This window comes from Pseudomonas citronellolis, from assembly GCF_900112375.1.
GTDB lineage: Bacteria > Pseudomonadota > Gammaproteobacteria > Pseudomonadales > Pseudomonadaceae > Pseudomonas > Pseudomonas citronellolis.
Genome location: NZ_FOLS01000011.1, coordinates 54,662 through 162,412 on the forward strand (window position 1 = coordinate 54,662; position 107,751 = coordinate 162,412).

General features: G+C 64.0%; 123 protein-coding genes and 2 pseudogenes (2 of these 125 only partly in view). 70 read left to right on the forward strand and 55 right to left on the reverse strand.

The window, feature by feature from the left end; translation table 11 throughout:
- The 17 genes from BM060_RS33305 to BM060_RS12450 all read right to left on the reverse strand — a co-directional run.
- Window positions 1-146, reverse strand: the 5' end (the start) of a protein-coding gene (locus tag BM060_RS33305) for an XF1762 family protein (RefSeq protein ID WP_083426767.1). It extends 298 nt beyond the left edge of the window; only the first 146 of its 444 coding nucleotides appear in the window; its start codon is at window positions 144-146; the stop codon falls past the left edge of the window.
- A 2-nt stretch (window positions 147-148) separates the two neighbouring features.
- Entirely contained in the window at window positions 149-550 is a 402-nt protein-coding gene (locus tag BM060_RS12380) for a hypothetical protein (RefSeq protein WP_074980406.1), read from the reverse strand.
- Window positions 551-553: 3 nt separating this feature from the next.
- On the reverse strand, window positions 554-871 hold the full coding sequence (locus BM060_RS12385; protein ID WP_074980407.1) for a hypothetical protein: 318 nt from the start codon (window positions 869-871) through the stop codon (window positions 554-556).
- The gene (locus BM060_RS12390; RefSeq protein ID WP_074980408.1) at window positions 868-1,569 is read right to left on the reverse strand and encodes a hypothetical protein; all 702 of its coding nucleotides are present in this window, start codon (window positions 1,567-1,569) and stop codon (window positions 868-870) included. The genes BM060_RS12385 and BM060_RS12390 overlap by 4 nt, the downstream gene beginning before the upstream one ends.
- Window positions 1,566-1,889, reverse strand: a complete 324-nt coding sequence (locus BM060_RS12395; RefSeq protein ID WP_074980409.1) for a DUF4406 domain-containing protein — start codon at window positions 1,887-1,889, stop codon at window positions 1,566-1,568. Before BM060_RS12395 ends, BM060_RS12390 begins: the two co-directional genes overlap by 4 nt.
- Window positions 1,886-2,317 carry a YoqU family phage-derived protein gene (locus BM060_RS12400; protein ID WP_074980410.1) on the reverse strand — a complete coding sequence of 144 codons (432 nt, stop codon included), beginning with the start codon at window positions 2,315-2,317 and terminating at the stop codon, window positions 1,886-1,888. Before BM060_RS12400 ends, BM060_RS12395 begins: the two co-directional genes overlap by 4 nt.
- Before the next feature lie 57 nt (window positions 2,318-2,374).
- Complete coding sequence (locus BM060_RS12405) at window positions 2,375-4,129, reverse strand: SNF2-related protein (protein WP_074980411.1); 1,755 nt, start codon at window positions 4,127-4,129, stop codon at window positions 2,375-2,377.
- Entirely contained in the window at window positions 4,126-4,548 is a 423-nt protein-coding gene (locus BM060_RS12410; protein ID WP_203228517.1) for a hypothetical protein, read from the reverse strand. The genes BM060_RS12405 and BM060_RS12410 overlap by 4 nt, the downstream gene beginning before the upstream one ends.
- Window positions 4,549-4,574: 26 nt before the next feature.
- Entirely contained in the window at window positions 4,575-4,718 is a 144-nt protein-coding gene (locus BM060_RS32340) for a hypothetical protein (RefSeq protein WP_174672459.1), read from the reverse strand.
- Window positions 4,715-5,797, reverse strand: coding sequence for a DNA-methyltransferase (locus BM060_RS12415; protein WP_074980412.1), 1,083 nt, complete (start codon window positions 5,795-5,797; stop codon window positions 4,715-4,717). Before BM060_RS12415 ends, BM060_RS32340 begins: the two co-directional genes overlap by 4 nt.
- A gap of 27 nt (window positions 5,798-5,824) precedes the next feature.
- Complete coding sequence (locus BM060_RS12420; protein WP_074980413.1) at window positions 5,825-6,013, reverse strand: ribosome modulation factor; 189 nt, start codon at window positions 6,011-6,013, stop codon at window positions 5,825-5,827.
- Window positions 6,010-6,324, reverse strand: a complete 315-nt coding sequence (locus tag BM060_RS12425) for a hypothetical protein (RefSeq protein ID WP_074980414.1) — start codon at window positions 6,322-6,324, stop codon at window positions 6,010-6,012. Before BM060_RS12425 ends, BM060_RS12420 begins: the two co-directional genes overlap by 4 nt.
- Window positions 6,324-6,587: a hypothetical protein gene (locus tag BM060_RS12430; protein ID WP_074980415.1), complete on the reverse strand. Its 264-nt coding sequence runs from the start codon at window positions 6,585-6,587 to the stop codon at window positions 6,324-6,326. The genes BM060_RS12425 and BM060_RS12430 overlap by 1 nt, the downstream gene beginning before the upstream one ends.
- Window positions 6,588-6,825: 238 nt before the next feature.
- On the reverse strand, window positions 6,826-7,914 hold the full coding sequence (locus BM060_RS12435; protein ID WP_074980476.1) for an RNA-directed DNA polymerase: 1,089 nt from the start codon (window positions 7,912-7,914) through the stop codon (window positions 6,826-6,828).
- Window positions 7,915-8,176: 262 nt separating this feature from the next.
- Window positions 8,177-8,530, reverse strand: a complete 354-nt coding sequence (locus tag BM060_RS12440) for a four helix bundle protein (RefSeq protein ID WP_074980416.1) — start codon at window positions 8,528-8,530, stop codon at window positions 8,177-8,179.
- A 57-nt stretch (window positions 8,531-8,587) separates the two neighbouring features.
- Complete coding sequence (locus tag BM060_RS12445) at window positions 8,588-9,187, reverse strand: DUF1566 domain-containing protein (protein WP_074980417.1); 600 nt, start codon at window positions 9,185-9,187, stop codon at window positions 8,588-8,590.
- 119 nt (window positions 9,188-9,306) lie between these two features.
- Window positions 9,307-9,786, reverse strand: a complete 480-nt coding sequence (locus BM060_RS12450; protein WP_074980418.1) for a hypothetical protein — start codon at window positions 9,784-9,786, stop codon at window positions 9,307-9,309.
- 192 nt (window positions 9,787-9,978) lie between these two features.
- On the opposite strand from BM060_RS12450, the gene BM060_RS32345 reads away from it, so the two are divergent.
- Together BM060_RS32345 and BM060_RS12455 are read left to right on the forward strand one after the other, a co-directional pair.
- Complete coding sequence (locus BM060_RS32345) at window positions 9,979-10,290, forward strand: hypothetical protein (protein ID WP_135499825.1); 312 nt, start codon at window positions 9,979-9,981, stop codon at window positions 10,288-10,290.
- A 487-nt stretch (window positions 10,291-10,777) separates the two neighbouring features.
- Window positions 10,778-11,035, forward strand: coding sequence for a DUF1654 domain-containing protein (locus BM060_RS12455; protein WP_061562247.1), 258 nt, complete (start codon window positions 10,778-10,780; stop codon window positions 11,033-11,035).
- A gap of 46 nt (window positions 11,036-11,081) precedes the next feature.
- Here BM060_RS12455 and BM060_RS12460 read toward each other — a convergent pair whose 3' ends face one another.
- From BM060_RS12460 to BM060_RS32350, 3 genes are all read right to left on the reverse strand, one after another.
- Window positions 11,082-11,837, reverse strand: a complete 756-nt coding sequence (locus tag BM060_RS12460) for a DUF1828 domain-containing protein (protein WP_074980419.1) — start codon at window positions 11,835-11,837, stop codon at window positions 11,082-11,084.
- Window positions 11,834-12,352 carry a hypothetical protein gene (locus tag BM060_RS12465; RefSeq protein WP_074980420.1) on the reverse strand — a complete coding sequence of 173 codons (519 nt, stop codon included), beginning with the start codon at window positions 12,350-12,352 and terminating at the stop codon, window positions 11,834-11,836. Before BM060_RS12465 ends, BM060_RS12460 begins: the two co-directional genes overlap by 4 nt.
- Window positions 12,353-12,418: 66 nt before the next feature.
- A complete protein-coding gene (locus BM060_RS32350; protein WP_135499826.1) occupies window positions 12,419-13,123 on the reverse strand; it encodes a S24 family peptidase in 705 nt (234 codons plus the stop codon).
- A 95-nt stretch (window positions 13,124-13,218) separates the two neighbouring features.
- Between BM060_RS32350 and BM060_RS12475 the strand changes: the two genes are divergently transcribed.
- The 24 genes from BM060_RS12475 (at window position 13,219) to BM060_RS12595 (ending at window position 29,304) form a co-directional block, all read left to right on the forward strand.
- Entirely contained in the window at window positions 13,219-13,440 is a 222-nt protein-coding gene (locus tag BM060_RS12475) for a transcriptional regulator (protein ID WP_074980421.1), read from the forward strand.
- Between the two features lie 12 nt (window positions 13,441-13,452).
- Entirely contained in the window at window positions 13,453-13,896 is a 444-nt protein-coding gene (locus tag BM060_RS12480) for a hypothetical protein (protein WP_074980422.1), read from the forward strand.
- Window positions 13,897-14,256: 360 nt separating this feature from the next.
- On the forward strand, window positions 14,257-14,877 hold the full coding sequence (locus tag BM060_RS12490) for a DUF8585 domain-containing protein (RefSeq protein WP_074980424.1): 621 nt from the start codon (window positions 14,257-14,259) through the stop codon (window positions 14,875-14,877).
- A 133-nt stretch (window positions 14,878-15,010) separates the two neighbouring features.
- A complete protein-coding gene (locus BM060_RS12495; protein ID WP_245322949.1) occupies window positions 15,011-15,679 on the forward strand; it encodes a phage antirepressor KilAC domain-containing protein in 669 nt (222 codons plus the stop codon).
- Window positions 15,676-16,428 (forward strand): helix-turn-helix domain-containing protein, encoded by a 753-nt coding sequence (locus BM060_RS12500; RefSeq protein WP_135499827.1) that lies wholly within the window; start codon window positions 15,676-15,678, stop codon window positions 16,426-16,428. The genes BM060_RS12495 and BM060_RS12500 overlap by 4 nt, the downstream gene beginning before the upstream one ends.
- Window positions 16,425-17,105, forward strand: coding sequence for a replication protein P (locus tag BM060_RS12505; RefSeq protein ID WP_074980426.1), 681 nt, complete (start codon window positions 16,425-16,427; stop codon window positions 17,103-17,105). The genes BM060_RS12500 and BM060_RS12505 overlap by 4 nt, the downstream gene beginning before the upstream one ends.
- Window positions 17,098-17,331, forward strand: coding sequence for a hypothetical protein (locus BM060_RS12510; RefSeq protein ID WP_245322950.1), 234 nt, complete (start codon window positions 17,098-17,100; stop codon window positions 17,329-17,331). The genes BM060_RS12505 and BM060_RS12510 overlap by 8 nt, the downstream gene beginning before the upstream one ends.
- Entirely contained in the window at window positions 17,328-17,699 is a 372-nt protein-coding gene (locus BM060_RS12515; protein ID WP_074980427.1) for a Ref family recombination enhancement nuclease, read from the forward strand. The genes BM060_RS12510 and BM060_RS12515 overlap by 4 nt, the downstream gene beginning before the upstream one ends.
- Complete coding sequence (locus BM060_RS12520) at window positions 17,696-18,127, forward strand: VRR-NUC domain-containing protein (protein ID WP_074980428.1); 432 nt, start codon at window positions 17,696-17,698, stop codon at window positions 18,125-18,127. Before BM060_RS12515 ends, BM060_RS12520 begins: the two co-directional genes overlap by 4 nt.
- Complete coding sequence (locus tag BM060_RS12525) at window positions 18,127-18,543, forward strand: hypothetical protein (protein ID WP_074980429.1); 417 nt, start codon at window positions 18,127-18,129, stop codon at window positions 18,541-18,543. Before BM060_RS12520 ends, BM060_RS12525 begins: the two co-directional genes overlap by 1 nt.
- Entirely contained in the window at window positions 18,524-18,820 is a 297-nt protein-coding gene (locus BM060_RS12530; RefSeq protein WP_074980430.1) for a hypothetical protein, read from the forward strand. The genes BM060_RS12525 and BM060_RS12530 overlap by 20 nt, the downstream gene beginning before the upstream one ends.
- 13 nt (window positions 18,821-18,833) lie before the next feature.
- The gene (locus BM060_RS32940) at window positions 18,834-19,175 is read left to right on the forward strand and encodes an antiterminator Q family protein (RefSeq protein WP_159458832.1); all 342 of its coding nucleotides are present in this window, start codon (window positions 18,834-18,836) and stop codon (window positions 19,173-19,175) included.
- A gap of 212 nt (window positions 19,176-19,387) precedes the next feature.
- Window positions 19,388-19,759: a hypothetical protein gene (locus BM060_RS12540; protein ID WP_074980432.1), complete on the forward strand. Its 372-nt coding sequence runs from the start codon at window positions 19,388-19,390 to the stop codon at window positions 19,757-19,759.
- 269 nt (window positions 19,760-20,028) lie between these two features.
- Window positions 20,029-20,550 (forward strand): DUF1441 family protein, encoded by a 522-nt coding sequence (locus BM060_RS12545; protein ID WP_074980433.1) that lies wholly within the window; start codon window positions 20,029-20,031, stop codon window positions 20,548-20,550.
- Entirely contained in the window at window positions 20,528-22,639 is a 2,112-nt protein-coding gene (locus tag BM060_RS12550; RefSeq protein WP_083426769.1) for a phage terminase large subunit family protein, read from the forward strand. The genes BM060_RS12545 and BM060_RS12550 overlap by 23 nt, the downstream gene beginning before the upstream one ends.
- A complete protein-coding gene (locus BM060_RS12555) occupies window positions 22,639-22,869 on the forward strand; it encodes a gpW family head-tail joining protein (RefSeq protein ID WP_074980434.1) in 231 nt (76 codons plus the stop codon). The genes BM060_RS12550 and BM060_RS12555 overlap by 1 nt, the downstream gene beginning before the upstream one ends.
- On the forward strand, window positions 22,869-24,323 hold the full coding sequence (locus BM060_RS12560; protein ID WP_074980435.1) for a phage portal protein: 1,455 nt from the start codon (window positions 22,869-22,871) through the stop codon (window positions 24,321-24,323). The genes BM060_RS12555 and BM060_RS12560 overlap by 1 nt, the downstream gene beginning before the upstream one ends.
- 46 nt (window positions 24,324-24,369) lie before the next feature.
- Complete coding sequence (locus tag BM060_RS12565) at window positions 24,370-25,773, forward strand: S49 family peptidase (protein ID WP_074980436.1); 1,404 nt, start codon at window positions 24,370-24,372, stop codon at window positions 25,771-25,773.
- A 6-nt stretch (window positions 25,774-25,779) separates the two neighbouring features.
- Window positions 25,780-26,142, forward strand: coding sequence for a head decoration protein (locus BM060_RS12570; protein ID WP_074980437.1), 363 nt, complete (start codon window positions 25,780-25,782; stop codon window positions 26,140-26,142).
- Window positions 26,143-26,177: 35 nt separating this feature from the next.
- Window positions 26,178-27,173 carry a major capsid protein gene (locus BM060_RS12575; protein WP_074980438.1) on the forward strand — a complete coding sequence of 332 codons (996 nt, stop codon included), beginning with the start codon at window positions 26,178-26,180 and terminating at the stop codon, window positions 27,171-27,173.
- The gene (locus tag BM060_RS12580; protein ID WP_074980439.1) at window positions 27,173-27,487 is read left to right on the forward strand and encodes a hypothetical protein; all 315 of its coding nucleotides are present in this window, start codon (window positions 27,173-27,175) and stop codon (window positions 27,485-27,487) included. The genes BM060_RS12575 and BM060_RS12580 overlap by 1 nt, the downstream gene beginning before the upstream one ends.
- Window positions 27,484-28,050 carry a phage tail protein gene (locus BM060_RS12585; RefSeq protein ID WP_074980440.1) on the forward strand — a complete coding sequence of 189 codons (567 nt, stop codon included), beginning with the start codon at window positions 27,484-27,486 and terminating at the stop codon, window positions 28,048-28,050. Before BM060_RS12580 ends, BM060_RS12585 begins: the two co-directional genes overlap by 4 nt.
- The gene (locus tag BM060_RS12590) at window positions 28,047-28,511 is read left to right on the forward strand and encodes a hypothetical protein (RefSeq protein ID WP_074980441.1); all 465 of its coding nucleotides are present in this window, start codon (window positions 28,047-28,049) and stop codon (window positions 28,509-28,511) included. The genes BM060_RS12585 and BM060_RS12590 overlap by 4 nt, the downstream gene beginning before the upstream one ends.
- 40 nt (window positions 28,512-28,551) lie before the next feature.
- Window positions 28,552-29,304 carry a phage tail tube protein gene (locus BM060_RS12595; protein WP_074980442.1) on the forward strand — a complete coding sequence of 251 codons (753 nt, stop codon included), beginning with the start codon at window positions 28,552-28,554 and terminating at the stop codon, window positions 29,302-29,304.
- A gap of 1 nt (window position 29,305) precedes the next feature.
- On the opposite strand, the gene BM060_RS12600 is transcribed toward BM060_RS12595, so the two are convergent.
- Window positions 29,306-29,914 carry a hypothetical protein gene (locus BM060_RS12600; RefSeq protein WP_074980443.1) on the reverse strand — a complete coding sequence of 203 codons (609 nt, stop codon included), beginning with the start codon at window positions 29,912-29,914 and terminating at the stop codon, window positions 29,306-29,308.
- Between the two features lie 21 nt (window positions 29,915-29,935).
- Entirely contained in the window at window positions 29,936-30,295 is a 360-nt protein-coding gene (locus tag BM060_RS12605; protein ID WP_074980444.1) for an Arc family DNA-binding protein, read from the reverse strand.
- Between the two features lie 356 nt (window positions 30,296-30,651).
- Here BM060_RS12605 and BM060_RS32945 point away from each other — a divergent pair, with 356 nt between their 5' ends.
- The 20 genes from BM060_RS32945 to BM060_RS12700 all read left to right on the forward strand — a co-directional run bounded on the left by BM060_RS32945 (window position 30,652) and on the right by BM060_RS12700 (window position 46,239).
- Window positions 30,652-31,557 carry an antA/AntB antirepressor family protein gene (locus BM060_RS32945; protein ID WP_074980445.1) on the forward strand — a complete coding sequence of 302 codons (906 nt, stop codon included), beginning with the start codon at window positions 30,652-30,654 and terminating at the stop codon, window positions 31,555-31,557.
- 173 nt (window positions 31,558-31,730) lie between these two features.
- Complete coding sequence (locus BM060_RS32370; protein WP_135499829.1) at window positions 31,731-32,486, forward strand: hypothetical protein; 756 nt, start codon at window positions 31,731-31,733, stop codon at window positions 32,484-32,486.
- Window positions 32,487-32,541: 55 nt separating this feature from the next.
- A complete protein-coding gene (locus BM060_RS32375) occupies window positions 32,542-32,853 on the forward strand; it encodes a hypothetical protein (RefSeq protein ID WP_074980446.1) in 312 nt (103 codons plus the stop codon).
- Window positions 32,854-32,955: 102 nt separating this feature from the next.
- Window positions 32,956-36,057, forward strand: coding sequence for a tape measure protein (locus tag BM060_RS12620; protein WP_074980447.1), 3,102 nt, complete (start codon window positions 32,956-32,958; stop codon window positions 36,055-36,057).
- A gap of 45 nt (window positions 36,058-36,102) precedes the next feature.
- Complete coding sequence (locus BM060_RS12625; protein WP_074980448.1) at window positions 36,103-36,618, forward strand: hypothetical protein; 516 nt, start codon at window positions 36,103-36,105, stop codon at window positions 36,616-36,618.
- The gene (locus BM060_RS12630; protein ID WP_074980449.1) at window positions 36,619-38,346 is read left to right on the forward strand and encodes a hypothetical protein; all 1,728 of its coding nucleotides are present in this window, start codon (window positions 36,619-36,621) and stop codon (window positions 38,344-38,346) included.
- A gap of 2 nt (window positions 38,347-38,348) precedes the next feature.
- Window positions 38,349-38,696, forward strand: a complete 348-nt coding sequence (locus tag BM060_RS12635) for a hypothetical protein (RefSeq protein WP_074980450.1) — start codon at window positions 38,349-38,351, stop codon at window positions 38,694-38,696.
- Window positions 38,693-40,174, forward strand: coding sequence for a hypothetical protein (locus BM060_RS12640; RefSeq protein ID WP_135499830.1), 1,482 nt, complete (start codon window positions 38,693-38,695; stop codon window positions 40,172-40,174). The genes BM060_RS12635 and BM060_RS12640 overlap by 4 nt, the downstream gene beginning before the upstream one ends.
- Before the next feature lie 2 nt (window positions 40,175-40,176).
- Complete coding sequence (locus BM060_RS12645) at window positions 40,177-40,656, forward strand: hypothetical protein (RefSeq protein WP_074980452.1); 480 nt, start codon at window positions 40,177-40,179, stop codon at window positions 40,654-40,656.
- 1 nt (window position 40,657) lies between these two features.
- Window positions 40,658-41,551 (forward strand): hypothetical protein, encoded by an 894-nt coding sequence (locus BM060_RS12650; RefSeq protein WP_074980453.1) that lies wholly within the window; start codon window positions 40,658-40,660, stop codon window positions 41,549-41,551.
- 106 nt (window positions 41,552-41,657) lie between these two features.
- Window positions 41,658-42,164, forward strand: a complete 507-nt coding sequence (locus tag BM060_RS12655) for a hypothetical protein (protein WP_245322951.1) — start codon at window positions 41,658-41,660, stop codon at window positions 42,162-42,164.
- 10 nt (window positions 42,165-42,174) lie between these two features.
- Window positions 42,175-42,372, forward strand: coding sequence for a hypothetical protein (locus tag BM060_RS12660; protein WP_074980455.1), 198 nt, complete (start codon window positions 42,175-42,177; stop codon window positions 42,370-42,372).
- 9 nt (window positions 42,373-42,381) lie between these two features.
- Window positions 42,382-42,948, forward strand: a complete 567-nt coding sequence (locus BM060_RS12665) for a hypothetical protein (RefSeq protein WP_074980456.1) — start codon at window positions 42,382-42,384, stop codon at window positions 42,946-42,948.
- 4 nt (window positions 42,949-42,952) lie between these two features.
- The gene (locus tag BM060_RS12670; protein WP_074980457.1) at window positions 42,953-43,237 is read left to right on the forward strand and encodes a hypothetical protein; all 285 of its coding nucleotides are present in this window, start codon (window positions 42,953-42,955) and stop codon (window positions 43,235-43,237) included.
- A complete protein-coding gene (locus tag BM060_RS12675; protein WP_074980458.1) occupies window positions 43,230-43,439 on the forward strand; it encodes a hypothetical protein in 210 nt (69 codons plus the stop codon). The genes BM060_RS12670 and BM060_RS12675 overlap by 8 nt, the downstream gene beginning before the upstream one ends.
- Before the next feature lies 1 nt (window position 43,440).
- Complete coding sequence (locus BM060_RS12680) at window positions 43,441-43,731, forward strand: hypothetical protein (protein WP_074980459.1); 291 nt, start codon at window positions 43,441-43,443, stop codon at window positions 43,729-43,731.
- Window position 43,732: 1 nt separating this feature from the next.
- Window positions 43,733-45,055, forward strand: a complete 1,323-nt coding sequence (locus tag BM060_RS12685) for a phage head spike fiber domain-containing protein (protein WP_074980460.1) — start codon at window positions 43,733-43,735, stop codon at window positions 45,053-45,055.
- On the forward strand, window positions 45,052-45,327 hold the full coding sequence (locus tag BM060_RS12690; protein ID WP_074980461.1) for a hypothetical protein: 276 nt from the start codon (window positions 45,052-45,054) through the stop codon (window positions 45,325-45,327). Before BM060_RS12685 ends, BM060_RS12690 begins: the two co-directional genes overlap by 4 nt.
- A 58-nt stretch (window positions 45,328-45,385) precedes the next feature.
- The gene (locus BM060_RS12695; RefSeq protein WP_074980462.1) at window positions 45,386-45,862 is read left to right on the forward strand and encodes a hypothetical protein; all 477 of its coding nucleotides are present in this window, start codon (window positions 45,386-45,388) and stop codon (window positions 45,860-45,862) included.
- Window positions 45,859-46,239 carry a hypothetical protein gene (locus tag BM060_RS12700; RefSeq protein ID WP_074980463.1) on the forward strand — a complete coding sequence of 127 codons (381 nt, stop codon included), beginning with the start codon at window positions 45,859-45,861 and terminating at the stop codon, window positions 46,237-46,239. Before BM060_RS12695 ends, BM060_RS12700 begins: the two co-directional genes overlap by 4 nt.
- A 169-nt stretch (window positions 46,240-46,408) precedes the next feature.
- Here the strand turns inward: BM060_RS12700 and BM060_RS12710 are convergent, their stop codons facing one another.
- Both BM060_RS12710 and BM060_RS12715 read right to left on the reverse strand, forming a co-directional pair.
- A complete protein-coding gene (locus BM060_RS12710; protein WP_074980465.1) occupies window positions 46,409-46,843 on the reverse strand; it encodes a hypothetical protein in 435 nt (144 codons plus the stop codon).
- A gap of 43 nt (window positions 46,844-46,886) precedes the next feature.
- Entirely contained in the window at window positions 46,887-47,171 is a 285-nt protein-coding gene (locus BM060_RS12715) for a hypothetical protein (protein ID WP_074980466.1), read from the reverse strand.
- 116 nt (window positions 47,172-47,287) lie between these two features.
- Between BM060_RS12715 and BM060_RS12720 the strand changes: the two genes are divergently transcribed.
- The 4 genes from BM060_RS12720 to BM060_RS12735 all read left to right on the forward strand — a co-directional run bounded on the left by BM060_RS12720 (window position 47,288) and on the right by BM060_RS12735 (window position 50,084).
- On the forward strand, window positions 47,288-47,548 hold the full coding sequence (locus BM060_RS12720) for a hypothetical protein (protein ID WP_074980467.1): 261 nt from the start codon (window positions 47,288-47,290) through the stop codon (window positions 47,546-47,548).
- A 35-nt stretch (window positions 47,549-47,583) separates the two neighbouring features.
- Window positions 47,584-47,844 (forward strand): hypothetical protein, encoded by a 261-nt coding sequence (locus BM060_RS12725; protein ID WP_058487177.1) that lies wholly within the window; start codon window positions 47,584-47,586, stop codon window positions 47,842-47,844.
- A gap of 855 nt (window positions 47,845-48,699) precedes the next feature.
- On the forward strand, window positions 48,700-49,035 hold the full coding sequence (locus tag BM060_RS12730) for a hypothetical protein (RefSeq protein ID WP_043317260.1): 336 nt from the start codon (window positions 48,700-48,702) through the stop codon (window positions 49,033-49,035).
- A gap of 455 nt (window positions 49,036-49,490) precedes the next feature.
- A complete protein-coding gene (locus BM060_RS12735) occupies window positions 49,491-50,084 on the forward strand; it encodes an SDR family oxidoreductase (RefSeq protein WP_082033871.1) in 594 nt (197 codons plus the stop codon).
- A 50-nt stretch (window positions 50,085-50,134) separates the two neighbouring features.
- On the opposite strand, the gene BM060_RS12740 is transcribed toward BM060_RS12735, so the two are convergent.
- Window positions 50,135-51,112, reverse strand: coding sequence for an alpha/beta fold hydrolase (locus BM060_RS12740; RefSeq protein WP_043317265.1), 978 nt, complete (start codon window positions 51,110-51,112; stop codon window positions 50,135-50,137).
- Between the two features lie 593 nt (window positions 51,113-51,705).
- Window positions 51,706-51,900, reverse strand: a complete 195-nt coding sequence (locus BM060_RS32380) for a hypothetical protein (RefSeq protein WP_135499831.1) — start codon at window positions 51,898-51,900, stop codon at window positions 51,706-51,708.
- A gap of 661 nt (window positions 51,901-52,561) precedes the next feature.
- Between BM060_RS32380 and BM060_RS12745 the strand changes: the two genes are divergently transcribed.
- Window positions 52,562-60,910: a glycoside hydrolase family 94 protein gene (locus BM060_RS12745; RefSeq protein ID WP_236695219.1), complete on the forward strand. Its 8,349-nt coding sequence runs from the start codon at window positions 52,562-52,564 to the stop codon at window positions 60,908-60,910.
- Here the strand turns inward: BM060_RS12745 and BM060_RS12750 are convergent.
- Together BM060_RS12750 and BM060_RS12755 are read right to left on the reverse strand one after the other, a co-directional pair.
- Window positions 60,893-61,837: a slipin family protein gene (locus BM060_RS12750; protein ID WP_082033872.1), complete on the reverse strand. Its 945-nt coding sequence runs from the start codon at window positions 61,835-61,837 to the stop codon at window positions 60,893-60,895. The two genes, BM060_RS12745 and BM060_RS12750, sit on opposite strands and share 18 nt — an antisense overlap.
- 72 nt (window positions 61,838-61,909) lie before the next feature.
- Window positions 61,910-63,817 carry a class I SAM-dependent methyltransferase gene (locus BM060_RS12755; RefSeq protein WP_236695220.1) on the reverse strand — a complete coding sequence of 636 codons (1,908 nt, stop codon included), beginning with the start codon at window positions 63,815-63,817 and terminating at the stop codon, window positions 61,910-61,912.
- A gap of 242 nt (window positions 63,818-64,059) precedes the next feature.
- Between BM060_RS12755 and BM060_RS32955 the strand changes: the two genes are divergently transcribed.
- The 5 genes from BM060_RS32955 to BM060_RS12775 all read left to right on the forward strand — a co-directional run bounded on the left by BM060_RS32955 (window position 64,060) and on the right by BM060_RS12775 (window position 67,021).
- On the forward strand, window positions 64,060-64,206 hold the full coding sequence (locus BM060_RS32955) for a hypothetical protein (protein WP_159458830.1): 147 nt from the start codon (window positions 64,060-64,062) through the stop codon (window positions 64,204-64,206).
- A gap of 175 nt (window positions 64,207-64,381) precedes the next feature.
- Entirely contained in the window at window positions 64,382-65,218 is an 837-nt protein-coding gene (locus BM060_RS12765; protein ID WP_043317268.1) for a BON domain-containing protein, read from the forward strand.
- Window positions 65,219-65,285: 67 nt separating this feature from the next.
- Complete coding sequence (locus BM060_RS12770; RefSeq protein ID WP_043317270.1) at window positions 65,286-65,498, forward strand: hypothetical protein; 213 nt, start codon at window positions 65,286-65,288, stop codon at window positions 65,496-65,498.
- 93 nt (window positions 65,499-65,591) lie between these two features.
- On the forward strand, window positions 65,592-65,738 hold the full coding sequence (locus tag BM060_RS32385) for a lmo0937 family membrane protein (RefSeq protein ID WP_135499832.1): 147 nt from the start codon (window positions 65,592-65,594) through the stop codon (window positions 65,736-65,738).
- 77 nt (window positions 65,739-65,815) lie between these two features.
- Window positions 65,816-67,021, forward strand: a complete 1,206-nt coding sequence (locus BM060_RS12775) for a DesA family fatty acid desaturase (RefSeq protein ID WP_052267813.1) — start codon at window positions 65,816-65,818, stop codon at window positions 67,019-67,021.
- On the opposite strand, the gene BM060_RS12780 is transcribed toward BM060_RS12775, so the two are convergent.
- On the reverse strand, window positions 66,967-67,722 hold the full coding sequence (locus BM060_RS12780) for a Crp/Fnr family transcriptional regulator (RefSeq protein ID WP_043317272.1): 756 nt from the start codon (window positions 67,720-67,722) through the stop codon (window positions 66,967-66,969). The two genes, BM060_RS12775 and BM060_RS12780, sit on opposite strands and share 55 nt — an antisense overlap.
- Window positions 67,723-67,889: 167 nt before the next feature.
- Here BM060_RS12780 and BM060_RS32390 point away from each other — a divergent pair, with 167 nt between their 5' ends.
- Genes BM060_RS32390 through gnd form a run of 4 tightly spaced genes read left to right on the forward strand, consistent with a single transcriptional unit; the run spans window position 67,890 to window position 71,829 of the window.
- The gene (locus tag BM060_RS32390) at window positions 67,890-68,036 is read left to right on the forward strand and encodes a lmo0937 family membrane protein (RefSeq protein WP_135499833.1); all 147 of its coding nucleotides are present in this window, start codon (window positions 67,890-67,892) and stop codon (window positions 68,034-68,036) included.
- An 8-nt stretch (window positions 68,037-68,044) separates the two neighbouring features.
- Window positions 68,045-69,379 (forward strand): glucoamylase family protein, encoded by a 1,335-nt coding sequence (locus BM060_RS12785; RefSeq protein ID WP_052267814.1) that lies wholly within the window; start codon window positions 68,045-68,047, stop codon window positions 69,377-69,379.
- The gene (locus tag BM060_RS12790; protein ID WP_043317274.1) at window positions 69,379-70,890 is read left to right on the forward strand and encodes a mercuric reductase; all 1,512 of its coding nucleotides are present in this window, start codon (window positions 69,379-69,381) and stop codon (window positions 70,888-70,890) included. Before BM060_RS12785 ends, BM060_RS12790 begins: the two co-directional genes overlap by 1 nt.
- A 33-nt stretch (window positions 70,891-70,923) precedes the next feature.
- Window positions 70,924-71,829, forward strand: a complete 906-nt coding sequence (gene gnd / locus BM060_RS12795; RefSeq protein WP_043317276.1) for a phosphogluconate dehydrogenase (NAD(+)-dependent, decarboxylating) — start codon at window positions 70,924-70,926, stop codon at window positions 71,827-71,829.
- Here gnd and tkt read toward each other — a convergent pair.
- The 4 genes from tkt to zwf form a co-directional block, all read right to left on the reverse strand.
- Complete coding sequence (tkt, locus tag BM060_RS12800; RefSeq protein WP_043317278.1) at window positions 71,816-73,888, reverse strand: transketolase; 2,073 nt, start codon at window positions 73,886-73,888, stop codon at window positions 71,816-71,818. The two genes, gnd and tkt, sit on opposite strands and share 14 nt — an antisense overlap.
- A 21-nt stretch (window positions 73,889-73,909) precedes the next feature.
- Entirely contained in the window at window positions 73,910-75,562 is a 1,653-nt protein-coding gene (gene pgm, locus BM060_RS12805; protein ID WP_043317280.1) for a phosphoglucomutase (alpha-D-glucose-1,6-bisphosphate-dependent), read from the reverse strand.
- 106 nt (window positions 75,563-75,668) lie between these two features.
- Window positions 75,669-76,379: an HAD family hydrolase gene (locus tag BM060_RS12810; protein WP_043317282.1), complete on the reverse strand. Its 711-nt coding sequence runs from the start codon at window positions 76,377-76,379 to the stop codon at window positions 75,669-75,671.
- A complete protein-coding gene (zwf, locus tag BM060_RS12815; RefSeq protein ID WP_043317284.1) occupies window positions 76,373-77,764 on the reverse strand; it encodes a glucose-6-phosphate dehydrogenase in 1,392 nt (463 codons plus the stop codon). Before zwf ends, BM060_RS12810 begins: the two co-directional genes overlap by 7 nt.
- A gap of 264 nt (window positions 77,765-78,028) precedes the next feature.
- Between zwf and BM060_RS32395 the strand changes: the two genes are divergently transcribed.
- Window positions 78,029-78,316, forward strand: a complete 288-nt coding sequence (locus BM060_RS32395; protein ID WP_135499834.1) for a hypothetical protein — start codon at window positions 78,029-78,031, stop codon at window positions 78,314-78,316.
- Between the two features lie 279 nt (window positions 78,317-78,595).
- Here BM060_RS32395 and BM060_RS12820 read toward each other — a convergent pair whose 3' ends face one another.
- The 3 genes from BM060_RS12820 to BM060_RS12830 all read right to left on the reverse strand — a co-directional run bounded on the left by BM060_RS12820 (window position 78,596) and on the right by BM060_RS12830 (window position 79,885).
- Window positions 78,596-78,934 (reverse strand): hypothetical protein, encoded by a 339-nt coding sequence (locus tag BM060_RS12820; protein WP_043317285.1) that lies wholly within the window; start codon window positions 78,932-78,934, stop codon window positions 78,596-78,598.
- Window positions 78,931-79,233, reverse strand: coding sequence for a DUF1652 domain-containing protein (locus tag BM060_RS12825; RefSeq protein WP_052267815.1), 303 nt, complete (start codon window positions 79,231-79,233; stop codon window positions 78,931-78,933). The genes BM060_RS12820 and BM060_RS12825 overlap by 4 nt, the downstream gene beginning before the upstream one ends.
- A gap of 439 nt (window positions 79,234-79,672) precedes the next feature.
- Window positions 79,673-79,885 carry a hypothetical protein gene (locus BM060_RS12830; RefSeq protein WP_043317287.1) on the reverse strand — a complete coding sequence of 71 codons (213 nt, stop codon included), beginning with the start codon at window positions 79,883-79,885 and terminating at the stop codon, window positions 79,673-79,675.
- A 148-nt stretch (window positions 79,886-80,033) separates the two neighbouring features.
- Here BM060_RS12830 and BM060_RS12835 point away from each other — a divergent pair, with 148 nt between their 5' ends.
- Window positions 80,034-80,297 carry a hypothetical protein gene (locus BM060_RS12835; protein WP_043317289.1) on the forward strand — a complete coding sequence of 88 codons (264 nt, stop codon included), beginning with the start codon at window positions 80,034-80,036 and terminating at the stop codon, window positions 80,295-80,297.
- A gap of 222 nt (window positions 80,298-80,519) precedes the next feature.
- The gene (locus BM060_RS12840; RefSeq protein WP_043317291.1) at window positions 80,520-81,080 is read left to right on the forward strand and encodes a lipid-binding SYLF domain-containing protein; all 561 of its coding nucleotides are present in this window, start codon (window positions 80,520-80,522) and stop codon (window positions 81,078-81,080) included.
- A 176-nt stretch (window positions 81,081-81,256) separates the two neighbouring features.
- Here the strand turns inward: BM060_RS12840 and BM060_RS12845 are convergent, their stop codons facing one another.
- From BM060_RS12845 to BM060_RS12860, 4 genes are all read right to left on the reverse strand, one after another.
- Window positions 81,257-81,541, reverse strand: coding sequence for a hypothetical protein (locus BM060_RS12845; protein WP_043317293.1), 285 nt, complete (start codon window positions 81,539-81,541; stop codon window positions 81,257-81,259).
- A gap of 130 nt (window positions 81,542-81,671) precedes the next feature.
- The gene (locus tag BM060_RS12850) at window positions 81,672-81,848 is read right to left on the reverse strand and encodes a CsbD family protein (RefSeq protein ID WP_074980468.1); all 177 of its coding nucleotides are present in this window, start codon (window positions 81,846-81,848) and stop codon (window positions 81,672-81,674) included.
- A gap of 147 nt (window positions 81,849-81,995) precedes the next feature.
- Window positions 81,996-83,093: a transaldolase gene (tal, locus tag BM060_RS12855; RefSeq protein WP_043317294.1), complete on the reverse strand. Its 1,098-nt coding sequence runs from the start codon at window positions 83,091-83,093 to the stop codon at window positions 81,996-81,998.
- Window positions 83,094-83,228: 135 nt separating this feature from the next.
- On the reverse strand, window positions 83,229-83,732 hold the full coding sequence (locus BM060_RS12860; RefSeq protein ID WP_043317296.1) for a hypothetical protein: 504 nt from the start codon (window positions 83,730-83,732) through the stop codon (window positions 83,229-83,231).
- 192 nt (window positions 83,733-83,924) lie between these two features.
- Between BM060_RS12860 and BM060_RS12865 the strand changes: the two genes are divergently transcribed.
- Window positions 83,925-84,665 carry a BON domain-containing protein gene (locus BM060_RS12865; protein WP_052267816.1) on the forward strand — a complete coding sequence of 247 codons (741 nt, stop codon included), beginning with the start codon at window positions 83,925-83,927 and terminating at the stop codon, window positions 84,663-84,665.
- A gap of 12 nt (window positions 84,666-84,677) precedes the next feature.
- On the opposite strand, the gene BM060_RS32400 is transcribed toward BM060_RS12865, so the two are convergent.
- The 3 genes and pseudogenes from BM060_RS32400 to BM060_RS12875 all read right to left on the reverse strand — a co-directional run bounded on the left by BM060_RS32400 (window position 84,678) and on the right by BM060_RS12875 (window position 86,042).
- Window positions 84,678-84,824: a lmo0937 family membrane protein gene (locus BM060_RS32400; protein ID WP_135499835.1), complete on the reverse strand. Its 147-nt coding sequence runs from the start codon at window positions 84,822-84,824 to the stop codon at window positions 84,678-84,680.
- A 266-nt stretch (window positions 84,825-85,090) separates the two neighbouring features.
- Window positions 85,091-85,657, reverse strand: a pseudogene (locus BM060_RS12870) (ATP-binding protein); the annotation flags it as partial.
- Window positions 85,658-85,679: 22 nt separating this feature from the next.
- Window positions 85,680-86,042, reverse strand: coding sequence for a nucleotide pyrophosphohydrolase (locus BM060_RS12875; RefSeq protein ID WP_043317300.1), 363 nt, complete (start codon window positions 86,040-86,042; stop codon window positions 85,680-85,682).
- A 301-nt stretch (window positions 86,043-86,343) separates the two neighbouring features.
- Between BM060_RS12875 and BM060_RS33825 the strand changes: the two are divergent.
- Window positions 86,344-86,733: pseudogene (locus tag BM060_RS33825) on the forward strand (ScoMcrA-related endonuclease); the annotation flags it as partial.
- A 580-nt stretch (window positions 86,734-87,313) separates the two neighbouring features.
- On the opposite strand, the gene BM060_RS32405 reads toward BM060_RS33825, so the two are convergent.
- On the reverse strand, window positions 87,314-88,096 hold the full coding sequence (locus BM060_RS32405; RefSeq protein ID WP_135499836.1) for a hypothetical protein: 783 nt from the start codon (window positions 88,094-88,096) through the stop codon (window positions 87,314-87,316).
- A 102-nt stretch (window positions 88,097-88,198) separates the two neighbouring features.
- Here BM060_RS32405 and BM060_RS12880 point away from each other — a divergent pair, with 102 nt between their 5' ends.
- The 4 genes from BM060_RS12880 (at window position 88,199) to BM060_RS12895 (ending at window position 93,838) form a co-directional block, all read left to right on the forward strand.
- Entirely contained in the window at window positions 88,199-89,440 is a 1,242-nt protein-coding gene (locus tag BM060_RS12880; protein WP_169720934.1) for a hypothetical protein, read from the forward strand.
- Between the two features lie 55 nt (window positions 89,441-89,495).
- Complete coding sequence (locus tag BM060_RS12885; RefSeq protein ID WP_024128445.1) at window positions 89,496-89,702, forward strand: helix-turn-helix transcriptional regulator; 207 nt, start codon at window positions 89,496-89,498, stop codon at window positions 89,700-89,702.
- Window positions 89,703-90,094: 392 nt separating this feature from the next.
- Entirely contained in the window at window positions 90,095-91,048 is a 954-nt protein-coding gene (locus tag BM060_RS12890) for a YagK/YfjJ domain-containing protein (RefSeq protein ID WP_043317302.1), read from the forward strand.
- A gap of 636 nt (window positions 91,049-91,684) precedes the next feature.
- Complete coding sequence (locus BM060_RS12895) at window positions 91,685-93,838, forward strand: NERD domain-containing protein (RefSeq protein WP_245322952.1); 2,154 nt, start codon at window positions 91,685-91,687, stop codon at window positions 93,836-93,838.
- A gap of 133 nt (window positions 93,839-93,971) precedes the next feature.
- Here BM060_RS12895 and BM060_RS12900 read toward each other — a convergent pair whose 3' ends face one another.
- The 6 genes from BM060_RS12900 to BM060_RS12930 form a co-directional block, all read right to left on the reverse strand.
- The gene (locus BM060_RS12900; protein ID WP_043317305.1) at window positions 93,972-97,175 is read right to left on the reverse strand and encodes a hypothetical protein; all 3,204 of its coding nucleotides are present in this window, start codon (window positions 97,173-97,175) and stop codon (window positions 93,972-93,974) included.
- 12 nt (window positions 97,176-97,187) lie between these two features.
- Entirely contained in the window at window positions 97,188-98,603 is a 1,416-nt protein-coding gene (locus tag BM060_RS12905; RefSeq protein WP_023082725.1) for a hypothetical protein, read from the reverse strand.
- Window positions 98,604-98,645: 42 nt separating this feature from the next.
- Entirely contained in the window at window positions 98,646-99,674 is a 1,029-nt protein-coding gene (locus BM060_RS12910) for a helix-turn-helix transcriptional regulator (RefSeq protein WP_043317308.1), read from the reverse strand.
- A 639-nt stretch (window positions 99,675-100,313) separates the two neighbouring features.
- A complete protein-coding gene (locus BM060_RS12920; RefSeq protein ID WP_074980471.1) occupies window positions 100,314-101,210 on the reverse strand; it encodes an alpha/beta hydrolase in 897 nt (298 codons plus the stop codon).
- Window positions 101,210-103,771, reverse strand: coding sequence for an autotransporter family protein (locus BM060_RS12925; RefSeq protein ID WP_043317310.1), 2,562 nt, complete (start codon window positions 103,769-103,771; stop codon window positions 101,210-101,212). The genes BM060_RS12920 and BM060_RS12925 overlap by 1 nt, the downstream gene beginning before the upstream one ends.
- Window positions 103,772-103,968: 197 nt before the next feature.
- Window positions 103,969-104,415 (reverse strand): YfjT/YkfB family phage-associated protein, encoded by a 447-nt coding sequence (locus BM060_RS12930; protein ID WP_043317312.1) that lies wholly within the window; start codon window positions 104,413-104,415, stop codon window positions 103,969-103,971.
- 138 nt (window positions 104,416-104,553) lie between these two features.
- On the opposite strand from BM060_RS12930, the gene BM060_RS12935 reads away from it, so the two are divergent.
- On the forward strand, window positions 104,554-104,901 hold the full coding sequence (locus tag BM060_RS12935; RefSeq protein ID WP_034040888.1) for a helix-turn-helix domain-containing protein: 348 nt from the start codon (window positions 104,554-104,556) through the stop codon (window positions 104,899-104,901).
- Window positions 104,902-104,930: 29 nt separating this feature from the next.
- Here the strand turns inward: BM060_RS12935 and BM060_RS12940 are convergent, their stop codons facing one another.
- The 5 genes from BM060_RS12940 to BM060_RS12960 form a co-directional block, all read right to left on the reverse strand.
- Window positions 104,931-105,266: a hypothetical protein gene (locus BM060_RS12940; RefSeq protein WP_043317315.1), complete on the reverse strand. Its 336-nt coding sequence runs from the start codon at window positions 105,264-105,266 to the stop codon at window positions 104,931-104,933.
- Window positions 105,267-105,350: 84 nt separating this feature from the next.
- Window positions 105,351-105,533, reverse strand: a complete 183-nt coding sequence (locus tag BM060_RS12945; RefSeq protein WP_043317317.1) for a hypothetical protein — start codon at window positions 105,531-105,533, stop codon at window positions 105,351-105,353.
- A gap of 46 nt (window positions 105,534-105,579) precedes the next feature.
- A complete protein-coding gene (locus tag BM060_RS12950) occupies window positions 105,580-106,500 on the reverse strand; it encodes a recombination directionality factor (protein WP_043317319.1) in 921 nt (306 codons plus the stop codon).
- Between the two features lie 79 nt (window positions 106,501-106,579).
- Window positions 106,580-107,584: a YqaJ viral recombinase family nuclease gene (locus tag BM060_RS12955; RefSeq protein ID WP_043317321.1), complete on the reverse strand. Its 1,005-nt coding sequence runs from the start codon at window positions 107,582-107,584 to the stop codon at window positions 106,580-106,582.
- Window positions 107,585-107,710: 126 nt separating this feature from the next.
- Window positions 107,711-107,751, reverse strand: the final stretch of a protein-coding gene (locus tag BM060_RS12960) for a hypothetical protein (protein ID WP_074980472.1). Its footprint extends 361 nt past the window's final position; 41 of the gene's 402 nt are visible here — the last part of the coding sequence; its start codon lies beyond the right edge, outside the window — the gene reads right to left on this strand; its stop codon occupies window positions 107,711-107,713.

A 107,751-nucleotide genomic window follows, 5' to 3' on the forward strand; every position in this document is an offset into this window, starting at 1 on the left:
ACGATGGCCACCCCGACGATGCGGTCCCCGGCGGCCAGGCCAAGGCTGAACTTGTGGCCCTGGACTGGGCCGTGGTGGCGGTGGTGCTGCTCGACGAACGTGTTGGCCTCTGCGAGGGTGAGGGGGCAGATGTCGAGTCGCCCCATCGCTATCCCTCGCCAGGCCGGTTGCGGATCAGCGCGCGCTTCGCCCAACTGGTGCGATCGAGCAGCATGCTGGTGATGAAGTAGAAGTTGCGCCGGCGGTTGACGATGATCTCCTCGTGCTTCGGGTCGCCCGGGTTGAGCACCTGGTGGACGCGGAAGTGCTTGATCTCGCCCCGGGCGTCGTAGACGCGCAGCTTGTCGCCGGCACGCACCTGGCCTGCGGCCCGCACCTCGGTCCACTCGAATTCCTCCTCACGCAGGACGCTGGCGCAGGCGGTTTGCGCCGCGCGCGCCAGCGCCCGGGCCAGGTCGGCGGGCGTCTGGCGCCGGATCACTTCGGGGTTGAACTCGCGCGCGCACAGCTTGATGAAGTAGTCGGCATCGAGGCCGTGGTCGTTGGTCATGGTTCAATCCATCTGGTAGTAGACGTGGCAGGAGATGCCGGCCGCCTGCAGGTGCTTGGCCATGGCCTGCACGCCGGCGGCGCGGCGGTTACCAATGCCGGCGAATGGCGCATCAAGGTGGAACCAGCCAGCGAAGCGGCCTTTGAAGAGCACCGGAATACCGGCCTTCTTGAGCGAGGCGGTGCGGACGCCGGCGAGGTCGGTCAGAACCACGTGATCCAGGTTCGCGGAGCCGCCGTCATCAGGCTGGGCCGTTGCGGCGGCGTGGCCTGCCTCGATGGCCTCCCGGCACAGCGCGGCGATATGCTTCAGGTCAGTCATGGCGTCACCCGCTTGAACTCGACCACCCATACCCAGGGGTTGGCGGCCCAGCTGCCGGCACCGTTGAGCGATTCCCAGAGGAAGCCGAACGCTCCCTTGGCGGTATCACCCCAGCAGCCGATGTCCGCACACGCCTGGCGAGCGTGGTCGCATTGCTCGCCGCGAACCCCCTCTGCCAGTGCCTGCTCCTCGCTGATGTCCTGCAGGTGTTCGACGCGCACAGCGGTGATCTCCAGCAGGATGCGGCTGGCCCAGCGCGGCATGTGGATGCTTGGGCGGTGGCGCCAGATCTTGTTCGGCTCCGCTACGGAATAGGCGCCGTTGCGCAAGCCGCTCGGGTAGTGGCGGTTGGGCTCGTTCGGCGGGGTGCCGTCGGCCGAGTAGACAATCCGCTTGCTGCCGAACCAGGCACCGGTGTCGTCTTCCGGGTAGGTTGCCTGCCAGTCGCCAGCCTGCCACCAGCTCTCGCGAACCCACAGGCGGTCGCCTGGCCGGCCATATGGGCACTGCGAAAGCATTTCCTCCTTCCGTCCGAGCAGCGGCTGGCCCTTCCAGGTCCAAGAGCCGCCAGCAATTGCTGGTGGTGGAACTGGGATGCCGATCGGCGCGGGCTTGACCGTGCGTCTGGTGACCGTCTTCCGGCCTTCTAGGATGGCGCGCACCATGGCGCCGCCGAACAGAATGGGACGCTCCTTCATGCTGCACTCCTTGCGGGCTCGATGATGGTGCTTGCCATGGCGATCTTCATTCCCAAGTTCATGGCAAGGGTGCGCTCGATGTTGGCGCCGCGGGAGGCGAGCCAACCTGGCAGCAGGGCGATGGTTTCGCAGGTGACCAGTTGGGCCAGGGCCAGGCGCATGTAGCCGGCCCAGGTGCCGCAGGCGGGCGCCGCGTTCTCGGCCGGGTTCTCGACGTGGTAACCGAGCTGGCGCAGGCGCTCGGCCTCGGCGTGGAAGGCCGGGTAGTTGAACTCCGGCAGGCCGGTCATGGGGCCGGCGAGGTAGATGCGTTGAGTCATGCTGCTGCCTCGATCTGCGCGAAGACGGGGAGCGCGCTGGCGAGCCTACGAACTGCCGCCATCTGGTCGACCTCATAGCCCCAGATGTTCCCGTCGCTCAGGCGCGCCCGCTCTGGGCCGAGATAGAACGGGTGCAGCTTCTTGCCGGTACGGATGTAGTCGCGGAACAGGCAGACCAGGTCGCGGAGCGTCCCGCCGTGGCTGAAGCCTCGCCAGCGCCCGCCCCAGGTGGTCGGGTGGGTGTAGATCCGCTTCCCGCTGTAGTCGTCGATGAACCAGATGCGGCCGCGCTCGTCGACCTGCATGCAGGCGTATCGCTGCTGGGCTTGGTTGAAGAAGAACCGCCGGCCGTGGTCGGCGATGATGCGGATGGCCTGGTTGACGTGTTCGGCACGCTGCTGCTTGTCGGCCAGTTTTTTCGATGGCATGACGAATCCTTGCGCCTACTGGCGCGGGGCTTGTGGAAGAGGGATGGCTGGGGCGGATCAGGTCAGTTCGAATTCTTGCTGGCGCCGGATCGGCACCGCCGCCGGCGGCGGCATGGCCTGGCCATGGTCCTTGAGGAAGCGCTGGGCGAGCTGGCGCAGCTGGTTCTCGCCGATGTCGCGGCGCTCGATCAGGTGCTCGCCTGGGTTGCGGACGCCCTCGATCTGCTCGCGCTTCACGCCGAGCACGTCGGAGACGATCGGGTCGCTGCCTTCGTCGGAAATGAGGAAGAAGGCCTGCACCGGCAGCGTCTGGCCGTCGCGGTGCACGCGGCCGATGCACTGCTCATGCACGCCCGGCGACCAGTCGAGTTCGCCGAAGACCACCGTGCTGCAGACGTGCTGCAGGCCGTCGATGCCGGCGCCGGCGCGGAGGCTGATCAGCATCACCTTGCTCTCGCCGGCGATGAACGCATCCTTGGCGGCCTGCTTCTCCTTCGGCGACTCGCTGCCGGTGTACATGACCGGGTTGAAGTCGGCGAGCTTCTCCTGCCAGATGCCGTAGACCTCGCGGTGCCAGCCGAACAGCATCACCTGCTGACCGCTTTCCACCAGAAGGCGCACGAACTCGGCGACATAGGGCGCCTTGGCCACGCCGGTGGCCTGGCGCACCAGTTGGTCGAACTCGCCGGCGGCGCGCATCTTCTCGCCGCGGTAGGCCTCGTTCGCCGCAAGGATGGTCTTGGCCAGCGCAACGGCGTCGCCGGTGATCCGTGCCAGCGCGGCGCTGTCGGACTCGATCTCGTGGGGGATCTTGGCCAGGGCCGGCAGCTCCCGGCCGACTTCCGCCCGGGTGCGCCGGAGCATGATGCCCTCGCGGCGCAGGTAGGTGCCGAACTGCTCGGCGTCGCGCAGCTTGGGCTTCTCCCCAGGGCTGCCAATGCACCACTCGCGCAGGAACTCGTCGTAGCCGCCCAGGCAGTCGGGGATCAGCGGGTTCACGACGTGGTAGAACTCCGATCCGTAGTTATAGATCGGCGTGGCCGTCAGGCCCATGCGCAGCCGCGCCTGGCTGGCCAGGTAGCAGCAGGCCCGGTAGATGTCGCTGTCGGGGCTGCGCAACTGCTGGCACTCCTCAAACACGGCGTACTGCACGATCTCGCCCAGGACCTCGGCCCAGCCGCGCAGCTTGTGGTAGCTGACCAGGATGACGTCGGGCAGGGTGTCCCAGAGGTCGGCGATGCGCTGGCGCGGCTGCTTGGTCAGCGGGTAGGGCTGGCCCTTACGGATGTGGTGCACGCGCAGGGCCGGCGCGAACTCGGCAAGCTTCTCCGGCCAGTGGTTGGGCAGCGCCGCCGGGTAGACCACCACCGCCGGCAGGTTGGCCGGCACGGCCATGGGGCACATGCCGGTGACCGTCTTGCCGAGGCCGAGGTCATCGGCCAGCAGCAGGCCGCCGCGGATCTCGATCTGGGCCGCGGCGAACCGTTGGTACTCCCTGGGCGGCTTGGCCAGGTCGAACGGCGGGATCGGCAGTCGGCCCGCGACCAGCTCCGCCAGGCTGCGCTCCATGGCATGGTGCTGGTCGGCCAGGTGCTCGAGGCTGGCCCGGGCGTCCGCCTCCATCTCCATGGGGTAGCGCTGCAGGAACCACAGCAGTTCCCGGCTGTTCTCCGGGCTGCCCAGCAGGTCGATGTGGGCGGCCGCCTGCTGCAGCGCGCGGGGGAACACCCGCTTCAGCCTGGACCTGACCTGCGGCTCGCAGCTGATCCGCCAGTAGCGGCCGTTGTACATCACGGTTCCGTAGTTCGTCATAGTGCTTGTCGTCCCAGTCGTACCATCTGGAAGGCCTTGCCGCCCCAGGCTGGGCGATCTTTCAAGGGCGCCGCGGCCCACCGCTGCGTACTGGCCAGCAGCACGCCGGTGACCTGCGGCAGGTGGATGTAGCGGTCGACCTGGCGCAGCGCCTCGGCGAGGGTGCCGTCGACCTTCACCTCGATCACCAGCCCGTCGAGCCAGAAGTCGGCGCGGTTCTTGGCGTCGAGGACGTGCTCGCGCTCGAAGCTGATGCCGGCCTGGGCGAGCACTTCGGCCATGGCCTCGTGTAGCTTCACCTCGCTGCTGTAGCGGTAGAGGTAGCCGCCCAGGAGCCGGGCCGCGTGCGACAGGTGCATGTGGATCGGCGAGGCGTCCCCGGTGCGAAGCGGGGCGCCGGCCTGCTGGTCTTGTTGCATGAGGAGTTCCTTGCGCCGCTGGCGCTTCAGTTGCGGTCGCGCAGGTCCAGCTCGTTGCCGGTGTCGGCGAACACCAGCATGCCGTTCTCTACCTCTCGCTCTTTCATGAGCAAGGAAGCGGCCAAGCTGTCTTTCCCTGCGGACAGGCTGGTGATGTTGTATTCGCTCATGCGCGCCTCAGGTCGTCGTTGAAAATGTCGAGTTGTGCGGCGCCTTCAATCCATGCCGTGGCCAGGCGGGTGCGGGCGATCGCGGCATACTCGGGGTTGAGTTCGAGGAGCACCGAGCGGCGCCCCTCCTGCATGGCGACGAGGCCGGTGGTGCCGGCTCCGCCGAAGGGATCGAGGATCAGGCCGTCACGCGGCGCGCCGGCGAGCACGCAGGGCCGGATCAGGTCCGGCGGGAACGTGGCGAAGTGCGCCCCCTTGAATCCGGCCGTGGACACCGACCAGACGCTGCGCTTGTTCCGCGTTTCGCTGTAGTCGATGTCGGGGCGATCCGGCCGATGCTGGGCCTTCTGGCCATGGGTGCCGGCGGTGTTCTTGGTCTCCCGGGCGAAGCTGTAGCGCTTGCTCCGGCTGCCGCCCACGGCCTTCATGGCGCCGTTGCTCTTGCCTGGTGTCGCAGATCCTCGCTGCTGCTCCCAGGCGCCCTGGGCAAGGCGTGCGGTTGAGGCCGGCGCCAAGGGCTCCGCGATCGCCTCCCGGTCAAAGTAGTAGCGGGGCGACTTGCTGAGCATGAACAGGTACTCGTGGGCCTTTGTGCAGCGGTCGCGCACGCTCTCCGGCATGGGGTTGGACTTGTGCCAGATGATGTCCTGGCGCAGATACCAGCCGTCATCCTGCAGCGCGAACGCCAGCCGCCAGGGGATGCCGACCAGGTCCTTGTGCTTGAGGCCCTTGGGTGCGGATCGCCACCCGGAGGCTTCGCCTCGGCCTTTCCAGGCGCCGTCCCGACGCTCCGTCATGAACCGGCCGCCACCACCTCGGCCGCCGCTGGCATAGCTGTCGCCTATGTTCACCCAGAGGGTGCCGTCGGCGCGGAGCACGCGGCGGACCTCGCGGAACACCTCGACCAGGCGCGCCACGAACTCGGCGGGCGTCTTCTCAAGGCCTATCTGGCCGGCCATGCCGTAGTCGCGCAGACCGAAGTAGGGCGGACTGGTGATGCAGCAGTGCACTGACTCGTCGGGCATCGCCCGGAGCAGTTCCAGGCAGTCGCCGACCAGTATCTGGTGAGCGGGAGTCATGGCCCCTCCAGGTTGGGCATGGACGAATCAGGGGAGGCGTCGCCTCCCCATGGTCATGTCGGTGTCATGCCAGCCGGCCAGCCAGAGCGAGCGGACATTGAGCTGTCCGAGGCTGTAGGGGCAGGCGTCGCGGGATTTCCGCTGCTGGCGCGCGAGGCCGCCGGCGATGTACTCGGCCGTGTTCTCCGGCCATGGCTCGGGCGGGCGGCGCTTCATTGCTCGCTCCGGTCGAGGGCAGCTGCCTCGCGCCGGCCCTCCGCCTCAAGCCTGCGCGCCACGCTTTCGCTTATCGTGATTTCGTGGCGCGGGATGGCGAGCAACTGCGCGGCACCCTCCGGGCCCATGGCGTGGGCGTTGAGGATCAGCAACTGCACGGCCTCGGCCTTCTGCTCGATGTCGGCCCAGCGCATCAGGTCGTCCAGCTTGGTGAGCACGCCGGGGCGAACCCGGTGCCGCAGTTCCTCCTCGCCGATCTCGGCGCGCTTCGCTGCGGCCTTGGCGGAGCGCTCCTGTTGCGTCTTGGCCATCAGCCTTCCATCCCGATGTCATCGCGGGCCCGCTGCTCCAGCTCGCGGGCCCGCTCGCAGGCCGCGCCGTGGGTGCGGCGGAAGCCGCGCACCAGGCCGGTGGCGCTCTCGACGATGTGGAAGAAGCCGCGTCCGGCCGGCTTCACCTGGTACAGCGGCACCTCGACCGCCAGGCGGCGGCGGATGGCGAACGCATCGCGCGCGGCGGCGGTCTGGCGGAGCAGGTCGGCCAGCGGCTGCTGGCGGGGGATCAGCTGTTGCATGGCGTTTTCCTCGGTTGGGTGGCTTCCTTTCGGCAGCACTCGGTCGCGCGGCTGTGCGCCGGTGGGCGCCGCGGTGAGTGCTGTCGGAAAGAAACTGGAGAGGGAAGGGGAAAGGCCGGCGGTGCCGGCCCTTCGGTCTCACAAACGCCGCCGTATGTGAGTGTTTCGCGGCCCGCCCGGCTTGTTGCCGAACTACCTGGGTTGAAGGTCTACATGGCTGCCGCTCCTCCTGCAGGGGTTACTGGTAGGTCTTGGTCAGCGAGCCGCTGACCGACTTGCCTCGGCCCAGGACTACCGTTGCCAGCGCGGCGCGGTCCTGGTGTGAATGGCTGGCCTGTCGCAGCAGGCCGAAGTAGCTGTTGGCGACGATCCGCAAATCCTCGGGCGGCGCAGCGGCTACTCGCCGGAGCGCCTCCTTCGCGGTCCGCTTCCTGGTCGTTCGTCGCCAGGGCTTGATGACGTGCCCGACGAAGTCGACGCCGCGCTCAACGGGCTGCAGGATGGTCTTCTTCGGGTTGAGCTTGGCGCCCAGGCTGGGCAGGAAGACCTCGATCGCTTCGCGCCACTCGTTGAGCTGCTGCGGTGACTCGTGCAGCAGCAGGAAGTCGTCGACGTAGCGTATGTAGTACCGAGCGCGCAGCTGGTGCTTCACGAACTGATCCAGCGCGTTGAGGTAGATGTTCGCGAAGAACTGGCTGCTGAGGTTGCCGATGGGAAGTCCCAGGTGTGCCGGCTGGGAGGCGAGCTGCTTGTGCTGTGGGACCTTGTTGAAAAGCTTGGGCGAGCTGCGCACCTCGTAGTCGGTCCGTGGATCGTGCCAGAGGATCTGCAGCGCCAGGCGCCGCCACCAGGTGTCATCGATCAGGCGCACCAGCTGGTTGCTGAGCACGCGCTTGTCGATCGTGACGAAGAAGTTCGCCAGGTCCAGCTTGAGGTAGTGCGCCGGGCGGCTCCAGTTCTGCGTCACGCTCCGTATCTTGCTTTCGAGCCGCTCGGCGGCGTACAGCGTGCCGCGGCCCGGGATGCAGGCACAGCTGTCGGCGACGAACTTTGCTTCGATGCTGGCGCCGACGTGGTTGTAGAGCAGGTGATGCACTATGCGGTCGCGGAATTCTGCGGCCCACACCTCGCGATGCTTCGGCCGGGTGACGACGAAGCAGATGCTTCGGCCAGGCCGGTAGGTGCCGGCCAGCAGTTCGTCGTGCAGATCCAGCAGGTTCTCCTCGAGGTTCATCTCGAAGTGCCGTGCGCTGTTGGTGTTGCGCTTGTGGCGCCGGCAGTCGAAGTAGGCCTGGGCCAGGTCTTCGAAAGTGAAGGGTGCAACCATCAAATCTGCGGACGGGGCGGGCGACGCGCTCGCGGCTCTTGTCGTTGTTGATCTGCCAGCCATCTTCGAAGTCCATGTTGTAGGCGTTGTTGGCGGAGCGCTGCGACCTATCGTGCTATCCACGTTGCCCGGCTGATCACTCAGCAGGGAAACTGCGCCAGGCCTCGCCGGATTACCGGTGGTCCCTGTGGGTGCGCATGGCGGTGCCCGACCGGGCAGCGGCACGACCAGATTTGGCGCGCAGGCGAGAGGGCCGTAACCCTCAGGCAGCGGGCGCGGTTGCGGCTTTCTTCCAGGCGTTGGCCTGGCGGCCGATGGAAGCGGTGAGCTTCATGGCCTGGGCTTGCTGCGGGACGCTGATGAAGCGTTCATTCGCCATCGCGCGCAGTAGCAGGTTGATCTTCCAGATGCTCTGGAGCAGCTCATCAAGGAGCGGGCGACGATTGCGATCCATGTTGGCTCGGCCGATCAGCACCAGGACCTCCAGGGCCTCATCGCGGAGCTTGCCGCCGATGAGTTGCTTCATGTCGCGCGGGATGTGCCGAACCAGCTTGAGCACGACGCCGAACAGCTCCTCGGCACTGCGGTGGATTTCGAGTTCGGTGTGCAGCGCCATCCCGACTACCTCGAAAAGCGAGGGCGCTGACGCGCCCATGAATGAAGGATTGAAGGACTAAATGAATTTCCTGCGGACGGGGCGGGCGACGCGCTCGCGGCTCTTGGCGGTGTTGACCTGCCAGCCATCTTCGAAGTCCAGGCTGGAGGCGGTGAAGGCGGAGCGCTGCGTGCTCGACCAGTGATACCCCTCGCTGAACAGTTCGGGCACGTTCGCCTCGGCGATCTGGTACTCGCGACGGGAGCCAAGGTAGAAGTCGGTATGGCCATCGGCGGTGTATCCCGAGGCCAGTTTCGCCGCCGGGTGCTCCTCGCTGTCGGCCAGCAGGGCCCGGGTGTTCGCCAGGCCGTCGCTGGCACTGTCGGCGCCCTCGGTTTCGTGCCCGTAGCCACCATAGGCAGCGCGGAACTCCGCAGCGGGGCCGCCAGCCACGATCAGGTAGTAGTCGCGACCGCCATTCTCGCCGCGCATCAGGCCGGCGTTGTGGCCGCCCTCGCCGGGCCAGTAGGCGCCGAGCGGCGGGATGATGCTGGTCGGCTCAATGGTACTGAGCATGGTGGCCTGTATTGGCTCGGCGACCAGGTCGGCGCCATGGAAGTTGATGGTCAGGTGGTTCAGGCGCCCGATCTTCAACGCGGGCAGCTGCTTCGCTTGCATGGGAAGTCCTCGGTGGAATAGGGCGCAGGCGGCCGGCGCTTGCCCGGCGTGCTTCTGGTCTGGCCGCGGTGGGCGCGGCCCCGCGAATCGCCTGCTGGAGAAAGGAATGAAGGAGTGAATTACTGGAGGATGAGCACGCTGCGGACGGGGCGGGCGACGCGCTCGCGGCTCTTGACGTCGTTGACCTGCCAGCCATCTCCGAAGTCCATGATGTAGGCGAGGTCGGCGGAGCGCTGCGCACTGAGCCAGTAGAAGCGATCCTCGCGCAGGTCGGTGATCAGGCCGGCGTGCTTGGCCGCCATCAGCAGTTGGCCCTCCAGCGGGGCAGCGATGTGCGCGCCCAGTTCCAGGACCTTCCTGGCCAGCTCACTGCCGGCCTCGGCCATGGCGCGGGTGTTGGCCAGGCCGTCGACGTAGTGGGTGAGCACGTCCAGGCCGTACTCGCCCCAGGCGCCTTCCAGTTCGTACTCGGGGCCGAGCATTACCAGGGCGCGCTCCTGGGCGTTCACCCAGTAGCGTTCAACGAAGGTGCCGCCGGCCAAGGGCTGGCCGCGGGCGGGAAGTTCTGCAGCGGAAATGCTGGTGATGATCTCGGTCATGGTGCTGTCCTTGTGCTCGACTGGGCGTAAAAAGGCCCGGCCGGAGCCGGGCAATACCAAGGGGGGTGTTGATGCTCGTCGCATCCCGAAGCGCCCTTGGGTGAAGGCGCTTCAGTGATGCTCTCGGTGTCGCTGGTAGTGGCTTTTTGCTCTTGCTAATCTCTGGTGCGTCGAGATTTCGAGGCGAGAGCCATGGATGCGAAAAATCTTGCGGTACTCATGCAACTGAAGAAGGCGATGGACGAGGCGAACCCTCCCGCCATTCCGACGCCCTTTGAGCCCACCCCTGAGAAGCCTCCGAAAACGGGCTGGATCGTGGCGAATTGCCGCTTCTGCAAGACCACCAAGTTCAGGTATAGGGCTGAATGGGTTAACCCTCCCGTGATGTGTGAGGGCTGCCGAAACGAGCGAAAGACACGCTATCGGCAAGGCACGGGCGACACGCTCTACGCCGAAACCCAGGTCTTCCATGGCGGCAGCCCTGGCTCAGGGCGCCGCAAGTAACGCTTTCCGCGAAGCCCTGAGCCAGGGCCTCCTGGAGAGCGTCCGGCCCACGCGCGGCGGGCCGGTGATCTCTTCCTCTTGCACAGGCTGCGGTCGCTTATCCGCTGCAGCTTTCACGGTGCCCTGGGCGCAATCCTCAGTGGCCGTACCGTTACACCCTGCAGAACCACCTCCCCGGTGATCCCTCGCTAGAGTCTTCCTGTGCCCGGCACGGATTGATGTCCGCTGCCGCCTACCGTTGCGCGGTAGGTCCGCTGGCTATGCGTCGGCCAGCTCGGCGTTCATCTGGTTGTTAAAGAGCGGTGCCCGGGTGGGCTGCCGGTGAACTGGCGTGGAATCAAGATAAGCCAATGCCTAATCTCATTGCAATAGGCAATGGCTAATTATTTTGCATAGCCTTATCTGCCGGTGATTAGGCGATGCCTTGCAGGCGTACAGGAATGTCGATACTGTATGTACATACAGTTATTGCAAAAGGAGAGTTGTAATGGCGAAGCAAGCAAAGAGGCAGGAACCCCGCGCACCGAGCAGCTACGAGGTTCTGGGGAGAAGAATTCAGCGGCTGATGGGCATGCCGGCCGCGCAGCTGGCGCGGTCGCTGACCATCAGGAAGGAGGAGGGCGAGAGCCAGGCTGACTGGGATCGGCTACTGGACGAGATGAGCCTGGCTGACGGGGTGGATATCGAGGAGGGAGAGGAGGGCGCTGTCACAATCCGGTGGCAGGTGGACGAGAGCGCCTGGTAGGAGGAAGAGGCCATAAACGAAAAGCCCCGCACTGCGGGGCTTTTCGTTATGCGGCGAGCGCGGCTGTCAGATGCTTGGGCCCGGTATATATGATCACCGAAGCTGCGTCGGCCAGCGCGGTGGCGGCCTTTCGGTTGTCCTCTTCATCGCCGGGCTCAAGGATTACACGGCGCAGGGTCTCCTCGTGGGCATTTTTGATGTCCAGCATCTTGCCGACGGCGCGGTAAACCAGGCTCCAATCAACCTTCCCATCCTTGGTGGAAACGGTCTGGATTAGCGTCGTCTGCCCACTCTCGGCCTCAATGGCGAAGGGGAGTGTCAGTTGATGCCCGCTTGCGCCGACGATCTTGTAATCAGTCCTCAGTGCTTTCGGATAGGCCGCCTTCAGGGCGGAGCCAACCACCTGGTCAAACCGCGAGATGGGTGATGGGCGCATCTTGTTACAGGCGAAACCTACATGCTCAGCGGCCTCAATGAACCGGGCGAGGTAGAAGCCTAGTTGACTCTCCGGGCATGCCTTGAAGATTTCACCCTGGTCGGATAGCTCCAGGCCGCTGGCAGCGACTAGCTCAGCCATCTTTCGACCGCGCTCTGCCGTTGGCTTGACGCCATGCGTCATGGCCACAAACAGGGTGTCTGCGTTGTCGCTGATACGCACCTGCCCATTACCCAAGTCCTGGATGTAGGCGCCGATCAGGTTGCCGTCGAAGGGCAGCGTCAGTGGGGATTCGAGGTAAAACAGCCCATCAGCCACCGGCTTACACTTGAACCCGAGCTGGGCGCCGATCAGAGTGCAGTTCATACGTCAAATCCCATTTGGCCGAATTCCGGCAGTTCGAAGCGTGGGGCTCCAGTGATGTTTGCCCTCGCTAAGAATAGCTCCCACAGTGCCTGGACAGTAGTACTATCCAAGGGTTCCGCATAGCCATAGGACGCCTCGGCGATTGGTATATGCAAATGTGGGTGGTCGACTACTTGTTGGTAGAAGGGCAGGCCAACTCCAACCTTGTTCATATGTGAACTTGGTCCATTGTCGTCGATAGCCACGACGCGCGACTTGTTTACTATCAGCGTGATCGACAGCGTGTCCCGCACGCCGGGCACCGGGCTCTTCTTGTAGTACAGCTCGACGAACCAGTCCTCGGCGAACGTGGTCTGTTCGACATCCAGTGCCAGCGACGTGCGAAAACTGTATGGCGTCGGGAGCTTCTTGGTCGCCGGCTTCTTCCAGACAAATGGGGTATTTGCTGGCCACACCTTCAGTGCAGCAATGGCCTGCCTGGCCTCTTCATAGGGGATGGTCTTCTGCTTCGCCATTCTCACTGTCGTCCTGATGATCAATGCCGCGCTAAATGGGGCCTACCATCCCATAATCTTCCGGCGCTAAAGATCCCCGCCGCGCCAAACAATCTGCCCCATCAGCGCCATAGGCTCATCGTCTTCGTCCAGCCATTGGTCAGGGAATTCGCGTTTGTCGAGGTTGTCGCTGATCAGTCCCCACTGGTTCACGGCGCTCGCATACGACAGGCGTTTGATGATCACGCCGTCGGCGCCATTGAGAGCGAAGATCTTGTTGTGGATGGGCTCCTTCTGGGCCTTGTTCAGCAGCACCACATCGCCATGATTGATGGTGGAGTGCATGCTCTGCCCATCGGCATAGAAGGCTTCCAGATACTTCGCATTCAAGCCCCTAGCCCTGATCCAGGAGCGCTTGAACGCCAGATGCCCCTTCACCTCTATGTAGGGGTTCTCGTAGCCCCGCCCCATCGCACCCTTGGCACTCTTCAGCGGGACATGGACGTACTCATCATCGCCCTCATGCGGGCTTGGGCTGCTGGCTTTTTCCACTGACGCCACAGCCACCAGGTCGGCCTCCTTTGCCGTCAGCCCCCAATGGCTGGCTGGAACCGTGTCGGCAAAGAAGGAAATCAACTCGATGAGCTTCGATTTGTCGATTCGGCCGTATTTGACCCACGTCTGAATAGACGGAGGTTGCACCCCGAACTGCCCGGCAAGAGCCTTTTTCGAGATGTTTTTGGCGATACGGGCAGCCTCAATAGCTGCGCCTAATTCCGGTCCGGTAAGCATTGCCTAATTTAACTCTACCCATTAGGTGGTTAGGCAATGGCTTGCCTTTGATTAGCCAATGCCTTATTTTCTCCGCATTACACCGGAGACACGAAATGACCCCGCCCGAAGCCGTACTCAAAGCCGCAAAGATTCTGGGGAGCCAGGCCGAACTGGCTCGCCTTCTCAGTGTTCGAGCGCCAACGGTAAGCCAGTGGTGCTCGGGAGAGCGGCCGATCCCGGCACCTCGTGCCGTTGAGATCGAAAACCTCACCAAGGGTGAGGTATCCCGCCGGGATCTTTGCCCGAGCTTTCCCTGGTCGTCCTTCGCCGCATAGGAGCAGATCCCAATGAGACACCCGAACCCTCCGCCGCCGCCCGAGCTCGCCACCCTCCAGTACAAGGAGGCCCTGGCGCTCAACGCCATTGCCGACCTGAACAAGGCGCGGGAAAGGGCTGGCCTTCCGCCTGTTCGCCTGGATGTGGTCGTCCAGGCCGCGGCCGCGGGCACTGACCGTCCGCCGGAGCTGCAGCGCGATCCCCGCGAGGTCGCGGACATCCTGAGCAGCATCCTGGGATCGATGGAGTTCACCGCCAAGGCCATTGCCATGGCCGAGGCGGTGGACGGCTATCGCTTCGCCGAAAGCACGAAGCTCTCGGAGTCCGGCTTTGTCCAGGAGCGCGTGGCGATGCTGTGGTGCATCGGCGTGCTCTGCGGGGAAATCGGAGGGCCGGCGCCTGTCGGCTGGCGAATCCCCGCTTACTACAAGGCCTCGAGTCGAGCCGCGTCGTAGAGGAGAGGTCCGTGCTGATCCCGCCTGCTGTCGTCCATGAACTTCCCGGTGATCAAGCCGCGGCGACGAAGCTCCCGGATGGCCAGGAGATTGTCCGCCTCGCGCCCCTTCAGGGAGCCGGACGTGCACTTTGGGCTGGCTTTGATTTGAGCAAGAACGGAGCTCAGCAGCTCCTCCGTGATTTCGACTGACATCGGAACCTCCTGGTTCGCTGTGTTGGGTGAGAGCTTCCCAGCGTACCAGCGAGGTTCCGGCCCTACCAAACAGGCTCACGCGACCACCAGTTCCAGTTGAGCCCCAACAAGACATACCGCTGACCTCCCTTTCTTGATGGGGGCAGCTTAGGACCAGGAGCGCAACGTGAACACGTCCAATCCCAGACATGAAATGACTCGCGACCAGGTCCTGGTGGCCTATGCCGCCGACCAGATCGCTCGCACCAGCCTCAGCCAGGACGACTTCGCCCAGGCGCTGAACCGGGCGCTGTACCAGAAGTGCCCGCGCAAGGCTGCGGCGGAGAGGGTGCCCGACTTCGAGTCGGACGAGCTGAAGAGCGATGGCGGCGAGTACCTGAAGGCCGCCGGGCGCTGGCTGAAGCGCGTCCAGCGGCTGCTCGGCGGTGAGCAGGAACTGCCCGCCTGGATGGAAGAGGCCTGGGTGGCGGCGCTGGAGCCGGAGTGGCGGGAGCGCTGCATCAACGAGCTCGCCGACCGCTACGGGCTGATCGGGGCCCGCGCCGCTGGCGTGGTGGGCTGCCCGGTGAGCGCCTTCGGCCAGCTGGTCGCCGGCATCGGGCAGGCGGTGGAGCGCTGCAGCGCGGTGCTGGCTGACGGGAAGATCGACGAGAACGACCTGCCTGACCTGCCGGGCGCGATCGACCAGTTGCTGCTGGTGGAGTCGAAGAGCTTCGAGATGCGCCGTCGCATGGAGAACGAACTGGCGATCCATGTCGGCGGCAAGCCGCTGTCGCTGGTTCGCTGAAAAAACAAAACCCCGGCCAGGAGTGGGGACTCGGCGCCGGGGTTCTGAGAGATCGGGAGTGAGTATGCACACGACGAACGGAACTGACAATGCCGCGCCACGTTTTCCTGCATCGCAAAACGTGGCGCGCACGATGATGACCTCGCGCGAGATCGCCGAGCTCACCGGCAAGCAGCACAAGCACGTGATCCGGGACATCCGCGAGATGCTCGACGCCCTGTCGGAGGATGGTCCAGATCTGGGCCATGTCCGCGAGGACCGGGACGGCAGGGGCTACACGACGAACTTCCACCTGGACCGCGAGCTGACCGAGACGCTGATCACCGGCTACAGCATCCCGCTGCGGCACAGGGTGATCCGGCGCCTGCATGAGTTGGAGGAGCGCGCCGCGGCTCCGGCCATCCCGCAGACCTACTCCGAGGCTCTGCGAGTCGCAGCTGACCTCCACGAGCAGAACACCCAGCTGCGCATGGTGGTGGACGAGCAGGCGCCCAAGGTCGAGGCCCTGGGGCGGATCGCCGAGGCGCGCGGCACGCTCTGTCTGACCGACACTGCCAAGCACCTGAACATCCCGCGTCACGTCCTGCTCGACTGGATGCACGAGAACCGCTGGATCTACCGCCGGGAGGGTTCGGCCCACTGGCTGGCCTACCAGCCGCGCATGGCGGCCGGCCTGCTCGAGCACCGGGTAACCGTGATCGGCACCGACTCCATCGGCGACCAGCGCCTGGCCTCCCAGGTGCGCGTCACGCCGAAGGGGCTGGCCAAGCTGGCCCAGAAGGTCGCGGAGGGTTCGCTGTGAGTGTTCAAGCCATGACCTGGGCTCTGGAGCAGCGCGCAGTCACCGACTCCTCTGCCCGCCATGTGTTGCTGTGCCTGGCCAACTACGCCGACAAGCACGGCCGGGGCGCCTTCCCCTCGGTGGCCAGCCTTGCGGATGACACCGGCCTGTCCGAGCGCACCGTGCAGGCCAAGCTGCGCCTGCTGGAAGACCTGGGGGTGATTGTCGAGGGCAACCGGGCGATCGCCGCGGCGTACATCACCCGTCGGGACCGTGTTCCGACCTGCTACGACATCGTCATGGAACGGGGTGAAGCTGCTGCACCCCGTCAAAATGAACGGGGTGAAACCACTGCACCCCGTGAAGATGCCACGGGGTGCAATCCACAGCAGAACGGGGTGCAAATTACGACGGAACGGGGTGCAGCGGCTGCACCCAATCCGTCATTGAACCATCAGGTAACCGAAGAGCAGCTGCAACACGCGAGCGATCCGGTCGATGTTCGCCAGCGCTTCGCCATGACCGAGGACTGGGAGCCGGATCCTGACGACCTGGCCGCGCAGACTCGCCTGATGGGCATCCCGGTGTCGGCGATCACGCTGCCCGTCGTGAACAAGTTCAAGGCCCACTGGCTGGCCCTGCCGGATGCCGTGTTCACCCAGGCCAAGTGGGCGAACGAACTGGCGAAGTGGATCAAGCGGGAGCGCGTCGAGGCTGGCGGCGGCGAGAGCGATGGCGCTGCCTGGGGCGTGAATGGGGTGCGCGTATGAGCCAGCCCAAGCGTGCTGACCTGATCGCTGCGAACCTGCGCGCCGCTCCGGCCCCGGCCCAGCCCGCCCAGGGCGCGAACGTGGTCCCCGTCGACGACTTCGCCCGCCAGGTGATGGACGACCTGTTCGACCGCATCCGCGGCATCTGCTCCGGCTGGCGCTCCGCCTGGTCCACCCCGGTGGTGATGGGCAAGGCCAAGGAGGAGTGGCTGGCCGAGTTCGCCCGGGCCGGCGTGAACAGCCAGGAACTGGTCGACAACGGTGTGCGCGCCCTGCGCCAGAGCAAGCGCGAGTTCGTGCCGGCGCCGGCGCTGTTCGTGGACTGGTGCTTCGGTGCCGATCAGCTGGGCCTGCCGAGCCTGGAGGAGGCCTACCGCGAAGCGCTGGCGAAGACGCACCCCGCTGCAGCCGCAACCGCCACCTGGAGTCACGCCGCGGTGTACCACGCCGCTGCCCGCGCCGGCTTCAGCAACCTGCAGCAGCTCAGCCGCGACGACGGCATGAAGCTGCTGGAGAGCAAGTATTCCCAGATCCGCCGCGAGATCGCGAAGGGCAACAGCCTGCCGCCGGTCCCCACGGCGGCCCTCCCGCAACCGTCGAAGGCGGCCGATCCCGAAGTGGGCAACTCCGCCCTGCAGGCCATCCGCGCACGCCTGAAAGGAGCCCGCAATGCCTGACCTGAACCCCCTGAAGTGGCGCGCCAAGCGCAACCGCGATGGCCAGCAGATCCCGAACTGCTGGATCACCGACAGCGGCTACACCGTCTCCGAGTGCCGGCTGCCGGAAAGGCGCTTCACCGTCACCCGCCCGGGCGATGCCGCCCCGTTCGCCTACTTGGGCAGTCGCGAGGAGGTGGTGTCGGTCATCCGGGCCGACATGAAGGCCAGCGGGGTGCTGGCATGAAGGGCCGCAACCCCACCGCCGAGCAGAAGCGCTGGCACGACCTGCTCGTCAGCGTGGTCGGCTGCATCGCCTGCCGCGTCGAACACGGCGTGGTGAATGACTTCTGCAGCATCCACCACGTCGACGGACGCGTGAAGCCGCATGCGCACTGGTACGTGCTCCCGCTGTGCGCCGGCCACCACCAGCACGGCACCGGGCCGGAGAACTTCCCCGGGGTGGCCGTGCATCCCTACAAGGCCCAGTTCGAGGCTCGCTACGGCCGCCAGGCTGACCTGGTAGGGCAGTGCGCTCGCATCGTCGCCGAGGCCGGCCGCGACATCCCGGCCGGCTTCCTGGCCTGGCTCGACGGCGACGAGGTGATGGCATGAAGTCGCCCCGTCCTATCGCGCGGACTCCGCGCCCGCTGCGCAGGCCCAAGGTCGATTGGGAGGGCATGGAGCAGGCCACGCTGTTCGCCATCTTGACGGTGAAGCACCCCGAGGCTGCGCGCCTGGCCTTCCACGTCCCCAACGGTGGCCACCGGCACATCAAGGTCGCCGCCGAGATGAAGCGCCAGGGCGTGAAGGCCGGCGTCAGCGACATCGTGCTGCCCATGGCGCGCGGCGGGTGGTTCGGCCTGTTCGTCGAGTTCAAGGCGGCCCCGCCGAACGACGCCCGAGTATCGCCAGAGCAAAGCGCCTTCCTGGTGCGCATGGAGCGCGAGGGCTACTACGCCACCGTCTGCCGCGGCGTCGACGACGCGCTGCGCGTCATCGAGCAGTACCTGGCCCAGCCCAGGACGGAGGCGGTGCGGTGATGGATATCTGGGAGGACATCTGCCAGATCATCGGCAGATCGTGGTCGGTGACGCCGGAGCATCGACGGCAGGCGCTGGCGCGCTGCTCCGGCCCGGGCGTGCCGGGCATTACCGTGCTCGGCGCGCTGTCGCGTCGAGCTGACGAGGTGCTGGCCGCGGCGCCCAGCGCGGACATCGAGCGGCGCATCGATGAGCTGGACCAGCAGATGCGGCTCGGCTACCAGCAGGAGCGTGTGGCTCTCGGCTATCGCGAGGGGCGGGTGATCGGCAACCGCGTCGGCCGGCCCCGCAAGGTCGCCGCCGCGCGCCGTTCTGTCGTTGATCGCTGCCGGCGGGAGATCGACGCCATGCGCATCGAGCGGGCGCGCCTGGCCGACGAGCTGAAGAGGAGGGCGCATGCGCAAGACCGGGCCTGACCTGCAGAAGGCCGTGCCGGCCATTCAGCGCTGCCGGGCGTGCCGCGGCCAGGGCTTCACGAAGGGGGTGTTCTTCGAGCTTGACTGCACGACCTGCGACGGAACGGGATGGATTGGGGAAGACGGCATGCCGGTGGAGCCGGCCGCGCTCATTCGATCGCTGGGGCGGCGCGTCACCGAGGCCGAGCAGCGACTGGTGGACCAGGCGAAAGTCTCGACCTGGGCAGAGGACAACAACCGTCGCGGGCCAGGCGGTTCGCATTTCACTGGGGATTGAGGGGATGGGGAATATGGCTATCGAGAGGACAACCGAGAGCTTGCTGGAGCAGTGGGGGATATGGGTTCGCCAGGGTACGGGGAATCTTTCGTGTGCCGCACCGAGTTGGTCTCTGCCAACGGCGCGACTGACCGACGATGAGGGGTTGGAGCTCGATGCCCTGGTCGCCAAGCTCGGCAAGCGCCATCCGCTTTTCGGTGAGGCAGTGCTGCGCTACTACACAACCGGCAAGACCTTCGAGCAGGTTGGCAAGGCCATGGGCATGGGAGAGGAGAAGGCGCGGCAGGCGGTCAAGGGTGGCGTCGCCTGGATCGACGGCGCGCTGGAAATGAAGAGGGGGTTGAAGGCCGCTTGATTTCCCCGGGCGAAAACCCTACAGTTTGCCACATAGTGCGGTTTTACCGCGTAGAAATTGAAACCCGGCCATCGCGCCGGGTTTTTTGTTGTCCGCGATTTCATGTTCATGGTGCGCGCTCCTGCGCCTTGCCCGTCAATCCGCCGGGCCTTTCTATCCACGCAGTGCCAGGGCTGGCGAAGCCTGGAGACATCCGTATGAGGAATCACATCATGACTGAGCCGGCCTCCACTGCAGTTGGCGGGATCGCGCTCTACAAGCTCGGCGCCTTTGGCTTCTTCGCCTTCCTGGCCGCCATCCTGGTGATGGCGATGACCCTGCCGAAGACGGTGAGGGAGTTCGTGGTCGCCATGACCTGCACGGTGGTCTCCAGCGTCTGCGGCGGTGCGTTCCTGGTGCGCTGGCTCGACATCGGCAACTGGGTGCAGGACGACATCGGCATGATCGCCCTGTGCGGCATCATCTTCGTCTGCGGCCTGCCGGCATGGGTGATCGTCCGGGCCTGGTTCGCCTGGAGCGAGTCGCGCAAGACCGCCAGCCTTCCCGACATGGTGAAGGAGTTCCGCGAAGGCACCGGCCTATGACGCACCGTTCTGGTGCGCCGGGGACCCTGGGCCCCCACCCCCTACCGCGGGGAAGGCGTCGAGCCGCGCGGTAAGGCAGAATTTTTCGATTTTTAGGATGCTCCACCACAGGCCTTTCGCCGAATCGCTGCAGGCCCCGCCGTTCCTGGCTTGCAGCGATTCGCTCGGGGTGGGCGGGTTGAGCATTTTCCCTCGCACCGATGTACAGGGTGACCGCTGCTCACGAATCGCTGTAAGCCCCGTCACTGCTGGGCTGCATAGGAGTCTGCATGAGTGTGACCCTTGTACATTCGGGGGCGCGCTTGTGGTCCATCAGTGCGCTGGCTGAAGAGTTCGGCATTGACCGACGCACAGTGAAGCGCCGTCTCGATGGCATTCCGCCGGCCGGCGAAACGAACGGCCACCCGGCCTGGCGACTACGTGATGTGGCAGTAGCGGTAATGGGGGCGCAGGTCGCCGATGATCCGGATGGCTATGACCCCGACAAGCTCCACCCCAATGACCGGCTGAGCCACTACCGCGCCGAACGCGAAAAGGTCAAATGGGAAACGGAGCAACGAATCAGCATCCCTGCCCCCGAGGTCGAGCGGGTGGTGGCCAGCGCCTTCAAGTCGCTCTCGCAGGGGCTGGACACCATTCCCGACGTGCTCGAGAACGATTGCGCCCTCGGCGCTGCCGAGGTCGAGCGCACGATCGAGGTCATCGACGGTATCCGCGAGGGGCTCTACCAGCAGCTCATTGAACTCTGCGACATGATGGACGTGAACGATGATGCATGTGAGTCCGACTAGCATCATCCGCAACGTCGCCGAGCTTATCCGGCCACCGCGCCGGGTTTCGGTCAGCCGGGCCGCCGAGGATCACCTGATACTGAATGAGCCCGGCGGCTACCAAGGCAAGTTCACTCTGGACGTCGCGCCCTACATGCGCGAGCCGATGGACCTCAAGGCCAGCCGGCGTTTTGAGGGGGTGGTTTTCGTAGGGCCGGCGCGCTCGTTGAAGACTCAGGCCCTGATCGATGGCGGCATGGCCTACACAATCACTTCCGATCCGGGCGACGCGCTGATCGTGCAGATGAGCCAGGAGTCCGCGCGGGATTTCTCACGCACCCGGGTGGACCGGGCGATTCGTCACAGTCCCGATCTGAAGGCCAGGCTTTCCGCCGGCCGGTCCGATGACAACGTCTTCGACAAGTTCTTCAAGACGGGCCAAGTGCTGAAGATCGGCTGGCCGGCGGTATCGCAGGTCTCCTCGAAGTCCATCCGCTGGGTGGACATTACCGATTACGACCGTATCCCTGACGACATTGAGGGTGAGGGCAGTCTGTGGGCCTTGGCGCTGAAGCGGACGCAGACCTTCAAGTCGCGCGGCATGTGCTGTGCGGAGTCGTCGCCCGGCCGCGAGGTCACCGACCCGACCTGGCGCAAGCAGACACCGCATGAGGCGCCGCCTTGCACCGGAATCATCGGGCTCTACAACACGGGCGACCGGCGTCGCTGGTATTGGCAGTGCCCGTCTTGCCGGGAGTACAGCGAACCGGAGCCGGGAATCACCTGCTTCGCCCTGCCCAGCTTCGACGAGCTGAAGGAGACCATCCGCAGCGCCGACCTGATGAAGCTCGCTGCTCGGAGCGCTTACTTCTGCTGCCCGCATTGCGGTGACCTGATCAGCGAGAAGCACAAGCGTGCGATGAATCGCGGCGGGCGCTGGCTGATCGAGGGGCAGCGGATCGATCGACACGGCGAGGTATGCGGCGAGGCTCGGCAAAGCAAGATCGCCAGCTTCTGGCTGGGCGGACTGCCCGCGGCGTTCCAAAGCTGGGAGTCGATCTGCCTTCGCTATCTGGAGGGTGTGCACGCCTACGTCACCACTGGAGACGAGACCAAGCTGCAGGGCACTACCAACCTCGACCAGGGCGCGCCATACATGCCGCAGCGCTCCGAGGCTGTCCGTTCGGCCGACGTGCTGATCGACCGGCGCGAGGAGGTCATCAAGCACCAGATCCCGGAGGGAGTGCGCTTCATCGTCCCGTCGGTGGACGTCCAGGCCGGCGGCAAGCCGCGCTTCGTCGTCCAGGTGCACGGCTACGGCGTCCAGGGCGAGGAGTGGCTGATCGACCGCTACAACATCCGGACCAGCCGCCGGAAGAGCGAGGACGGCGAACCGCTGCCTGTCGATCCATCGGCCTACCTGGAGGACTGGGAACTGCTGATCACCGACGTGATGCAGAAAGCCTATCCGCTTGCCGATGGCAGTGGCCGCGCCATGCTCCCGGCGCTGGTGGTCTGCGACTCCGGCGGCAAGGCTGGGGTGACCGAGAAGGCCTACGACTTCTACCGGAAGCTGAAGCGCCGCGGGCTACATCGCCAGTTCATGCTCGTGAAGGGTGGCAGCCAGGCGAACGCCCCACGCATTCGCGAGAGCTACCCCGATAGCGAGCGGAAAGACCGGAAGGCGAAGGCGCGCGGGGAGATCCCGGTGTGGCTGTTGAACACCACCCTGCTCAAGGACGCGGTCAACAACGACCTGCAGCGCGCGAAGCCGGGGCCTGGCTACGTTCACCTGCCCGAGTGGCTGGGCGAATGGTGGTTCGAGGAACTGACCTTCGAGGTGCGCAAGCCGCAGCGGTGGGAGAAGCCGGGCAAGGGCGCCAACGAGGCGTTCGACCTGTTCTGCTACTCCCGGGCCGGCGCGATCAAGCTCGGCCTGGAAACGCTCGACTGGGAACGGCCGAAGCCTTTCGCCAGGCCCTGGGATGAAAATCCGCATGTCTGCCAGGCGGAGGAGGTTGATGTCGTGCAGCCCAGGCCGAAGGAGAAGGCCGCAAAACCCGTGAAGAAAACCGCCACCCGCAGGGTGCGAATGCAGGTGTCCCGCTGATGGCATACACGAAAGAACAGCTCGCCCAGGTCGAGCAGGCAATTGTCGATCTCGCTCGCGGGGAGCGGGTGGTGGAGGTGCGTTTCGGTCCGAACGAGTCGACACGCTATGCCGCGGCCGAACTGCCTCAACTGCTTGAGCTGCGAGACCGCATGAAGGCAGAGCTGGTCGCCGCCGGCTCTGGCCGGCGAATCCGCGGCTACCGGCTGAATCACTCCAGGGGGTACTGATGGACGAGTTCGAGACTCTGGCCAGCCGCGGCTTCCAGATCGACGGCCGCCCTCTGGGCCCGCAGGCGAACTACGACGCGGCGAGTTCCGGCCGCCGGCTGAAAAGCTGGACGCCCGGCTCGGCGGGGCCCACTCGGGCCGTGATCAGCCAGATGAGCACCGTGCGTGCGCGATCCCGCGATGCTGTGCGGAACAATGGATGGATCAGCAACGGCGTCGGCAACTGGACCGCCAACGAGATCGGAACGGGGATCAAGCCGCGCTCCGCCTGCAAGGACCGCGAATTTGCGGCAATGGCCAATGACCTGTGGGAGAACACCTTTCGCCAGGTGGCTGATTTCGACGAGCAGCTTGATGTCTACGGGCTGATGGCGCTCGCGGTGCGGTCTCGGAAGGAGGCGGGTGAGGTGTTCGTCCGCCGGCACCACATGGAATTGGGCGACGGCAAGGTGCCGATCCAGTTCCAACTCATCGAGGGCGACCAGGTGCCGCACCAACTGAACGAGGTGCGGCCCGATAGCGAGATCGTCGCCGGCGTCGAGTTCCGCGGTGGAAAACGGTTCGCCTACTGGATGTACCCGCGCCACCCCAGCGACACCTCAACCGGCATGACACAGCCGGTGCCGGTGCCGGCCAGCCAGGTGGCGCACCACTTCGCGCCTCTTCGCCCGGGCCAGGTCCGCGGGATTGCCGAGACCGTGCAGGCCCTGATCAAGGCGCGGGACTTCGACGACTACGACGATGCCGAGCTGACCCGCAAGAAGACGCGGGCCGACTACACCGGCGTGATCAAGCGGCAGCAGTACGACGAGTCGGACTACAAGTTCGACCCCTTCACTGGTGATCCGCTCGATGACGACGGTGGGGTGCCGGTGGTCAACATGCAGCCCGGCTCGTTCCCTGCGCTGATGCCGGGGGAGGACATCCACCTGTTCGATGCGGACCAGGGGGGCAACTACGGCGACTTCATGCGGCAGCAGTTGCTGGGGGTGGCCGCCTCGATGGGCGGCATTCCCTACGAGCTGCTCTCGGGGGACATGCGCAACGTCAATGACCGCATCCTGCGCGCGATCCTGAACGAGTACCACCGCCGGGTGGAGCAGTACCAGTGGCTCTACACCATCCCGCAGTTGTGCCAGTGGATGTGGGAGAGCTTCATCGATGCCGCTGTGCTGGCGGGCCTGCTGCGTGCTCCCGACTATGCCACCCGCCGAGCCGACTACGTCGCCTGCTCCTGGCGCCCGCAGGCCTGGCGCTACCTGCACCCGGTACAGGACGCCCAGGGCGAGCTGATGCTGATCAAGGGTGGCCTGGGCTCCAGGGAAGCGGCGGCCGCCGATCGTGGCTACGACGTCGAGGAGATCGACATGCAGAACCGCAGGGACACCGACCGTGCGAAGGAATTGGGGCTCAGCTACAGCCACGATCCCCTCCCACTCAAGGACGACGAGTAACCACCCAGGCCCGCACATCGCGGGCCTTCTTCTTTCTGGAGCACCTATGTCGAAATCGACCTCCTTGCTGGCGCGGCTGTTCAGCCGTGGCCAGGGCGGCCCGCTGGTGTCGCAGATCTACTCCCGCGCCATCAACCGACCGCTGCTGGTCGAGCCGGGCATGGCCGAAACGCTGATCGATGGCTGGCTGCACGGCCGGCTCGATGCTGGCGAAGGCGGCGAACCCCGCCAGGTCATGGAGAAGGTCGGGCACATCGCGGTGCTGGACATCTCAGGACCGCTGATCTCGCGCCTGGTCGAGGCGCCGCCGTGCGGCACCGCCCCGGTCAGCTACGAAAGCATCATGCTGGCCTTCGACGACATCGAGGCCGATGCCAATATCACCCACGTCGTCCTGCGGATGGAGACGCCGGGCGGCGAGGCCGCCCAGTTGTTCGACACCACCGACCGCCTGGCCGAGCTGCGCAAGACCAAGACGTTGATCGCGATGGTCGACGACTACGCCTACTCCGGTGGCTACGGCTTGGCCGCTGCCTGCTCCGAGATCTGGCTGACCCGCACTGGCGGCGTCGGCAGTGTTGGAGTGGTGATCGGCCACAAGGACGTTTCCGAGAAGAACGCCAAGGAGGGGGTGAAGTGGACCTACGTCCATTCCGGCGCCATGAAGGTCGCCGGGAACCCCAACGAGCCCCTGTCCGAGGACGCTCGCTCCTTCATGCAGGCCGAGTCCGACCGCATCTACGACCTGTTCACCGGCAGCGTCGCCGCCTATCGCGGCATGGACGTGGCAGCAGTGCGCGCGACGGAGGCGCGCCTGTTCTTCGGCCAGGCGGCCATCGACGTTGGCCTGGCTGATCACCTGGGCACCTTCCGCGAGCTGATGGCGGAACTGCAGGGCGGCACCTACACCCGCCGCCGCGTGGCCGGCCAGGCCAAGCAGGCAGCAGTCGAGGGGCAGGTCGTGGAGGCTGAAGATGAAAACCTGCCGGCGGCATCGGAAGAGGCGGGCGGCCAGCCGGCCGAGGCTGCGCCGGAGGCTCCTGGTGAGGCAGCTTCCGAAGCTGATGAGCAAGCGCCGGCGGAACCTGCTGCACCGGGCGCCGCCGCAGAACCACTCGATGCCGCCACGCTTGCCGAGCAGTGCCAGGCGGCTGGCTTGGGTGCACTGACCTCGGTGGCCATCCGTGAGCAGTGGACTGCCACCCAGATGGCGGCGGCGGTCGAGGCCGCCAAAGAGGTGCGCAACCTCTGCACCGCTGCCGGTATGCCCCAGCTCGCCGCCGGCTACATCAATGCTCGCGCCGGCGTGGAGGTGGTGCGCCAGGAACTGGCCGGCCGCCTGCGCACCGAGCCGAACGTGAATACCCGCCTCCAGGCGGGCAAGCAAGCCGGGGCATCTGCCTCGAGCTCTCCCTATGCCGCCATCTACGCGCGGCGCAACGCGAGGTAACGAGAGATGCCCGTACTGTATGAAACCCGCCGCGCCGGCGACTTCGTGCTTTCCGAAGCCAACGGCAACCTGTCGCGCGAATCCATCGTGATCGACTCCGGCGTACACCTGCCCGGCACTGTGCTCGGCAAGGTCACCGCCACCGGCAAGTTCGTCGCGCTGGCGCCGGCGGCCACCGACGGCAGCCAGACTGCCGCCGCGGTCCTGCGCGCCCGCGCTGACGCCACCGATGGCGACGTCAACGCCGTTGGTTACGTCCGCCTCGCCGAGGTGCGCGCCGACCTGCTCGTGTGGCCGGCCGGCATCGCCGATGAAGACAAGACCGAAGCGCTCCAGGCCCTGGCCGGCGCGTTCCTCGTCGCGCGCTGATCCAGCCGCTGACCGACCATCAGGAGAAGCAATTCATGGCTCATCTGGACATCTTCAACGACGACGCCTTCAGCGTCGCCAGCCTCACCGCCGCCATCAACCAGCAGGACTACCAGCCGGGCCGCATCGGCGCCCTGGGCCTGTTCCAGGAAGAGGGCGTCACCACCACCACCGTCACCATCGAGTACAACAAGGGCAAGATTTCCCTGGTCCCGGTCGCCGAGCGCGGCAAGCCGGTGAAGCCGGCCGAGCGCGACGCCCGCCTGCTGCGCTCCTTCACCGTGCCGCACCTGAAGACCGGCGACTCGCTGCTGGCCGACACCATTCAGAACCTGCGCGCCTTCGGCTCCGAGAGTGAGCTGGAGGCGGTGCAGAACGTGGTGAACCAGCGCTTCGCGAAGTTCGGTCGCGACCTCGAGACCACCCTGGAGTATCACCGCATCGGCGCCATCAAGGGCCTGATCCTCGATGCCGACGGCGAGAGCGTCATCTACGACCTCTACGACGAGTTCGGCATCACCCAGCAGACGGTCTCGCTCGGCCTGGCCACCGCCACTACCAACGTGCGCGGCAAATGCATGGAGGCGAAGCGCAAGACCGAGGATGCCCTGGGCGCGGCGATGATGAGCGGCTACCGCGCCTTCTGCGGCTCCAGCTTCTTCGACGACTTCACCGATCATGCCAAGGTGGTCAAGGCCTGGGAGCGCTACAACGAGGGCGAGATGCTGCGCACCGACGTCCGCGGCGGCTTCCGCTTCGCGGACATCCTTTGGGAAGAGTATCGCGGCAAGGTCGGCAGCGAGGCGTTCATCGAGCCCGACGTGGCCTACCTGGTGCCGGAAGGTGTCGCCGACCTGTTCATCACCCGCAACGCGCCGGCGGACTACATGGAAGCCGTCAATACTCTCGGCCTCCCACTGTACGCCCGCCAGGAGCCGCTGCCGATGAATCGCGGTGTCGAGCTGGAAGCGCAGAAGAACCCGCTGAACCTGTGCACCCAGCCGGCGGCCATCATCAAGCTGACCAAGTAATGGACCGGCGGCAGCTGAAGGCCCGGGCGGCGCGGGACATCCTGCGCCGCCTGGGCGAGCCGGTTCCGGGCAGCTACCAGGACACCACACGGCCACCAGTCGACGACCTGCTGGTCATCGTCCTGCACGATGTTGAGCGGGTGGGGCCGGAAGGTGTGCTGCAGGTCGACCAGACGCAGATCAGCACCTTGGCCGAACAACTGCCGAAAGTCCGCCGCGAAGGCTTTTTCACCGTGTGTGGCAAGCGCTGGAAGGTCTTCGAGCAGGTCCGCAATGACGGCGTCATCGTCACCGCCGCGGTGCAGCCGGCATGAGCGGGGTAAAGGTCAATGTGAAGGGGAAACAGGATGCCCTGAAGCGTCTCGACGTGCTCCCGCAGAAGATCCGGCGAGCCGCGCTGATGGCCCTGAACGACACGGGTGAAACGCTCCGCGCCCAGATCCTGCGGGAGATGGGAGCAGAGGTGAACATCAAGCGCCCAGTGCTCCGCGAGCGCGTTCGGCTCACCAAGGCCAGGCGCTGGGGTGACACGGTGCGTATCTGGGCGCTGAAGCGCGGGCTGGTGCTCAGCCACTTTCCGCATCGCCAGATGTACCAGAAGCGGAAGAAGGGGAAGCGCGTGCGGGCAGGCCTTCGCGTCAACGTGTCGGGCGTCGAGAAGACGTTGGAGGGTGCCTTCCTGATTCGCTCGCTCGGCTCTTCGAACACTGACGGCCTGATCGCGCGCCGCACCGGGAAGGACAGGCTACCGATCAAGATCCTCTACGGGCCGTCCCCATCGCAAATCCTCAACACCCGGCTGCCGGACTATCAGGCCGAGGGCGAACGCGTGCTTCGCCGGGAACTGGTGCGGCAGCTCGAGAGGGCTGACCTGTGAATCCGCTCAACCGTGTGGACGAGGCGCTGAAGCAGCGCCTGCAGCAAATCACCCCAGAGAACGGCTACCTGACCGATATCGGAACTCGTGTTCGGGTGGGGTTCGCCCAGTCGGTCGTGGACGATGAGGAGGCGGCCTATCCGACGGTGGTGATCCAGCCGGACGAAACCCCGCCGCCGAAACAGGGGGCAGGGCAGTGGCTGGTGCACCTCGGCCGGAAGGTCGTGGCGCTGGTCAATCCGGCTGATCCGGACGAAACCCTGGCCCAGCTCAACGATGTCTACGCCGACCTGCTGGCCGCCCTGTCGGCTCCCGAAGGGATTGTGCGGCCCTGGGGGCCGAATGGCCCCGTCAAGGTCATCTTCAAGGAATCCGCGCAGCTCTTGCCGGATGCGGAACTGCCCAAGGGCTGCGCCGTGATCCCGCTCCAACTCGCCGTTGTGCTCAACGGCCCGAAGTAACCAACAACGCTCGGCCGCCAGGCCGCACGAGGAAACCCCCATGGCTCAAGAGAAAGAGACGTTCATCATCGGCGGCTGGCTGAAAGCGCGCGAGGCTGGCAGCGGTGCCCCGTTCCAGAAGGTCGGCTTGGTCTCCACCGTCCAGCAGACCATCGAGACCAACGACATCACCCTGAACGACACCACCACCCCCCAGGGCGGCGAGTACGACGCGGTGTCGCGCATCACCAGCATGAGCCTGTCGATCAACTTCCGCGAGCTCTATACCTGGGTGCTGGCTGCCCTGGTCTGGGGTGACGCCACCAGCGTGGCCTCGACCACCATCACCGACGAGGAGGTCACTGCCGTCCCGGGCAGCACCGCAGCCCTGGCACAGATGCCGCTGGAGATCACCGAGGTGACCGACGCCACCGGCACCACCACCTACGACGAAGTCGACGACTACATCATGACCGGCTCCGGCATCGAGTTCGTCGAGGGCGGCGCCATCAGCGCGAGCACCCCGGTCAAGGTGACCTACACCACCGCTGCGGTGGACGTGATCGAGGCCCTGACCAATAGCGGCAAGGTGTTCGAGTTCCTGTTCGAGGGCGAGAACGCCGCCGGCACCCAGAAGCGCATCGAGTGCCGCTACTGGCGCTGCCGCCTGAACCCGGCGAACCAGCAGGACTGGATCAACGTAGATGATTTCCTGCAGTCGCAGGCGACCGCCAAGGTGCTGTCCGATCCGACCAAGGTCGGCGCCGGCAAGTCGAAGTACTGCCGCATCAAGAAGGAAAAGGCGGCCGCGTGATCTAGCCCTTCGGCTGGAGGCGCTTGGCTATGTAGTTGAGCGCCTCCTGCTCACCAGGGCTGATGTTCTGCTGGGTGTCAACGATTGTGCGGGTGGCAATGGTGATGCGCCGAATGGCGGCTGAGTCGTTTTCTTTGGCGATCTTGCCGACGGCGACCTTGAAGCCCTGCAGTGTCGGGACGGGTATGGACTCCAGCAGCTCTCTGGTGTCCTCATCGGTGAGCCGGGTGTCTTTGGTGATGACCTTGCAGGCTGCTGTGATGACTCGCAACTCTGGGGCTCTCAGTTGACCGTCGGCCTTCCCGACGTAGAGCAGCACCTTTAGCTCATCGAGGTGCTCTGCATAGAGCTTGTCCAGGACCGGCGCGGTTGATTTCGCGTAGGCATCTCTCAGGTGCTGGAGCACGTCGGGCACATGCCGGTTGGTGCTGTCATCCCAGCAGTTGGTGATTCGGTCTATTCGGAAAGTTCGCCTTGCATTCTTCATCCGGCATTTGCCGGTGATCATGCCATCCTCGACAAGCTCTACATCGACGATACGGCCGGAGACGTTCCCGTAGCTGTCGGTATAGGTGAAGCGGAGAGTTGCTTTGGTTTCGAAGTAATCCATGGCCGCTCCTTGGCTGGGTGGTCAGCTCTTCTGAAGTAGGCCCAGGACCTTCTCCAGGCTTTTTTCTATGGCTGTCATCCGGCGATCTGTTGACTTGATGTGAGACTCGATGCTTTCGGCATTAGCGGCCATGGCATCGAACCTGGCCTCGTCTTCACGTTGCTCAAGCTGGTTGTGCATGTCCTCCAAGAGCCCGGCCGTGCCAGATATCGATGCTCCGGGGGCGATGCGCTCGAAGGTTCCTTCAATTTCGAACGTTTCTTCCAGTCGCGCGATGATCTCCGCTGTAGCTGATCGCTTGTTTAGCTTTGCTGCCTCCTCAACCCTGGACTTCAGGTCTGCGGGTATGCGCAGGTTGAATTGGGGGTCTATTCGGCTCATGGAGACCTTTCGTCAACTGAATTCGGTTGACGAAAGAATGCATCACCGTGGTATTGACAGCAATGCACCACGGTTCTACATTTTTATTCGTATATCACGGTGGTTCATTGGAGGTGGTATGAAGGTGAGAGACATGGCGCAGCTCATAGTGCGACTGCCCGAACAGGATAAGGAGTGGCTTGTGCGCAAAGCGTCGGAACAGGAGCGCAGCCAGAATTGGCTGGTTGCGCGGCTGATTAGGGAGGCTAGGGAGCGGGATGAGCGGCAAGACAAGCAGGCAGCAGCCTGAAAAGACGAAGCCCCAGCGTGCGGGCCGGGGCTTCGATAACGTCAAAACCAGCTAGGAAATGAACGTCATGGGTAATGCTATCGCAATTCCAGTAGAAAACAATGTCCAGGCCGCGACAGAGAGTCTGATTCCTGTGTTCACCGGAGCCTTGGGCGCTGAACTGGCGCAACTGGTTGATGCGCGTTCACTGCATCGATTCCTTGGGGTGGACACCCACTTCAAAGATTGGATCAGCCGCCGCATCGACGAATATGGATTTTCTGAAGGAGGCGACTTTGTTTTGGTCGCTCAAAATAGAGCGACCAAAGGCCGAGGCGGTGATCGTCGCTCCAAGGACTACCACATCACCCTGGACATGGCCAAAGAGCTGTCGATGGTGGAGCGCAACGAGAAGGGGCGGCAGGCTCGTCGCTACTTCATCGAGTGCGAGAAGCGTCTCCATGAGCTGGCGCCGGAGGATCTCCGCACCATCGCCGGAAAGACCATCGGCACCGATGGCTTCCACTGCCTGGGCGCTCTCCTCGACGGGAAGGTGCATCGTCTTCCGGCCAAACTGCGGACCGGCGCCAAGAACCATGTCTGGTCCCAGGTGCGAAAGGCGTTCAGTGTGTCTACGGTTGAGGATATCCCGGCCAGCCAGATGGATAGCGTGCGGAACTTTATCGCTGCCTACGCCCTGGAGGGCGAATGGATACAGAAGCCCCGGGAGCGCGGCCTGACCTTGAGCCTGGGCGAGGCTGATGCCCTGTACGGGCTGATGTCGCACCTGTACTTCGCCATGAGGGGCGCAAGCGACTTAAACCTGTTCGGCGTGAGCAGTTCCCTTGGCTCGCGCATTCTCATGAGCGTGGCAGAGCACCTGCAGGAGGCCAGCATCGACTTCAAGCGACTCGACAAGCGCCGCGACGAAATCTACGCGGCGTACCTGGCCAACTCCAGCGGCCGGCCGGGCGGGTATGCGATGTCGGCGTGACGGGCTGTTTCAAACTGGGTACATTCCCTCCCATATTGATGAATGGGAGGGAGCCCTCTATGCAGTGTCCGAAATGCGAGTACGTTGCGGAGCCTGGTGAGGCCAAAGTGGAAGGGCAGTGTCCTAATTGCGAGGTTTTCTACCATAAAGTGCGTAGGCCAGCAGGAGAACAGGTGGCGACAGATGTTCGAACTGCGCGGTACGGAACCAAAAGAAACCTGGCGTTCGCATTGATAGCTGTTTTGCTATTTTCCGGAGCGTTTTTCTATGGCTTTAAGCAATATGCGTATTACCAGCTTGTAAAAAATGTCGAAGCTGTAGTCAGAAACACAAATGGGCAGCTGGCGGAGCTTCTGGATAAAAGGGCTGGGCGCACAAATGCCGACTTTCTGCGTATATACCAAGGGCGTCTTGATGAATTAGACAGGCTTGTTGCTCAAGCGCTTGCCATTGATGATTCGACTAATCCTGGGGTTTCTACTGCTGCTGCGGATTACGTTCGGGCGTCACAAGAGTTCATAAGAATATTTTCTGATGAGCTTCAAGGCAGATTGCTGCTTTCCGGTGAGCAGGCATCGTTCCAAATTGCATCTAAGTTTCTTGATACCGAAGAAGGGGAGAGATTTGCTGCTCTGAGCGATGCGGAAGTCTCTGCTCTTTACTCCGGCAATCTAGAACAGATATCCGCCGCTAACGGTTTCGATGAGCGGCTCGCCCAGTTGAAACGCGGCTCTGAGCTAGAGGCTCTTGGCAAGAAAAGGATTGCATATTTGCAGGCCAAGAACTCGCTGGAACGCGCGAAAGCCCGTCATGAGGAAGCCATATTAGCGCTTGGAAAAGCTGGCGAATCGATTGGAAGGGCTGGCGGTAAGCTTGAGGCTAGGATAGGTAGAAAATTGCCTATACAAGCATGGAGCCTAAACCCCTGATAGATTGGCAATCATCAAGCCCGCTTCGGCGGGTTTTTTATTTTCTGGAGGCTTTATGAGTGAAGTTGCTGGTCGCAAGGTTGTTAATATCTCCGGTAAGGAGTTTGTCGTTAAGGAACTCACCGTTGCTGATATTCGTGAGATGCTCAGGTCGGTATCAGCCGAAGAGGATGGTGATGTTCTTGGGGATATGCTTCTTCCGGATATTCGCCTTCATGACCTGAGCTTCTATACAACCCTGACAAAGGATCAAATAGAAGAGATGCTGCCGAGCCAGTTGCATGATGTGGCTCAAGAGTGCAAGGCAATGAACCGCCATTTTTTCGATCTGGGGGAGAGGCTTATCAATCTGCAGCGGAAGCCTTGACCAGCCTAGAAGACACCATCTGCGCCCTGGTGCGCCTCGGCCATTCGGCCGTCCTTTCCTATCCCTGGCGCCTGTTTCTGCGCGCACTGAAGGGCTGATCTCATGAGTGATATCGAACTCCGCGTTGGGGCGGACGTGGACACTGCTACCCGCAACATCGGGGTGTTCCGGTCCGAGTGGCAAAAACTGATCCGCGAAGTAGAGAAGCCGCTGGGCGATATCGATGCTTTCCGGAAAACCCAGGACGCAGCCAAGAAGGCAAGTTCCGCTTATTTCGGCGCTCGCAAGAATGTCGAAGACCTCAAGCGCGCGATCGCGCAGGCAGGGCAGCCGGTCAAAGCTCTCAACCAGGAATATGCTCGCGCACAGCGGGCGTTGGCCTCCGCAACGCGCGAGTTCGACCGCCAGAAGGCCAAGGTGCGCGAGCAGCGCGCAGAGCTGAAGGCCGCCGGCGTCGATACGCGGAATCTCGCCGCCGAACAGGCACGGCTGCGCGCAGAGCTTGAGCAGCGAGTCTCCGCCGCGGGCTCTGATGCTGCTCTGAATCGTGCGCGCTCTTCCCTTGGGGTTGGCCAGATAGAAAGTCTCCAGCGCGCTCTGGTTGACGTTCGCCAGCAGTACCGGCTTGTGAGTCAGAGCGGCGACCTGTCGGCCAAGGAACTGGCGGAGGCGCAGGCCGCCTACCGTCGCAGCGTTGACGCCACGTTGGCCAAACTGCGGCAACTTCGCGCAGCGACTGCCGCACCGGCGAGCAAGTCGGATGTCGCCGTCCAGGGCGACCTGGCCGCGACCTTCGGACGGATCTCGCAGGCGCGCTCGACCTTCGGGGTGGAGCAGATCGAACAGGCGCAGCGGAAACTGGTCGACCTGCGCGAGCAGTATCGGCTTGTGCGCGACTCCGGCGTGCTGTCGTCTCGTGACCTGGTAATTGCGCAGGCGAACTACCGGAAGAGCGTCAGCGACACGCTGAGCAAGTTGCGTGACCTGCGCTCGGTGTCGCAGCAGCCGGCCTCTTCCCGCGATCAGGCGGCTATCGGTATTCGCCAGCAGGCGGCTGCGCTGAGGATGGCGGCCAACGAACGCCGGCGGTTGAACATTGAAGATGCCAAGCAGGCACTGGGGATCAGCAGGACCAGGCAACTGCAAGGGGCTCTGGTTCAGCTCACCCAGCAATACCAACTGTTGCGCACCAGCGGCTCGATTGGCACGCGCGAACTCGCGCAGGCTCAGAGGACGCTGAAAACCCGCATCGCTGAAACGAATGCCGAGCTAAAGCGACTTTCCAAGGGAAGCGGCGGGGCTGCTGGCGGTGTGGCTTCTGGGCTTGCTGATGTTCTTCCGGTCGTATCGAAGTTGAAGGGCGGAGGGGCTGCCGCTGTAGTGACGGGGATTGCCGCAGCAACGGCAGTATTTGTGACTCAGACTGCCAAGGGCTCCGATACGGTTGGCCGGCTTGATTCCAGGCTGCGGCTGGCGACTCAATCCCAGGAGGAGTTCAACAATGCACAGGTTGAGCTTGACCGTATTGCCGACAGCACCCAGGGAAATGTCGAAGATCTTATCGGCCTCTATTCGCGCCTGCAGCGTCCTCTTCGTGATGCCGGCATGGATCAGCAAGCGGCCCTGGATACCATCGAGGCAGTATCGCTAGGCCTCAAGATCGGTGGTGCTTCGGCCGAAGAGTCGGCCTCGGTGATCCAGCAGTTTTCCCAGGCGATGGCGAGTGGCGTCCTTCGTGGGGAGGAGTTCAATGCGGTGCTCGAAGGATCGGACCGCATTGCCGGAGCGCTTGCTGATTCTCTTGGCGTCACCATCGGCGAACTGCGTCAGATGGCGCAGGAAGGAAAACTGACGGTGCAGCAGGTAGTGCCAGCGCTTCGCGGTGAGCTGCCGAAGCTCCGCCAAGAGCTTTCGTCCTTTGCTCCAGAGATTGGATCGGCAGTTAACCGCCTCGGAGGTGAGCTCCAGAAATACTGGGGGCGTGTTGCCAAAAACTCCGGCGCAACCGATGCAGTGGCGAGCTGGATCAACGACATCGCGAAGGGCATCAATGGCGCGAACAACCTGGTGGTCGAGAAGGAAGGTGATCTGACGGAGGCTGTGCGCAAGGAGCAGCGCGCCCGCGAACAGGTCTACAAGGAGCACAAAGCGAACCTGAAGCAAGTGCAGGACCAGATGGTTGCCGACCTGAACGACCAGGTCGAAAAAACCAAGGGTTTGCTCGGCCAGTCGACCAAGGAACTGCAGGGAGCGCTGGAGCGGCAGAAGTCGATCCAGAAAGAGTTCGCCGACCTGCGGAAAGGGGTGGCGAGCACCGGGCCATCTGGCCAGGCCACCTTCGGAGATGTAACCCAGGCCAAGGTCAATGCGCGAAACGCCCTCCAGGGGGGGGATACGCAGAAGGCCATCGACGAATCCCGCCGCGCGCTGCAGATGCTGCAGCAACTCAAGGAGGCTGGCGAGAACAGCTACGGCTTCGACGGCGTGGCCAAGGAGTTGGAGGGGATCGCCAACAAGGCTGCGGAGATCGACGCCGGCAACGCCAAGGCGGTGCAGGCAATCAACGAGTCGAGCCTGGAGGATCTCGAACAGCGCATCCAGCGCATCCAGAACGTGCAGGTGTCCTTCGGCCTCAATACAGAGAGTCTGGACGCCCTGCGTGAGCAGATGGAGCAGATCGCCGCTGGTCTCGCCCAGCAGATGGTGATTCCGGTAACCCTACAGGCGCCGGCGGAGATGCAGCCCCCGGGAACGGTCAATCCGCAGGTTAGCTTCCCTGGCGCGGATGCATCGGCCGGCTTCGATGTCGGCGGCTATACCGGCCCCGGCGGCAAGTACGAACCGGCCGGCGTGGTACACCGCGGCGAGCACGTGCAACCGCAGGAGGTGGTCCGTGAGCCCGGGGCGCTGAGCTTCTTCGAGCGCGTCCGGCTCTACGGCTTCCAGAACACCATGCGAGCGCTGCGCGGGCAGTTGGCCAGCGGCTGGCGCGGGTACGCATCGGGCGGCCTGGTGGCGCCGAGGATGGTGCCGAGCATCCCGAAGCTGTCGCCGGCCCTGGCCGCCGGTGGCGGAGGGGAGAGCCTGGGCACCGTGGTGCTGCAGCTGGACGGCAGGTCCTACAGCATGCAGGCGCCGGCCGACCAGTTCACCGCCCTGCACCGGGAGTCCCTGAAGAAGGGGCACCGCCGCGGTAAACCCTGAACCTGGCCCCGCTCTGCGGGGCCTTCTCTTTTCTGGAGCAGCTGAATGTCGCTACCCATGGTCATGCTGGGCGGGGTGCCTCTCGTGCCGCATGCCGGCACGGTGTCGCAGTCCATCACCCCGCTGGGCGGCCCGGAGATTGTCAGGCTGAGCAATGGGGTGGGAGTACCCATGACGCACTGGCAGAAGTCGGCGATCGCGCTCAGCGGCTCGGGCTTCATGCCGCCGGGGCTGGATGGCCTCGACTACACCCAGCCGCTGGAACTGCGCTGCACCAAGCATCTGTCCATCGTCGGCACCGGCACCAGCTTCGTGCTGGCCGGCACGCCCCGGCCGGACTTCGCGCCCTGGGCGCTGGCGCTGGTTGGCCAACAGTGGGTGGAGACGCCAATGGTGCTGGCCGGCGCGAGCGCCACCGTCACGCCGGTGCCCGGGGCGAGCGCGTACCAGGTGTGCTGGATGCCCGTGTTCACCGTGTCGGCGAAGCGCCCGCAGGGCGACATGGACCCCAGCAACAACGTCACGCCACACGGGTGGCAGATCACCTGCGAGGAGCTGTAGATGCTGAACGGCCTGCCACTGAACAGCGCCGCCCTGAATGCGCTCTGGCAGCCGTCCTCCGGTCCCGAGCCTGTCGAGCCGCCGCTGACGCTGGTCTGGGCGGCTCGGGTGAGCCTGGGGGGAGATGACGTGACGGCCCAGCTCACCGGCCAGGTACGGGTGGAGCGGGAGGAGGGCGCGGCGGCCATCGCCGAGTTCAGCCTGTACCTGCCGGCCGCCGGCGTCGACGTGGTCGCCTGGACCGGCAAGCCGGTCGAGATCTATTTCCAGCAGCTGGTCCAGGGCGCCTGGGTGGAGGAAAAACGCTTCAGCGGCTGGCTGGAGCAGCCGACCTACGACCCGCGCAACCGCATCGTGCAGTGCGAGGCCACCGACCGCCTGCAGGATCTGGTCGAGGCCATGCAGGTGGAGGCCATCGACAGCTTGGTGGGTGGGCTCTGGACGGAGGACGTGTTCGAGGCGGTGGACGGTCGCAGTCGCTGGGACTATGCGCAGGAGCGCCTGGGCACGGTGCCGGCCAGCCTGGACCGCTCCGTTGATGGCGTGCTGCGCGTGACGCCCTGGGCGGCCACGTCGCCGACCAAGGTCTTCGGCCCGGGAAGCACCATCGATCAGTCGCTGTCCGTCGAGATCGCGAAGCTGTCCGAGCGAGTCAATCGCGTGGAACTGTCGATCAGCTATCGCTTCAGCCGGCTGCGCGAGCGGCACCAGGCCTACAACTGGCAGCACCCGGAGGTCCTGGGCTGGAACGAGGACGCCGGCTTCTGCCGCTGGCGTCAGGACTCCAGCGAACTGCCCACCACCGACATGGTTGAGAGCGCGCTGGACAGCGCCGGCTACAAGCTGCTGGCCGGGGCAGAAATGCTCCTGCTGCCGCCCACCGGTGTGTACTGCACCCCGCCGCAGGCATGGATCAACAACTACGACAACCTGCTGCTGGCCGCGAACGTGGTCGGCGGCATGCGCTGGGTGCAGGCCATCACCGAGACCTACACGCTCACGGTGGAAGCGCCGGAGAGCGTGGCCCAGGCCGGCGAGGTGCTGCGGCGCGATGGCTCGTCGCTGGAGAGCGAACTGGACCGTGCGGACGAGTGGGAGTCGGAGGAGTTCACCGGGCCCGCCGACGATGCGGTGCAGGACGCCCTCGAGGACTGGGTGGTGGATCTGCGCGAGGACGACCGCCTGGGCGCGAGTGTCCGGTGCCAACTGGCAACGGCCGCCACCAGCATCCTGTCCGCGCACCGGGCCAACCGGGTGTCGTGGCAGGTGCCGACCAGCATGGCGCTGGGCATCGACCTGGTGCACAGCGTGCGCCTGGAGGACCGCTGCCGCGCCGAGGGAAAGGTCTTCTCGATCATCGACGAGCTCGACCTGGGCCAGCAGACGGCGATCACCACCCTGGCCCTGGCGATCAGCCGCGGCGGCGGGGCGGTGAACGATCCGCTGGAACTGCCGGCGCCACCGGACACGGAGCCGGAGGGCTCGGCGCCGGAGCTAGTCTGGTTGCCCAACCAGATCCGCGGCCGCGGCCTCATGACCTACGACGACGCCCTGGACGGCTTCTCGGGCAACTACGACAACCCCGATCCTGGCTCGCCGGCCGAGGAGTTCCCGCGGCGCTACCAGGTGACGGCGCCGGAGGTGCCGGCCGAGCATCGCGACGAGTTCACCGCCGAGCGGACGGCCACCTACCGGGTGGCTGTGCCTGACGACCTGCTGGAGCTGTAGCGATGGCGAATGTGAATCAGCTGAAAACGGACCTCAACCGCCTGCAGGACTTCGTCCGCGAAGGGCGCACGCTGACGCCAGTTGAGCCGCGCGGTGCCAGGCCGTCCACCGCCGGGCGCGGCACCTTCACGCCGCCGACCACGCTCGGCACGGGAGGCATCGCCAGCCCGCTGGTGGAGAAGACCAAGCTGGAGAGCGGCAAGCAGGTGCCCGACCGGGACTACTACCCGGACGGCCTGACCAGCAGCGACGGCCTGCTGATCCTGCCGGCGATCAAGACGATGCGGATGACGGACGCCAACGGCGCTGCCGTCGAGTTCCAACTGGCCAATCCGAAGGGGACGGTATGACGGAACCTGTGTGGGGCTGGCCCTGGCACGGCCGGCTCGACGGCGCCGGCCTGCACCTGCCCAATGGCCAGGTGCTGGGCTCGGTGTTCATGCCCGGCGACAGCCCTTGGCTGACCTACCGGCACCAGGTGCCCGGCGTCGCCCCGGTGCAGCGCAGCGAGGATGAACTGGAAGCCGACCAGGCCGCCGGCCGGGAGTGGCGCAACCAGACGATCCTGTGCGGCCGCGGCTTCAACCTCTACAACCGCGACCTGGGCGGCTGGCTCTACAGCGCGCCGGACGGCAGCAATTGGATTATCAATCTGGAGGGGGAAACGGCCACGCTGTTCGGCGTGCTCGGCGGCAAGAGCGTCATCAAGCCGATAACCGTCACCTGGCCGGCCGACCTGGGACAGACGTCGCCGGCGATCCCGGGCGCGGTAGTGAAGCGGGACAACACCCCGGTGGACGTCTCGCCGGCTGGCCGCCAGGCGGTGCTGATGCTCTACATGGAGGAGCCGGACATCACCGTTCCGCCGGGCACGCGCCCCATCCCGCTGGGGTTCCTGCTGCTGACCGTCACTGGCGACCGGGACGCGCCCTTCGCGGCGACGGCAACCGTGGCGCGCACCAGGGCGCAGACGCTGGGCAGCTACACCGGCCTGGACGAATACACGGGCGAGGTGCGCGAGACGCGCTGGACCATTGGGCCGCCATACCCTCACGACCCGGACGCGCCGGTGGTGGTCGATAGGACGGCTGATTCCGATCCGCCCGGGACGGTGTATGCGGGGACCGATGTAAACGGCCAACTGGGCCGGTACCAGACTCGTCAGGGGCTGCGCACGGACGCCGTGCAGGACAAGATCCTGGCGGTGTGGTTCGGGCCGGACGGCAGCCTGGTGGACTGCGCGCTGGACTTCCAGATTCTATACCAGTGGGACTTCCCGGCGGCCTCGGTCAACGTTGGCCCATCACCCACGTCCATCAACCGGACGACGTCGACCACCACCACCTACTCGCTCACGCTCAAGGTAGGTGGGGAGACTGCGGCGCAGATGGGCGAGGTGGTGGTGCGCACCGAGCGATGGGAGAACCAGGCCGGAACCGTCGAGCAGTCGGAAACCCTGAACGGCGAGGACGTGACCGGCCAGTACAGCCCCATCGCTGGCACCTGGGCGCGCGTCCCGTTCGACTTCCAGAACTGGACGCTGCAGCAGCAGTGCCTGATCCGGGCGCGGCTGCGCCCCTTCGACTGGGTGCGCTACTCGAACAACCTGTTCGGGCTCTACGTCCGGGTTCAGCCGGCAGAGCTGTTCATCCAGCACTACCGCGGCGCCGCGGCTCCGGTCTCCGGCGCGGAGCCCTACCAGGTGCGCCTGGTCGAGTCGGTAGAGCCGAGTTCGATCTTCGGGCCGCTCCGCTTCGGCTCGCTCAACCCCATCACCGGGGAGCACACCGCTCCCAGTGACGGCAACAGCATTTCGACCTGGATGTGACCATGCAGCGCTTCGTGAACAACTTCTTCGCCCAACTCACGGGCGAGCTGGCGGCTGCCGGCACGGTGCTGCCGATATCGTCGGCCGCCGCGGCCCAGCTCCCAATGGGGGAGGGTGACTACTACCTCCTGACGCTGGTCGGCACGCTGGACGCGAGCCAGCAGACGACGGTGGAGGTCGTGAAGGCCACCCCGGGCGCCGGCGGCGCCATCAACATCGAGCGGGCCCAGGAGGGGCTGGCGGCGGTGGACTGGGCGGCAGGGGCCTGGGTGTTCTGCAGCATCACCGCAGGAGCTCTCGGCGGACTGGTCGGCGCCGTGGCTGAGCAGGCCGAGCTGATCGGCCAGCAGCAGGCGGCCATCGAGGACCTGCAGGCCCGCGTCTCCGCCCTTGAGGCTGGTGGTGCTCCAGACGGCGTGCTGATCGATGGCAACGGAAACTACCTGGTCAACGACCAGGGCAACTATTTGAGCGGGGTATGACATGGCGAACGTGCAACACATCGTTACCGGGGCTGGCGCCCCGAGCAGCGCACCGCCGGCGGTGGGCGCGCACTACATCGACACGACCAACAAGAAAACCTACGTCTCCACCGGCACTGCAGCCGCGTCGGACTGGGGGCAGCCGCTGGCAACCGGCACGCTGATCGTGACGGGCACGGCCGCTCCGAGCAGCGCCCCGCCGGCCGTTGGCGCGCACTACGTGAACACCACGGCCAAGAAGACCTACATCGCCGTAGGCACTTCCTCCTCTGCGGACTGGCTGCCGCTGGTGACCGGCGCCGCCTCGGCAGTGGTGACCGGGACCGGGGCGCCAAGTAGTGCGCCGCCCTCGATTGGCGCCATGTACGTGGATTCCGCGACCAATAACGTGTTCGTAGCCACCGGCACGGCCTCGTCGGCGGACTGGGGCAATCCAGTGTTCAGAGGGGATCCCGGCGAGGGTGGTGGTGACGTCAACGGCATCGTCTACACGACGGACTACTTCCTGGGCCCGGATCCTGACGGCGTGACGTTCTCGATTCCGTCGGATCGGCGCATCGTCGAGATGGAGATGCCGAACGCAGACGATACGGGGAGCAACCAGGCAACCCTGAAGCTCGCCCAGATCCCCGTTTCGGAGGATGACCATGAGCTGCTGGTGATCGTCCGGCGCGCCAATGAGGGGAACGCTGCGGAGCTGGTACTGCCGGCCATGGTCGAAACCGGCGGCGGATCCAACGAGGTGTACTACACGGTCATTCCGCAGACGCTGGGTGGCACTGCAGGCACGCTGTTCGATACGACCTGGACCATTCCAATCCCCATCGGCTTCAGCGCGTTCCGCGTGTATCGGCGCTACGGGCGCGCCTATTTCATCGCATCCCTGGCGCAGTAGCGCCCAGCAGCCCCATTCCTGACCTCTGGAGCAGCCAGCCATGCAGCCGGCCTGTATACCCCTGCGCCTCGTTCGGGGCGCCACCTACCGCGACACGCGGCGTTTCATGCAGCCGCGGCGGGAGTATCGCGACATCAGCGCCGTGGAGCCGACGGCGCCGCTCAGGCTGTCGGTGCCCGGCCATGGCCTGGCGGGCGACTGGCTGGCCTGGGTGGCGGGCGTCACGGGGTTCTCGGACCTCAACCGCGCCCCCGGCCGGCAGAGCCCGCACCGCGTCGAAGTCATCGACGACAACACCCTGGAGATCAACGCGATCAGCGGCGTCGGGCAGAAGCCGGTCGGCGGACAGCTGATCTACCAGCCGGCGGTTGACCTGGCCGGTGCCACCGCCCGGCTGGTTGTCCGCGAGCGGGAGGAGGGCGGCGCGGTGCTGCTGGAGCTGGCTACCGGCGCCGGCATCACCGCTGGCGCCCCGGGCACCCTGGTCATAGAGGTGCCTGCAGCGGATACCGCCGCCATCACCTGGATCAACGGCTGGTATCACCTGGATGTCACCTTCCCGGACGGCACCGTCTCGCGCTTCTTCCGCGGCGCGGTCGCCGTCGAGCAGTAGCGAGGTCGGCATGAACGACGCAGCGCAGATCGAGCCCTGGGCGGTGTCGGTCGAGGCCGACAGCGTGCCGGTCGTGCTCGAGCACATCAACGAATACGCGGTCACCGTCGACGCGGCCCCAGAGCTGGTGGTGGTCACGGTAGGCGAGCAGGGCCCTCCAGGCGCGCCAGGAACCGGGCTCAGCGAGTGGCAAGTCAACGAATGGTGAGGAGGCCCCATGGCCCAGGTTCAGTTCTACAAGGTCAGCAGCTTGCCGGGCACGCTGCAGCCCAATGCCTTCTACTACGTGCTCAACGGCGGCTACGCCGAGAGCTACATCACCGACCAGTCCGGTACGGCCAAGGCCCTGGGCAACTCGGCGATGATCAACGCCCTGGTCGGCGATGCCGTCGACGAGGCGGTGGCCACCATCAACGCGCTGGAGATCGTTCCGGATATCGCCGCGCGGGATGCCCTGGCGGCGTCGCTGCAGCGCAACGTCCTGGTGCTGGTGATCGACGCCACGGGCGATCCGTCGGTGGCGGCCGGCTCCGCACTGTACGCCTACGACCATGCCGAGGACACCTTCAGCAAGGTCGCCGAGTACGAGTCGATGGACGTGGTGGTGCAGTGGACCAGCATCACCGGCCGCCCGACATCGTCGCCGGCGCAGATCGACACCGCCGTCAGCCAGAGCCACACCCACGCCAACAAGGCCACCCTGGATCTGCTCGGCGCTGGCGCCGACGGCCTGACCTACGACGGTGAGCCGGTCAGCAGCAGCTGGTCGACGCTGAACTGGTGATGCCATGGCTGTCGTCCTGCACCACAAGGTCGTCGCCAGTCTGCCGGCGGAGCTGGAGCCGAACAGCATCTACTTCGTGCGCCGCGGCGCCGGGTACGACCAGTTCGTCACCAACGCCTCCGGCCTGGTGGTGGCCTATCCCATGAACCTCTCCGTGCCTGAGCTGGCCGTGGTCCTGGCCGATGGCCAGCTGGCCCGCATGCCGCTCGACGCGCGCGGGGAGATACCGATTCAGCTGGCGGACGGCTCGCTATCGAGCGTGCCCGCCATCGGAGGCCCTTATGGCTGAGAAGAAACCACTGAGGTTCATCCTCGATGAGCTGGGCAATCCCGTGCGCCTGGGTGAATTCCAGGCCGGAGAAACCCTGCCGAAGGCGGTGTTGCCGGCCCTGACGGCGTCGGACGTCGGCGCCGATCCCGCTGGCGCCGCGGCTTCAGCCGCAGCAGCCGTCGCCGCGGACAACGATGCACGTCACTGGATGGGGCTGTGAAATGACGCCGAAGAACTGGAAGCTGACCGCCTACACGAACAACACCTGGACCGACGTCGTCGGCGAGACCGCCATCCTGGCCTCGATCCTGGTGGCCAACACCGATCCGGCCAACGCCATCAACGTGCAGCTGCGGCTGTCCGGCGGCGCGGTGATCCTGCCCGCCAGCTCGGTGCCGGCGTCGAGCAGCTACGCCCTGGACCTGCGTAGCCTGAACATCACCACCGGCGAGACGCTGCAGTTGCAGGCCTCCGCCGCCGGCATCAACGCCATCGCGTCCGGGGCGGTGTGACATGGGCGCCGCACTGAAACCCCTGCTCAAACGTGTGGCCGTGGGCAGCCCGGCCGCGTTGCCCACGCTGGACCTGGACTTCCTGGCCCAGTCCTACAAGGTGTCCGACGGCGCCGGCGGCATGAACAGCGTCGCCTTCGCCGACCTGGTGGCGTTTACCCGGTCGGGCGCGGCCTGGCGCTTCAACGCCTCCGGCGTGCTGGAGCAGGTCGCCGCCAACCAACCCCGCTTCGACTACGACCCGGTGACGCTGGCCCTGCGCGGGCTGCTGATCGAAGAGCAGAGGACCAACCTGGCTACCTATTCCGATGACTTCAGCAACAGCGCCTGGGTGAAAGGTACGCTCACCACGGTTTCCTCATCTGCTGTCGTCTCGCCCGCCGGCGGTACGATGCAGAAGCTGATTGAGACGACCGAGAATGACCTGCACTCCGTTTACCAGAGCAAGACGGTAGCCGTTTCCACTGCCTATGCGCTGTCGTTCCACATGAAGCAGGGGGAGCGGCGATACGTTGCTCTCGCCATCGGCACGTCAAGGACTCAAAGTGCTGTAGCTGTCTTCGATCTACAGGCTGGCGCTGTGGTTCGGACCTATACCGCCGGGAATACGTTTGTCTTTACTGCCGCCGGAATCATCAACTGTGGCAACGGAATTTACCGACCTTGGGTGAGTGCCACTACCCCGTCAAGCGGCACTTCGGCGATTCCCGCGATTTGGCTGATTCCCGATAGCCTCGTAAATACCAACATCCCGACCTACACCGGGGACGGCACTTCAGGCGCCTATGTGTGGGGTGGTCAGTTCGAAGCAGGAGCTTTCCCAACGAGCTACATCCCCACCACAAGTTCACAGGTAACCCGCGCTGCTGATGTGGCGAGCGTGAATATGCTGAGTCCTTGGTACAACCCTGCCGCTGGTGCTGTATATGCCGAGTGGGATGCGTCTGGTGGGCTAGCGACGAATAGCCCTGTGTGGGTTCTTCAGGGCAGCGGGACGAACATCATTCGTCAGCGTGCCGAAGCTGCTCGGCCGCTCTTCGATGTCTACACCGACGGAGTAGCCCAGGCTTCGATTTCCGTCGGGGCTCCGGTAGTGGCCGGAGTGACGCGAAAAACTGCCGCTGCCTGGATGCTCAATTCATTTCAGGCTGCTGCTGATGGGAGTCTTGGCGCTCCGGATGTTTCGGGCAGCATCCCGAGCGTCACGCAATTGGCCTTCGTCAAGGCGAATGTCACCGCTGCGTCATTCAACGGCCACATCCGCCGCGTCCGCTACTGGCCCCGCCGGCTGTTCGACAACGAACTGCAGAGGATCACCGCATGATCGACTACTACCTTCGCGCCGCCTCTGCTCAGGACCTGGAGCAGGCCCTGCTGGCGGCCGGCGCCGCCTCGCTCGACGACGGCCAGTTGGTTCCGGCCCAGGGCATCGCTCTCGACATCATCGGCACCTGGTACGACCTGCCGCGGGAAGAGGGGGCCGAGCCGGTGGCGCGCCCGGGATACTACGCCAACGTCAGGTCGGAGGCGCCTATCACCTGGCCGGCCGGCATAGCACTGCCCGAACCGGAAACGCCCTGGCGCACCTGGGCCTAGCCCGCACCATCTCAACAAGCCCGCCACCTGGCGGGCTTTTTCATTTCTGGAGAACCGCATGGAACTGATTCAGGTGCGCCGCTCGATCATCGAGCCGGCGCTGTCGCTGCTGCCTGCGCGGATGAACAGCCCCCAGGCCATGGCGATGCTGCTGGGCATTGGCCTGCAGGAGTCGCATTTCGAATACCGCCGCCAGCTCGGCAACGGGCCCGCCCGGGGGTTGTGGCAGATGGAACGCGGTGGCGGCGTACATGGCGTGCTCCGGCATGAGGCCTCGGCGAAGCTCGCCGCCGGCATCTGTGCCCAGCGCGGCGTTGAGCCGACCGACCAGGCGGTGTGGCAGGCGATCGAGCAGGACGACGTGCTGGCTGCCGCCCTGGCCCGGCTGCTGCTCTGGACCGATCCGCAGCCGCTGCCGGCGCTCGGCGATACCGCCGGGGGCTGGGCGCTCTACGCCCGCGTGTGGCGCCCCGGGACGCCCAGGCCGGTCGAGTGGCCGGCGAACTACCTGCGCGCGGCAGGGGCTGCAGCATGAGCGGCCTGCTGACGAAGCCCCTGGCCCTGATGCTGGCCGCTCTGCTGCTGGTCGCCGCCGGCGCCGGCCTGGGTGTGCGGCTGGCCGACTGGCACTACCGTCCCCAGCTCGATGCAACTGCCGGCCTGCTGGGCATGTGCAAGTCGGCGCGAGACAACCTGGAGTCCCTGGTGGGCCAGCAGAACGCGGCCATCGCCGGCCTGGCTGATCAGGCCGAGCAGCGCCAGGCGAAGGCTGCCCAGGCCGTGGCCGATGCCCAGCAGCAGGCCGGCCAGCACTTCGCTGCCGCGCAGCGGCTGCAGCAGGAGCACGCCGACGGTGAGCAGTGCGGCGCCACCGAAGTAGTTATTGATCACGAACTGGGGCTGGGCAACTGAGTCTTCAGCAGGAATAGTTCCCACAGGCCGGGGTGCATACGCCTGTCTCCGGCCTCCCACTGCTGCCAGGTTCGCAGGCTGCTGTGCACCAACGCAGCGGCTGCCGTCTGAGATAGGCCGACCGCCTTGCGGGCGGTGAGAATTTCTGCGGGATCAGGAGTAGCGCTGCTCATGCTCGTCCCGGTACGTGGCTCACGTGCTGGCCAACTGCTTCCTCTGCGCGCACTTCGCTGAGCAGGTCTTCGGCGACCGGATCGGTAGCGCCGCCGCGCTGGCGGTGCGCCTGATACCAACTGATCACAAGACCGGCGACATTGTCCTCGGGGCCGTCGCGCAGCAACTCGACGGGCAGCCCGCTGGCGGTACAGATGCGTTCAATCACAGCCCAGTCAAAACTCACGCTGCCGTCGGTCTCGCGCGCCAGGCGTAGGTCGGAGAAGTCAAGCTCTTCGGGGATCGCCACGCGGGCGATTTGCTGCTGCATGTAGGCCTCCACGGCGCTAGCGATGTAGTCGGTGAGCCGCATGCCTGCGGCCCGTGAGGCGCGAACCCAGCGCCCTTTCGTGGCCGCCTGGACTCGCAGGTGAATCAGGGATTCGGTCATGGTTCGGCCCAACGAAAAGCCCGGCAGGAGCCGGGCTTGATGATCAGCTGACCCAGTTCCAGGGGCAGCGGTCCCAGGCGTCCATGCAGAAGACGTTAACGTCGTCCTTCAGGCTGCGCGCCGCGTCGTAGTCGGACTCATCATCGATCTCGACGACAACCGAGTAGGTGCTGTCGGCCTCGTTTATCTCGATCTCGGCACCAGGGAAGTTCTCGGCCAGTTCTTCGGCGATCCACTCGCGGTAGCCTTCGGCGTCGGCTTCCGAGCACTCGGCGCCGAAGTTGTAGTGGCTCTGGCCGTTCAGAGTGATCTTGGTGATTGCGGTCATGATGTTGCTCCTATCAGGAAGCCCGGTTCCGCCGGGGCGGTGGTCGGCGTTTACGCCTGCCATGGGTGTAGAATACGCTCAATGAGCGTATTTGCAAATCTTTTTGCGAGGACCACATGCGTTCGATGATTTTGATTTTTGCGGTCGCGCTGGCGGGATGCGCCGGCCGGCAGGAAGCCGAGCCGCGCACGGTGCGCGTAGAGGTGCCGGTGGCGGTGCCCTGTCGGGCGCCGGCGGTACAGGAGCCGACTTGGGCCACGGCGAGCTTGCAGAAAGGTGACACGCTGCAGACCAAGGTTCGGGCGCTGCTGGCAGAGCGGCAGCAGCACCTGGGCTACGAGGCGCAGTTGCGTGCCGCGGTGCAGGCCTGCCAGTAGGGTATGATGCCGGCCTCGATCAACAGGAGGTCGGCATGCTCATCATTCGTCAGGGCACTTTCTCTCGGCTTCAGCTGGAGCGCATGGTCGGCAAGGCGGGCAATTTCGGGATTTGGGAATACCACGTGTCGGCGAACTCCGACATGTTCCCCGGCTACGCGGCTGGTCGCCATGCCGCTATCTCCCCGGCGGAACCGAAAGAGGGACAGGAAGTTGAAGCATTCGTCATGCTCCGATCCAACTCCCCGCAGGAGGAGTGGCGGCCGGCAGGAAAAGGCGTCGCGGAGTACCGCTGAATGCTCGGTAGACTCGGCGCAAAACCACCCCTGGAGCCCGCGTGGATACGTTTGCGAAACGCCGAAAAGTGGTGTGTTTTGCCTAGTCAAAATGGTACGATTTCCAAGCTAAATCAAAGGCTTGGATTGGATATGTCCGCTGTATGGGGTGCAAGGGGTCGAGTGTTCGAATCACTCCGTCCCGACCAAAAATCCCTAGAAAATCCAGTCACTTAGCGGTGACTGGATTTTTTTATGCCCGGCGGTTTTGTGGGGCTCGGGAATTTTGCCCCACTTTTTGCCCCACCGGAAAATACAGAGATTCCTGCGCCTTCTTTCAGTCATGGAGAAGGGGAGGTGGCGCATCCTCTGGATACAGGCTTAGGTTGGGCATCCAAGGCCTAGTGGTAATGCTTGGGAGGGGCTGGTTGCGTCCAGCAGCAGGCTAGGCGAGCAAGGTGCATAGCGCCATCGCGCAGGTTGCAGGCCCGCATGCAGGAGCTGCCCCCCGTTCCGTCGTCATTTGCACCCCGTTCTGCTGTGAGCTGCACCCCGTGGCATCCACGGGGTGCATCAGGTTCACCCCGTTCATTTTGACGGGGTGCAGGGGACTCACCCCGCTCCATGACGAGGTCGTAGCAGACTGGAACATGGTCCCGGCGGGTGATGTAGGCAGCGGCAATCGCCTAGTTGCCCGGCACGATGATGCCCAGGTCCTCCAACAGGCGGAGCTTGGTCTGTACGGTGCGCTCGGACAGAGCGTGCCGCGCGCCTCTGCGATGCGGCCCTGCACCTTGCTCGACACGCTAGGGCCTTTCTATTCACGCAGTGCCAGGGCTGGCGAAGCCTGGGGACATTCGTATGAGGAATCAAATCATGACTGAGCCGGCCTCGACTGCAGTTGGCGGGATCGCGCTCTACAAGCTCGGCGTCCTTGGTTTCTTCGCTTTCCTGGCCGTCATCCTAGTGATGGCAATGGCCCTGCCGAAGACGGTGCGGGAGTACGACACCATGCTCACCGGCATGGGCGCGCGGCGTCACCGGCTCCCCCCAGGTATCAGTTTCGGAGTCCTTCCGCCTCACGTAGATCTTATGGCTCAGTTGGCCATCGAACGGGATCGATATCACTTGTTCGTGGTCGTCAACCGGTGCTGCAGTGCCGGAGATTTTTTCTCCTTGGTACGATTCCAGATGTCAGTTATATCTTTCTGATCCATGTGACCTCCTTGGTCATGCGTCGCGCCAGGACGGCGCTGGAACCCCTGGCTGATGGTGTAGGAGCCTGGCCAGGGTTTCCGGAGGATAAGGGAGGATGTCGTGATGATGGCGATATGATTTCGCCCAATTGGATGTGATGTCATGGTGACATTAGATTCGAGCCGGGATCAGTCTGAAAAAGGAGATGTCATGAGCGGATCTGGGAAGCAATGGTTCACTGCGAAGTATCGGCGCCAGAAACCCGGGCAGGCTTCTGCCTACACTGGAGCGAAGCAGTTCTTTGTCTACTCGCAACAAGAGGCCAATACAGCGCTTAAGGCCGAGCTAACAGCACAGTATCCCGGTGACGTGATTACGGTGTCGGCACGCTGAAAAGCCGACTGCCTAGTGATTCCGAGATCGAAAGCCTAGCCATGCTGGGCTTTTTCGTTTCAGAGGCATCTTGAAAATTGCAGAGCGCTTCCCGTCAGTTGTGGTGCCAGTCTCGGCGGCCGGCAGCTCGCTCGGTTCCGCCGGCAGAAGCCAGTACTCGTCCGCTAGGTCGAGTACTGGCGCGGCCAGTTGCAGCTGACGCTCGGGTTGACCAAGTCGATGAAAGCCAGTTCGACGAACAGTTCGACATCAATGTCAAAGGCGTCTTCTACACCATCCAGAAAGCGCTGCCGCTGCTGCGTGATGGCGGTTCCATCGTGCTGGTGTTGTCCATCGCCCACCTGAAGGCACTGGAGGCCCACGTGTTCTATGCGGCGACCAACGCGGCGGCGCGCTCATTCGCTCGCCGTTGGGTGGCTGAACTCAAGGGCTGGAACATCCGCGTCAACTGCCTGAGCCCCGGCCCGCTGCTGACGCCGATCATCGGCAAGATGGGGATTGGCGAGGCGCAGTTCGGCGCGTTCGAAAAACGGCTGGCTGGGCTGATTCCGCTCGGCCGTCTCGGCCACCCGGAAGAGTTGGCGAACGCAGCGCTGTTCCTTGTATCGGGCGACAGCAGCTTCACCACCGGCGTCGACCTGTGCATCGATGGCGGGCTGTCGCAGCTCTGAACGGAAAAGGGCCAGGAGCTTTACGCGCCGGGCCTTGTGTTCTACCGGTTTCAGCTTTTGATGAAGGCCAGCAGGTCAGCGTTGATGGTGTCTGTGTGGGTCGTGCACATGCCGTGGGGCAGGCCAGGGTAGGTCTTCAGGATGCCGTGCCGCAGCAACTTGATGGACAGGCGCGCGGAGTCGTCGATGGGAACGATCTGGTCGTCTTCCCCGTGCAGCACCAGAGTCGGCACGTCGATCTGTTTCAGGTCCTCGGTGAAGTCGGTTTCCGAGAAGGCCGTGATGCAGTCGTAATGGGCCTTGGCACCGCCGTTCATGCCCTGGCGCCACCAGTTGTCGATCACCACTTCGGAGACCTTGGCGCCCGGCCGGTTGAAGCCGTAGAAGGGCCCCGCCGCCACCTCGCGGTAGAAGTTCGAACGGCTGGCGGCGAGCGCCTCGCGGAAGCCATCGAACACCTTCAGTGGCAGACCGCCGGGGTTTTTCTTGGTGCGCAGCATGATCGGAGGCACGGCGCTGATCAGCACTGCCTTGGCGACGCGCCCGGCACCATGGCGTGCGACATAGCGCGCGACCTCGCCACCGCCGGTGGAGTGACCGATGTGCACGGCGTTCTTCAGGTCCAGGTGCGCTACCAGTTCTGCCAGGTCGGCGGCGTAGGTGTCCATGTCGTTGCCCTGCGCTGTCTGCGAGGAGCGCCCATGGCCACGACGGTCATGGGAGATCACGCGGTAGCCCTTGGCGAGGAAGAACAGCATCTGGCTGTCCCAGTCATCCCCTGAGAGCGGCCAGCCGTGATGGAACACGATGGGTTGCCCGCTGCCCCAATCCTTGTAGAACAACTGGGTGCCGTCGCGCAGGGTGAGGTAGCCCGATCCTTGCTCCTTGCGGCGCGCACCCGTTACGGTCGGGGCCTGGGCAGCGCTCGCCTGGCCCGCAAGCATGGGGACGGCAACCGCCAGTGTCGCGGCTGCTACGCCGGCGCTCATCAGGGCGCGGCGGGTGGTTCCTTGGATCTCGTCGGTCATGGTGAAAGCTCTCGTCAGGGTACCGCTCGCGCGGCGAATGGGGGCCGGCCCGCTCCGGGCTCGAAGCGACCTTGCGGTCGCTAGGAAGGTCGGATTTCCGGTAGGCAAACCCTATTCGCTGGCCGGGGACTCTCTCCATCGTCCATGGGTATCGCATCACCACACCTAAGTTTCGCGGAGAGCCGGGGGCGTTCGATTCCTACCGAGATAGCTTCGACCTGTTCCAGCGCACCCGCTCCAGCCAGAAGCCCCTGCAAGTCGTGGAGGGCGCGACCCATTACGACCTGTACGGCCCCAGGCCCGGTCGCCGCTGCCCTGGAGCAGTTGGTGCCTTTCTTTAAGGCGCACCTGTGACGGGGCATCCGTCGCAGACTGCTGGCGAGTGAAGCTTCCACTGCTGGTGCGTCTACTGCAGTTGGTAGCGCACGGACTGTTGGCACTACACCGGTACCATGGGCTGTTAGCCCTTGAAGGTGAGGCAGGGTTTTCTTTTGTGTGCGCTGGATGGGGTTGCGGGGGGAGGAGGAAGGGAGGATGGTAGGAATGCCAATACGCCCGAGCCCTGGCGGAATTCTTCTTCCATTGTTCGGTCGTCAGCCGAGGACGGTATGGACGACGAACGCTTCACCCGTGGGCTGAATATTGCAACGTGCTGCCTGAGCATGGCGGTTGATGATCTGTTGGCGGAAGAGTTCCAGTGTGATTCCGTCAGTGTCACGCACCGCCTGAGCGAGATTCGTCGCAGCGTCGAAAGCTGCGCGATGATCCTGCGGGCGTTGCAGGCGCATCGCAAGAGTTCTCCCTGCTTCGGGAAACTATCCAGCCCAGCGCTTGCTTCGGGGCGGTTCATCCAACTTGGCCCCCGGGGGTACGGTTCCAGCCTTGTCTGGCCTGCTTTCCCACGCATACGTCGATCCCATGCCTAGGCCGGCATGATGCGGGGTACCTGCCGAATTCGGATGGCCGTGGCGATGACGTAAGTGCGCCAGCGCACCGACATTGCCAGGCAAGGCCGCCACCCTGGCGAATGGACTGGCCATTCAGCCTTCGATTCACTGCCGCCTGTGTGCGGCGTTACCCCGGACTGGCAGCGACTCGTTCCAGTGCCTAGCTGAAGCCGACCTGCTCGCCGAATGGCGGACGCCGCCGTCGCTTTGCTTCCTATCGCCCGCTCACCCGAGTCGAGGCCCCGGCATCTGCATCGTCACCGTTGACTCTGCCTTTTGCTAAAGGGCCAAGGCTTTTGCCACGGATTCCGGAGCCTTGCCTATGAAATCGTTTTTCCGCCGGGCCTTTGCCCGCAGCCGTTCATTCCCTCCCTGGGACAGCCTGACCCCTGTACGCGAAGAGCTGTTCGGCGTCGAGCGGCTCGAACAGCATGCACAAAGCCTGGCCCTTGCCCAGCAGGTGACGGAGCGTCCGCCGTCGGTGTTGCCCCTGCATGTTCGCATGAACGATAACGCAGCTGCCCTGCTGACGGCCTACCGGGCCAGTGCCGCCGAGCTGGAGGGCGGCCATGCGGTGGTACCCGCCGCCGAATGGCTGCTGGACAATTACCACATCGTCGAAGAGCAGATCCGCGAGATCCGCGATGACCTGCCGCCGGGCTACTATCGGCAGCTCCCCAAGCTCGCCGAGGGGCCGTTCGCCGGTTACCCGAGAGTCTTCGGGCTGGCGTGGGCCTTCGTCGCACATACCGACAGCCACCTGGACGTGGACCTGCTGCGGCGCTTCATCAGCGCCTACCAGCACATCCAGCCGCTGACCATCGGCGAGCTGTGGGCGGTGGCGATCACCTTGCGCATCGTGCTGATCGAGAACCTGCGCCGGCTCGCCGAACAGATCGGCAGCGGCCGGGCGGCCCGGGCCGACGCCGATGCGCTGGCCGACCGCCTGCTGGTGGCCGGGTGCGCCCGTTCGGCGCTGGATGCTGACATCGCCCAGCGCCCGCGGGGACCGCTGTCCGAGCTGTTCGCCGCGCAACTGGCCAAGCGCCTGCGCGACCAGGACCCGCGTACAACCCCCACGCTCGGCTGGCTGGAGGAGCGCCTGCGCGAGCAGGGCACCACGGTCGAGGAGGTGGTGCAACACGCGCAGCAACGCCAGGGCGCCTCGAACGTCACGGTACGCAACGTGATCACCAGCATGCGGCTGATTTCCGACACCGACTGGGCCCGACTGTTCGAGAGCGTCAGCCTGGTGGACGCGCATCTGCGTGCCGGCAGCGCCTTCGCCGCCATGGATTTCCCAACCCGCAACCTCTATCGCAACGCCATCGAGCAATTGGCGCGCGGCTCCAGGCTCAGCGAACTGCAAGTGGTCGACCAGGTACTGGCGGCCACCCGCCAGACCGCCCGTGACGGTCTGGCGGGTGTCGAGGCCTGCCGCGCGGCCGATCCGGGCTTCCACCTGATCGCCGAAGGACGTCCGGCGCTGGAGCGCGCCATCGCGTTCCGCGCGCCGTTGCGCCTGTGCCTGAGCCGCTTCAACGTACGCCTGGGCATAGGTGGCTACATCGGCGCCATCCTGCTGCTCAGCGCCCTGTTGCTGGTGCTGGCGGCGCAGCTCCTGCACCGCCCGGCACTGCCCTGGGGCTGGATGCTGGCGTTCCTGCTGTGCCTGTGCGTGCCGGTGACCGAGGCGGCAACCGCCCTGGTCAACCGCCTGGTCACCTGGAGCTTCGGCGCCATCACCCTGCCGGCGCTGGAGCTGCTGGACGGCGTACCGCAGGCCCTGCGCACGCTGGTCGCCGTACCGACGCTGCTGACCAGCGAGGCCGACCTGCTGGAGCAGATCGAGCGCCTGGAGGTGCACCATCTGGCAGGCATCGGCGGAGACCTGGCGTTCGTCCTGCTGCTGGACGGGGTCGATGCGCAAGAGGAGGTGCTGGACAGCGATGGGCCTTTGCTCGCGGTGGCGGCCGAGGCGATCGGGCGCCTGAACCAGCGTTATGGCCCCGGCCCCGGCGGCCAGCGCTTCTTCCTGCTCTACCGGCGCCGGCGCTTCAATGCCGCCGAGGGCTGCTGGATGGGCTGGGAGCGCAAGCGCGGCAAGCTGCACGAGCTGAACCGCCTGCTGCGTGGCGCAACCGACACCAGCTTCCTGCCGCTCGCCGGGGAGCCGCCACGGGGCCCGGCCGAAGTGCAACTGGTCATCACCCTCGATGCCGATACCCGCCTGCCACGGGAAGCGGCGCTGCGCCTGATCGGCAAGATGGCCCACCCGCTGAACCAGCCGCGCTTCGACGCGGCGTTGCAACGCGTGGTCAACGGTCATGCGGTGCTCCAGCCGCGGGTGACGCCATCGCTGCCGATGGGCGGCGAGGGCTCGCTGTACCAGCGGGTGTTCTCCGGCCCCGCCGGCATGGACCCTTACGCGGCGGCCGTATCGGACGTCTACCAGGACCTGTTCGGCGAGGGTTCCTATACCGGCAAGGGTATCTACGACGTGGATGCCTTCGAGGCCTCGCTGGCCGGCCGGGTAGGGGATAACCGCCTGCTCAGCCACGATCTGTTCGAGGGCATCTTCGCCCGCGCGGGGCTGGCCTCGGACGTCGAGGTGGTCGAGGAGTCGCCGTCGCGCTTCGACGTGGCCAGCAAGCGCATGCACCGCTGGACCCGCGGCGACTGGCAACTGCTGCCATGGATGCTCGGGCACTGGACGGGACCGCATGCGGTCCCGCTGATCGGCCGCTGCAAGATGCTCGACAACCTGCGCCGCTCGCTGGTCGCCCCCTTCGCCCTGGCCGGCCTGCTGCTTTGCTGGTGGCTGCCGCTGCCGCTGCCCCTGGCGCTGCTCGCCACGCTGCTGGTGCTGGTTATCCAGGCGATCCCAGCTTTGCTACCGATCGCCTGCGCACTGCTGCCGGCGCGCAGGGGCATCCGCCTGCGCACTCACTTCGCCATGCTCGGAGCCGACCTGCGGCGTACCGCGCTGCAGATGCTTCTGTCGCTGGCCTTCCTGCCCAGCCAGGCATGGAGCATGGGCGATGCCATTGTCCGTACCCTGTGGCGGACGTATGTCAGCCAACGGCACCTGCTGGAGTGGACCACGGCCGCGCAGTCGTCGAGCCGGCCACTGCCCGGCTGGCCCGGCAGCTACCGGCAGATGGCGGCGGGGACCACGCTGGCATTGCTGGCCGGGCTCGCCGGGCTGGCCCTGGCGCCGGCGAACTGGCCGCTGGTTCTACCGCTGACGCTGCTCTGGCTGGGCGCACCGGTTCTCGCCTGGCACAGCAGCCGGCCAACCCGCGTGGCCCGGCGGCTGAGCCTGTCGCTGGAGGACGCCGAGGCCCTGCGCCTGACCGCCCGGCGTACCTGGCGTTTCTTCGAGACCTTCGTCACCCCGGCGGACAACCTGCTGCCGCCGGACAATTTCCAGGAGCAGCCCAAGCCGGTGCTGGCGCACCGCACCTCGCCGACCAACATCGGCCTCTACCTGCTCTCGACGGTGGCCGCGCGCGATTTCGGCTGGGCCGGCGCCCACGAGACGCTGGCGCGCCTGGAAGGTACCCTGGCGGTGCTGGAGAAACTGCCGCGCAGCCACGGCCATTTCTTCAACTGGTACGGCACCCGCGACCTGCGTATCCTCGACCCGATGTACCTGTCCTCGGTGGACAGCGGCAACCTCGCCGGGCACCTGATCGTGCTCACCAACGCCTGCGAGCAATGGTGCGACCAGCCGACGGTGGCCCAGGCGCGCCAGGGCCTGCTGGATGACCTGCAACTGGCGCTGCAGGTCACCGATGGCATCGCCGGGCCGTCGCTGGCCGGTGGCGAGCCGTTGCGGCAATTGCAGGCCGAACTGGAAGAGATCCACGTCGCCCTGAGCGGCCCGCAGGCGCTGGATGCGCTGCTGCCGAGCCTCGGGCGCCTGGCCGAGAAGGCCGCCAAGGCGGCCGGCTGCCTGGTGCCGGCCGGCGAGGATGGCGCCGTGGGCGACCTGCTGTACTGGATCCAGGCCCTGCGCAAGGCCCTGGCCGAGCACAGCCGCGACCGTCTGCCGGTCTATCGGGACGGGTTGGCCGGGCGCCTGCAGGCCGCGGCCGACACTGCCCGGCGGCTGGCGCTGGAGATGGACTTCGGCTTCCTGCTCAACCCGGAACGCAAGCTGCTGTCGATCGGCTATTCCGTGGACGACAACCGCCTCGACCCGAGCTGCTACGACCTGCTGGCCTCCGAGGCGCGCCTTGCCAGCCTGTTCGCCATCGCCAAGGGCGACCTGCCGACCCGCCACTGGTTCCGCCTGGGCCGTACCGCGACGCCGGTGGTCGGCGGTTCGGCGTTGATCTCCTGGTCCGGCTCGATGTTTGAGTACCTGATGCCGTCGCTGGTCATGCGCGCACCGGCCGGCAGCCTGCTGGAGCGGAGCAATGGCCGGGTGGTGGCGCAGCAGCAGGCCTACGGCGCCGCCCTGGGCATCCCCTGGGGCATTTCGGAGTCGGCCTACAACGCCCGCGACCTGGAATTCACCTACCAGTATTCGAATTTCGGCGTGCCGGGGCTCGGCCTCAAGCGTGGGTTGGCCGAGAACGTGGTGGTCGCGCCCTATGCCACCGCGCTGGCGGCGATGGTCGACCCGCAGGCGGCACAGCGCAATTTCGAACGCCTGGCGGACATAGGCGCGCTCGGCCGCTACGGCTACTACGAGGCGCTGGATTTCACCCGTTCGCGGCTGCAGGACGAGGAAAACGTGGCGATCGTGCGCAGCTTCATGGCCCACCACCAGGGCATGAGCATCGTCGCCATCGCCAATACCCTGCAGGACGGGTGCATGCGCAGCCGCCTGCACCGCGAGCCGATGATCCAGGCCAGCGAGCTGCTGCTGCAGGAGCGCGTGCCGCGCGACGTGGCGCTGGCCCATCCGCGCGCCGAGGAGGTCACGGTGTCGGCCAGCGAGGGCCGTGGCGAGGCGTCGACGCTGCGCCGCGTCGAGGCCGCGCTCGGCGGACCGCCCATCACCCATCTGCTCTCCAACGGCCGCTACGCGCTGATGCTCACCGCCACCGGCGGCGGCTACAGCCGTTGGGGTGATATCGCCGTGACCCGCTGGCGCGAGGATGCCACCCGCGACGACTGGGGCAGCTTCATCTTCCTGCGCGACACGCAGAGCGGGGCGCTGTGGTCGCCGACCGTGCAGCCCAGCGGGCAGGCGGTGGAGAACGGCGAGGTGCTGTTCGACGAGGACCACGCCGAGTTCATCCAGCGCGACGCCTCGCTGGTGACCACCCTCGACGTGCTGGTGTCCGGCGAGGACGACGGCGAGGTGCGACGGGTTTCGCTGACCAACCACGGTCGCCGCCCGCGGGAAATCGAGCTGACTTCCTATGCCGAGGTGGTGCTCGCGCCCCCGGCCGCCGATGCCGCCCACCCGGTGTTCTCGCGGATGTTCGTGCAGACCGAGTACCTCGCCGAGTTCGGCGCGCTGGTGGCCACCCGTCGCCCGCGCTCGCCCGGTGATACGCCAGTGTGGGCGGCGCATTTCACCGTGGTTGAGGGCGAGCTGAGCGCCGAGCCGCAGTACGAATCCGACCGCGCCCGCTTCCTCGGCAGGGGCCGCAGCCTGCGCGAGGCGCAGGCGATCCACGCGCACCGGCCGCTGTCGAACAGTCAGGGCAGTGTCCTCGACCCGATCTTCTCGCTGCGCCAGCGCTTGCAGGTGGCACCCGGCAAGGTCGCGCGGGTGGCGTTCTGGACCCTGGTGGCGAGCTCCCGCGAGGCGCTGCTGGACCTGATCGACAAGCACCACGAGCGCAGCGCCTTCGAGCGCGCCAAGACCCTGGCCTGGACCCAGGCCCAGGTGGAGCTGCGCGACCTGGGCATCGACGTCGAGGAGGCCGCGGACTTCCAGCGCCTGGCCGCGCCTATCCTGTACGCCGACCGGCGTTTCCGCGCGCCGCCCGAGGCGCTCCGGCGCGGCGCCGGGCGCCAGTCGGGGCTGTGGCCGCTGGCGATTTCCGGCGACCTGCCGATCGTCCTGTTGCGCATCGACGAGATCGAAGACCTGGCACTGGTGCGGCAATTGCTGCGCGCCCGCGAATACTGGCGTATGAAGGGCCTGGACATCGACCTGGCGATCGTCAACGAACGCGCCTCGTCCTATGTGCAGGACCTGCAGGTGGCCATCGAGACCGCCGTGCGCAGCAGCCCGTCGCGCCCGCGTGCCGACGGCCAGGCCCTGCGCGGCGGCGTGTATACCCTGCGTGCCGACCTGATGACGCTGGAGGCTCGGGAGCTACTGCAATCGGTGGCGCGGGTCAGCCTGCCGGCCCGCCGCGGCTTGATCGCGGCGCAGCTCAGCCACCTGCCGCCGGCCGAGCTGCGCGTGCCACCGACCCGGCACGCCCAGGCAGCCGCCCCGGTCTTGCCGGCGGCCGCCGGCGAAAACGGCGAGCGGCCGGAGTTCTTCAACGGCCTGGGTGGTTTCGACCGCGATGGCCGGGAGTACCGCATCGATCTGGACGGCGAGCGCACCACCCCGGTGCCGTGGATCAACGTGATCGCCAACCCGGCTTTCGGCTTCCAGGTCTCGGCCGAGGGCAGCGGTTACACCTGGGCCGGCAACAGCCGGGACAACCAGCTCAGCCCCTGGTCCAACGACCCGGTCGTCGATCCGCCGGGCGAGGCCTTCTACATCCGTGACGAGGAGAGCCGGGCGCTGTGGAGCGTCACCGCGCAGCCGATCCGCGACGGCGGGGCCTACCATTGCGTGCACGGCTTCGGTTACAGCCGCTTCAGCCATTGCGCCCACGGCATCGAGGCGGAACTGCTGCAGTACGTGCCGCTGGACGATCCGCTGAAAATCTCCCGGCTGACCCTGCGCAACACCTCCGGACGCACGCGCCGGCTCTCGGTCACGGCCTACGTGGAGTGGGTGCTGGGGACCGCGCGCGGGGCGTCGGCGCCGTTCATCCAGACCGAGGTGGATGCCGCCAGCGGCGCGCTGCTGGCGCGCAACCCCTGGAGCATCGCCTTTGCCGACCCGCTGGCCTTCGCCGACCTCGGCGGCCGGCAGAGCGCCTGGAGCGCCGACCGCAGCGAGTTCATCGGCTATACCGGCAGCCTGGCGGCGCCACAGGCGCTGCTGGGCACTGCGCCATTGTCCGGGGCCTGCGGCGCCGGGCTCGATCCCTGCGCGGTCCTGCAGTGCGTGGTCGAGCTGGCCGCCGGCGAGTCTGTCGAGGTGCTGGGCCTGCTCGGCCAGGCCGGTTCGGCCGGCGAGGCGCGCGAGCTGCTCCAGCGTTACCGCGCGGCCGACCTGGATGCGCTGCTCGCGTCGGTGACCGCGCACTGGGAAGGGCTGCTCGGCGCGGTCCGGGTGCGTACGCCGGATCGCGCCATGGACCTCATGCTCAATGGCTGGCTGCTGTACCAGACCCTGGCCTGCCGCATCCATGCGCGCTCGGCGTTCTACCAGGCCAGCGGCGCCTATGGCTTCCGCGACCAGTTGCAGGACTGCCTGGCGCTGTCGTTCGCCTGCCCGGCGGAAACCCGCCGCCACCTGCTGCGCGTCGCCGGCCGGCAATTCGTCGAGGGCGACGTGCAGCACTGGTGGCTGCCGCAGACGGGGCAGGGCGTGCGTACGCGGATCTCCGACGACCGGGTCTGGCTGGCCTATGCCTGCGCCAGCTACATCGAGGCCTCGGGCGACGGCGCTGTGCTGGATGAGTCGGTGGCCTTCCTCGAAGGGCCGCAACTGCGCCCCGGCGAGAGCGATGCGTTCTTCCAGCCGCTGCCGGCGGAGGAGAGCGCCTCGCTGTTCGAGCACTGCGCCCGCGCCCTCGACCAGTGCCTGGAACTGACCGGCGCCCACGGCCTGCCGCTGATCGGCGGCGGCGACTGGAACGACGGCATGAACCGTGTCGGTGCCGCTGGCCAGGGTGAAAGCGTCTGGCTGGGCTGGCTGCTTCTGCATACCCTGGGGCGCTTCGCCGCCCTGGCCGATGGCCGTGACGACGAACGTGCCGCGCACTGGCGCGAACATGCGGGGCTGCTGCAGCATGCCCTGGAGCGCGACGCCTGGGATGGCCAGTGGTATCGCCGGGCGACCTTCGACGACGGCACCTGGCTGGGTTCGGCGGCCGGCGAAGAATGCCGGATCGACGCCATCGCCCAGTCCTGGGCGGTGGTCTCCGGCGGCGCCGACCCGGTGCGCGCGGCCATTGCCATGGACGCCCTGGAGCGCTGGCTGATCCGCCAGGAAGACGGCCTGGCCCTGCTGTTCACTCCGCCCTTCGACCACACGCAGCGCGACCCCGGCTACATCAAGGGCTATCCACCGGGCATGCGCGAGAACGGCGGGCAATACACCCACGCGGCGATGTGGAACATCCTCGCGCTGGCGCGCCTGGGGGAGGGCGACAAGGCCGCCGGGCTGTTCGCGCTGCTAAACCCCATCAACCATGCGCTTACGCCGGATGCGGTGCAGCGCTACAAGGTCGAACCCTATGTGGTCGCCGCCGATGTCTATTCGGTCGCCCCGCACGTTGGCCGGGGTGGCTGGAGCTGGTACACCGGCTCCGCCGCCTGGATGTACCGGGCCGGCGTGGAGGGCATTCTCGGTTTGCGCCGGGAGGGCGCGAACCTGGTCGTGGACCCGTGCATCCCGAGGGATTGGCCGGGCTTCGAAGCCAGTGTCTCGCTGGAAGGCTGCCGCTACGGGATCAGCCTGGTGTCCGCCGGGCTGCGCTGCCGCGGCATACAGCGGGCGCTGCTCGACGACAGGCCGTTGTCTTGCGATGAGGGCGCGATACGCGTCCGACTGCAGGCGGGCGAGCACCGTCTACAGCTGTTCCTTTGACAGCGCCTCGTCGAGGCGGGCTGCCTGGCGTCTTTCCTCGAGCACCTGGCCATTGCCGTGGGGCCGCTCGTGCGCCGTACCGGCGTATACCACGCCGGGCTGTGCCGCCAGGGACGCGGCGACGGCGGCCGGGTTCATGCTGTCGACCATCGCGCTGGGAATCAGGATGGTCGTGCCGCGTTCCTTGGTGGTCTCGTAGATGATGTTCATCGCCCGTAACTGCAGGGCCGAGGGCTGGCTGGCGTAGACCTTGGCGGCCTCGACGAAGCGCCCGGCGATTTCCGCCTCGGCCGAGCCGAGGATGATCCGCGCCTGCTTCTCGCGTTCGGCCTGGGCCTGGCGCGACATGGCGTCCTGCAAGGCTTCCGGGATGGCCACGTCACGGATTTCCACGGAGGTGACGGTTACGCCCCATTCCAGTGTCTTTTCGCCGATCTCGCGGCACAGCTGCCGGTCGGAGCTGCGGCGGTCGGAGAGCAGCGCGGCGAGCATCGACGAGCCGATCATCTCGCGCAGCGAGGTCTGCGCCACGCGGTCGATGGCCTGGCGGTAGTCGGTGATCGCCAGCGCGGCTTTGCGGGCGTCATGCACGTGCCAGAAGATGATGGCGTCGACGTTCACCGGCACGGTGTCGCGGGTCAGCGCCTGTTCGGCGTTGAAGGCGGTGGTCTGGATGCGTTCGTCGATCACCGCGACCACGCTGTCCAGCACCGGGACGATGGCGAACAGGCCCGGGCCGTGGACACCCTGCAGCCTGCCGGCGCGCAGCACCACGAATTTCTGCCAGGTGTTGGCCATCTTCAGTGCCTGTGCGACCACCAGGGCGCAGGCCAGCAGGGCGATGCCGGCCGCCAGGTGGTCGCTGTAGAAGAGCACGGCGCCGATGGCCGTGAGCACGGTGACGATGAACAGGGTGATGGGGTTCATGGTGGGACCTCCGGTGGTGCGATGATGGGTTCTCCCTTGACGCTGCGCGTGGGGCGTTCGCTCGTCTGTGCGCTATGACACCCTTGGCGTTGTCGCGGCGCGGTACAGGTGCCGCCGGGTCAGCGGCAGCGGGCTGGTGGCGCCGTCGGCGCGGCGGTTGGCGAGAATCTGGTAGACGCTGAGGCCGCCGGCTTCGAATTCCAGCGCGCTGGCCGCCATGTACAGGCGCCAGGTGCGGTAGATCGGCTCGGTGACGTGCTGCAAGGCCTCCGCGTGCTGCTGTTCCAGGCGCGCGACCCAGTGCCTGAGTGTCAGCGCGTAATGACGGCGCAGGGCCTCGACGTCGGTGATCTCGAAGTCCGCGCGCTCCATGGCGCGTTGGATGTTGCCGACGCTGTCCAGTTGCCCGTCGGGGAAGATGTAGCGGTTGATGAAGCGGGTGCCGGTGGTGGTTTTCCAGCCCTCGCGGGTGTTGGTGATCCCGTGGTTGAGGAACAGCCCGCCGGGCTTGAGCAGGCGCTGCACGGTGGCGAAGTACAGCGGCAGGTTGGCCAGCCCGACGTGCTCGAACATGCCGACGCTGGCGATCTTGTCGTAGCGGGCGGCGCCTTCGAGGTCGCGGTAGTCGCACAGCTCCACCGTCACCCGGTCTTCCAGGCCGGCCCGGGCGATGCGTTCGCGGGCCAGCTCCAGCTGTTTGCGGCTGAGCGTGATGCCATGGGCGCGCACGCCGTGATAGCGGGCGGCATGGATGATCAGCGCACCCCAGCCGCAGCCGATGTCCAGCAGTTGTTCGCTGGGTTGCAACAGCAGCTTGCGGCAGATGTGTTCGAGCTTGGCGTGCTGGGCCTGCTCCAGGTTGTCGCCGGGTTGTTCGAAGTAGGCACAGGAATAGACCATGCCGGCGTCCAGCCAGAGGCCGTAGAAGGCATTGGAGACGTCGTAGTGAAAGGCGATGGCGTCGCGGTTCTCCTGTTTCGTATGGCTTCTCACCGGGCGCCGGTAGCCTCCGGGGAGGGTTTCGCCGCTGCCGGCACAAGGCAGCAGCAAGGCCTCCAGGCCGATGCGCAGGCGCTGGTGCCAGGGCAGCGGGTTGTCCTGCAGCAGGTCCTTCATGCCGATGGCGGCGAACAGGTCGCCTTCGACGTCGATGTCGTCGCGCAAGTAGGACTCGACCAGGCGCAGTGGGTCGTGCCCCAGCACCAGCGCCTGGACCGCCGCGGGAGTACGGCAGACCAGGGTGAAGCGCGGTGCCCCGGCGTTGCCGAAATGCAGCTCGCCGCCGTCCCACAGGCGGATGGTGAAGTCCGCGTCGGTACCGCGCAGCAGGCGTTGCAACAACCGGCCCGCGGCTTCGGCGGCCGGCGAGCGTGGTGGCGCCAATCCGGCCGCCTTCGCTGTGCCCGGTGTGGGGCGGCCGCGCACCAGCGCCTGGCGGTCGCTGCCCAGCAGGCGGTCCCAAAAGCCGCTGGTCACCCCGTAGTGGCCAGGCTGCGCCAGCGTGCCATGGTGCCGGGCGTGGTAGCGCCGGCGCCCTGACAGCCAGCGATTGTCCATGCCGTGCCAGTGGTGCAGGGCGTGATGGGTGATCGAGTAGAGCAGGTAGCCGACGAGCACGCCGAGGGTGAGCGCCCCGGCGCGCCAGACATCGAGTAGCAGCAGGGCCGGCAGGAACACCAGCAGCGCCATCAGCGGGGCGCTGAGCAGCACGGGTATGCCGATCAGCGCGGTGGGGCGTCGGTGATGCTGCAGGTGCCAGTCGCGAAATGGCTGCAGGCCATGCAGCACGAAGCGGTGCAGCAGGTATTCGAGCAGCGTCCAGCCGAACAGGCCGAGCAGCGCGAGGAGCAGGCTCTGCAGACGCAGCACGGGTGGGCAGAAAGCTGCGAGCAGGCCCGCGAGGGCCAGGCTGGCCAGGCCATAGAGAATGAAGTCGGCGAGGTAGGCCGCCGGGCTGTGCTCCAACTTGAGCAGCTTCATGCTGGTCCCCGATCGGTGAGGGCGAAGGCTCGGGAATGGGCCTTCGGACTGAGCTTCCAGCATCCGTAATGGCGGCATCGGTGGTCTGTCTGCTAGCGCACGCAGGGCGGGGCGCTGAGCGCTATTGCGGTCTTTTGCTACGGATAAGTGCGTCGGCGCACCGACGCCTAGGGGGCATGCCTGTCACTGTCTCACTCCCGGTCTCCTCGCAGTTTCGCGAATCCCGGCACACAGAGGTCAGCATGAACAGAACGAACAAGCACAATCCCGGTAGCGGTTCTCCCAAGGCCGCTGAAAAAGCTCGTCCGCAATCACCGACCGATACCCGCACGGAACGCACGCAGGAAACCAGGCCCGGCATGAAAAAGGCCGAGCCCAAGGAAGCCTGACGGCCACAGCCCTCTCCGACGCGCCATTGTGGCGTGTCCCCGGAACGGCACCTTGCGCCGACCCTAGGTGCGAACCTGCCGCCCTGCTGCTGCCATGCAGGCAGCAGTGGGCTGCAGGTCCCAGGGATGGGCCGCCCAGGGGCGGACGCAACGCTATCCCTGGTGGAGAAACAGCATGCACAGTTATTTCCGCAAACTGCGGTTGGCGTCCTGCATCGCCATGGCGCTGGCGGCGGGCGGCCCGGCCTTCGCCGCAAGCCCGACCTCGCAGGAGGTCATGGACGCGCGGCAGGAATCGCAGATCGCCACGACTTACTCCCTGAGCCCGTACCTGCGTGACAACGGCCTCGAGGTCTCGGTGCTCGACGGCAAGGCCACCGTGCGCGGCACCGTGGAGGAAAGCACCAGCAAGGACCTGGCGACGCAGATCGCCATGGGGGTGAAGGGGATCAAGTCGGTGGACAACCAGATACTGGTCAAGCCCGACTACCTGCCGCCGAAGCAGGATGGCGTCCGTGGTTTCGGCCAGACGATCGACGATGCGAGCATTACCACCGCGGTCAAGTCGAAGCTGCTGTGGAGCAAATACACCGATGGCCTGTCGACCAACGTCGAAACCACCGCCGGCAAGGTGACCTTGCGTGGCACCGCCACGAGTTCCGCTGCACGTACCGCGGCCGGCCGCCTGGCTTCGACCACCCAGGGCGTCGTTGCGGTGGACAACGGCATCCAGGTCAGGGCCGAACAGCCGAACACCGCGCTGGCCACTGGCAAGAGCACGGCGAATGCCGCCGGGCAGGGCATCTCCGACAGCTGGATCACCACCAAGGTGAAATCGACCCTGCTGTACTCGCGCAACGTCAGCAGTTCGGATATCACCGTGAGCACCCACAACGGCATTGTCACCCTCAGCGGTGGGCTGGGCAGCCGAGCGGAACGGAGCCTGGCCATCGAGCTGGCGTCGAACGTGCGGGGCGTCAGGGAGGTGCAGGCGAAGGGACTGCGGTACTGACCCGCTAACCTCGGGCCGGAGCCGCGCCCCTGCGGCGCTGGCCAGATTCCATTTTCCCGAGGCTCCCATGAAAAAGACCATCGAAACGACTGGCAAATCGACGCCGACACCCAACGAAGGCGGCGAGCAGATGCCCGGCGGGGAGTACGGCTCGCCCGCTGAGCGCTACTCCTTCCGCGATCGCGCCAGGCGGCCGGCGCCACCAGCGTCTGCGCAGGACCACGACGCCGACCCGGCGCCGCTCCTGCAGGAAGAGCGCGCGCCGCCCCCTGATGAATGACTCCGGCCTCGACGCTTTTTCTGCGTGCGTTGACGAACAGACGCGCAGGCCAAGGCTGCCCAGACTGAGGCTGTCGATAGCGGAGGTGCCAAAATGCTCGAAACCATTGCAGTTCTATTGATCGTCCTGTGGGTGCTCGGGTTGGTCACGTCGTACACCCTGGGTGGTTTCATTCACATCCTGCTGATCCTGGCACTCATGGCCGTGGTATTCCGGGTGCTACAGGGCCGGCGGCTCTGATCCCGGGAGCCGAGCCCAGTGCCCTGCGGGTGGCTCCATGAAGGGGCCGCCCGCACTCACCATGAGGCAACGCCGCCATGTGGTATTCCGGCCTTCTCGATCTGTCGGTGTGGCAACTGATTGCCGTCACGCTGCTGCTCACCCACTTCACCACGCTCAGCGTCACCCTCTATCTGCATCGGTACTCGGCGCACCGTTCGCTGGAATTGCATGCCGCGCTGAAGCATGTGTTCCGTTTCTGGCTATGGTTGAGCACCGGGATGATCACCCGCGAGTGGACCGCCATCCACCGCAAGCACCACGCCCGCTGCGAAACCGCCGACGACCCGCATAGCCCACGCTACAAGGGGCTGTACCGGGTTCTCTGGCAAGGCGCGGAGCTGTATCGCGAAGAGGCAAGGAACCCGGAGACGCTGCGCCTGTACGGCAAGAACTGCCCGGATGACTGGCTGGAGCGGCACCTGTATACCCGCTTCCCCAACGGCGGGGTGACGCTGATGGCGCTGCTCGACCTGGCCCTGTTCGGTGTAGCCGGGCTGACCGTATGGGCCGTACAGATGATGTGGATCGCCTTCTGGGCCGCCGGCGTGGTCAATGGCCTCGGCCATGCCGTCGGCTACCGCAACTTCGAATGCCGCGGCGCCGCCACCAACCTGGTGCCCTGGGGCCTGGTGGTGGCCGGCGAGGAGCTGCACAACAACCATCACACCTACCCCAACTCGGCCAAGCTGTCGGTGAAGCCCTGGGAGTTCGACCTGGGCTGGGCGTGGATCCGACTGTTCAGCGGCCTGGGACTGGCCCGGGCGGTCAGGGTGGCGCCTGTCGCCTACCGGCTGCAGGGCAAGCGCAGCCTGGATGCGGACACCGCCATGGCCATCTTCAACGATCGCTTCCAGGTCATGGCGCAGTACCGCAAGCGGGTCATGGCGCCGCTGGCGGCGCAGGAGCTGGCCAATGCCGACGCCTCGCTGCGTCGCTTGATCCGGCGCGCCCGGCGACTACTGGGGCGCGAGCCGAGCTTGCTGGACGAACGCCAGCAGGCGCTCGTCAACGCTACGCTGCAGGTGAGCCAGGTACTGGGCCTCGCCTACGAACGACGCATGGCCCTGCAGCGGATCTGGGCCAGGGCCGCCGGGCCGGGGCTGGGCGAGGCCATCGTGCAGTGGGTGAGCGAGGCGGAAGCCAGCCAGTTACAGGCGTTGCACGAGTTTGCCGGGTTGTTGCGGACCTACTCCTTATGTCGTTGCCCCCCGGAAGGGGCGGCTGGCCGGGTGGGGACATAGGGCAGCAGGCGGTCGGTTTCCTTTTTCACCACCGCGTAGCACTCGCAGCTCAACTCCTCCAGCCTGGCCCGGTCGAGCACGGTGATGCGCCCCCGGCTGTACTCGATCACCCCTTGCTTCTGCAGCTTGCCGGCGGCCTCGGTGACGCCTTCGCGGCGTACGCCGAGCATGTTGGCGATCAGCTCCTGGGTCATGGTCAGTTGGTTGCTCGGCAGGCGGTCGAGGGACAGCAGCAGCCAGCGGCAGAGCTGCTGGTCGATGGAGTGGTGGCGGTTGCACACCGCGGTCTGGGCCATCTGGGTGATCAGCGCCTGGGTGTAGCGGAGCATCAGCTGGAGCATCTCGCCGTGGCGGTTGAACTCGTCCTTGATGCGTCGCCCGGACAGCCGGTAGACGCTGCCGGCGCTCTGCACGATGGCCCTGCTCGGGGTGCTTTCGCCGCCCATGAACACCGCGACGCCGATCAGGCCCTCGTTGCCGACCACCGAGATTTCCGCCGAGGCGCCGTTCTCCATCACGTACAGCAGCGAGATGATGGCGTCGGTGGGGAAGAACACGTGGCGCATGGCGTCCCCGGATTCGTAGAGAACCTTGCCGAGGGGCAGGTGCTGCAGTTCCAGGTGGGGGAACAGGCGCTCCTGCACGGTGCCCGGCAATGCGGCCAGCAAATGGTTCTGCAGGGGGGAGGGGGTCTCTTGCATAACAGCATCCTTCTTCAGGGAGAAAGCCTTTCCTCCGCTCTTTAGCATACACCTGGCTCTGCCGTTGGCCAGCCGCCCTGGGTACGCTGGCGCACAGACCGGCACGGTTGCAGGCGCCCACGCTGGGGTGTCATGCAATTCCTGCCGATGGCAGGGGGAGAACCGGCATGCTCGAAGGCATAGTGGTCGTCCTGGCCGCCCTGTGGTCGCTGGGGATGATGACCTCGCACACGCTGGGCGGCTTTATCCACCTCCTGCTGGCCCTGGCGCTGCTTGCCCTGGTGCTGCTGATCGAGCGGGCACCCCGGTCGTAGCCGGCGAAATGGACCTGTGCATCCCGTATTCGCCGACACAACTTTCCACGCTACCCGCCGGGAGGCTGCTGGAGCGGTTGCAGTGCGCGGCCTTCACCTATTTCCGGGAAAACCTGAACCCGCGCAACGGGCTGCTGGCTGACACTTCGCGCCCCGGTTCTCCGGTCAGCATCGCGGTGGTCGGTTTCGCCCTGAGCACCTACCCGCTGGCGGTGCGGCACGGCTGGTTGACGCGTGCCCAAGCGCTGCGCTCCAGTCTTGCGGCGTTGCGATTCTTCGCCACCAGTGAGCAGAGCGACAAACCCATGGCCAGCGGCTACAAGGGCTTCTACTACCACTTCCTGGATTTCCATAGCGGCACGCGGGCCTGGCGTTCGGAGCTGTCGATGATCGACAGCGCGCTGCTGATCGCCGGGATGCTCGCCGCCGGCGAATTCTTTAGCGGTGCCGACGCTGCAGAACGCGAACTGCGAGGCCTGGTCGAGCGGCTCTACCGGCGTGTCGACTGGTGCTGGGCGCAGGGCGGCGAAGCGACCATCCGCCAGGGCTGGAAGCCCGAGTGTGGCTTCCTGCACTACGGCTGGGAGGGCTACAGCGAGGCCATCCTCCTGTATGCGCTGGCTCTTGGCTCGCCCAGCCAGCCGATAGCTGCCGACGGCTACCGCGCCTGGACCGCCACCTACCAGTGGGAGAACCTCTACGACCACGACTACCTGTATGCCGGGCCGCTGTTCATCCACCAGTTCTCCCATGCTTGGATCGATTTCCGCGGCATTCGCGACCCGTTCATGGGCGAGAAGCGCTCGGATTACTTCGAGAACAGCCGGCGTGCCGCCTACATCCAGCGCGAATACGCACGGCGCAACCCACATGGGTTCGCCGGCTACTCGGAAAACTGCTGGGGCCTGTCGGCTTGCGACGGGCCGAGCGACGAACGGCCCGACCTGACCAACGAACGCCGCCGGCTGTTCGGCTATGCCGCCCGCGGCGTACCCTACGGCCCCGATGACGGTTCACTGTCGGCACCGGCACTGCTGGCGTCGTTGCCCTTCGCCGCGGAAATCGTCCTGCCAGCGCTGCGGCACATGCTCGCGTACTACCCAGAAATGTGCCGCGAAGGGCGCCTGGCCAGTAGCTTTAACCCGGGTCTGGCCGGCGCCGACGGGCGCGCCTGGGTGTCTGCCGGGCACTTTGGGCTGGACCAGGGCATCGTCCTGCTGATGATCGAGAACCACTGCAACCAGGGGCTCTGGCAACTGATGCGGCGCTCGCCCTACCTGCGCACCGGCCTGCGCCGCGCCGGGTTCCAGGGTGGCTGGCTGGATGCACGGGGAGCGAGCTGATGGCTGACGATGACCGGCCTGCGCAAGCTACCGCCGAGGCGGGCCTGGTGGCCAACGTACCCCCGCCGCAGTGGCGCAACCCCCGTGCCAGCGGGCGCTACCACTTGGTGATCGTGGGTGCCGGCCCGGCCGGCCTGGCCGCGGCGAAAACCGCGCTGGCGCTGGGGGCTCGGGTGGCCCTGGTGGAGCGCCGGCTGATCGGCGGCGATTGCCTGAACGATGGCTGCGTGCCCTCGAAGACCTTGATCCGTACTGCCCGTCTGTACGCCGAGATGCGCGATGCACAGCGCTGTGGCGCGCGGGTGCCAGGAGATATCCAGGTCGATTTCGCCGCGGCGATGGCACGCGTGCGGCATATCCGCAGCCACCTGAGCGTGGCGGAGTCGGCGCTGCGCTTGCGTGCGCTGGGCGTCGAACTGTTTTTCGGCGAGGCGTGTTTCGTCGGCCCCGACACCCTGGCGGTCGACGGGCAACTGCTGCGCTTCCGCAAGGCCCTGGTCGCCACTGGTGCCCGGCCGAGCGTGCCACTGATTCCCGGTCTGGCAGAGGCCGGCTACCTGACCAACGAGAACGTCTTCGACCTCCTCGACCTGCCACGGCGGCTGCTGGTGATCGGCGGTGGACCACTGGGTTGCGAACTGGCCCAGGCATTCTGCCGCCTCGGCGCGCGGACCAGCATAGTGCAGGATCTGCCGCTGTTCCTCGGCAACGAGGAGCGTGACGCCGCGCAGTTGTTGTCCGACGCCTTCGCCCGTGACGGCATCGAGGTACGCCTGAACACCCGGGTGCTGGGCGTGTGCTCGGTGGCCGGAGAAAAGCGCGTCGAGTTGCTCAGCGACGATTACCGGCACACGCTTGCCGTCGACACCATCCTCACCGGAATCGGCCACTCGCCGAACGTGCAGGGGCTGGGTCTGGAAGTCGCCGGCATCGACCACGGCGCCGTCGATGGCATCCGCGTTGACGATTTCCTTTGCACCAGCAACCCGAATGTCTACGCCGCCGGCGATGTCTGCCTGGAACACAAGTACACCCATACGGCGGCGGCCTCGGCGCACATCGCCGTGCACAATGCGCTGTTCCGCGGCCGTCGGCGGATGAGCGCGCTGGTCGTGCCCTGGTGCACCTTCACCGACCCGGAGATCGCCCATGTCGGGCTCTACGTGCGCGAGGCCAACGAGCGGGGCATCCCCGTGAAGACCTTCACCATCCCGATGCACGAGGTCGACCGTGCGGTGACCGACGGCGAAACCGACGGTTTCGTGAAAATCCACGTCGGCGAAGGCAGCGACCGGATTCTCGGAGCGACCATAGTCGCCCGGCATGCCGGCGACATGATCAACGAGGTCACCCTGGCCATGGTTGCGGGCATCGGCCTGCGCAGCCTGTCCAGGGTGATGCATGCTTACCCGACCCAGGCCGAGGCGATCCGCATGGCGGCCGACGCCTACACTCGGACTCGCTTGCCGGCCCGGATCAGGGCGCGCCTGACGCGCTGGCTGGAGCGTTGAACGGTTACCCACGGCCCTCAAGGAGGACTTCCCATGAAACTCGGCATGATCGGACTGGGGCGCATGGGCGCCAACATGGCCCAGCGTCTGCTGCACGGCGGCCACCCGGTGGTCGGCTTCGACCCCAGGATCGAGGCCCGCGTGGCCCTCCAGGGGCAGGGCGCGGAAACCGTGGACTCCCTGGTCGCTCTGGTGGCGAAGCTGCCGCCGCCGCGGGCGCTCTGGCTGATGGTCCCCGCTGGCGAGGTCACCGACGCCATCCTGGATGGCCTGCGGCCACTGCTGCAGGCCGGCGATACCCTGGTCGACGGCGGCAACTCCCGCTACCAGGACAGCCAGCGTCGGGCCGCGAGCTTCGCCGGGCAGGGTATCGGTTACGTGGATTGCGGCACCAGCGGCGGCGTCTGGGGCCTGGCCGAGGGCTACAGCCTGATGATCGGCGGCGACGAGGCGGTGGTGGAGCGCCTGTCCCCGCTGTTCGAATGCCTGGCGCCGGCGCCCGGTCGCGGCTGGGGACGCGTTGGCCCTGCTGGGGCAGGGCACTTCGCCAAGATGGTGCACAACGGCATCGAATACGGCTTGATGCAGGCCTACGCCGAAGGCTTTTCGATCCTGCGCCAAAAGCACGATTTCGACCTCGACCTGCAGCAACTGGCGGACATCTGGAGCCATGGCAGCGTGGTGCGTTCCTGGCTGCTGGAGCTGACCGCAAAGGCCCTGGCAGAACACCCGAGCCTGCACGACATCACGCCCTACGTCGCCGACTCCGGCGAGGGCCGCTGGACGGTGGACGAGGCCATCGCCCTGGGCGTGCCTGCGCCGGTCATCACCCAGGCTTTGATCGCCCGCCTGCGTTCGCGCGATGCCGAGTCCTTCGCCGACCGCCTGCTGGCGGCGCTGCGCAACCAGTTCGGCGGCCACGAGGTCAGAAAGGAGTAGATCCTGCCCGGCAGCGGGTGAGCACGGCCTCGGCGCGAGCGCAGACGTTGTCCACGCTGAAGCCGTATTCGCGTAGCAACACCCTGGCCGGTGCCGAGGCACCGAAACGCTCGACGCTGAGCATCTCGCCGTAGGCGCCGATGTATCGCTCCCAGCCCTGGCGCACGCCCAACTCGACTGCCAGCCGTGCCGTTACCTGAGGCGGCAGCACAGCCTCGCGTTCGGCCTGCGATAGCGCTTCAAACAGTTCCCAGCAGGGCATCGACACGCAGCGCACGGCGATGCCTTTGCCCTCCAGGCGCCCGGCGGCGGCGAGGATCAGCGTTACCTCCGAGCCACTGGCCAGGAGGATCAGCTCGGGCGGGGCGGCCACCGGATCGCTGAGCACGTAGGCGCCTCGCCGCAGCCCCTCGGCGGCGGCGTAGCGCATGCGGTCGAGGGTCGGCAGCGCCTGCCTGCTGAGCACCAGCAGCACCGGGCGGTCGCGGGTCTCCACGGCGACCCGCCAGGCCACCGCGGTTTCGTTGGCGTCGGCGGGGCGGATCAGCAGCAGGCCGGGGATCGCCCGCAGGCTGGCCAAGTGCTCCACCGGTTGGTGGGTCGGGCCGTCCTCGCCAAGGGCCAGGCTGTCGTGGCTGAACACGTGGACCAGGTGAAGGCCCATCAGTGCCGCCAGACGCAGCGCCGGACGCAGGTAGTCGGAGAACACCAGGAAGGTGGCCCCGTAGGCGATGAAGCCGCCGTGGGCAGCCAGGCCGTTGAGCATGGCGCCCATGGCATGTTCGCGCACGCCAAAGTGCAGGTTGCGCCCTGTGCGGCTCCAGCCGGCGCTATCGGAGCCCTGCAGGTCTTCACCCGCCGCCGGTGCCGTGTTGAAGTCGCCCAGCCCCTTGAGGGCGGTCCGGGTCGAGGGATCGAGGTCGGCGGAACCGCCGACCAGTGCCGGTAGCCGCGCAGCGATGGCGTTCATGACCTGGCCGGAGGCATCGCGGCTGGGCAAGCCCCTGGCATCGGCGGGAAACACCGGGATGTCGGCGTCCCAGTCGGCCGGCAGTTGCGCATCGAGGCGTTGCGCCAGCTCCTTGGCCAGCACCGGAAACGCCTGCGCGTAGGCTGCCATGCGTTGGTGCCAGACCGCCTCGTCGCCGGCACCGCGTTGCAGGGCCTGGTGGAAGTGCGCGAGGACCGTGTCCGGTATGAGAAACGCCGGTTGTGCAGGCCAGCCCAGCCTGGCTTTGGTCAGGCGCACACCCTCGACGCCCAGCGGTGTGCCGTGGGCCTTGAAACTGTCCTGCTCGGGCGAGCCATAGCCGATGTGCGTGCGCACCAGGATCAGCGAGGGGCGGGAATCCTGCGCCTGGGCGGCGCGCAGGGCCGCCTCTAGCTCGTCGAGGTCGTTGCCGTCCTCGACCGCCTGGGTGTGCCAGCCGTATGCGGCGAAACGCTGCGCGCGATCCTCGCTGAAGGCGATGGCGGTGCCGGCGGACAGAGTCACGCTGTTGTCGTCGTAGAGGCAGGTGAGCTTACCCAGGGCGAGATGACCGGCCAGAGAAGCGGCTTCGCTGGCCACGCCCTCCATCAGGTCGCCGTCGCTGACCAGGGCGAAGGTGCGATGGTCGATCACGCTGTGCCCGGGGCGGTTATAGCTCGTGGCTAGTTGCTCCTCGGCCACGGCCATGCCCACCGCGTTGGCCAAGCCCTGGCCGAGAGGCCCGGTGCTGATTTCGACGCCGGCGGTATGCCCGCGCTCGGGGTGGCCAGGGGTCTGGCTGCGCCATTGGCGGAAGCGCTGCAACTGCTCCAGAGGCAGGTCATAGCCGCTAAGGTGCAGCAAGGCGTAGAGCAGCGCCGAGCCGTGCCCGGCGGAGAGGACGAAACGGTCGCGGTCGGGCCAGTTAGGGTTGCTTGGGTTGGTTTTCAGCCAGCGGGTCCACAGCACGTAGGCCATGGGAGCGGCGCCCAGGGGGAGGCCGGGATGGCCGCTGTTGGCCCGTTGCACCATGTCCACCGCGAGGAAACGCAGGGTATCGATGCATTGCCGATCGAGGACGCTGGACATGATGGCCTCCGCAGCCGGGGTTCAAGGGCTCGTGAGCGCGTTGTCGACCATGGCCTGCGCCTGTTGCAGGATGGCCTGCAGGTGAGCAGGATCCTTGAAGCTCTCGGCGTAGATCTTGTAGATCGCTTCGGTGCCGGATGGCCGCGCGGCGAACCAGCCGCTGGCGGCGCAGACCTTGATGCCGCCGATCGGCGCCTGGTTGCCCGGCGCGCGGTCGAGCACCTGGGTGATCTTCTCGCCGGCCAGTTCGCCGGCGTTCAGCCGGGCCGCCGAGAGCTTCGCCAGCCGTGCCTTCTGCTCGGCGCTGGCCGGCGCCTCGACACGGTCGGCCAGGGGGGCGCCCAGCGCGTCGGCGATCTCGCGGTAGCGCTGGCCGGGGTCGCGGCCGCTGCACGCGGTGAGTTCCGCAGCCAGCAGGGCCGCGATCATACCGTCCTTGTCGGTGGTCCAGACCCTGCCATCCTGGCGCAGGAAGGAGGCCCCTGCGCTTTCCTCGCCGGCGAAGCCGAGGGCGCCGTCGAGCAGGCCGTCGACGAACCATTTGAAGCCCACCGGCACCTCGTACAGGCGCCGCCCGAGGTGGGCCGCCAGACGGTCGATCAGCGCGCTGCTGACCAGTGTCTTGCCGACGGCCGCCGCGGGGCCCCACTGCGGGCGGTGGCGGAACAGGTAGTCGATCATCACCACCAGGTAATGGTTCGCCGGCAGCAACCCGCTGCCGCGGGTGACGATGCCGTGGCGGTCGTGGTCGGTGTCGCAGGCGAAGGCCAGGTCGTAGCGGTCCTTGAGGGCCAGCAGGCGCTGCATGGCGTAGGGCGAGGAGGGGTCCATGCGGATCCTGCCGTCCCAGTCAAGCGGCATGAAGCCGAAGGTCGGGTCGACGGTTTCGCTGACCACGTCGAGGTCCAGGCGGTAGCGCTCGGCGATGGCCCGCCAGTAATGCACGCCGGCGCCGCCGAGCGGGTCCACGCCCAGGTGCGGGCCGGCGGCGCGGATCGCGGCGAAGTCGATGACCTGGGCCAGATCGTTGACGTAGGCGTGAAGGAAGTCGTGGCCATGGGTGTTGGCGGCGAGGCGGGCGCTGCCGAAGGGCATCCGCCGCACGCCCTGCAGGCCACCGGCGAGCAGGGCGTTGGCGCGGGCCTCGATCCAGCCGGTGACCTCGCCGGCGGCCGGGCCGCCGTCGGGCGGGTTGTACTTGAAGCCGCCATTGTCCGGCGGGTTGTGCGACGGAGTGATGAGGATGCCGTCGGCCAGAGCGCCGCCGCGCCCGCGGTTGTAGGCCAGGATGGCATGGGACACGGCGGGCGTCGGGGTGAACTCGCCGCCCTTGGCGATCATGCTTTCCACGCCATTGGCAGCGAGCACTTCCAGCGCGCTCTCGAATGCCGGCTGCGAGAGCGCGTGGGTGTCCGCGCCGAGGTACAGCGGGCCGTCGATACCCTGCAGCCTGCGGTAGTCGCAGATGGCCTGGCTGATCGCCAGCACGTGCCACTCGTTGAAGCTGCGCTCGAACGGGATGCCGCGGTGCCCGGAGGTGCCGAAGGCGACCCGCTGCGCCGGTTCCGCCGGGTCGGGGCGCAGGTCGGCGTAGGCGGCGAGCAGGGCGGCGACGTCGACCAGCGACGCGGCGGGGGCCGGCTGTCCGGCCAGGGGGCTGATGCCGTTGCTCATGGGAGGAGCTCCTGTGACTGGCCAGCGTGCCAGGGCAGGCTGCCGGCCGAGACCTTGTCCGGTTCGGCGTCCCGCCGGTCGAGGTCGTGCAGTTGCTGGGCCGGTATCATGGCATGTCCTCGTTGGCCGCCAGGTCGGTCGCTGCGGCGATGCTCAGGTCCGACATGTTCAGTGCGCAGAGGTCGCCGATGCGCTCGACGCTGATGTCCGCCGCTGGCGAGATGCGGCGGTTGATGGCTTCGGCAGCATAGTGGCCCTGGCGGACGAACAGAATGGTCAGGCGTGAACCCATGGCGCGTTTCATCGCAGCCAGCAGCAGTGGCTTGTCGTCGATCATCACATAGTGGCGGGCTGGGAAGCGGCGCTGCATGGCCGCGAGCATGCGTTCCTTATGAACGTAGATCAGGACTTGGCCACCGACTGCCTCCCACAGCCCGGAGCATTGGATCTTCCGTGGCTGGAAGACCATGTCGCCATCGGACAGCAACGCCGTCTGGCCCAGCTTGCGCAGGTGCGCGAGCAGGGCCATGGCGCCGGGATACAGCCGCGCGCGGAACGGATAGTCGAGCAGGAAGCTGGACATCCGCAGCAACTCCTCCTCGTTGTCGCAACCGTTGCGCAGGTGCTGCACGGCGCCCAGGTAATCGGCATAGCCGAGTTGGCTGCGCAACTCGTCGAAGGCCCTCCAGTAGCGCCTGCTCTGCTCACTGCCGAAGGCCTGGACGAGGTGCGCCGAGAGGTCGTCGATGAAGCGGTCGTTGTCGAGCAGGGTGTTGTCGACGTCGACGAGGAAGACCAGCGGGACCGGTTTCAGCATGGCGAAAGGGCCTCCGCTTGCGGGTCGTACCAGTCGTCGCCACTGTCCAGCACGCTGGCCGCGGCCGCAGGTCCCCAACTGCCGGTGGCGTAGGTGTGCAGCACGCCTGGCTGGCACAGCATAGGCTCGACCACGCGCCAGGCCGCCTCGACGCACTCGTCTCCGCTGAACAGGGTGGCATCGCCGCGCAGGGCGTCGCCGAGCAGGCGTTGATAGGGTAGCTCCTCATTGCCTGGGGCATGGTGCGCCACTAGTTCCACGGTCTGCCCTCGCATCGCCTCGCCAGGGCGTTTGACGTAGGCGCCGGTAGCGAGAGTGACCTGCGGGCCGAGGCGGAAGCGGAAATAGTTCGGGCGGGCCTCCGGGCGCGCGTCGAACACTGCCAACGGTGGGCGCTTGAGCGTCACCAGGACTTCGCAGACAGTCAGTGGCAGGCACTTGCCTGCACGGATGTAGAAGGGGACGCCGGCCCAGCGCCAAGTATCGATGTACAGGCGTAGGGCGGCGAAGGTCTCCACCTGGGAGTGCGCCGCGACGCCCGGCTCGTCCCGGTAGCCGTGGAACTGGCCGCGTACCGCCTGCGCCGTGTCGATCGGGCGCATGGCCTGCAGCAGCCGCAGCTTCTCGGTGCGCATCGAGCGGATGTCGGTGCCCTGCGGCGCATCCATGGCCAGCAGGGCGATGACCTGCAGCAGGTGGCTCTGCACCACGTCGCGAATCGCTCCGACTTCTTCGTAGAAATGGCCGCGGCCTGGCACGCCGAAGCGCTCAGCCAGGGTGATCTGTACGTTGTCGATGTAGCTGCGGTTCCACACCGGTTCGAGGAAGGCATTGGCGAAGCGGAAGTACAGCAGGTTCAGCAGCGCCTCCTTGCCCAGGTAATGGTCGATGCGGAAGATCGCCGGCTCGGGGAAGACTTCGCGCAGCGAGCGGTTCAGCGCCTGGGCGGAGCGCAGGTCGTGGCCGAAGGGTTTCTCCAGGACCACCCGGGCGTTGCCGGCGCAGCCGGATTCAGCCAGGGCCTGGGCCACGCTGTCGAACAGGCTCGGCGGGATGCCCAGGTAGTACAGCGGCCGGACCGCGTCGCCCAAGGCTTGCCTGAGCCGGACATAGGTTTGCGCATCGTCGTAGTCGCCATCGATGTAGCGCAGGTGGCTGCATAGTCGGACGAAGGCGTCGCGATCGATTCCACCGTGTTCTTCGAGACTGGTGCGCACCCATTCCTGCAACTGCCCCGAAGTCCAGCCCGCGCGGGCGATGCAGATGACCGGCATGTCCAGTTCGCCGGCACGGGTGAGAGCCTGTAGGGCCGGGAAGATTTTCTTGTGCGCCAGGTCGCCCCGCACGCCGAAGAAGACAAAAGCATCCGAATGGTCGGTCGGCATCAGAGCACTCCTTCTTCGAGGCTGGAAAGCGCAACTTTTTCATCCCTGTCTTTTAGTTCTGGAGATGGGGTCACCGGGCGATCTGTCGCGTATCTACCCTGCAAGTTCGGACTCCGAACTGTCTGTTCGGTAGCGCACCCAGTGGTCTGGGCCGGCCACTCGGTTGTGGAGCGGGCCCCGGGGTATGCGTGCTAACGCACCGACACGCTGCTCGCGGGTCGCCATTGTCTGTACCCCGACACCTCGCAATGCTGCGAGAGCGGGATGAGCCAAGAGGTCATCATGGACAAGCCAGGCAAGCAAGGCCCGAACAACGAGTCCAGTCGCCCGAAGGGGCAATCCCACCCACAAGGTCCTCGCAACGAAGCACCACGGCTGTCCCGCGCGGAAAGCTACTCCAACCCGAAGACCCGTGCCGACGAAGCCCTTCATCAGGCCGCGGATGCCGAGTCGACTCGTCCGTCGAAGGCATCGAAGAGTGCCCCTGCGGTGAAGCGGCACGCCGCCCGTGGCGATGATGACCTGATGAGCCAGGAGCCACCGGCATCATGAAACGCTCCGTTGCGGCAGCTCTCAAGCGGCAATGGAAGCATGCCCTGGTGCTCTGCCGGCGGGCCTGGCGCAGAGTGAGCGGAAGTAGTCCCAGGAAACCGCCCCAGGAACCACCAAGGGCGGACAACAAGGCCGCGCGTACCGAAAACGCGCGCAAATGGTCGGAAAACTAGCTCGCTGCAAAAGTCTTCCGGGGCACCGCCATAGCGTCTGCTGGATCGAGCCGGTACCGTTGCTGTTACCGGCTCGAGCGCGCTGGTCATGCATGGTGGGCTGTCGCTAGATCAACTGATCGATCAGCACCGCGTTGCTATAGATGAGGCTGCCGTCGCTGGCCTGGTGCCCGACCAGGTGGAACTGGCCGCGCTGGGTCGAGTCCAGGTAGACGCGCATCCCGCAGTCGGACAAGGGGCCATAGCCTGGCGGCAGGCGCAGTTCCAGCGTGGCCAGGTTGACGTCGACCATGACGTCCGGCTCATGGGTTCTTTGCAGGCGTTCCTGCGCCTGCTCCAGCAGCAGGTGGTCGTTGCCATTCAGGCAGAAGTGGATGCCTTCCAGCGCGACGGCCTTCTGTTCGTTGCCGGTCTTGCACCAGCCTTCGATGGTAAAGGTGCTCATGCTGCCTCCAGTGAATGTTCAGGGGGCCGTTCGTTCGCGTCGTGCTCCAGATCGTCAACAAACAAATGGCCGCAATTCCAGGTGTCCGCTTCTAGGCGCAACTCGCCGATGAGTCGTGCGATGGCGACTTCGCTCTGCCATTGCTCAGGTCCGATGGCGGTGACGAAGGTCTCGACGGCCCCCGTACCCGGGTTCCTGAAAAGCAGGCTCAACGAACCGTCCCAGCTCTTGGAAGGGGTACAGATGAAGGGCGCGAAGGCGGACGTGAGCCGTTGTTTCGCATCTTGGAATGTCAGCATTGCCTTTGATTCCTTACCTCCCGCCGGAAGTGGGCCATGACCTCCTGGCCCTGGCTCCCCAAGGGGATGCGCTTGCGTGGCTGTCAGCCCTTCTGATCGCTGGCCCGCAACGGTTTTCTCCCCCGATTCGAGGGTTCCGTCGTGGTGGCTGGCACAGGACTGCTCTCCCGAGGCTTGCCGTCCGAATGGCGTTCGATCCTGTGGGCCAGGGGAGAGTCGGGCTCGGAGCGGCGCTGTTGCTCCGGTGCTTTCTCGATCGCACCGTGCTCTGTGGACGTGAACCTGTTCATGGCGACCTCACTGTTGTCTTGTGCCCCTCGTCATCGAAGGGCTGCGGGGAATCAAGACTTGCAGCATCGGTAGGGCCAGTCGGTACGCTATCGAACATTTGCCCAGCGGTTGCCGGCAAGTGGCTGCGATCAGGCCTACGGCCTGCCGTTCAATGCAGCGTTTCCCAGACATCGGCGTTGCTCAGGTCTTCGCCCGTTACGTGCCTGGTCCGTCCGTAGGCGGGCGTGAGCGCATAGGTATCGTCGATCTCGAGGATGGCCAGGTAGCGGACACCGCTCAGTTTCTGCAGATAGAGGCGTTGCGGCGCACAGGGGGTTGCGTCGGGCGGAAACTGCCGGGTGTTCAGGGGGAGACTGTCCATTTTTCGGCCTTCAGCGCAGCTGCGCGATGAGCATGCTTCATCCTGCAGCCGGTACCAGACCGGGTCTGTACGCCTACGCACCGACGCGGCGGCGCTTTTCGTTCATCGTTCTGTTGTTGAAGCCCCGAAACCGTACCTGGAGAGCATCATGTGCAAGCGTATCGAACCCACCCTCGAGGAGCCGTCGGCGGAAGAACGCATTCCCTTGGCGCAGCGATATGAATCGGCGGCTGAACGCTATTCCTCCCGTGGCAACTGCAAGGCAGCCGGCGGCAAACCGGCTGAGGCGCCGCCCGCGGAAGAGCCGGCGCCCGTGCCGGTGGAGCAGCCGGCGAGCTACGGTGCCAAGTGGCCGCAGCTGAAGAACATTCTTCTGCCCGACGATGACGACGAGCCGCCTGTTGAACGGTGATTCCGAATGCCGACCGCCGTGGCGTTTCCATGGGCACGGAGGGCGTACAACGCCGCGGAGCCCCAGTGCCGTGGGTGCGCTAGCGTACGGAAGGATTGTCGTTCTCCCCACATCATGATCGACGCGCCGTGACGTGAATCGGCACGATCACCCCGGGCGCCAGGGCGTTGGCCTGTACGTGCAGGTCACGCATGAGCCCCTATCCACCTGAGGAGTACGACGATGATCCGTTCACGAACCTTCGTTCCATTGTTCATGCTTGCCTTCCTCTCGCTCGTCTCGGCGGGTTTCATGACCGACGTGCGGGGGGCCACTGCCGAGGACCTGGACAGGGACTCCCGCCAGGCCCTGCAGATCCTCTACAAGGCCACCCCGTTCGCCGAGACCATTTCCCACCACGCCAAGGCCGTGCTGGTGTTCCCCAAGGTCATCAAGGCAGGCCTGGTGTTCGGCGGCAGCTATGGTGAAGGCGAGTTGCTGAAGGGCTCGAAGGTCGACGGCTACTACAATTCCGTGACCGGCTCCTGGGGCCTGCAGGCGGGCGCCCAGTCGTATGGCTACGTGGTGTTCCTGATGACCGAGAAGGCCGTCCAGTACGTCGGCAACACTCAGGGCTGGGAGATCGGCGTCGGGCCGACCGTTGTGGTGGTGGACGAGGGTGTGGCGAAGAATCTCTCGACCTCGACGCTGAAGGATGACGCCTATGCCTTCGTCTTCGACCAGCAGGGGCTGATGGCCGGCATCAGCATCGAGGGGACCAAGATCTCCAGGATCAAGCGCTGAGCGGTCGGACGCTCGGTCATGGCCATTACCCGGCAGAGGCAGACTGATGCCGGCGACGGCCGATAGTAATAGCCCCGCCAACAACGCCCCTGGCTTCGGAGACGGGGAATCGGGAACGGGGCTGACGTTGGGGGATGCCGGTACAGCGCAGCCGGGCCTGACTGCCCGGGAGATGGCTAGATGTACGGTTGGCCGCTGAAGCCTCTTGGGAGGCGCTGCAACCCGGGCATCTCGGTGAGTTTTTCCAGCCAGAATGCACGCCAGCCTTGCTTCGCATGGACTTTCAGCAACTTGCGGGCGGCTTTGCGTGCCGCATTTCTCATGTCCTTGCGGGCGTTCTGGAACGCCTCGGTACCTCTGCAGTTGCGGCACTTCACGCGGCTAGGTTCGCCGGTGGAAAGGAGGTTGCTGCCATGGTGGCCGCAGGCCAGGTGTCCGTCGACTTTGAAGTGAGTGATCATGGGGGATCTTCCTGGTCGCTCGGAGGTGGCATTGCTGTGTATCACCAGGTGACCGCGACAGAGTGTTTGACGATTTCCGCCTCACAACGATCATCGGGCGAGAGGCGGAGCCTTTACCATACGGCCAAGGCTAGATTCCCTTCTTGATATCCTCCTTGATGTCGCCAACGCTTTCCTGGACCTTTCCGATCGCCTTTTGCACCTTGCCCTTGTTCTCCAGCGACTTGTTGCCGACCACCTTCCCGGTGGTTTCCTTGACCTGGCCGGAAACCTGTTTGACTTTGCCTTTCACTTGATCTTCGTTCACGGGGCACGCTCTAACGGTAGCGCAAGGGGAGGGCCGCTGGATGGCGGAGCCGGTACATACCGTGCTCGTGGCGGCCGGAGTTAGTACTTTGTCAGCGATGGGGGGCGGCCGTCAGTGCGTTAGCGCACCCTGGCGGCCCGATGGCGATCATTTCACCCAGCGTCGGCGCGGGGCGAAGCCCGCGCTCTTCTCGTCGATGCGATGCAGCAACTGCCGCCAGGACGTGACGAACGCCTCCAGGCCTTCCTTCTGCAGCCGTTCCGCCAGCGCGCCGATATCCACCCCGGCCTGTGCGAAGCGCGCGAGCAGCGCTTCGGCTTCAGCGCCGTCCTCGGCCATGGTCTGCGTCAGCGAGCCGTGTTCGGAAAACGCCCGCAGGGTCTTCTCCGGGAGGGTGTCGATCGTGTCTGCCGCGGCCAGGGCCTCGACGTAGAAAGTGTCGGCGATCGTGGGGGACTTGCTGCCGGTGCTGGCCCAGAGTAGCCGCTGAGGTTGCGCACCGGCCGCGGCGAGGCGGCGCCAGCGCGGCGAAGCAAGCAGTTGGCGATAGGCACTGTAGGTCCTCCCGGCGATGGCCAGGCCCAGCCGATCATGCAGTTCGGCCGGCACCTGGTCGTTCACCGCCACGTCCCAGCGGCTGACGAACAGTGAAGCAACCGAACCGACCCGCGGATCGAGGCCGGCGGCTATGCGTCGCTCGATGCCGCGCAGGTAGGCGTCGGCGGCAGCCAGGTAGTGTTCTCGGGAGAACAGCAGGGTGACGTTGACCGGCACGCCGGCGAAGATCGCGTTCTCGATCGCCGGGATGCCGTGGCGGGTGCCGGGGATCTTCACCAGTAGGTTGGGCCGCGCGGCGCGGCTCTGGATGTGCCGCGCCGCCTTGAGGCTGGCGGCGCTGTCGTCGGCCAGGTTCGGCGAGATTTCCATCGACACCCAGCCGTCGAGCCGGTGGCTCGCCTCGAATTGCGGACGCAGCAGGTCTGCCGCACGACGCAGGTCTTCCAGGGCCAGTTCGATGAACAGCGCCTCGCCTGAGAGTCCATCCTGGGCTTTTTCGCGGATGCCGGCGTCATAGGCACTGCCGTTGCCGATGGCGGCGTCGAAGATGCTCGGGTTGGAGGTCAGGCCGCTGATCGAGAGCTCGTCGATGTAGCGGCGCAGGGTGCCGCTGTCTAGCAGCTCGCGGGTGATGTTGTCCAGCCACAGGCTCTGGCCGAGGTCGTGCAATTGACGGGGTGGTCTCACGGGAAATCCTCGTTGGCTGCCAGCCGCGATACGCTACCCGGGGAATCCTGGGGAGTACCGACTGGTCGGTGATGAAGGGGGCTCCGTCGCAAGGGGGCGCCCGTTGGCCAGGCCCCGGCCTGGTCTTGCGCAGGTTCAGACCAGGCTGATGTCCATGTGCGTGCCGACACCCAGGGAGGCTTCGATGATGTCGCGGGCGAGCAGCGTCTCGCGTTCCGAAAGGGTCTCCGCCAGCAGGACTACGTCGCCATGGGCGATGGCATAGCGGAAGGTCCTGTCAACCTGGCCGGCGTTCGCCGAAGTTCCAACCATGCCTCCGAGCAGGGCGCCCAGGGCGCTTCCCCAGCCCACAAGAACCAGCGGGGGGCCGCTGAACAGCCCGGCGTTGGTGCGGGTCAGGGCGATGGCGGTCAGCGTACTCACCGCCAAGCCAAGCAGGGTCCCGACCGCACCACTTGCCAGCATTTGACTGAGCGTACGCTTCACCTGGCTGGATCCGTTGGCAGGAGGCAGGTCCTTGGCGCCGAGTATCCGCATCTGCCGGTCGTGTATTCCTCGCTCGCTCAGCAGGACACGTGCGCTTTCGGCCTGTGCACGGTGAGCGAACACACCCGATACCTGATGGCGATAGCCGGCCATGGCGATTCTCCTGGAAAAAGGCCGCCTCTTTGCGACCTGGCTCCAGCCTACGCATGTGCACCCCCTGCATCTGTGCGCAAGCGTACAGAGAGCTATCGCAGGAGCACCGAGGCGAGCTCCAGGGTACGCCAGCGCACCGATGCTGGAACTCGCCGGTGGCAAGATTTGAATATCAGTCCAGGAGCAAGCGCCATGGGATGCAGGCTTTTCAGGCCGGGTATGATCGTGCGTGGGTTTTTCGCAGGGCTCTTGCTGGCCGCGGGCGTGGCGCCCATCGCCGCCGGACAGGGGGCGCAGGACGCTGCCGACATACGCCTGGAGATATCGATTCTCACGGAGTATGCGCAACGCCCCGAGTTGCGTACCAGCAACCTGGAAGCCTTCGTGCAGGCACGCCGTGCCATCTTGAGCGGGCGCGTCGACGACGAGGGTTCCAGGCGGTTGGCTGCGAGTATCGCCATGGGCGTTGCGGGGATCATCTCGGTGGACAACCGGATCACCGGGGCACAATCGTTACCGCAGGTGCCGATCATTCGAGCGAAGGTGGAAGCCGAGTCGAAGAACCCGTGGCAGGCGCCGGTGAATGACGGACGTTGCAGGGCCTTCGCCACGGAGTTCGGGCTGGCTGCCGACGATATCTGGATAACCACCAAAGTGATGCTGGCCTTGGTGCCGGTGGGGGATGTCAGCGGCTCGGCCATTGCTGTGAGTACCTGCGATGGCGTGGTCACTCTTCGCGGGACCTTGCATAACGATGCCGAGCGTGCGCGGGCCGTGATGCTCGCCCGGGGCGTACCCGGCGCCAGGGCAGTTCGCGCGCAGGCGCTCAATTCGGAAATCTGCGGAGGGATGCATGGCCGTGCTTCGACGCAATGGCCTTGGGTTGCCATCGTCTGCCTGCCGACGGCCCGCAACGGTGCGAGCGCAGGATGAGCCTGGGCTTGATTACGGTAGCGGTCTTCGCCTGAATCGATACACTACCAGCCCGATCGCCACGAGCAGCAGAATGTGAATCAGCCCCCCCATGTAGTACGAGGTGATCAATCCCACTGCCCATAGGGCCAGTAGCGTTAGTACGAGAGCTTCGAACATTTGGTGCCTCCTTCCACTGCATGGCAATGGCCTGTCTTTGTGCAGGTTGCAGCCGGCCAGGAGGGTGGTCTGTACGGCACCGCACCGAGAGCCCGCCGACCAGAATGGCCCGGCGAGAAAAGGGTGACTGAGAGGCAGCGCTAACGTTCCCTAACGTACAGACCGCCGCCTACTTTGCGAGCCGCTCGCTCATGTCCAGGGGCTCTGCGCCGCCTCCAAGCCGGAAAGGCGTTTGGGGAGGGGCAGATCCCCTAATGCAGGATGGATTCCTCTTTCCCTTTGAGGAAGAGGGGAGCCTTGTCGATGTAGGGCTGGTAGTGAGGCGCATCAATGACGCCGTCACGGACATAGTTGTGCAGGTAGGCGCATGGGCGAAGCGCGATGCTCCGTTCATAGACGGCTTCGTTGAAGCCCTCGAGCAGCGAGGCGTGTGACCAGGCTTGGTAGGACGGATGAACTGTCTCGTTCAACCCCTTGCCGAGCGCGGTGACGACGATTGCATCCTTCTCCGACAGCTTCGAGGAACTCCACTGCTTGAGTTCAACGAGGACGGCATTCTTCTCGCCTGCTTCACCATGGCCGGTCAGCGTGAAATCGATTCGCTTGGACGACTGCGGGAGGTGCAGCTCGATCGCGAGGCCGGTGTCATTCGGCACTGCCTCATCACGTAGGACCTTGGCCATGTACCCCAGCGAGCCTTTCCAGGAAGCAACTTCGGAGCGGCCGACTCCCTTGCCCGTTTTCGCCGTGTAGTGGGCGAGAATCACATCTTCGATGTCGTCGTTGTCGCTGTCGTGGAGGAATTGCTGCTTGGTGGCTTCGTAGACGATCACGCTCTCTTCCCTGAACCTGTTTTCAAAGCTGGTCGTATTTCTTGCTAGTGCCATGGGCCTTGTTGATGGGGTATTTCTCCCCGTTGAGTTTCAGCTTTTGCTCGACAGCCACGTTGAGGTCCACACCCAGCACGTCCGCCAGCCTGACCAGGTACATCAAGACGTCTGCCAGCTCTTCTCTGATGGCTTGACCATGCTGTGGGTGGCTGGCGGCTGATCGCGAATCCTCTTCGCTCATCCACTGAAATATCTCCGTCAGCTCGCCGGCCTCGCCAGTCAGGGCCATGACGAGGTTCTTCGGGGAGTGGAACTGATGCCAGTTCCGAGCGCTTGCGAACTCTTCAAGCGCCTTGGCAAGAGAGGACACATCGACGAGAGGTTCCAAGAATGCAAAGCCTCCAGATGGGGTTGGCGATCAGCTTGTCTGCCTGAAATGACTGATCGAATGTTCTGAAAGACAGATTGTAAGGGTTTCCATCGTGGACGCGGCAATGCTCCGCGTCTTGAAACCAGTCTTAGGCCTGTTGCAGGATCTATTTTCCTACAACGGATGTGGTCACCAATGACATTGCTTACGCAACTAACAGGCCGCGCTGTAGTACAAAAAAAGCCATTGACGAGTTCGTAGCCTTGGGCAGGACGGTCTCCCCACTCGTTATGGATTCGATAAGTCACGTAACTACCGGAGGCGGGATCCTCGGACAGGTGCGGGCTGCGACTTCAAGGCGATTGCCGGCGTTGCGTCCGGCAAGCAGTACCCAGGCGAGGGGCCTTTATCCTCAGAGCGGTTCTCAGGTGGCGAAGCAACGGTAGTCCCTGCCCTCACTGCGCTTGGCTGCAGCAGCATCCACATAGGCGAAGACTGGACTGAAGACGAAGTGGTCGCGACGAATGTGGATTACTTTGAGATGCTCTGCACAGAGTCGCAGTGGGGGCTTACAACAAGTTCGCATATAGGCGGGCTTGCACAAGCAGGATGCAGACCCAAGACAGCTTTGACTCTGACGAACCTTCAGCTTGTCGTAGTACGGAGAATGATGATATCAGCTCCGTATGGAGCAAGCGTGTCACGCTGATGGTCATGTCACGGGTAGTGCGTATCGCCTGATCGGGGATTGGCTGCGTCCAAGGCTTCGGTGGCCACGACGAACGCTCCTGTTGCCGAAATTATCTACCTCGTTTCACAGTACTTCGTGAATTAGGAGGTAGATCTTCCAGTCAACGGGTGGCCTATCTCTGGCGCCAGCTCTGCGTCCCAGCACGTACAGCGCCCTGCCAAAGTTTTTGAAGATCAGTCGCTGAGTGAAATTTGCTATCTGTAATTGTGAGTTTGCGCGCTATATATAGCCGGATATGGCAATCTATGAAGGAGGATTGCTAAGGCGTTCTAGTTGGTTCGCATGAAAAAGAGAGAGTTGATCTGATATGAAAAGTTATCTGTATTGCCATCTGGTGAACTGCGTGAATGCTAGACTCTGTACAGTTGGGTTGACTTTCGATCAGTTGCGGACTGTTAGTCTGTGATAAATGGGGGATATGCTTGACAATGGTTATTGGTCCGTTGGCGTAAGTTTTGTAGGAAAGTTATTTAATCATATTTATTTAGTTTGCGGATATGCTCTTGGGGGCTGTTGCGGTGTTTTTGTCTGGTTTGAATTAATCCGTGAATGGCTTTGTTTGATTCTCTATAATTTTAAATATTTTTGTTAGTGTTTTCTTTTGAGGGCTATTTTGAGTTTCTGTAGTTTCTGTAGTTTCTGTAGTTTCTGTAGTTTCTGTAGTTTCTGTAGCTTTGGCTGTTGGCCATGTTTTGTATCTGTTCATATCTGAGTCTCTTATGGTGCGCTTTTGAGGAGGGAGTGGGTCTAGAATGTTTAGTGTGTCTATAAGTAGTTCTTTGATCTCTTCATTGTCCTGTATGATTTTTTCTATTTCTGAGTTTTTTAGGGGGCTTTCCCGAAAGCTATTCAGTGTTTTTGCTGCTTTTTTTGATTTATTGAGGGATTTTTGTGTGATTTTTTTAGATTTTGATATTCTCTCTTTTAATTCTTTTATCTGGTTCTCTGAATGTTTTAGTTTTGCTTTAAGCGCTTCTTCGTATTTTAATACTTCGTCAGCTAGGTTTATTAGTGTCTTGTAGTTCCTGTTTTGAGAGGAGAGGTTCTGCTCTGCGGGGTTGATGTCTCCTGTGCTTGATCTTTCCTCCGTACTCCTGCTTTTTCTTGTCCTATAGGCAGCCTTTAACTGGCTAAGGGTATTTCTTCCTGAGTCGGTTTTCTCTAGTTTTACTCCTGCTTTAAGAAGTCGATCTAAATCTACAGGCCCATGGAGAGATATTTCCCCTTTTCCATGCAGGTAGTTTTGTGCCCAGGCGATATCGGATTCCGTTAGGAGTTTTTTTGATATCCATAATGAGAATGATTCATACTCTCTAGCCATGCCTTCCATCCAATTTTGTTGCGTTACGGTAACGTTACGCTATGGATTTTTGGGGTTCAAGTGCGGTATAGGGGGTAAAAGCTCGAAAAAGGGGGGTATGGCATGGGGGAGGTGCTGCTGACTGCACCGATAGCTGGCGTTGGGGCTGAGGCGAAGTATTTCCTCATCGCGTTCATCTATCGTTTTGATGCTACCCAATGGAAGGAAATGTCCGTGAAGGAATTGGCTCGATCCTTGGAGGTGACCCCTGGAGTGGCATCCAGGGCCCGCGAGGCATTGATTGAACATCAATGCTTTGACTGCCGCAAGGCTGCTACGGCAGGAAGACCCACACTCGGGCTGAAGGTGAGCCAGGGGCTGGCCTGCAAACTCGGCGACCTCAGCACTTCGACATCCCATCATGGGCCCGTTCTGCGTCACCTTTTCAGTGGTGTGATCTATCGTGATTATGAGGCCAACCGGACGCCGGCATCATCGAATGAGCTTCTGAGACCGCAACTCCGCCTATTACTCGCCACGCTATTCGCCCATGCCAATGAACTGGGACTGGTAGATGGCCTCGGGCTCGCTCAACTCCGACAGTTATTGGGGGAGGGGGAGGAGAAGGTCGACAGGTGGCTGAAGGAACTCCTACAGCTTGGCTTCATTCGCCGAAAGATAGCGGGGCTCTCGGACTCGCTCTATGCCGATACGAAAGTGACCAGCAGCTATATCCTGAACCTGAACCATCCAGGGCTTGCTTCGGCGGACTGCAGCAGCCCAGTTGTAGCTTTTTATGGTGAGGCAATGCGCTCTGAGGAGAGCCGCCATGGTTTTGCGGAGCGATTTGCGCGGGTGCAAGGGGCGTTTCAGGGCCTAGGCCGCACTTATGAAATGCTTGTCTGGAGGATCTATCAAGGCGTAAGCCTGCTTCTTTCGAATCACTGGAGCGTCTTGGGCGACTCTGTCCGTCTCCCCCAAATTGATGGCCTAGAGAAAATCATGACTGAAAGCCTCCACGCGTCGGGTAAAGATGATTCCTCGCTTGAGGTCATGGTTGCTGACATGTGCTGGTGGGCTTTCCATTTGGCTTCGCGGGTTAAGAATCGAATAGCGGGGGATAGAGCTTTTGCGAGCTTGGTAGGGCGGAGGGTGCTTGCGTTCCCTGCCAAAAATAGAGACACGGATGATTCGATGACCTTGGTCTTTGCTCAAGAGCCCTGGGGAGATGGCCCTGAATGTATAGTTTCTTTAAGCAGCACCAAGGGGCACGCCGAGATCTGGACGAAAGAGTCTGACCTTTCTCGAGAGCAGCTTTCCAAGCATGGCTTGGTCTCTTTTGAGATGGAGAGTACTACCGGTTAAATTTTATGAACGTTGCCCATCCTCTGGACCAATACTAGGAGCACCGTCCATGTCCATGAGGATCATCAGTTTGAAAGAGGTCATGGACCTCACCAGCCTTGCTCGCTCGACCATCTATAAGTACATCGCTCTCGGCACGTTCCCACTTCCCTTATCTGTGGGGGAGCGTTGCGTTCGTTGGTTGGAGAGCGAAGTACATGAGTGGATCCTTGAACGGATTGCTGAGCGTGATGAGAAACTCCAGGCTGTAGGTAAGCATTAATGGCGATAGAGCTACCCGATGGCCAGGGGCTTCCTGGCCATCGGGTAGCTCTGCCGTCTGCTTAGGCTAATGCTATTTCTCAGATAACTCCCAGTTACCTGCTCTGTGAATTATCCCGGTTAGGCCTGGAGTTCTTCGTCTGGATGCTCGATGGCGCTTGTTATTTGGCGAGCAGGGCAGTGTGGTTTATTGATATAGCTACTAACTATCTCTATCAACCTATCCAATCCATTCACCTATTCCACTGCTAACTATCCCCCAACAACCTACCTCTAATCCACTCAGCTCTCTCCACTCATGGCTAGCTACCACAGGAACCTAGCTACCCACCTCTCCAGTTTAAAAATACCCACTCCGTACTTGGTATGCCCTAAACCAACCAGGTACACACCATGACCAATCAAGCAGCGAAACACCTCTCCCAATCCGACATCGCTATTCAAATCGAACGACTCGTGAACGCAGTGATCCGTCACGATGGCCCTGCATTCCGGATCAGCTACGACGCACAGGGAGATGAAGTCATCAAGAGAACCAGGCTCTCTCGGTACTTCGATCACATTCGGCAGATGTATCACTTGGTGCATGACGAGACGTACTTCCTGAGTGAACACCTGATCGCGTTCAAGGAAGCGTGCTACGACATCGGCATCGAGTTCGGGATGTTCGGGATGACGTGCATGGACGAGAGCGAGGGAAGGCTCCTGTCAGAGGCTGAGACCTACAACTGGCTCGTGGAGAGGATCCGGGAGCACGTACAGACTAGGTGGTTCAAGCGTGGGAAGCATGACCGTGTATGCCGGGAGAAACGCAATCGGCAAGCCGTCACTGAATACGTAGAGCGGGTGATGGCTAGCCGTTCACGTACCGTAGTCGTGAGAGTGAATCTGTACTACCGGGAAGCAGCGCGTGCTCGCCTGAAGGTGGAGGACGTCTTCGAGGACCTGGACAGGCTGATCCGGGCTCGGGAATACGATCCGGTCTTCCAACACGAGACAGGCTACATCTGCGCTGTGGAGCAAGGCGAGGACATGGGCTACCACATCCATGCTGCCTTCTTCTTCGATGGCCGGAAGGTGCTCATGGACATCGTCAAGGCTAAAGCTATTGGCAAGCTGTGGGAGAGGATCACGGATGGCTGGGGGTATTTCCACAGCTGCAACCATGAGAAGGCGCGCTACGAGGAGCGGTGCGGGGTAGGGATGTTCAAGCATCGCGACGATACAGGTAAGCAGAACGTCATCAATGCCTGCCACTACCTGATCGAGGATGGCCAGTCGTTGCGGGTGAGGCCTGTAGGGGCCAGGTGTCTTCGCTTGGGGCGATCGCGCCGGTTGATTGGGTGAGCAAGGCGAGGTTGGATCAGGTTGTGCTGGCTGTGTCAGTTTGACATTATCGGGCTGCCATCATTGCGGCTGACCAGTCTGAACCCCATCTCCTGCTGAGCATCCACAATGATGGATTTTCCCTTTAAGGACCCGGCCTCGGCCGGTTTTCTTTTTCGTATTGGACCAGTTGCTTAACGAGTCTATAGCTGGCGTTCTGGCGACCAGGCGCCGCGGCCGATCAGCAACGGGAACAGGCCGCCCCAGGACAGGTGCGTTGCCCAGGCGTCGGGGTAGAAACACCTCGATCACCGTGGTCATGCCCAGCAGCTCCAGGACCGCGATCACCTGGGAAATACCACTGCCTTTGGCTTCGACGAGCCGGCGCTGGGCCACCGAGGCCAGCAGAGCGGAGCCTGCCAGGGTAACCGGCAGCGGCAGATTCTGAGCAGGCGCTTGAACGCTAGTAGGTCTGGTCCGCCAGCCACGCGAAACCGTGCAATGCTGCGAAACGTCAGGCTTCAATCCGACCAAGCTCGCGCTGTTGATCCGATGGGTTGCCAGCGTGCCGGATGCTCGCACGGTGCCTATGGAGTCCCGGCCAGTCGGTGGTTTAGGCTCTGGCCAGGAACCTAAGGATGGTGTGAGTGCTGTGGGATGACCGAGAAAGGGGAGCGATGCCGGCAGCATTATCAGTCGGTTTATGAAAGGAATCGGCCTGAATTCGATGCAGGGCGTGCTCTTGACGAATGCCTGCATCATTTCCTGGACCAACGGCCTGCAGGTAAAAAGCTCTCTGCGATTGATCGCGCGATAGGCTTGGCATCAGCTGGTTTTTGGCTTGATACGGATGCGGTTGCTCGATCCGAACTGGCAAGCCTTGCGCTCAGTCGAGTGTTGCACTTCGACACTGCAATTAGTGTCGAGCAACTGCTGAAGTTGGCAAGCCTTGCCCCAGACACCCTCAGATGGGCGATTCGCTACTCGAAGCTGTTTGAGCGTACTGCTTCGCCGCTCTGGCTAGCGCTTCGTGCGGAGCTCGCGGGGGAAGAGTGGCAAGTATTCTTCGGTGTTTGCGACCGTTTGCTTGATCAGCTCAAGCCCTTTGATGAGCTAATTGCCAACGCTGAGAAACAGCTTGAGCACTTATCTCTGCTGGAGTTTTTTTCCTACCTCAGCGTGCTGGCTTATCAGGCGTTTTCCGATGACGCTTCCGATGACCGTTCCGGTCAGCAGTGGACGGTATACAACCGCATTATCTTGAGGAAACTCCGGGCCTGCCCGGAAGAGGATTTTCGCCTGAACGAGTCACGGCTCGAGCAGTCGCTGAAGCGTCATCTTTCACCGATTATTTTCCCCGCATCGCCCACAGCTGATTCAGCCAGATGTCGTGAAAATCTCGAATGGCTAGCCGTTCTGATTGCTGCCACCCAAGAGCGGATCGACTACGAGGGTTCGATTGACTGGTTTTGCTTCGATCCTGAGTGCCATTATCAGCTGAAACCTGGCGAGTCGGTTATCTATAACCAGTCGGAGGCGGGAGCTGTGCGGTGGCAGCGAACCGGGCGTAAGAGCGACCTGCTTTGGCACTACTGGATGAACCGCGTGGTGCAGGCATTCGTTGGCTCCGGCATGGCTGGGCAAATCATCGGTTCGCCTGAGAACCATGAACTGAATCAGTTGGCCTATATCAAGGCGTGTCGCAGCGAGCTGCAATTGCAGCAGATCTATGGCCTGGGTGATTGGCTCTCGCTCGAGGATGGTACTCAGGTTCAGCTTCACCACGTGTTGCTGGCGAGCGAGCTGACTTCGGTTTTCTTTCAGAGCCAGTTCATCCAGCCATTCCAGGACTATCTTCGCGAGTCGGGCGTGCTTGCGCATGCCCTTGGCCGTTTGGCTATGGATGGCCTGCTGTCAGGGGAGAACAGGTTCCCCATGACTTGGTCTGAAGAAGAAGAAAAGATCCGCAGGATCAAAGGCTGGACGGTCAGCGAGGAGCATCCGCTAGGCAGCGCCGATTCAGCCAAGGCAATTCTCAAGTTCTGGACCAGTGATCTCAAGGCGCTATCTCAGCAACTGAAGCAGCAGCCGGGTATGCCTACACCGCGCTTGTACGAACAACCCTTCTACAAAGTTGGCCGCTACAGCTTTCAGTTTCCCTGGGTCGGCGCGCAACAAAACAACCTGACGGCAGCGATCAATAACCTGCGCCGTGTGAATGCCCGTAGAGCCGATGCACAGGTAGAAACCCGGCGTGTGGAGCTGGCCCTAGCCGAGAGCCTTCGGCAACGGGGCTTTGCCGTTGAAGTGGGGTATCTGCCGCCTATTGCAGAAGAGGGCGACGCCGGCGAGGTGGATTTGATCTGCCAGCGGGATGGTGTGCTGCTACTTATGGAGGTCAAGTCTGGGTATATCCGCTCGACCAAACATGAGGTCTGGCTGCATCGCACTAATACTTTGCGTAAGGCTGCCTGGCAGCTGCGTCGCAAGCGTGTCGCTGTGGCAAAGGCGTTGGCGGCTGATCATGATTTGCGCTTCAGGTTGGGCTACCAGGGTCAGCATCCCGAGTCGGATTTGCGAGCCTGGATCGTCGATACCTCCATTGAGCTCGATGGGCAATCAGTCGATGGGTTCAGAGTGGTATCTCGTGAGGCACTGGAGGTAATTCTGCGGGACGAGAAGCAACTCCTCCGGTCGGTGGATCAGTTTGATGAGGAGGAGGGGCGGGGCTCATTGTTCCCTGACGGATTTACTGCTGGCCGATTCATAGCTGTTGTCGAGTCTGATGAGCTGTGGCGAGGTATCTGCTAGTGCTTGAATAGCAATAGCTTATGCGGCGGGGGCGTTGGCATCGGCCGCATCCTAGGGGGCGACCATAGCCTGCAAAGACGATGCTTTGCAGGCTATGACCTACACTCTGCCCACTTCTGGCACCAGATCCGCTTTACGCTTTCGGCTGGCAGATGTAGTTGCCACTTCGCAGGAAGGTTTCATGCTTGTTCGGCGAGTAGACACTCAGGGTGCCTTGCTCGTTAGCGGCGATGTGTTTCCAGGTACCTTCTTCGAGCACCAACTCCGCAAAGGATTCCCCTGTCTGGCTTACGTAGAGCGTTTCGCGGCCCCAGCGTGTCGAAAATAGGCTCATATCCTGCAAATGGGCGCAGGTATTGATGCGGATGTCCTTGGATTGAAGCTTCCACTCGTAGCCATTTTTTTCTGACGTCATGACGTGGTCCGAGTAGAAGCACAACAGCTTTAGGCCCATACGTGTGATGAGCGGTGCATCGTAGTTATCGTCTTCGCTGGCCCAAGTGCAGGTTCGCCAGCCTTTTCCGGCAATAAAGTAGCTGACGAAGGAGGATGCGTTGTTCTTCTTTTTCCACGTTTTGTAGAGCCAATCGTACTTACAGAACGCGAGCAGCGTGTTTCCGTTCGGTAATGACTGGAGGCTCTCCACCACGACGCCTTCCGGAAGGCTCGGTGTGTCTTCCCAGCGCTGCCACTGATTGTCGAGGTTCGCAGTGCAGAAGACGGCTATCTTGTCGTAGTTGCCGGTCTTGGTCGAATCGAAGATCAGGCCCTTTTCAGTGTAGGAGTATTCCTTGCTCTCCTTGAAGCGCCAGAGCCAGAGGCCGTTGAAGTAGCAGACTTCTTCGGTGCGGGTGAATTCGTAGCCAGGCACGTCCGGGAAGTGGCTCTGTTTCCAGTTTTGCGCATCGTGGGAGTAATAAAAGCCTTCGCTATAGCCCGCCATGGCGATCCACATGCCGCTCACAATATCCAATTTGCTGATGCGCGGTGAGTCTTCGGAAGCTCTGAGACGCACAGTGTGCCAGTGCTCACGGTCGAGGCTCCGATAGAGCCGGTCGTCGTTGTCAACTATCAGCCATGTGGTGCCATCGGTCTTGATGTGCTGAATCTTCTCGGGATCACAGGGCGGGTGCTCTACCTGGCGCCACTCAATACTGAACAGATGATCATGGCCGTCCTTTTCGATAACGACCGACTGTTTGGCCAATTTTTCCTGCTGTTGCTGGTCGAGCCGTTCGGCGCGCTGTTTTTCTTTGCGTTCAACCACTGACTCGTCGAATCGACCTTCCGCGAACAGGTCGAGCTGGTTGGCAACATCGGTGCAGGCTTCGGAGAAGGAAGTGAGTGTGTCGTCCAACTGGCGTTCGAAGTGACTGAACTGGTCGTACCAATCCTCGTTCGTGGCGGAATTATCCAGCTCGAAATCGGCATAGCCGGACTCGTCCTTGAACGTAATTGAGGGCAGGCCCCATCGCGTCAGCACGCGATTGCCCTGATTCAGCGTGCTTGAATGCCCAGAGATGAGTTCACTGATCTTCTTGCGCATCTCGTTAAGCGAGGAGAGGCAGGAGCTGCGGCCAATCGTATACGCCGTGCCGCCCACTTTACTGCTGACCTTGCTCAGGAACGAGTCATCCCAAGCTTCCATAAAGTACGAATAATCCGAGGCTTTCATGGTCGCCTTTGTCAGATCGAGCGAAAGATGCACGGCTTCAAAGCTGATCTTGCCCAATTGGGTACTCATATCGGCGAACGCTTTTTCGAAGCGCAACTCGCGATAGCGCACGATGTTCTTCCAGCCGTGAGTTTGCTGCTGCAACTTCTCGGCTGCAGCGAGTACGTTTTCCTCGTCCTGCTCGGTGAGCACCGCCAGCACGCGGGGGAACTGCTCCTTGAACTGTGTGGGCTTCAGCGCGTTCAGTATGCGCAGCACATGCGGCCCTTCGATGGCTTTCTGGCATAGCGTCAGCAGGTAGAACGCGTCGAGCAACCAAGTGTAGGTTTCGTCATCGCTCTTGAGCAGATCCTGCAAGATCGGAAGGTAGTCCTGCGCCTTGCGAGGATTGTCCGCCAGCGTTGCGATTTCACCCGGCACCTGCGGGCATTCAGCCTTGTGCGCCAGCAGCTCGAGAAACTCTCGGCCCTGCCTGTTTAATAACCCTGAGTTCTCGATGCACAGGGCGAACAGCAACAGATAATTGTGTCGGGCTTCGCGGTCATCCGTGGTGTCGAAGAAGGAGTGGGCATTGATGTCCGGCAGCGACGACACCAGCGCCACCGTTTCGGCGTGGGCGTCTTCTATGGCCTCGTCGGGCAGCGCGTTCAGGCCGTGCTGATCCTTGTATATTTCCAGAGTCAGCAGGCTGCCGCCGATGATCTCCTCAATCAGGTCGCGCATCCTGTACTGGGTGTAAAGACCGGAAAACGCCTTGCCAAAGAATCTGGAAATAATTCGTTCGCGTTTTTCGTCACTATCACAGACTTCACCGTCCGAGATCATGTCGATGATGCGGTCATACTCGTCGGAGAGGTAATACAGCGAGTTGAATGCCAAGCCTGAGATGTTTTTCTGGATGAAGTAGGAGTCGGCGACATGCTCCTCGAACGACAGCTCGATGACGGCGCGATAGCGTTCGATGCTGGTGGCTTCGATTTGGTCGATCAAGTCAATGATGAAGCTCAGCAGCTCGACTTCTTCGTCGCAGTCCACGTCCAGCTTTTCCAGCGTGACGATGAGGTGGTTGATGTCTTGCGCAGTCAGCGCGACACCGGGATGGCTGCGCATGAAGTCATACGCGAGGTTGAGCACCAGTAGCGCCTTGGGCATCGACTTGAAGCGGCGCTTGTTCGCTTCGATATTCAACGACCATTGGTGAAAACTGGTGTTGTTCTCGACCCGGATCAGACGACGGTTGATCTTGTCGACCGCCTGGAAGAGGAATTCGCGGGTTTCGATGATGTATTCGTTCATCGTGCCCAGGTTGTTGCGGATCACCGCAATACTCTGGGCGTTGATCAGGTTCTGCTGTTGCAGTTGTTTGAGGTAGTGCCAGGCGAATTTCTGCATGTGCAGCGCGTCGACCTGGTTCTGCAACTGGTTCTGACGACTCTTGCCAGTAAACGCACTGGCAAACCGCTTGAAGAATCCGCTTTCGGCTTGTTGCTTCAGGCGCTCTTCGCTGCAGGTGATCAGCCGCGAGGCATCCACCGCCAGTTGCTGGGTCTGCGCGGCGTTGTTCCGGTGCTGGGCGACGAGGGCCTCAACCGCCTCCTGCTCCGAGGCATCCAGCGGCTGTTGGAAGATTTCCTGGGGTGCTGCTTCGACCGTTTCGCTCATTGAAAATACGCCTTAAAGATTATCGATCAGGTTCTTCAACTGTGTGCTTTGGGCTGCCATGGTCTTGACCTGGCCGGCGAAATGTCGCTCGGACAGATACAGCCCCTTGTGGAACTCGGCATAGAAAGACTGCGACATCTGCAGGTATTCCAGCGAGTCGTGCATGATCATGGCGTTACTCGCCACGTGTTCGGTGGCTTCCAGCGTCAGACGGAAGCTTTTCTCAATGTGATTGTCGATGGCGATGCTCATGGCCATCGTGGTAATTAGGCCGCCGATGATGCCGCCGACCAGCGCGCCGATGGGACCACCAAGAGCACCCACCGCGGCGCCCACTGAGCTGCCGACGACGGCGGCGCCGGATTGCAGCAGATTGTGACCGGCCCGGGTTTCTAGTTCTTCGCGGGTGATCTTGCCCGCCGCGAACAGCACCACGTTCTGGACCACATCCACCGCGCACACTGCCGCCGCCGCCACGCCGCTGTTGGCGAAGGTGCGCTTGAAGGCAGAGCCTGCGAACAGCGTCGGCAGGTTACGTGCCGTGATGCTGACCGTCGCCGTGGCGACACCCGCTTTCAGCGCACTGTCGCCGGCGGCGATGGCGGTGTTTTGCAAAATCAGCAAGGTTGCTTGTTCTGCCGTGATCTCGCCGTCCCGTACACGTTTGATCGACTGGAAAGTGTTGATGCTGCCCGCGATGACGGTGGTGATCACCGCCGCCGAGCCCGCCGCGCGCAGGCTCTGCTGGACAGTCGCCTTGTTCAGGTAACCGTTCTGCATGTTTTCATGCAGTTCCTTGCCGGTCTTGCTGCCACTGCCCAGGTGTTCGGCGTCCCGCTTGCTCAGCGGTGTCGACTGGGCGCCCTCGACGTCGAGATTAGCCGTAGTCTTCTCACGTACCTTTTCTGCGGCATTGGCCACCTCTGGACGGGTTTGCTGGTTGCGCAGCATGTCGCGTTTCGCGGCATCTTTGATCTGCTCGATCTGATCTGCGGGACCGATAAAGGCATCGCTGTCCCGGTACTGGTGAATGCCATCCTTAGTGGACCTGAAGGCCTTTTGGGTGGCATCGCCATTCTTGAAATATTTCAGTTGCGCGCCGAGCAACTGCTCATCGCCTTTCATCACGACGATGTCATGGGTTGTATGGTTCTTGGCGAGCGGGGTATTGGTAAAGTTATCGGTGAAGGCCCGGACGTCCTTGTCCTTGAGGATGGCGTCCAGGTTGAACGATTCGGCGTGCCAGGTCTCGGCCGCGAACCCGCCTTTGATCGCGCTGTTCTGTGCCGTTCCGGCAATCTTGTCGATGATGACGTTTGCGTGGCTGATCTCGGTCAGCATGTGGCCAATCTTTTCCGATGCCTGCGTAGGCCAGATCGGACAGAGGCTGACTGAGTTGTTCAGTGCCCTTTTACGTTCGTTGTCCATGGAGCTTCCTTCATCAAAATATGGAGGTCCACCACCGCGTTATCACGCGTGAGGCGAGTAGTCAGGCCCTGAATAAAAGGTGCGCAAGTTGCCTAGCTTCTGTTGGATTTCATCGACCCAGACCTGCGGCGCGTGGACCCGGATGTTGTCGTTGAGCCCGAAGATCCACCATAGGGTGTCCCGGTCCAGCGCAACCTGGGCATGCAACCTCTTCCAGGCCTGATTGGGCAGATCGCTCAGACTCTGCACGGTGCTCAGTGGCGTCTCGCTGAGCAGGGCGGCAATCTGTGGATGTACGTCGGCGATCAGTTCGACCTGCGTTTCGGCCTGTCGATGGCTGAAAATCCCGGTGTCGATGTAGTCATCGACGTCGAATGTGGCGTGCGACTCTGCCGCTTCATCCAGCACTCGAACCTCGCGGATGCGATGCAGGGCAAACTGGCGCAGGTCGCTATATCCATCGACAGACGCCAGCAGATAGCTGACGGCGTGTCGTGACACGAGGCCTGTTGGATGTAGGCGCAGCCGCTTGAGCTCACCTTTGCTTCGGCTTTGGTATGCAACATCCAGCTGCTTGCGCTCCAGGAGGGCGGTGGAAACCTGATCCCATACCGTCGGAGCAATCACTGCGGGTAGCAGGGTTTTCCCGTAGGGAATTGCCCGAACACGCCTAGCCCAATCCGCCAGGCCATTATTGCCCAGGCTGCCAAGGAAGTTTCGGGCCCGCCGGAACTGCGGACTCAGTTGATCCAGCACCGTCTGGGGCAACAAGGTGTTCAGATGGCTTTCCGACAGGTACAAGGCAAGCGCGGTGGGAGCATCCATGTCTTCCAACTTCAGTGGTGCGTCTCGTGTGAAACTCCAGCGGAATGGGGTTTCGCTATCGTCACACTGTAAGGAGAAGGGAACAGACAGCCGGTTCAGGTCGCGCTGGATGGAGCGCAGAGTTACGGAAAAGCCTTTATCGCGGAGCTTTTCGAGAAGGGTTGGTGTTGCGATGCGCCGAGGCTCGGTGGGTATCAGTCGCAATAATGCGAATAGCCTGAGCAGCGTATCCTTCGCTTGGGACATGAAGACTACCTTGTGCTGAAATGCGACTTATCGCCAACGTTCTGGCGTCAAGTCAGTGCCGATGCTAGCGGCTTGAGTGGCATTGTGCCAGCTCTTGCCTGTGAAATCAGACCGGGTCCCACTCAGCGGGGCGTTATAGCTTTATGCCGGCTGTGGGAGGACTGAAGATGCTCATTCACATGGAAGGAGACTGACGAGCCTCTTTCTCACGTTTCAGTTCGTTGTATTCGCAGTACAGCTCGTACCCTTTCTTCAGCACTACAATGAGGCCGATTGCGGCAAGCAGATTTTTCATTGGAAGCTCCTTTGGTGGATCCTCGATAGATTTGCTTGAAGGGGCGACAAGTTGTGTCGCTTGCTCTTGGGCAGGATCACTGCTTATTGATACTGAGGAATTGCTCCAAGCGCGTCCTGAGAATTTCCTTATGATTAGCGCCGCGACGTTCAAGCGAAGGGCTATGGCAGTTGGGGCAGGTGATGAACCAATCGCGTTCCAGTACCAGCACATCGCTCTGGGGAAAAATGGTCTTTTTCCAAGAGCAGCACGCGCAGGTGAGGGTGAAGGGTGCGGGTGGGATTGGCATAGCAGTCATCCCGTGACTATTGGATGACGCCAGACTGCCAGCAGGTCGCGACAGATCATGTCGCTTCACTTGATCTGAGTCTTGGCTGAACACAAGGCGAAGGTTGTCGTGCTGGAGTGAGGGGCTGTACCCAACGCTTCCATGCGACTTCCCAGCCGGTATCGTGGCTTGCTCCCGGTATATGGATACATTCGATATGAGAGGGGGAGCCGAGGGCTCGCCGGTAAAGGTCTAGCAAGCGACTTGGAATAGCGGTGTCTCGCTGTCCAACTAAATGCCGCTGAGGCAACGACACGAGTTGACTACGATAGTCGAGCGGATCTAGCGAACCGTCGAGGGGCGAGAGCCCTTTCATTTGTGCCCAAAGCCGTGGACTGAGGTTGCCGGCCAGAGTCTGGACCTGAGCAACATCCTCCCGTTGGGCTGCCAGCAGCAGTGCCAATGCTGCACCTCCGGAATATCCCACCAGCTCGAATTCCCGATTGCCATAACGCTGCTTCAGTTGGTCTAGTGCCTGACTGAGGCTGGTGACGATTTCCTGGGAAAACCGCCGATTGGTCCAGAGCGAGGGTTCACAGGCCGGTGCGGCGACGAGCTGGCAAGGCCGCGCCAAGTAGGCATTCGGCGTTGGATCGTCCACTGCTAGCCGTGCTACCAGAAGGTTGTGTGGACTCGGATCCAGGCTGGGTTGTGTCGCCGTGGCCCAGGCATGGCCATCGCCTTCCAAGTAAACGCGCAGGCGAGCTGTTTTCGCTGTGCCCTGCGGTACCAGTATGGCGAGCGGGAACGGTTGCCCCGGCAGGATCTCTAGTTTCCGCCCATGCTCATCAGCCAACTGCTGCAGCGCTTCGCGAGGCGACTGGCAGCCGGCGAGGAGGGCGCCGACCAGCAGCGCCGTCAGGACTCGAAGAAAACCGGCCCACGTGCGTGGGCCGGAAAGGTAGTGGCTCATCAGAAGTCGTAACGAACCTTGGCGGTGAAAGTATCGGCGTTGAAGTCGGTCTTGCCGGTGTAGTCGTAGCTGACCCCGACCGTGACCGCACCCAGATGGTAGTCCGCACCGACACCGGCTTCGTAGCTGTTGCGGACTGCCTTGGCACCTTGGCTCACGAAGGGCGTGCCACCCAGTGTGAAGGTCGAGGTGCTCTGGGCTTCGTCCGCGGCGAAGTCATGGTAGGCCATCAGCTTGGCTTGCGGCTGCAGGTTGCCATTGCCGACCAGGAAGTCGCCCGCCACACGAACACCAGCACCCAGCTCCGCCACTTCGTAGCGTTGGCTATCTACCTTGAGCGCCGCCGACGACCCTTTCTCGTGGTAGCCGTCGATGTCGACGCGCGCATAGCGAGCGGCCAGCCGCGGCTCGATCAGGACCTGCTCGTTCAGGTGGTAGGTGTAGCCACCGACGACGTTGGCCCCCAGGACCTGGCTGTCGTAGTCACCCTTGGCTGTGGTGCCGGCGATACGGCGCTTGCTCTCGTTGTCGTTGAGGCCATAGCTCAGGTTGGCATCGACGAAGTAGTTGCCCTGTTCGAAACCGCTGTAGAGGGTCAGCGCATTGCCATCGACGTCGGTGGTGTTGCCGTTGTCGCTGTTCACACTGGTGTGCAGGAAGCTGTAGGCCACGCCCAGGGTCAACCGGTCGGTGAGCTTGCCGTCGGCGCCGATGGCGATGCCACGGCTGTAGGCGTTGAAGCCGGCGACGCCATCACGCAGATCCTGGTTGGCGTCGCTGTACAGCGCCTGGGCCCAGATGCCGGTGTTCTGCAGCACATCGCCCGAGGACTCACCGCGCAGGCTACTGGTGCGATTGCCGGTGACGTTGCTCATCAGCGTCTGCCCACTGGTGGCCGCCTGGGTCGCACCACCGTTCACCTCAGGAGCGAGCTGCTCCGTCAGCTTCTTCAGCGCTGCCGGATCCTGCGAGGCATTCACGTAAGCCTGGAACACCGGATCGTTGGGATTGCTCTGCGCCAGTCCAGTAATCACCTGGCTGAAGGCCGCGCCTGCACGTTGGGCGTTGGCTGAACCGCCAATCTGACCGATCACCTCTCCGACTTCGTCCTGGCCCTTGGTGCTGACCTTGGCCAGGATCTGGTTGTCACCACTGCTGACGGTGTCGACGTTCAGCAGGGCCGAGCGGCTGGTTACGCTGACGCCGTCATTCAGCAGGGTGCCGGCTTGGACCAGGGTATAGGTCGTGCCCTGGGCCTTGAAGTCGCTGCCCTGGGCTGCCAACTGGATCTGCGAGCCCTTGGCGAATTCCGCCGTGCCGGAGACGGCGACCACGGCCTTGCTCGGATCCGTGGCCGTGCTCAGGTTGAGCCCCAGCGAGGAGTTGCCCGCCACATCCAGGTTGCCCTGAATCGTGGTGTGCGGCTGAGCGAATTCCAAGTGTGCCGGCGTGTTGCCGGTATCGCTGCCGACATCCAGCCAACCGGCGTCCTTCAAGCGGATGTTCGCGCCATCGGTGCTGGCGTCGGTACCGCTGAAGGTCACGTCGCCGTTCACTTCGATATTGGATAGGTCGATCAGGTTGCCGGTAATGCTGCCGGCGTTCCAGACCAGGTGCACGCCACCACTGGCCTGGGAGGCATCGATGGCTTCGTCCTGGGAAATCAGGTTGCCGCTGTTCTGGATGACCAACGTGTTGCCGGCATTCGCACCGTCGATGTCGAAGGCCCCCACCTCGATGGCGGCATCGTCAGCCTGGATGGTGCCGGTGTTGAGCACCTGTACCGGCGCACTGGTAAAGCTCACGCCGTCGAGACGCAACGCGGTTGCATCGTCGCCGTGGGCCACGATGCTGCCATGGTTCTCGATCCCGCCGAGGTCCACCCGATCCGGACCACCGTTGTCATCATCATAGGTGGCGAGAACACCCGTCGAGCCGGCGCCGCTGACCTGGATCAGACCATCGTTGATCAGCTTGCCAGCGATGGTGCCGCCCTTGAGCTGGATGCCGGTGGCCTCTTCGCCATCGGCGAGGATCTTGCCGCTGGCGGCGTTGACCAGGTCGCCCTGCAACACCGACTGGCCGGCGAACTTGAGGCCACGGATACCATCGCCCTCGAGGACACCGCCGGCCACCTGCAGGGTGCCTTCATTGACCAGGTTGCCGTGGATGATGGCCGGATCGATCAGCAGGCCGGTGACGCCCGCGCCGTTCACCGTGATGTTGCCCTTGTTCTGCAGGTTGCCGAACACCTCGGTCGGCGCGCCGATGGGCGAGGGAGTGTCATCATCGCCGGCGTAGGACAGGTCGACGCCGTTGAGGTCATCGCCCGTGGCCTGCACCTGGGCGTTGAGCACCAAGTCGTGATTGAAAGTGTCGCTGTAGAAACGAAGTGGCTGGTCGCTGCCAGTGAAGCTGCCGGTGACTTCGGTGCTGTCGGTGTAGGTGTTGCCTTCGCTGTCCAGCCCGCTGTTGGTCAACGTCAGGGCGTGTGCGGCGAGGGGTAGGGCACTGGCGGAAATCGCCAGGGCGAGCAGTGTCTTGCGATATTTTGGAGTCATGAGTGCTTTATCCCTAAACAGTATTTGGCGATTTGTTTTTTTATTATTTGTTTTGCGGAGACCTCTTTTCGAAAATAAAAAGTTGGGTGGTGAATGCGCAGCCAAACTTGGCTGCGCAGTTGGTGGAGTGATTGGTTTGGTTTGATGAGGATCTTTCTTATTCTTTAACTGCGATGCGACAACTTGCGTCGTTCTGCCTACCAAGCAGAGCGACAGAGGTTTTTCTTGCTGGTCAGGGGTTGGAGAACCTGGGGAAGGTTCTGGGTCGGGAGCCTCACCGTCTGGCCGCCGGCGCTGAGTTGCAGGGTGCGGGCCTTGCGCAGCGCGGCCCAGAAGCCCGGGAAGCTGGAGCTGCAGGCTTCGCAGTCGGTGTAGAGGGGGTTGCTGAAGGTGGTGCCGTCGACGATGACGTCGAAGCCATCGCGTTCGGATGAGTACTGTTTTCCGGCGATGGTGGCGTAAGCGGAGACCGCGCTTTCTCCATCGTCTGGGCAGGTGATGTTCAACTGGTTGCCGTTACCGTCGTCGATCAGGTGTTCTTCGACACCTTGGGTGTAGCTGGAAGTCCATTCAGAGGTGCCGGCAAAAGCGGTGCTGGTGGCCAGCCAGCCGAGGAGAGAAGCCAGAAGCAGTTGCTTGTGCATGGGGACAATCCCTGTATCGAGTGAAGAAAGATCACCAATAAAGTCGAAAATCAACCTTTTGGGGTGATTTTCGACCTGTGGTGTTCTTCATGTCAATGAGGCGGTGCTCAACCATTCAGGTTGAATGGGAGAGGCATCATGTCTGGTACGGATCAGAAAGCACTGGCTGAAGCGGTAGGACGGGCTATTGCTAAGCAGCGCATGCGCTGTGGGATGACGCAGGACGAAGTGGCGGAGATCCTGGGCGTGGGGAATGAGGCGGTGTCACGCATCGAGCGCGGAATCGTCATGCCCAACATTGCCCGGCTGTTCGAGTTTGCGACGATCTTCAACTGCAATGCGATGGAACTGCTGAGCGAGGCCAGCTTGCGCCCGGATGACCAGGCCTCGCGGATCAGCGGATTACTGAATGCCCTGGAGGAGAGCGACCGTCAGTTGGTCGTAGAGATGGTCGAACGGTTAAGTGAGCGACTTAGTCGCGGGTGAGGGGTGCCACTTCAGCCAGCAGAATTGAGTTAGCGGCGTGGTAGGGGTTCTTCGTTGTACTTCGCTCCGCAGCGGAGGCAGAGGCAGTCGTATTCCATGAACTGAAAGCGGCGTACATCGCGAATGAAATCGCCGGTACTGTTCCAGTTCGCCGCCGCGCCGCATATACCATCGAGCATCAGGTTGAACGCGCGCTCCAGCGGACTCTCGCAATGCAGGTCCGAGGTGATCGGCTGCTGCCGGGCAGATGACTGCTGGATGCCGCGCAAGAAACCGTCCAGCGTGCCCATCAGCCGAGCCAGTGCTTTGGCGGCATCCTTGGACAGCACCACGGATGAGTTACAGATCAGACACCGTGTGATCATGGTGAGTGCTCCTGTTAGGCGGAAAGTTGGGATGAGAGTCGGCGAGTAGGAGCCCTGATGGCTCCTGCTTATGCCGCCAGGGGACTAGAGGGAAATGTGGAGCCCGACCCGCTGGAGGAGTCGGTGGAACAGGATCAGTGCCAGTACGATGGCCAGTGCCAGCGGCCAAAAGCGCAGCATGAGCACCAGCAGCGCAACGGCCATCGCGCAACTGGCCAGCACGCCGATGAACACGAACAGCAAACCAATGAAGCGCACCAGGTTCATGGCGCAATCCTCCTCGTAGATTGAGTGATGGGTGATGCCGCGGACATCAGTCCGCGGCGTGTTGGGCCCGGGCTTCGGCACGGGCTTTCAGCAGCGTCGACAGGGTGGGTTTCGGCGTGGTGAGCGGTTCCGCTACTAGCGCGGTCGAAGGCGGCGATTCAGGAGCCGGCTCCGGGAAGAACTCTTCGGTGATGGCCCCCGTTTCCTCGTCACTGTCTTCGAAAGCGCCATTGGCAAAGCCCAGCCGCGCAGTGGCATCCAGCGCCACCTGGTCGAAGCCGGAGGCCTGGCGCGCTTCATCGAGTTCCCGGGCTTGCAGCAAGGCTTCCTCCATCGAAAGGCCACTGCGCACCGTGATATCGACGTAGAAGATCGGCGAGCCATGGCTTTGCCGGGTGGACTTGCCGCGCAGACGTAGCTCCAGCGGCAAGCACGCCAAGCGGTTGCCGGAGATCGCCTGCAGGTACTGCAGCCGCGCCACCAGGGTACGAATGCTGTTGAAGCCGGTGGTGCGGAACACGAAGCTGCCCAGCGGATCCTCATCGCCAATGGCGACGTTGAGGCGACCGTAGGGCTTGCACGCACCGCCCTTGGCCAGCGGACAACCATCCGGCGACGGGCAGGGCAGCGAAGCGATGCAGTCCTGGCCACGGCGCCTGCAGGTCTCGCCATTGCCGACACACAGCGGCCGTCCGGACTGCCGATCGAACAGGCAGTACTCGGCGCGGAAGTTCAGCTCCGGCGCGTTGAACAGCAGACGGATCGGAATGCTGCGGATCTTGCCGCCCTGCGCTTTGCGCAACTCCTCGTCCAGCGGATGGGGCAGCCAGCCATCGCGGAGTTGGACCTGCGACGTGAGGGTGAATTGATCGTCCTTCTCCGGCAGGCGCTTGCCGTTCTTCTCGACGACCTTGCCGATGGAAATCCGCCCGAGCACCGGCGGGGTAATGGCCAAGCCTTTGAGCATGGTGGTTCTCCAGTGGATGAATAAAAAGGACCACCCCGGCGCAGGGGAGACGCCAGGGTGGTCAAGGGGGGAAGCGAAATCAGGTGATCAGGAAGCGCCGGCTGCCGACCTTGGTGGTGGGGTAGCGCGCCAGCAGGTAGGGCTTTTCCTTGAGCAGCCGCGACACATCGAGCACTACGCTGTCCTTGGCCTTGCGCCAGGACACCGCGCCGTTGGCGAACAGCGCCCGGCTGGCATCGCCCATGGCCTGCTGCAGTTGCTGCTTCAGCTCGGCCTCGCGCTTGCCCTGGAGCTCCAGGCTGGCGCGCACCATCTGCAGTTCATCGAAGGCAGCCGACAGCAGCGGATCCTGGGTGAAGTCCAGGGTGTGCCCCTGGTCCTCTGGATACAGGCAGCGCAGGGCCTGCTCCGCCGACTCGGAGCCATCCGCCGGCGGTGGCGTATCGCGTTGCACGTAGTTCCAGAAATCGCGCTCCAGCTCGATCAAGCGGGCGATCAGCTCCTCGTCGCGCTCGATGCGATGGATCTCCAGGTGCTGGCCGCCGAGCAACACGGCCACATCGGCCGCCTGCTTGCCAGTGACCGCCAACTGGTGCATCACCTGCAACTGCACGTAGACCGGCACACCGTCCTTCCACAGACGCGCACCGTTGATGCCGGCGGTCTTGCATTCGAGGATCTGTACGTCGCTGGCGCCGATCACCTCGCGGTCGATGTTGGCCAGCATCCAGTCCAGTTTCGGATCGGGATGCTGCAGCACGGCATTGATCCGCCGTACCCGGTTGCCGGTACGCCGGGTATAGTGGTTGGCGACGATGGGCTCGAGGATGTTGCCCCAGTAGGTCGGGCTGTCCTCGTCGTTCGGATCGCTCTTGGGCAGCCCGGCATCGCGACCGGTCTTCTCCAGCCACAGCTCCAGCTGCGACTTGTAAGGGTTGAGGCCGACTGCGGCTGCAGCATCCGAGCTGCCGATGCCGTGCTTGCGTACGGCCAGCCAGTCGTCACGGGACAGATCCTTGGTGCCGACCAGGCGCAGGGCAGGGCGTTGCCGTGTTCTGTTGGATGTGGAATGGGCGTGAGTCATGAGGATTTTTCTCCGGACATAAAAATGCCCGACCGGCGGAACCGGTCGGGCATCGAGTGAGGGAGTTGGGGTCGTCAGGCCATCAACGGGAGGACTGCATCCAAGCAGTGCTGCAATCCCTCCCTCTTAACGGGCTGCACCACCGGCCATGGCGGTCACCGGCTGCC

What these genes read in the sequence shown, in the direction of transcription:
- BM060_RS12380 (WP_074980406.1), bottom strand. Translation starts at nt 550, where the DNA reads ATGACCAACGACCACGGCCTCGATGCCGACTACTTCATCAAGCTGTGC.
- BM060_RS12385 (WP_074980407.1), bottom strand. Translation starts at nt 871, where the DNA reads ATGACTGACCTGAAGCATATCGCCGCGCTGTGCCGGGAGGCCATCGAG.
- BM060_RS12390 (WP_074980408.1), bottom strand. Translation starts at nt 1,569, where the DNA reads ATGAAGGAGCGTCCCATTCTGTTCGGCGGCGCCATGGTGCGCGCCATC.
- BM060_RS12395 (WP_074980409.1), bottom strand. Translation starts at nt 1,889, where the DNA reads ATGACTCAACGCATCTACCTCGCCGGCCCCATGACCGGCCTGCCGGAG.
- BM060_RS12400 (WP_074980410.1), bottom strand. Translation starts at nt 2,317, where the DNA reads ATGCCATCGAAAAAACTGGCCGACAAGCAGCAGCGTGCCGAACACGTC.
- BM060_RS12405 (WP_074980411.1), bottom strand. Translation starts at nt 4,129, where the DNA reads ATGACGAACTACGGAACCGTGATGTACAACGGCCGCTACTGGCGGATC.
- BM060_RS12410 (WP_203228517.1), bottom strand. Translation starts at nt 4,548, where the DNA reads ATGCAACAAGACCAGCAGGCCGGCGCCCCGCTTCGCACCGGGGACGCC.
- BM060_RS32340 (WP_174672459.1), bottom strand. Translation starts at nt 4,718, where the DNA reads ATGAGCGAATACAACATCACCAGCCTGTCCGCAGGGAAAGACAGCTTG.
- BM060_RS12415 (WP_074980412.1), bottom strand. Translation starts at nt 5,797, where the DNA reads ATGACTCCCGCTCACCAGATACTGGTCGGCGACTGCCTGGAACTGCTC.
- BM060_RS12420 (WP_074980413.1), bottom strand. Translation starts at nt 6,013, where the DNA reads ATGAAGCGCCGCCCGCCCGAGCCATGGCCGGAGAACACGGCCGAGTAC.
- BM060_RS12425 (WP_074980414.1), bottom strand. Translation starts at nt 6,324, where the DNA reads ATGGCCAAGACGCAACAGGAGCGCTCCGCCAAGGCCGCAGCGAAGCGC.
- BM060_RS12430 (WP_074980415.1), bottom strand. Translation starts at nt 6,587, where the DNA reads ATGCAACAGCTGATCCCCCGCCAGCAGCCGCTGGCCGACCTGCTCCGC.
- BM060_RS12435 (WP_074980476.1), bottom strand. Translation starts at nt 7,914, where the DNA reads ATGGTTGCACCCTTCACTTTCGAAGACCTGGCCCAGGCCTACTTCGAC.
- BM060_RS12440 (WP_074980416.1), bottom strand. Translation starts at nt 8,530, where the DNA reads ATGGCGCTGCACACCGAACTCGAAATCCACCGCAGTGCCGAGGAGCTG.
- BM060_RS12445 (WP_074980417.1), bottom strand. Translation starts at nt 9,187, where the DNA reads ATGCAAGCGAAGCAGCTGCCCGCGTTGAAGATCGGGCGCCTGAACCAC.
- BM060_RS12450 (WP_074980418.1), bottom strand. Translation starts at nt 9,786, where the DNA reads ATGACCGAGATCATCACCAGCATTTCCGCTGCAGAACTTCCCGCCCGC.
- BM060_RS32345 (WP_135499825.1), top strand. Translation starts at nt 9,979, where the DNA reads ATGGATGCGAAAAATCTTGCGGTACTCATGCAACTGAAGAAGGCGATG.
- BM060_RS12455 (WP_061562247.1), top strand. Translation starts at nt 10,778, where the DNA reads ATGGCGAAGCAAGCAAAGAGGCAGGAACCCCGCGCACCGAGCAGCTAC.
- BM060_RS12460 (WP_074980419.1), bottom strand. Translation starts at nt 11,837, where the DNA reads ATGAACTGCACTCTGATCGGCGCCCAGCTCGGGTTCAAGTGTAAGCCG.
- BM060_RS12465 (WP_074980420.1), bottom strand. Translation starts at nt 12,352, where the DNA reads ATGGCGAAGCAGAAGACCATCCCCTATGAAGAGGCCAGGCAGGCCATT.
- BM060_RS32350 (WP_135499826.1), bottom strand. Translation starts at nt 13,123, where the DNA reads ATGCTTACCGGACCGGAATTAGGCGCAGCTATTGAGGCTGCCCGTATC.
- BM060_RS12475 (WP_074980421.1), top strand. Translation starts at nt 13,219, where the DNA reads ATGACCCCGCCCGAAGCCGTACTCAAAGCCGCAAAGATTCTGGGGAGC.
- BM060_RS12480 (WP_074980422.1), top strand. Translation starts at nt 13,453, where the DNA reads ATGAGACACCCGAACCCTCCGCCGCCGCCCGAGCTCGCCACCCTCCAG.
- BM060_RS12495 (WP_245322949.1), top strand. Translation starts at nt 15,011, where the DNA reads ATGATGACCTCGCGCGAGATCGCCGAGCTCACCGGCAAGCAGCACAAG.
- BM060_RS12505 (WP_074980426.1), top strand. Translation starts at nt 16,425, where the DNA reads ATGAGCCAGCCCAAGCGTGCTGACCTGATCGCTGCGAACCTGCGCGCC.
- BM060_RS12510 (WP_245322950.1), top strand. Translation starts at nt 17,098, where the DNA reads ATGCCTGACCTGAACCCCCTGAAGTGGCGCGCCAAGCGCAACCGCGAT.
- BM060_RS12515 (WP_074980427.1), top strand. Translation starts at nt 17,328, where the DNA reads ATGAAGGGCCGCAACCCCACCGCCGAGCAGAAGCGCTGGCACGACCTG.
- BM060_RS12520 (WP_074980428.1), top strand. Translation starts at nt 17,696, where the DNA reads ATGAAGTCGCCCCGTCCTATCGCGCGGACTCCGCGCCCGCTGCGCAGG.
- BM060_RS12525 (WP_074980429.1), top strand. Translation starts at nt 18,127, where the DNA reads ATGGATATCTGGGAGGACATCTGCCAGATCATCGGCAGATCGTGGTCG.
- BM060_RS12530 (WP_074980430.1), top strand. Translation starts at nt 18,524, where the DNA reads ATGCGCAAGACCGGGCCTGACCTGCAGAAGGCCGTGCCGGCCATTCAG.
- BM060_RS32940 (WP_159458832.1), top strand. Translation starts at nt 18,834, where the DNA reads ATGGCTATCGAGAGGACAACCGAGAGCTTGCTGGAGCAGTGGGGGATA.
- BM060_RS12540 (WP_074980432.1), top strand. Translation starts at nt 19,388, where the DNA reads ATGACTGAGCCGGCCTCCACTGCAGTTGGCGGGATCGCGCTCTACAAG.
- BM060_RS12545 (WP_074980433.1), top strand. Translation starts at nt 20,029, where the DNA reads ATGAGTGTGACCCTTGTACATTCGGGGGCGCGCTTGTGGTCCATCAGT.
- BM060_RS12550 (WP_083426769.1), top strand. Translation starts at nt 20,528, where the DNA reads ATGATGCATGTGAGTCCGACTAGCATCATCCGCAACGTCGCCGAGCTT.
- BM060_RS12555 (WP_074980434.1), top strand. Translation starts at nt 22,639, where the DNA reads ATGGCATACACGAAAGAACAGCTCGCCCAGGTCGAGCAGGCAATTGTC.
- BM060_RS12560 (WP_074980435.1), top strand. Translation starts at nt 22,869, where the DNA reads ATGGACGAGTTCGAGACTCTGGCCAGCCGCGGCTTCCAGATCGACGGC.
- BM060_RS12565 (WP_074980436.1), top strand. Translation starts at nt 24,370, where the DNA reads ATGTCGAAATCGACCTCCTTGCTGGCGCGGCTGTTCAGCCGTGGCCAG.
- BM060_RS12570 (WP_074980437.1), top strand. Translation starts at nt 25,780, where the DNA reads ATGCCCGTACTGTATGAAACCCGCCGCGCCGGCGACTTCGTGCTTTCC.
- BM060_RS12575 (WP_074980438.1), top strand. Translation starts at nt 26,178, where the DNA reads ATGGCTCATCTGGACATCTTCAACGACGACGCCTTCAGCGTCGCCAGC.
- BM060_RS12580 (WP_074980439.1), top strand. Translation starts at nt 27,173, where the DNA reads ATGGACCGGCGGCAGCTGAAGGCCCGGGCGGCGCGGGACATCCTGCGC.
- BM060_RS12585 (WP_074980440.1), top strand. Translation starts at nt 27,484, where the DNA reads ATGAGCGGGGTAAAGGTCAATGTGAAGGGGAAACAGGATGCCCTGAAG.
- BM060_RS12595 (WP_074980442.1), top strand. Translation starts at nt 28,552, where the DNA reads ATGGCTCAAGAGAAAGAGACGTTCATCATCGGCGGCTGGCTGAAAGCG.
- BM060_RS12600 (WP_074980443.1), bottom strand. Translation starts at nt 29,914, where the DNA reads ATGGATTACTTCGAAACCAAAGCAACTCTCCGCTTCACCTATACCGAC.
- BM060_RS12605 (WP_074980444.1), bottom strand. Translation starts at nt 30,295, where the DNA reads ATGAGCCGAATAGACCCCCAATTCAACCTGCGCATACCCGCAGACCTG.
- BM060_RS32945 (WP_074980445.1), top strand. Translation starts at nt 30,652, where the DNA reads ATGGGTAATGCTATCGCAATTCCAGTAGAAAACAATGTCCAGGCCGCG.
- BM060_RS32375 (WP_074980446.1), top strand. Translation starts at nt 32,542, where the DNA reads ATGAGTGAAGTTGCTGGTCGCAAGGTTGTTAATATCTCCGGTAAGGAG.
- BM060_RS12620 (WP_074980447.1), top strand. Translation starts at nt 32,956, where the DNA reads ATGAGTGATATCGAACTCCGCGTTGGGGCGGACGTGGACACTGCTACC.
- BM060_RS12625 (WP_074980448.1), top strand. Translation starts at nt 36,103, where the DNA reads ATGTCGCTACCCATGGTCATGCTGGGCGGGGTGCCTCTCGTGCCGCAT.
- BM060_RS12630 (WP_074980449.1), top strand. Translation starts at nt 36,619, where the DNA reads ATGCTGAACGGCCTGCCACTGAACAGCGCCGCCCTGAATGCGCTCTGG.
- BM060_RS12635 (WP_074980450.1), top strand. Translation starts at nt 38,349, where the DNA reads ATGGCGAATGTGAATCAGCTGAAAACGGACCTCAACCGCCTGCAGGAC.
- BM060_RS12640 (WP_135499830.1), top strand. Translation starts at nt 38,693, where the DNA reads ATGACGGAACCTGTGTGGGGCTGGCCCTGGCACGGCCGGCTCGACGGC.
- BM060_RS12645 (WP_074980452.1), top strand. Translation starts at nt 40,177, where the DNA reads ATGCAGCGCTTCGTGAACAACTTCTTCGCCCAACTCACGGGCGAGCTG.
- BM060_RS12650 (WP_074980453.1), top strand. Translation starts at nt 40,658, where the DNA reads ATGGCGAACGTGCAACACATCGTTACCGGGGCTGGCGCCCCGAGCAGC.
- BM060_RS12655 (WP_245322951.1), top strand. Translation starts at nt 41,658, where the DNA reads ATGCAGCCGCGGCGGGAGTATCGCGACATCAGCGCCGTGGAGCCGACG.
- BM060_RS12660 (WP_074980455.1), top strand. Translation starts at nt 42,175, where the DNA reads ATGAACGACGCAGCGCAGATCGAGCCCTGGGCGGTGTCGGTCGAGGCC.
- BM060_RS12665 (WP_074980456.1), top strand. Translation starts at nt 42,382, where the DNA reads ATGGCCCAGGTTCAGTTCTACAAGGTCAGCAGCTTGCCGGGCACGCTG.
- BM060_RS12670 (WP_074980457.1), top strand. Translation starts at nt 42,953, where the DNA reads ATGGCTGTCGTCCTGCACCACAAGGTCGTCGCCAGTCTGCCGGCGGAG.
- BM060_RS12675 (WP_074980458.1), top strand. Translation starts at nt 43,230, where the DNA reads ATGGCTGAGAAGAAACCACTGAGGTTCATCCTCGATGAGCTGGGCAAT.
- BM060_RS12680 (WP_074980459.1), top strand. Translation starts at nt 43,441, where the DNA reads ATGACGCCGAAGAACTGGAAGCTGACCGCCTACACGAACAACACCTGG.
- BM060_RS12685 (WP_074980460.1), top strand. Translation starts at nt 43,733, where the DNA reads ATGGGCGCCGCACTGAAACCCCTGCTCAAACGTGTGGCCGTGGGCAGC.
- BM060_RS12690 (WP_074980461.1), top strand. Translation starts at nt 45,052, where the DNA reads ATGATCGACTACTACCTTCGCGCCGCCTCTGCTCAGGACCTGGAGCAG.
- BM060_RS12695 (WP_074980462.1), top strand. Translation starts at nt 45,386, where the DNA reads ATGGAACTGATTCAGGTGCGCCGCTCGATCATCGAGCCGGCGCTGTCG.
- BM060_RS12700 (WP_074980463.1), top strand. Translation starts at nt 45,859, where the DNA reads ATGAGCGGCCTGCTGACGAAGCCCCTGGCCCTGATGCTGGCCGCTCTG.
- BM060_RS12710 (WP_074980465.1), bottom strand. Translation starts at nt 46,843, where the DNA reads ATGACCGAATCCCTGATTCACCTGCGAGTCCAGGCGGCCACGAAAGGG.
- BM060_RS12715 (WP_074980466.1), bottom strand. Translation starts at nt 47,171, where the DNA reads ATGACCGCAATCACCAAGATCACTCTGAACGGCCAGAGCCACTACAAC.
- BM060_RS12720 (WP_074980467.1), top strand. Translation starts at nt 47,288, where the DNA reads ATGCGTTCGATGATTTTGATTTTTGCGGTCGCGCTGGCGGGATGCGCC.
- BM060_RS12725 (WP_058487177.1), top strand. Translation starts at nt 47,584, where the DNA reads ATGCTCATCATTCGTCAGGGCACTTTCTCTCGGCTTCAGCTGGAGCGC.
- BM060_RS12730 (WP_043317260.1), top strand. Translation starts at nt 48,700, where the DNA reads ATGACTGAGCCGGCCTCGACTGCAGTTGGCGGGATCGCGCTCTACAAG.
- BM060_RS12740 (WP_043317265.1), bottom strand. Translation starts at nt 51,112, where the DNA reads ATGACCGACGAGATCCAAGGAACCACCCGCCGCGCCCTGATGAGCGCC.
- BM060_RS32380 (WP_135499831.1), bottom strand. Translation starts at nt 51,900, where the DNA reads ATGCGCCTGCAACGCCCGCAGGATCATCGCGCAGCTTTCGACGCTGCG.
- BM060_RS12745 (WP_236695219.1), top strand. Translation starts at nt 52,562, where the DNA reads ATGAACGATAACGCAGCTGCCCTGCTGACGGCCTACCGGGCCAGTGCC.
- BM060_RS12750 (WP_082033872.1), bottom strand. Translation starts at nt 61,837, where the DNA reads ATGAACCCCATCACCCTGTTCATCGTCACCGTGCTCACGGCCATCGGC.
- BM060_RS12755 (WP_236695220.1), bottom strand. Translation starts at nt 63,817, where the DNA reads ATGAAGCTGCTCAAGTTGGAGCACAGCCCGGCGGCCTACCTCGCCGAC.
- BM060_RS32955 (WP_159458830.1), top strand. Translation starts at nt 64,060, where the DNA reads ATGAACAGAACGAACAAGCACAATCCCGGTAGCGGTTCTCCCAAGGCC.
- BM060_RS12765 (WP_043317268.1), top strand. Translation starts at nt 64,382, where the DNA reads ATGCACAGTTATTTCCGCAAACTGCGGTTGGCGTCCTGCATCGCCATG.
- BM060_RS12770 (WP_043317270.1), top strand. Translation starts at nt 65,286, where the DNA reads ATGAAAAAGACCATCGAAACGACTGGCAAATCGACGCCGACACCCAAC.
- BM060_RS32385 (WP_135499832.1), top strand. Translation starts at nt 65,592, where the DNA reads ATGCTCGAAACCATTGCAGTTCTATTGATCGTCCTGTGGGTGCTCGGG.
- BM060_RS12775 (WP_052267813.1), top strand. Translation starts at nt 65,816, where the DNA reads ATGTGGTATTCCGGCCTTCTCGATCTGTCGGTGTGGCAACTGATTGCC.
- BM060_RS12780 (WP_043317272.1), bottom strand. Translation starts at nt 67,722, where the DNA reads ATGCAAGAGACCCCCTCCCCCCTGCAGAACCATTTGCTGGCCGCATTG.
- BM060_RS32390 (WP_135499833.1), top strand. Translation starts at nt 67,890, where the DNA reads ATGCTCGAAGGCATAGTGGTCGTCCTGGCCGCCCTGTGGTCGCTGGGG.
- BM060_RS12785 (WP_052267814.1), top strand. Translation starts at nt 68,045, where the DNA reads ATGGACCTGTGCATCCCGTATTCGCCGACACAACTTTCCACGCTACCC.
- BM060_RS12790 (WP_043317274.1), top strand. Translation starts at nt 69,379, where the DNA reads ATGGCTGACGATGACCGGCCTGCGCAAGCTACCGCCGAGGCGGGCCTG.
- gnd (WP_043317276.1), top strand. Translation starts at nt 70,924, where the DNA reads ATGAAACTCGGCATGATCGGACTGGGGCGCATGGGCGCCAACATGGCC.
- tkt (WP_043317278.1), bottom strand. Translation starts at nt 73,888, where the DNA reads ATGTCCAGCGTCCTCGATCGGCAATGCATCGATACCCTGCGTTTCCTC.
- pgm (WP_043317280.1), bottom strand. Translation starts at nt 75,562, where the DNA reads ATGAGCAACGGCATCAGCCCCCTGGCCGGACAGCCGGCCCCCGCCGCG.
- BM060_RS12810 (WP_043317282.1), bottom strand. Translation starts at nt 76,379, where the DNA reads ATGCTGAAACCGGTCCCGCTGGTCTTCCTCGTCGACGTCGACAACACC.
- zwf (WP_043317284.1), bottom strand. Translation starts at nt 77,764, where the DNA reads ATGCCGACCGACCATTCGGATGCTTTTGTCTTCTTCGGCGTGCGGGGC.
- BM060_RS32395 (WP_135499834.1), top strand. Translation starts at nt 78,029, where the DNA reads ATGAGCCAAGAGGTCATCATGGACAAGCCAGGCAAGCAAGGCCCGAAC.
- BM060_RS12820 (WP_043317285.1), bottom strand. Translation starts at nt 78,934, where the DNA reads ATGAGCACCTTTACCATCGAAGGCTGGTGCAAGACCGGCAACGAACAG.
- BM060_RS12825 (WP_052267815.1), bottom strand. Translation starts at nt 79,233, where the DNA reads ATGCTGACATTCCAAGATGCGAAACAACGGCTCACGTCCGCCTTCGCG.
- BM060_RS12830 (WP_043317287.1), bottom strand. Translation starts at nt 79,885, where the DNA reads ATGGACAGTCTCCCCCTGAACACCCGGCAGTTTCCGCCCGACGCAACC.
- BM060_RS12835 (WP_043317289.1), top strand. Translation starts at nt 80,034, where the DNA reads ATGTGCAAGCGTATCGAACCCACCCTCGAGGAGCCGTCGGCGGAAGAA.
- BM060_RS12840 (WP_043317291.1), top strand. Translation starts at nt 80,520, where the DNA reads ATGATCCGTTCACGAACCTTCGTTCCATTGTTCATGCTTGCCTTCCTC.
- BM060_RS12845 (WP_043317293.1), bottom strand. Translation starts at nt 81,541, where the DNA reads ATGATCACTCACTTCAAAGTCGACGGACACCTGGCCTGCGGCCACCAT.
- BM060_RS12860 (WP_043317296.1), bottom strand. Translation starts at nt 83,732, where the DNA reads ATGGCCGGCTATCGCCATCAGGTATCGGGTGTGTTCGCTCACCGTGCA.
- BM060_RS12865 (WP_052267816.1), top strand. Translation starts at nt 83,925, where the DNA reads ATGGGATGCAGGCTTTTCAGGCCGGGTATGATCGTGCGTGGGTTTTTC.
- BM060_RS32400 (WP_135499835.1), bottom strand. Translation starts at nt 84,824, where the DNA reads ATGTTCGAAGCTCTCGTACTAACGCTACTGGCCCTATGGGCAGTGGGA.
- BM060_RS32405 (WP_135499836.1), bottom strand. Translation starts at nt 88,096, where the DNA reads ATGGCTAGAGAGTATGAATCATTCTCATTATGGATATCAAAAAAACTC.
- BM060_RS12880 (WP_169720934.1), top strand. Translation starts at nt 88,199, where the DNA reads ATGGGGGAGGTGCTGCTGACTGCACCGATAGCTGGCGTTGGGGCTGAG.
- BM060_RS12885 (WP_024128445.1), top strand. Translation starts at nt 89,496, where the DNA reads ATGAGGATCATCAGTTTGAAAGAGGTCATGGACCTCACCAGCCTTGCT.
- BM060_RS12890 (WP_043317302.1), top strand. Translation starts at nt 90,095, where the DNA reads ATGACCAATCAAGCAGCGAAACACCTCTCCCAATCCGACATCGCTATT.
- BM060_RS12895 (WP_245322952.1), top strand. Translation starts at nt 91,685, where the DNA reads ATGACCGAGAAAGGGGAGCGATGCCGGCAGCATTATCAGTCGGTTTAT.
- BM060_RS12900 (WP_043317305.1), bottom strand. Translation starts at nt 97,175, where the DNA reads ATGAGCGAAACGGTCGAAGCAGCACCCCAGGAAATCTTCCAACAGCCG.
- BM060_RS12905 (WP_023082725.1), bottom strand. Translation starts at nt 98,603, where the DNA reads ATGGACAACGAACGTAAAAGGGCACTGAACAACTCAGTCAGCCTCTGT.
- BM060_RS12910 (WP_043317308.1), bottom strand. Translation starts at nt 99,674, where the DNA reads ATGTCCCAAGCGAAGGATACGCTGCTCAGGCTATTCGCATTATTGCGA.
- BM060_RS12920 (WP_074980471.1), bottom strand. Translation starts at nt 101,210, where the DNA reads ATGAGCCACTACCTTTCCGGCCCACGCACGTGGGCCGGTTTTCTTCGA.
- BM060_RS12925 (WP_043317310.1), bottom strand. Translation starts at nt 103,771, where the DNA reads ATGACTCCAAAATATCGCAAGACACTGCTCGCCCTGGCGATTTCCGCC.
- BM060_RS12930 (WP_043317312.1), bottom strand. Translation starts at nt 104,415, where the DNA reads ATGCACAAGCAACTGCTTCTGGCTTCTCTCCTCGGCTGGCTGGCCACC.
- BM060_RS12935 (WP_034040888.1), top strand. Translation starts at nt 104,554, where the DNA reads ATGTCTGGTACGGATCAGAAAGCACTGGCTGAAGCGGTAGGACGGGCT.
- BM060_RS12940 (WP_043317315.1), bottom strand. Translation starts at nt 105,266, where the DNA reads ATGATCACACGGTGTCTGATCTGTAACTCATCCGTGGTGCTGTCCAAG.
- BM060_RS12945 (WP_043317317.1), bottom strand. Translation starts at nt 105,533, where the DNA reads ATGAACCTGGTGCGCTTCATTGGTTTGCTGTTCGTGTTCATCGGCGTG.
- BM060_RS12950 (WP_043317319.1), bottom strand. Translation starts at nt 106,500, where the DNA reads ATGCTCAAAGGCTTGGCCATTACCCCGCCGGTGCTCGGGCGGATTTCC.
- BM060_RS12955 (WP_043317321.1), bottom strand. Translation starts at nt 107,584, where the DNA reads ATGACTCACGCCCATTCCACATCCAACAGAACACGGCAACGCCCTGCC.